The following is a 113,882-nucleotide window of genomic DNA, read 5'->3' on the forward strand; positions in this document are numbered from 1 at the left end:
AGTCGCGGCACCGCCGCATGCGCGATCGCGGCTCCCACGTGCGCGGCCAGCTCCGCGGCGTCCGCGGTGGACTCCGGGGTGATGTCCGCGACGCGCGTCCAGCGGCTCGGCTCGACATCGACGAGGCCGAGCGACGCCAGCTGGCCGATCGCCTCGCGCAGCGGGGTGCGGGAGACCGAGAGCGCAGCGGCGAGCTCATTGAGGTTCAGCGCCTGACCCGGCCGGAGGCGTCCCTCGAGGATGTCGTCGGTCAGCTGTGCCGCGATCTCGTCGGGCAGGCGCGTCGGCGCCATCCGGATCGGGCCCCCAAGCAACGAGATGCTCATGTCTTCGTCCGTTCTCACCATTGGTTCCCCCGGAAGGAGACGGGGATACCTGCCCTTTATGACGCGGAAGCGGTCGTTCGTTATCTCATCGTGACCAAATGGGTCTTGCGCGGGACGGAATCCGGAATACCGGTACGCGTTACCCCGCCGGGCGCCTTTCGTCATGCCGCACGCGGCTATGCTCCCTGGAGGCCTCGCGCGTCGCGGCGATCTCACCGTGACCTGCGCGAGGCATCGCCTTGTTCTGGGGAGGGGAGGCGTTCCTTTGGCATGCCATTTTCACGGTCTCATCCGTGCGCGGATCGCAGCGGGAGTCGCTGCGCTCATGCTCCTGCTGACGTTCTTGGTCGCCGTGCCGACCGCTCCGGCGGCGGCGGCGGCGAATCTCGTGTGCACAGCGGGAACGAGCTATTCGCTGCGCCAGGACGGCTCGCTGCAGTCGGTGACCTCGACGGGCGCGATCGCGCAGATCGCGACGCCCGGGAGCCTCACCTGGACGGTCGGAGCGAGCACATCACGCGGCGTCGACGAGGCGAACGGGCTGGGGATCACGGCCGACGGTTCCCGCGCCTACGCGCTGGAGCGCTGGACGGTCGGGACGAACCACTACGTGCGGGTGATGGTGTACACCGCTTCGACCAACACCTGGGCCTGGGCCGATGGGACGGGAGCACAGGGTGGCTTCGACACCCGCGAGACCGGCGGATTCGTCGTCGCGGGTGCCGTTGACACGAGAACCGGGCTGTACCTGTTCGGGCTGTTCAGCGGCTCTCGCTTCCGGCTGTACAGCTTCGATCCGGCCACCGCACAGTACCGATCGCTGGGATCCTTCGCGACCGGCATGAGCGGGTCGATCAACGGAGACATGGCGTTCGACGCGCAGGGCAACCTCTACGTGGTGGGATCGACCAGCACGGCGACCACGATCTTCTCCGTGTCGGCTGAACAGATCGGTGCCGCGATCGCGTCCCCGGCGGGCGACCAGCAGATCACCGCGGCTCGACCCAACTCGGGCAACGTCTCGTCCTACGTCACGTCGGTGAACGGCATCGCCTTCGATCAGGACGGCAGCATCCTGCTCGCGAACGGATCCCGCATGGATCGCTTCAATCCCTCGACCTGGGCGTGGGGTGGCACCGTGACAACCGAGCTCGCTCGCAACAACGTCACGAGCACCGATCTGTCCAGCTGTGCGACGCCTCCCACGCTCACGGTGGAGAAGGAAATCCTCGCGCGGGCAGACGGCTCCGACCAGTTCGTGCTCTCCATCGCCACCGGCTCGACGACCGTCACATCAGCCACCACGACCGGCAGCGCCACGGGCATTCAGGACGTCGCCGCCGGCCCGGTCCCCGTCTCGGTCGGCACGACGTACCGCTTCACGGAGGTCATGGCCGCCGGGTCTGCCACCGAGCTGGGGCGATACACGTCCTCGTGGGCGTGCACCGTCGTCACGGCGGCGGGAGCGACCGAGACGGTTGCCACGGGAACCGGCACCTCCGGCAGCCTGACAGTGACGACCGCCCAGGCGGGGCGGCCGATCACGTGCCTCTTCACGAACGCGCCGAAGCCCACGCTCACCGTCCACAAGCACGTGACCGAGCGCGCCGCCGCCGCCGACCAGTTCACCCTGACGGCGGAGCGCGACGGCCAGACCGTCGCGTCGGCGACGACGACGGGATCGGCGGTCGGGCTCCAGACCCGCGCCGCCGGCCCCGTGGTGGTCGAGCCGGGAGCTTCCTACACGGTCCGCGAGGCGATGGCGCCGGGATCGCCCACGGCAATCGACGGGTACGACAGTTCCTGGACATGCCTCGTGACGGACCGGGCCACGGGTGCGCAGGCCCCGCTCGTCTCGGGTGACGGCACCGATGGGCGCGTCGACGTGCCCTCCGACATCGGCGCGTCCGCGATCGACTGCACGTTCACCAATGCCCCCCGCCCGACGCAGTTGACCGTGGTCAAGGACGTCGTGGCGAGGGTGGACGACACGGATCAGTTCGCGCTCAGCCTCCTCGACCCCGCGGGAGCATCGATCGGCGAAGCCGTCACCCAGGGCCAGGACACGGGCGAACAGGCGCAGCGCATCGATGCCGTCACCGTGGTCCCTGGGCAGACCTACGCCTTCGCCGAGAGCATGGCCTCCGGCTCCGCGTCGGCGCTGGACCAGTACGAGTCCTCGTATCGCTGCACGATCGCCGCCACGGGCGCCGTGATCAGCGAGGGCGACGGCGCGCGCGGCACCGTGTCCATCCCGACGGACGCCATCGGCGAGTCCGTGACCTGCGTCATCGTCAACGCGCCGGCGGAGGCAAGCCTCGTCGTGACCAAGACGTGGGAGGTCAACGGCGAGACCTATCCCGACGGCGAGCAGCCGGAGGGGATCGAGGCGGCACTGCTGCTCGACCTGGGAGAGGGGGCGACGCAGGCGCCGTGGGGCGGCGAGTCGACGGGTCTGACCGCCGGCGACGTCGTCCGGATCGACGAGCGGACGACCATCTCCTCGTCCATGAGCGGGTGCACGCTCACGCGAGCGGTCGCCACGGGCGACGGGATCGACGGCGAGAGCCCCGTTCCTCTCACGGTCGACATCGTCGCCGGTCGTCAGACGGTGGCGATCACGAACACCGTCGAATGCGTGAGCACGTTGAGCCTGCTCAAGGTCGTGGAGTCGCCCTCGGGTGGCACCGCGGAGCCGGCGGACTGGGTGCTCACGGCCGAGTCCGACGACGGCACGCTGATTGAGGTCGACGGTGACGACGAGCTCACCGAGGCCAACACGATCAGCGTGACCCCCGAAGCCGACCACCTCCTCGGCGAGAGGGATGCGGCGGTTCGGTCCTACACGGGCACCTACGTCCAGGTCGCGGTGGAGCGCTTCACGGCTGACCCCGACGAGCCCGGCGCGCTGGCCGACCCGGCGAACTGGACGGCGATCGACGGTCCGGTAGCGGTCGGCTTCGGCGAGCACACGATCGTCCGTTTCGTCAATCGAGAGGTGCCGCTTCCCGCCCTGCCGCTCACCGGCGGCGCTGGCCCCGTCTGGTACCTCGCGATCGGCGGCGCTCTCATCGCGCTCGCGCTGGTTCTCGGCCTGGTGCTGAGTCGGCGGCGGCGCGCTCCCGGCGAAGACTGACGCCACGCGGCGCCCGTCGATCCCACGATCACTCCACGCACACATCACCACCTGATGAAAGGAACGGACACCATGTCCGCACGTCTGACACGCCGCATGAAGGCGCTCGCGACCGGTGCCGGCGCCCTCGCGCTCGGCGTCCTCATCGCGCTTGGCGCCACGGCTCCCGCCAACGCCGCACCCGAGGTCGACCCGGCGGCGACCGGCTCGATCAATGTGCACAAGCTTGCTCAGCCGGACTCCGCCACGGGCCTGCCACACAACGGCACCCAGGTCGACACCACCGGCCTCACACCCCTCGAGGGCGTGACGTTCTCGGTGCAGCGGGTCACCGACATCGATCTGACCGATCCGGCCGACTGGCAGATCCTCGAGGGTCTCGACGCGGCCACTGTCGCGGCGCAGCACACCCTCGGCGCTCCGCAGTCGCAGGTCACCGACGAGCGCGGTGACGCCGTCTTCGCCGGACTGCCGATCGGCGTGTACCTGGTCTCCGAGACGGACCCCGGCCAGAACGGCATCACGATCGCCGGCGAGCCGTTCCTCGTGAGCGTTCCGACGCCGCTCGAGGGCGACTGGATCTACGACGTGCACGTGTACCCGAAGAACACCGTCACGACCGCGCCCGTGAAGACGGTCGACGACGCCGACGCGTTCGTCATCGGCGACGCCGTGGCGTGGACGATCACCGCCAAGGTGCCCGCGGTCGTGGACGGTCAGAGGCTCACCCACTTCGCGCTGACCGACTCGCTCGACTCGAGGCTCGACTACGTCGGGGCGTCGGTCTCGGTCGAGGGCGTCACGCTCGACGCGGCGGACTACACGATCACCCCCGGTCCGGCCTTCGCCGTGAGCTTCACCGCATCCGGCCTTGCGAAGCTCGAGAACGCAGCGGGCGCCACCATCACGGTCGTCATCGACACGACCGTCAACGCGATCGGAGACGGCGCGATCGAGAACAGCGCGACCGTGTTCGTGAACGACCCGGATCACTCCAACGGCCTCGAGTCCGTTCCCGTCACGACCTCGTGGGGGAGCCTGCGGGTCCTCAAGCACGGCGGCGATGACACGGACCTGACGCTGGCGGGTGCCGAGTTCGACGTGCACAACGCCGCCGGCGAGGTCGTGGCGCACATCGTGACGGGAGAGGACGGCATCGCTGTCATCGACCTGAAGGCCGGCGACTACACCCTCGTCGAGACGGCGGCTCCCCTCGGATATGTCCTCGACCCGACGCCCATCCCCGTGACGGTCGTCGAGGGCGCCACGGCGAGCACGCAGGTCACCGTCTCCAACGAGCAGGTGCCCGCGTTCCAGCTGCCGCTGACGGGTGGCGATGGCACGGCCCTCTTCATCGCGGCGGGCGTCGCGATCGCGTTGCTCGGCGCCGGCATCGGTCTCACCCGCCGCCGGACGGCGGCCTGACCTCGGATCGCATTCAAGGGGCCGCCCACGCGGGCGGCCCCTTCGCCACCAGGGAGATGACCGTGACGCGCACGTCGGAGGCACCGCCGCCGCGGTGGGTGCGCACTCGATCGCCCAGCCGCTGGTCGGCCGTGCTCGTCGCCGCGCTGGTGGTCCTCGGCGCCGCCGTCGCCTTGTATCCCGCCACCGCCTCGTGGTTCGCGGAGCGTGCTGCCGTGACGACGGGCGCGCGATACTCCGAGACGGTGGCGGCGCTCGAGCCCGCTGATCGAGCGGACCGATTGCGGGATGCCGACGAGTACAACGCCCTGCTCGGTCGGGGTGTCCTGCCGGACCCGTTCGACGCGAGCACACCCCATACCGTCGTCGACCCCTCCGACCCGTACTGGTCGTTGCTGGACGACGGCGACGGAGTGATGGCGCGCATCCGTATCCCGGCGATCGATCTGGATCTGCCCGTCTATCACGGCACGGCGGACGACGTCCTCCGCCGTGGGGTCGGGCACCTTCAGGGAACGGCGATGCCCATCGGCGGACAGGGCAGGCACACCGTGCTGACCGGCCACCGCGGGCTCGCCGAGGCGGAGCTGTTCACGCGCCTCGACGAACTGGACCGCGGGGATCGCATCGAGATCGAGGTCTACGGGGAGACGCTCGTCTACGAGGTGACGGAATCGGTCGTCGTGCTGCCGACCGACGTCGACGCCCTGCGCCCGGTCGTCGGCCGCGACCTGCTCACGCTCGTGACATGCACGCCGATCGGCGTGAACAGTCATCGCATCCTCGTGACGGCCGAGCGCGTCTTCCCCGACGCGCCGGCGGCGACGGCCGCCGCGGCCGAATGGTCGCTGCCGTGGTGGTCGATCGTGTTCGCCATCGTGCTCGTGGCCGCAGCGGGGTTCGTCGTGCGCGCGTGGCGGCGCGGCTGACCCTGCCGCCGACCCGTCCCCGGAGGCGGGACGGGGCCCGCGACGCCGCGGCGCGACGGATCAGTCCACGAGGTCCGGCAGGGCGCGCCTGAGATCGGCGAGCCAGGCGCGGGCGTTGCCGTCGCTCGGCGCGCGCCAGTCGCCGCGCGGCGAGAGGGATCCGGAGGGCGAGACCTTGGGGCCATTGGGGATCGCCGAGCGCTTGAACTGCGCGAACCCGAAGAAGCGCTTCAGGAACACCTGCAGCCACTTCGCGACGGTCGGCAGGTCGTAGGCGTAGCGATCCTCCGCGGGGAAGCCGGGCGGCCACGCGCCCGCCTCGGGGTCGCTCCAGGCACGCTCGGCGAGGAATGCGATCTTCGAGGGGCGGTAGCCGTACCGCAGCACGTAGTGCAACGCGAAGTCGTGCAGGGCGTAGGGGCCGATCGTCGACTCGGTCGACTGCACCTTCCCGTCCTGGCCGGCGGGAACGAGCTCCGGGCTGATCTCGGTGTCGAGCACCGACTGCAGCACCTCGGCCTCCTCGGGCGAGACGCCCTGCTCCTCACCGTGCGCGATCACCCAGCGGATGAGGTGCTGGATGAGCGTCTTCGGCACGCCCGAGTTGACGCCGTAGTGGCTCATGTGGTCGCCGACGCCGTACGTGGCCCACCCCAGCGCGATCTCGGAGAGGTCGCCCGTGCCCACCACCATGCCGCCGTGGTGATTCGCGAGCCGGAAGAGGTAGTCGGTGCGCAGGCCCGCCTGGACGTTCTCGAAGGTGACGTCGTAGACGGGCTCGCCCTGCGCGAAGGGGTGCTTCATCTGCGTCAACAGCTCGGTGGCCGCAGGTCGGATGTCGATCGTCTCGATCGTGGCGCCGACCGACTCCGCCAGGCGCACGGCGTTCGACCTGGTGTGGTCGCTCGTCGCGAAGCCCGGCATCGTGTACGCGAGGATGTCGCTGCGCGGACGGCCCATCCGGTCCATCGCCCGGGCGATGACGAGGAGCGCGTGGGTGGAGTCCAAGCCGCCGCTCACGCCGATCACCGGCTTCGGATCGCCGATCGCGCGCATGCGCTGCATGAGCCCCGACACCTGGATGTTGAACGCCTCGTAACAGTCCTGGGCAAGCCGCTCGGGATCGTCGGGCACGAACGGGAAGCGGTCCAGGGTACGCACCAGGCCGATGTCGCCCGTCGGCGGCTCGAGCGCGAACGCCACGCGCCGGAACTGCACCTGGTCGTCGAACGTGCGGCGATTGTCGTCGAACGTGCCCTGGCGCAGGCGATCCTGACGCAGCCGGTCCAGGTCGACATCGGCGATCGCGTGGCGCGGTCCGTCGGGGAAGCGTTCCGTCTCGGCGAGCAGGGTGCCCGCCTCGTAGATCATCGTCTGACCGTCCCACGACACGTCGTTCGTGGACTCGCCGAGACCCGCCGCCGCGTACAGGTAGGCCGACAGGTTGCGCGCCGACGACGACTGCGCGAGCAGCTTGCGGTCGTCGGCGCGCGCGATCGTGATGGGGCTGCCCGACAGGTTGAGCTGAACCGTCGCGCCCGCGAGGGCCGCGAGCGACGAGGGCGGGACGGGCACCCAGAAGTCCTCGCAGACCTCCGCGTGCACCACGAGCCCCGGCACATCGGTGGCCTCGAACAGCAGGTCGGGTCCGAACGGGACCGCCTCTCCCGCGAGCTCGATCTCCCCGAACGCGTCGTCGCCGGGGGCGAACCACCGGCGCTCGTAGAACTCGCGGTACGTGGGCAGGTACGACTTCGGCGCCACGCCCAGCACCTGGCCGCGGTGGATGACCACCGCCGTGTTGTAGACGCGGTTCCCGACGGCGAGCGGGGCGCCCACGACGAGCACCGGGAACAGCTCGCGGGATGCCGCGACGATCGTCTCGATCGCGGCGCGCACCGCGTCGAGCAGCGGGTCCTGCATCAGCAGGTCGTCGATCGCGTAGCCCGACAGGCACAGCTCCGGGAAGACCGCGACGGCCACCGACTGCGCGTGCAGCTCCCGCGCGCTGGCCAGCACGGTCTCGGCGTTGGCGGCCGGGTCGGCGATCGCGAGCGGGATCGTGCAGGCGGCGACGCGTGCGAAGCCGTGTCCGTACGCGCTCTCGAAGTCGAAGTCGGTCACGCGTTCAGTCTGGCACGCGCGATCGGGCGCGCACCGGCCCGACCCAGAATGTCGGAGGGGGGGGGGTTGCGGCCGTCAGAGGAGGCGTCGGGCCGACGCCCACGCCGTGAGCTCGTGTCGCGAGGACAGCTGGAGCTTGCGGAGAACGGCGGACACGTGGGACTCGACGGTCTTGATCGAGATGAACAGCTCAGCCGCGACCTCTTTGTAGGCGTAGCCGCGCGCGATGAGGCGCATGACCTCCTGCTCGCGCGCCGACAGCCGGTCGAGCTCGTCGTCGGCCTGCGCGGTCTCGCCGGCAGCGGCGCCGAAGGCGTCGATGACGAAGCCGGCAAGCCGAGGGGAGAACACCGCGTCGCCGTCCGCGACCGTGCGCACGGCGGCCGACACCTCCGGTCCCGACGCGCCCTTGGTGATGTACCCGCGCGCACCGGCGCGGATGACGCGCACGACGTCCTCGGCGGCGTCCGACACCGACAGCGCGAGAAATCGCGTCGCGGGGGAGAGCGGCGCTGCCCGCAGCAGGACCTCCTCGCCGCCCGTCCGCTCTCCCTCGCCGCGCGCGTCGGCGGTGAGCGGCAGGTGGACGTCCAGCAGCACGACATCGGGCAGCGTCTCCGCGATCACCGCGACCGCGGTGGTGACGTCGGCGGCCTCGCCCACCACGCGCAGGTCCGCCGCGAGGTCGGCGCGCAACCCGGAGCGGAAGATCGAATGATCGTCGACGATCACGACCCGCAGCTCAGCCACGCGCGCTCCCGGAGGGGAATCGGATGTGCACCTGCGTGCCCGCCCCGCCCGAGCCGGGCCCGACGGTCGCGGATCCGCCGATGCGGCGCATGCGACCGATGATCGACTCGCGGATGCCGATGCGATCGGCCGGGACATCCGTCAGCGAGAACCCGGGACCGCGATCGCGGACGTACACGTCCACCGCTCCGGGCGATCCCTCGATGTAGACGGAGACCTCGCCGCCGGCGTGGCGGGCGGCGTTGAGCATGGCCTCGCGGGCGGCCGCGGCGACCTCGCCGCTCGCACGCTCGGTGGACGTGCCGGCCGAGACCACGGTCATCGCGACCTCGTAGTCCAGCTCGAGCGCCGAGCCGTAATCGCGCAGGTCGGTCGCCAGGTCGCTGTCGGCCGGCAGGTCGCCGTCGTAGAGCCACGCGCGCAGCTCCCGCTCCTGGGCGCGGGCGAGGCGACCGGCCTCGCTGGACGCGCCCGCGCGGTTCTGGATCAGCGCGAGGGTCTGCAGCACCGAGTCGTGCAGGTGCGCGGCCATCTCGGCGCGGTGCTCGGCGCGGATGCTCGCCACGCGGGCCGCCTGCAGCTCCCGCATGCGCGTGACGAAGGTCGAGGCCCACAGGGCCGCGATGGCCACGAGGATCACGAGCACGCCGAGCATCGCGAGCGGGGTCCGACGCGCGGCGACCGTCAGCGCCGCGAGGAGGTGCACCGACAGCAGCGCGGTGGCGAGGATGCGCACGAGGAGGTCGTGGGTGGCGCCGCGGGCGGGATCGTCGCGATCGATCCACGCCGACCACAGGCCGGCCGTGGTGGCGAGCATCACCGCCGGGACGAAGGCGACCAGCGATGACAGACCGGAGTAGTAGCCCCAGTTGATCATCTCCGCCATGATCTGGACCACCGGCAGCGTGAACACCATCGCCAGCGCCAGCGCGATCCATGCCACGGGCGCCTGCCGGGTGATCCGGCCCGGTCGCGTCGGCGGCGTGAACGCCCACAGCCACGCATACAGCAGCACGCCCGCGCCGAGCGCGGGGGCAAGCACGACGAACAGCGCGCGGGTCGGACCGACGCGCCAGCCGAGGTGATCGGCGAGGCCGCCCGCGACACCGGCGACGACCGCGTCGTTGTGACGCGTGAGCGGCGGCACGGCGACCGCACGGTGCGGTGTGGCGAGTGCGGACACGTCGGGCTCCTCTGATCGCGCGGGATGATGCGAGTCCAGCGAACCACACGCCGGCGACATCCGAACGGGTTCTCAGGGGCGGATCAGGGGAGTCCCTCATGGCCGGCGGCCCGGGGCGCGGGCGAGGATCGAGGCATGACCTCACCGACCGCACCCGTCGCCCCGCCCCGGGCCGAGGCGGCGCCGTGGCGCTGGATCCGCGAGCTCGGTCTCGTCCGCGAGGGCGGCTGGGCCGGCGGCGTCTGCGCGGCGATCGCGCACCGGATCGGCGTCGACCCGATCATCGTCCGCGGGGTGTTCGCCGTCGCCACCGTGCTCGGCTTCCCCGGGCTGTGGCTGTACGCCGCCGGATGGGCGCTGCTGCCGGACGCCCAGGGGCGGATCGCGCTGCAGCTGCGCCACGGATCGGCACCCGCGATCCTCGGCGCGCTCGCCACCGCCGGCCTCGCGATCGTGAGCACGGTCGGCGCGGGCCTCGTGTTCGGGACCTGGGCGATCACGACCGCGAGCTTCCTCGGCCTCGGCGGGGCCATGGCCTTCGCGGTCGTGAGCCTCGCGCTCGCCGCGGTGGTCATCGTGTGGCTGGCCCGGCGCCAGCCGCTCGTCTCGAGTCTCCCCGCGACCGGGGATGTCGGCGGCGCCGTCACGGCGACCGCCGCGGGCGACGGGGTGGCCGTGGGGGCGGCCCCGTCGCCCCTTCTGACCGAGCCCATCGCGCCCGAGCCCTCGGGCGACATGGACGCCTGGCGTGCCCAGTACGCCGAGTGGCGCGTGCAGCACGACGCGTGGCGCCGGCAGCAGGTGGACGGCGAGCGCGCCGCGCGCGAGGAGGAGCGCGCGCGCCGCCGCGAGCAGGTACGGGCCTTCCGCGCCGAGGCCGCCCGCCTGCGCGCCGAGCGCCGGGCCGCCAAGCCGCGCACGTCGATCCCCTTCGTCGCGGTCACCGCCGGGCTGGCGCTCATCGTCGCGGTCGGCACGTGGATGGCGTTCCAGGTGGAGGCGCCCGAGCGCGCGGCGATCGGGGCCGTGCTCGCGGCGGCCGGGGTGGTGGCGCTGGCGATGATCGTCGCCGGGCTGATGCGGCGCCGCAGCGGGTTCCTCGCGTTCGTCTCGGTGGTGCTGCTGGCGATCGGCGGATCGGGGGTCGTGCTGCAGACGTTCGATGAGTTCGTGCCGCCGGGGTCGGCCTACCGCGTGCCCCCCGCCGGCGACTACGAGATCGCGCAGGCGTTCGGCGACCTGACGCTCGACGTGGGGCCCTGGGAGGAGGGCCAGGGCATCACGCGCGTGATCAAGGGATCGGGCACCACGTGGATCACCGTGCAGCCCGACGTCGACGTGAGGATCGAGATCGCCGCGTTCGGCGGATCCGTGCAGGTGAACGACTGGTCTGACGCCGGTCCCACGAGCGAAGACGTGGCGCCGGACCCGGACGGAACCTGGTCCCTCACCTACGACGGGGGAACCAACGTCCCCGCGCGCACGATCCTCCTGGATCAGCGCAGCGGCCAGATCATCATCGACCAGTTCGCCGGAGGAGCGTCATGAGCAACGACACCACCGCACCTTCCCTCCGCTGGCCGGGCATCGTGTGCGGCGCGCTCCTGGCGCTGGCGGCGATCCTCGGCCTCGTCATCATCGCGGTGCCGGACATCTCCGACCGCATCCACGAGGCGCTGTCGCCCGTGCTGCTGCGGGCGGAGCCGGGCTGGATCGGCGCCGCCGTGCTCATGGCGCTGGGCGTGGCGATCGTGATCGGCGGGCTCGTGTTCGCGCTGCGGCACGGGAAGACGCGGGACACCGCGCCGGTCGAGGCCGCGGGCGACACGCCGGCGGAGTGACTGTCCGAGGCCCTCGTTAGCCTCGATCCGTGAGATACATCCCGTCGGAGCAGCGCGTCGTCTGGAGCGCGAGCGACCTCAAGGTCGCCGCCGAGTGCGAGTTCGCGTGGCTGCGGGCGCTCGACGCCAAGCTGGGCCGCGTGCCGGCGGTCGAGGAGCCCGAGGACGAGATGCTCGAGCGGGCCGCGCGGCTCGGCGACGCGCACGAGGCCCGCGTGCTCGAGGCGTACCGCCGCGAGCTCGGCCCGGGCGTGATCGAGATCGCGCCGGCCCGCGCCGGCGATCCGGAGGCGATGGCGGTCGCGCTCGACCAGACCGCGCGGGCGCTGAACGACCCCGCCGCGCGCGTCGTGTTCCAGGCGGCCTTCAGCACGCCCGAGTTCGTGGGCTTCGCCGACTTCCTGTGGCGCGAGGACGACGGCTCCTGGCGCGTGCAGGACTCCAAGCTCGCCCGGCGGGCCAAGGTGACTGCGCTCATGCAGCTGGCGGCGTACGTAGACCAGCTGGATCGGCTGGGCGTGCCCCGCTCCGGCGAGGTCGACCTGCTCCTGGGCGACGGCACCACGAGCACGCACCGCGCCGACGACCTGCTGCCGCTGTTCCGGGTGCGGCGTCGGCGCCTACGGGCGCTGATCGCCGATCGCCGCATCGACCTCGGTGCCGCGGGCGAGCCGATCGCGTGGGGCGACGGGCGGGGCGACCTCGAGGTCGTGGCCTGCGGGCGCTGCGCCACCTGCGAGCAGGAGGCGATCGCGCAGCGCGACGTGCTGCTCGTGGCCGGCATGCGACCGGTGCAGCGCCAGCGGCTGCGCGCGGCGGGCATCGAGACGATCGACGCGCTCGCCGCGGCGACCGAGCCGACCGCCCGCATGAACCCCGAGGTCTTTGCGGGGCTGCGCACGCAGGCGCGCCTGCAGCTCGCCAGCCCCGCCGGTGTGCCCTCCTCGGCCGAGGCCGAGGTCGAGGAGCACCCGGTCCCCGCGTACGAGGTCGTGATGCCCGAGGCCCTCGCCACCATGCCGCGGCCCGACCGAGGCGACATCTTCTTCGACTTCGAGGGCGACCCGCTCTACAGCGAGCCCGGCGCGGCGGGCGACGAGTGGGGGATCGACTACCTCTTCGGCTGGGTCGACATGCAGGAGCGCTACACCCCGCTGTGGGCGCACGATCTGGCGGCTGAGCGGGAGGCGCTCGAGCGGTTCTGCGACTTCGTCGCGGCGCGGCGCGCGGCCCACCCCGACATGCACATCTACCACTACGCGCCGTACGAGCCCACGCACCTGGCGGCGATGGCCGCGCGGCACGGCGTGCGCGAGGGCGATGTTGATCGGATGCTCCGCGACGAGCTGTTCGTCGATCTGTACCCGATCGTGCGGCGCGCGATCCGGGTGGGGTCGCGCTCGTACTCGATCAAGAAGCTCGAGCCGCTCTACATGGGCGACGAGGTGCGCACGCAGGACGTGCAGCAGGGCGGCGACTCGATCCTGCGCTACGTCGAGGCGCGGGCGCTGCTCGAGGAGGGGCGGTCCGACGAGGCGCGCGCGATCCTCGACGACCTCGCCGCGTACAACGCGTACGACTGCGTCTCGACGCGGCGGCTGCGCGACTGGCTCGTCGATCGCGCGCGCGAGGCCGGCGTGCTGCCCGCACCGCCCGACCGCAACGAGGCCATCACCTACGAGCCGTCGCCGCTCGCCGAGCAGCTGCGCATCCTCGCGCTCGACGGCGATCCGGACGACCCCGACGCGGAGGCGCTGCGCCTGGGCGCGGCGGCCATCGACTACTACCCGCGCGAGGCCAAGAGCTACTGGCAGGGGCACTTCCAGCGGCTGCGCGAGCCGCTGTCGCTATGGGCCGAGACGCGCGACGTCGTGGCGGTCGATGCGGCGCGCTCCGCGATCGTCGAGGACTGGCACACGCCCGAGTCGGGCCGCGTCGAGCGTCGCGTCGTGGCGCTGCGCGGCGATGTCGCGCCCGGAACGCGCCTGCGGGAGGGCGCGGAGCCCTACGCGCTCTACGCGCGCCCCGCCCCGTTCGCGGCCGAGGTCTCGCCCCGCTGGATCCATGTGCCGCGCGGCGTGCGGGTGATCGAGGAGCTCGACGACGGCGTCGTCGTGGAGGAGACGGCGATCGGCGGCATGACGTGGGCCGAGCTGCCCGTCGCCCTCGCCCCGGCCCCGCCGCCCCGCGCCGGCAACCAGCAGAAGGCGATCGAGGCGTGGGCCGAGTCGGTCCTCTCCGCCGCCGGCTCGTCGCCGGCGGTACCCCCGGGCTCGTCGACCGCAGCGGCGCAGCCGCGGAGCGGAAACGGGTTGAGCGAGGAGCGCAGCGACGAGCCGAAACCGCCGCACGGGGCCCCGGCACCGCGCCGCGCCTTCCCGTCCGACGCCGCCACCGACCTCCTGCGTCGCGTCCCGCCGCGCGCCGCGGGCGGACTCACCCCGAGCGCCGGCGACGACGTCGCCGCGATCACCGCGTCGATCCTCGCCCTCGACCGCGGCTACCTCGCGGTGCAGGGCCCTCCCGGCACGGGCAAGACCTACGTGGGTTCGCACGTGATCGCCCGGCTCGTCGCCGAGCACGGCTTCAAGGTCGGCGTGGTGGCGCAGTCGCACGCCGTCGTCGAGCACATTCTCGATCGCATCGTCGCGGCGGGGCTCCCCGCCCTGCGCGTGGCCAAGGCGCCCAAGGACGCCGGTGCCGAGGTGTCGTTCACGCCCATCCGCAAGGACGGCGTGGTCGGCTTCGCGGCCGAGCATCCGGACGGGTTCGTGATCGGCGGCACGGCGTGGGACTTCTCGCACACGCAGCGCGTGCCGCGCGGCAGCCTCGACCTGCTCGTGATCGACGAGGCGGGCCAGTTCTCCCTCGCCTCGACGATCGCCGTCTCGCTCGCGGCCCGGCGCCTGCTGCTGCTCGGCGATCCGCAGCAGCTGCCACAGGTCAGCCAGGGCACCCACCCCGAGCCCGTCGACACGTCGGCGCTCGGCTGGGTCATGGCGGGGGAGCAGGTCATCCCCGCCACCCACGGGTACTTCCTCGCGCGGTCGTGGCGCATGCACCCGGAGGTGTCGGCGGTCGTCTCGCGCCTGTCGTACGCCGGCCGGCTGGCCTCGCGGGAGGGCGCGGAGCGGCGCGCGGTCGAGGGCATCGACCCCGGCCTGCACGTCGTGCCCGTGCGGCATCGCGGCAACGCCACCGAGTCGCCGGAGGAGGCCGCGGAGGTCGTGCGCATCGCCCGGGACCTGATGGGCCGGGCATTCACCGACATCCGGATCACCGGCGACGGATCCGCCGAGCCGTGTGATCCGCGACCGCTCGCCCCCGCCGACGTGATCGTCGTGGCGCCCTACAACGCGCAGGTGCTGTGCGTCGAGCGGGCGCTGGCCGAGGCCGGTCTGGACGGCGTCCGCGTGGGCACGGTGGATCGGTTCCAGGGGCAGGAGGCGGCGGTCTCGATCGTCACGCTCGCGGCCTCATCCGGTCGCGATGCGCCGCGCGGCAGCGACTTCCTGCTCCTGCAGAACCGCCTCAACGTCGCGATCTCGCGCGCCATGGTGGCGTCGTACCTCGTGCACTCGCCGGCGCTGCTCGACGACCTGCCGCACACCCCCGAGGGCGTCACCCGCCTCAGCGCCTTCGCCCGCCTCGTCGGCGCCTGACCCGCGCCGTGCGCGCTGCGGCGGGCGCGCAGCTCGCCGCGCCGATCCGGCCCACGGCTCGTCGACCGAGCGAAGCGAGCGGAGACGGGTCGAGCGAAGCGCCCGAAGGGCGCGCAGCCGAGACCTCGCGCCGGCCGCCCGGAGCTGCGGCTGGCGTGCACTTCGGCGGCCGGATCCCGCGCAAGGCCGGAGATCCGCACAAGGTCGGCCGGATCCGGGCCTTTCCGTCCGCCCGAGCGCGATTCTCCTCCGCGGTGCGCAGTTGATCCGCCCGGGCGCGCAGCCGAGACCTCGCCCGGGCCACTCGAAGCCTCCGCCCTGGCGTGCACTGCGGCGGCCGGATCCCGCGCGAGGCCGGAGATCCGCACATGGTCGGCCGGATCCGGGCCTTTCCCTCCGCCCAAACGCGGTTCTCCTCCGCGGTGCGCAGTTGATCCGCCCGGGCGCGCAGCTCGCCGCGCCGATCCCGCCCACGGCTCGTCGACCGAGCGAAGCGAGCGGAGACGGGTCGAGCGAAGCGCCCGAAGGGCGCGCAGCCGAGACCTCCCCCCGCGCCCCCGGAACCTCCGCCCGGGCGTGCACTGCGGCGGCCGGATCCCGCGCGAGGCCGGAGATCCGCACGCGGTCGGCCGGATCCGGGCCTTTCCCTCCGCCCGAGCGCGGTTCTCCTCCGCGGCGTGCGGATTATCCGCCCGGGCGCGCAGCTCGCCGCGCCGATCCCGCCACGGCTCGTCGACCGAGCGAAGCGAGCGGAGACGGGTCGAGCGAAGCGCCCGAAGGGCGCGCAGCCGAGACCTCCCCCCGGCCGCGCGCCCCGGCGCCGGGATCAGTACCCGGCGGAGCCGTAGAGGCGGTCGCCGGCGTCGCCGAGGCCGGGCACGATGTAGCCCTTCTCGTTGAGCTTCTCGTCGAGCGCGCCCAGCACGAGGGTGACGTTCTTGCCGGCCGTGTGCTTCTCGATGAAGTCCACGCCCTCGGGCGCGCCCAGCAGGCAGACGGCGGTCACGTCGACGGCGCCGCGGTCGAAGAGGAAGTCGATCGCCGCGCCCAGCGAGCCGCCGGTGGCGAGCATCGGGTCGAGCACGAAGCACTGGCGGTGGCTGAGGTCGTCGGGCAGGCGCTCGGCGTACGTGGTGGGCTCGAGCGTCTCGTGGTCGCGGACCATGCCGAGGAAGCCCACCTCGGCGGTGGGGACGAGCTTGACCATACCGTCGAGCATGCCCAGGCCGGCGCGCAGAATCGGCACGACGAGCGGTTTGGGGTCGCTGATCTCCACGCCGATGGTCGTGGTGACCGGCGTCTGGATCTCGCGCGGCGAGACCCGCACGTTGCGGGTGGCCTCGTACGCCAGGAGCGTGACGAGCTCCTCGGTCAGCTGGCGGAACACCGGCGACGGCGTCTTCACGTTGCGGAGGACGGTCAGCTTGTGCGTGATGAGCGGGTGGTCCGCAACGTGCAGGCGCATGGAACCAGGCTACCGGGGGCGACCTGAAGGGAGACAATGGATCATGCCGGTCGCCGCGCGGGCACCGTGCAGAAAGGTGTCGCCATGAAGGCTCTCCAGTACGTCGAGGTCGGCAAGCCCCCGGTCGTCGTCGAGGTTCCGACCCCCGAGCCCGGCCCCGGACAGGTGCGTCTGAAGGTGACCGCCGCGGGCGCCTGCCACTCCGACTCGTTCGTGATGGGCCTGAGCGAGCAGGAGTACGCGCAGTTCGGCTACCCGCTGCCGATGACCCTCGGCCACGAGGGCGCCGGCATCGTCGACAAGCTCGGCGAGGGCGTCACGAGCGTCGCGGTGGGCGACGCGGTGGCGGTGTACGGCCCCTGGGGCTGCGGCACCTGCTACCAGTGCGCGCAGGGCAAGGAGAACTACTGCGAGCGCGCCGCCGAGCTCGGCATCACCCCTCCGGGCCTCGGGCACGACGGCTCGATGGCGGAGTACATGATCATCGACGACCCGCGCCACCTCGTGCCGCTGGGCGACCTCGATCCGGTCGCGAACGTCGCCCTCACCGACGCGGGCCTGACCCCGTACCACGCCATCAAGATGTCGCTGCCCAAGCTCGTCGCCGGCAGCACCGCCGTGGTGATCGGCACCGGCGGCCTCGGCCACGTCGCGATCCAGATCCTCCGCGCGCTCACGCCCGCGACGGTCATCGCCCTCGACGTCAACGACGAGAAGCTGGCCCTCGCCAAGGAGGTCGGCGCGCACCACGCGTTCCTGTCCAACGCCGAGGCGCCGGCCGCGATCGAGAAGGCCCTCGGCCGCAAGACCGTCACGGCCGTGTTCGACTTCGTGTCGATCCAGCCCACCATCGACCTCGGCGGCGCGCTCTCGGGCGTCGAGACCGACCAGGTGATCGTGGGCGTCGGCGCCGCCAAGGCCGACGTGGGCATGCTCGCCAAGCCGTACGACTCGACGATCCGCTCGCCCTACTGGGGCGCCCGCGCCGAGCTCATGGAGGTGCTGAACCTCGCCCGCACGGGCCTCGTGCACGTCGAGACCGAGGTGTTCTCGCTCGACGAGGCGCCGCAGGCCTACGACAGGCTCCACGAGGGCACGCTGCGCGGTCGCGCGGTCATCGTCCCGTAACGGATGCGCGAAGGGCCCGGGATCTCGTCGATCCCGGGCCCTCGTTCTACCCTCGAGTCATGACGCCCGCACCCGCCGATGCCGCCGCGATGGACCGAGCGCTCGAGCTCGCCTCCGCCGCGTGCGTCGCGGGCGAGATCCCCGTCGGCGCCGTGGTGCTCGACCTCGACGGCACGGTGATCGGCGAGGGGCGCAACCTGCGCGAGGAGCTGGGCGATCCGTCGGCGCACGCCGAGATCGTCGCCCTGCGGCAGGCGGCGGAGGAAGTCGGCTCGTGGAACCTCGAGGGCCGCACCCTCGTGGTGACCCTGGAGCCCTGCCTGATGTGCGCGGGCGCGCTGCTGCAGGCGCGGATCGGCCGGGTCGTGTTCGGCGCATGGGACGAGAAGGCCGGTGCGGTCGGATCGATGTACGACGTCGTCCGCGATCGGCGGCTGCCGTACCGCGCCGAGGTGATCGGCGGCGTTCTCGAGGAGGAGTCGCAGCGGCTCCTGCGCGCGTTCTTCGAGGCCCGCCGCTAGCGGGTCAGGCCCGCTTGGCCCGGACGCTGGACCACTCGTCGTCCAGCGAGATGTTGCCGTTGAGGGTCCAGCCGAACTCCTGCACGCGGGCCCAGATGGTGTCGCGGTTGATGTCGGCACGATTGCCCTTGGGGTAGCCGATCCACACCGCCCGCGGCGCCGTCAGGCGCGGCATCACGTCGGCGAGCAGGCCGTCGAGCTCCTCGCGGCTGCGGGCGAACATCACGGCGACGTCGGTGGTGTCGCGGTCGATGCCGTTCACCACCGTCACGCCCTCCGGGAGCGGGTCGATCAGTGCCCGCTGTTGCGGGGTCGAGGGCCCGAACAGCACCTCGGTGCCCGGCTTGATCTGGAGCTTCTCGGCGACGGTGCGCGTCATGGTGTCGTCCCCTCAGCGCGGCAGGATCGGCAGGACCTCCTCGCCCAGGTAGGCGAGGTGGTCGAGATCGGTCATGTCGATCATCTGGAAGTAGATGCGCTCGGCACCGCGCTCGCGCAGCCGGCCCACGCGCTCGGCGATCGCGTCGGCCGAGCCGCAGAACGTGTGGCTCTCGCGGAAGGCGGCGAGGTCGACGCCCGTGTTCGCGGCGCGGCGGGCGACATCGGCCTCGGAGGCCCCGGCGAGCACCGTGAGGCCGACCGTGCGCTTGAGGGTGGCCGGGTCGCGGTCGATCGCCTCGCAGGCGCGCACGACGCGCTCCAGCCGATCGGCGATGACGTCCTCGGGCTGGAACACGATGTTGAACTCGGTGGCATACGACGCCGCCAGAGCGGGCGTGCGGGAGGGGCCGGCGCCGCCGACGATGAGCGGCATCGGGCTCTGCACCGGCTTGGGCAGCGCGGGGGCGTCCTCGAGGCGGTAGTGGGCGCCCGCGAACGAGAAGGTCTCGCCGATCGGGGTCGACCACAGGCCGGTGAGGATCTGCAGCTGCTCCTCCAGCAGGTCGAACCGCTTGGCGGGGAAGGGCAGGCCGTAGGCGCGGTGCTCCGCCTCGTACCAGCCCGTGCCGAGGCCCAGCTCGAACCGGCCGCCCGACATCGCATCGATCTGCGCCGCCTGGATCGCCAGCAGCCCCGGGTGCCGGTAGGTGACCGACGAGACGAGCGTGCCCAGGCGGATGCGCGAGGTCTCGCGGGCGAGGCCGGCGATCGTCGTGAGCGCGTCGGTCGGCCCGGGCAGGCCGTCGAAGAAGTCGCCCATCTTGAGGAAGTGATCGGACCGGAAGAAGCCGTCGAACCCGAGCCGCTCCGCCGTCTGGGCGAAGGCGAGCTGGGTGTCGTAGTCGGCGCCCTGCTGGGGCTCGATGAAGACGCAGTACTCCATGCGCCCAGTCTGGCGGATCGGCGTCGCAAGTCCCCAAGTCTGTGTCGAATCCGGGCGTCCGAACGCGCGGACTTCGCAGAGACTTGAGGACCTGCGGATCAGACCCGGTCGGCGAGCACCGCGATCCGCTTGCCGCCCACGCGCGTGAGCAGCAGCGTCGCCGAGGCGTCGCCGCGCAGTCCCAGGCGCGTGCGGAGCGCGGCGGGGTCGACGTCGACGCCGCGCTTCTTGATCTCGAGCGTGCCGATGCCGCGGGTGCGCAGGGCCTTGGCGAGCCCCTTCGGATCGGCGGGCAGGATCTCGCGCACGCGGAAGCTCTGCACGAACGGGCTCGTGATCGCCGCGTCGCCCGTGAGGTACGCGATGCCGGGCGCGACGGGGCCGGCCCGCAGCGCCCGCGCGACGTCGCCCACGAGGCGGGCACGGATCACCGCCCCGTCTGGCTCGTGCAGGAAGGCACCGAGCGGGCGGTCGGGCTCGTCCTCGGTGTCGGCGGGGGCGGTCAGCTCGTGCGCGGCGCCGTCGCGCAGCACGAGCGCCGCCCGGCGCACGCCGTCGCGGGCGAGCGCCCCGGACCACAGCACGAGCTCCACGGTCGAGCCGCCGTCGCTGACCCACTGCGCCTCGGCGTGCGCGGGCAGCGCGTCGCGGTCGTGCGCGGGCCCGAGCTTGATGCCCGTGGGCAGGCGCTCGCCGAGCCCGAAGGCCCAGTCCAGCGGCGGGGAGTAGTCGGCCGCGGTGACGCGCCGGGTCTCCGCGTGGCCCGCCGTGCGCCGGGCCGGGTCGAGCCAGACGGCATCGACGCCCGAGAGGTCGGCGTCCTGCGCGAGCCCCTGCGCCACGGTCGTTCCCGGGCGGAAGGGCGCGAGGTTGTAGGCCGCGAGCGCCGCGGTGACGTCGTCGGCGTCGACGGCCGTCACGTCGATCCCGAGCGCCGCGAACGCCAGGGCATCGCCCCCGATGCCGCAGCCCAGATCGGCCACGCGCCCGACGCCGGCCGCCCGCATCCGCTCGGCGTGGTGGGTGGCCACCGGCAGGCGCGTGGCCTGCTCGAGCCCGGCGCGCGTGAAGAGCATGCGCCCCGCCAGCTCGCCGAACTTCGCCACCGCGCGGCGGCGCAGCCGGGCCTGCCCCACGACGGCCGAGACGAGCTCGGGGGAGTGGCCGGCGGCCCGCAGTCGCGAGACCACGCGGGCGACGTCGGCGGCCGTCTGGACGGGGTCGAGCGTGTCCAGCAGGGCCAGCCCCTCTCGCGTCAGCAGGGCGTCGAGCTCGGGGCGATCCATCCGTCCAGGGTACGGCGGCGCGGCCGAATCGACCGGGGATCGCGATCGTTGGCACTCGCATTGCGAGAGTGCCAACGGATGCCTACACTGGCGTTAGCACTCTCCGCGCGAGAGTGCGAACACTCAGTCTTCCGGACAGCACAGGAAAGAAGAGGTACACCGTGTCGGTTTCCATCAAGCCGCTCGAGGACCGCATCGTCATCAAGCAGGTCGAGGCCGAGCAGACCACCGCCAGCGGTCTGGTCATCCCCGACACCGCCAAGGAGAAGCCCCAGGAGGGCGAGGTCGTGGCCGTGGGCCCCGGCCGCATCGATGACAACGGCAACCGCGTTCCGCTCGACGTCGCCGTGGGCGACCGCGTGCTGTACAGCAAGTACGGCGGAACCGAGGTCAAGTTCGGCGCTGACGAGTTCCTCGTCCTCTCGGCCCGCGACGTGCTCGCGGTCGTCGTCCGCTGACGCACTGACGTCCGCACGAAGGCCCGGATCCCTCAGGGGGTCCGGGCCTTCGTCGTGCCCGGGCGGCGCGGATGTCCCGCGCCGACGGGCATTGGCAGAAATCGCACGCGAGTCGTCCGACGGACGGCCGGCTGCGCGGCTCCCGCGGCGCCGGCGCGGACTAGCCTTTTACAGTGAGCCAGCCTTCCCCCTCCCGTGCGAACCCCATCGATCCGGAGCGGGAGAAGCTCCTCGGCGTCGGGTACGGCGCCGGCGCGTATCTGCTGTGGGGCGTGCTGCCGCTGTACTTCGTGCTCCTCAAGCCCACCGGCGCGTGGGAGGTCGTCGCCTGGCGGATCCTCTTCTCCCTCGTCTTCTGCGCGCTGCTGCTGACCGTCGTGCGCGGCGGCTGGGTCCGCATGATCGCGGTGATCCGCAATCGGGCCGTCGTGGGATGGACGGTGCTGGCCGGCCTGCTCATCTACGTGAACTGGCAGGCGTTCCTCATCGCCACGCAGAGCGATCACGTGATCGAGTCGAGCCTGGGCTACTTCATCAACCCGATCGCCACCGTGCTGCTGGCGGTCCTCGTGCTCAAGGAGCGGGTGCGTCCGCTGCAGTGGGCGGCCATCGGCATCGCCGTGGTCGCCGTCGTCGTGATCGTGGTCGCGTACGGGTCGGTGCCCTGGATCGCGCTGACCCTCACCGCGTCGTTCGGCCTGTACGGCCTGGTCAAGAAGCAGATCGGCGGCGCCGTCGACGCGGTCAGCGGCCTGGCGCTCGAGACGCTCTGGCTCGCGCCCATCGCGGTGGTGCAGCTCGTGATCGTCGCGGCGACCACCGGCCTCACGCTCGGCCAGCACGGCGTCGGGCACACCCTGCTGCTGATCGGCAGCGGCGTGGCCACCGCGGTGCCGCTGCTGCTGTTCGCCTCGGGCGCGCGCCGGGTCACGCTCACGACGATCGGGCTGCTGCAGTTCATCGCGCCGATCCTGCAGTTCCTCACGGGCGTGTTCATCCTCGGCGAGCCGATGCCGGCCGAGCGCTGGGCCGGCTTCGTGATCGTGTGGGTGGCGTGCGCCGTGCTCGTGGCCGACATGCTGCGGGAGGGCCGGCGATCGCGCCGCTCGGCGCCGGGTGTGGTGAGTCTCGCCAGATAACGATTGGGTCGCGCTGAGCAGTTTGCTCAGTCATTCAATGTAGCGAAAACATTCCCGAAACAATCCCTGGGGTACTGTCCTGGAAACCGAGGGCGATTTGTGCAACCCGACCTCGGACCTGACCCCGAAAGGACATACCCGATGGTTCGATCCAGGAAGGCGCTGCTCGGCTTCGCCGCACTGACGGGAACCGCAGCGCTGGTGCTCGCGGGCTGTGCCGCGAGCGACACCCCCGCCGAGGACCCCGAAGAGAGCTCGTCCGGCGCGCCCGTCGAGGGCGAGGACCTCTCGCTCAACATCGGCACCGCGCTGCCCGTGAGCGGTTCGCTCTCGTTCCTCGGCCCGCCCGAGATCGCGGGCGTCGACTACGCCGCCTCGCTCATCAACGCCTATGCCGAGACCACCGGTCTCACCGTCGACATCAACCACGGCGACTCGGGTGACCTCGACAACAAGGCGTACGAGACCGAGATCCCGCGCCTGCTCGCCGAGAACCCGGCCGCCATCATCGGCGCCGCCTCGTCGGGCGTCTCGCTGCAGTTCATCGACCAGGTCACGGGCGCCGGCGTCATCCAGTTCTCGCCGGCGAACACGTCGGACGCGTTCACGACGTACGACGACAACGGCCTGTACTTCCGCACGGCTCCGTCCGACACCCTGCAGGGCGACGTGCACGGCAACTTCGTCGCCGAGCTCGGCCACCAGACGCTCGGACTCATCGTGCTGAACGACGCGTACGGCACCGGCCTGGCCAAGTACATCACCGACGCGTTCGAGGCCGCCGGCGGCGAGGTCGTCGCGGCCCCGACGTTCAACCCGGGCGACACGTCGTTCGACTCGCAGATCGCCGAGGTCCTCGCGCAGGACCCCGACGCGATCACGGTGATCTCGTTCGACGAGGCCAAGACGATCCTGCCGACCCTCATCGGCCAGGGCTTCCCCGCGGAGAACGTCTTCCTCGTCGACGGCAACATGGCCGCGTACCCCGACTTCGAGCCCGGTCTGCTCGAGGGCGCGAAGGGCACCTACCCGGGCCCGACGCCCGACCAGGTGCAGGACTTCATCGACGGGCTCGACGCCTTCGTCGAGGAGTCCGGTGACGCCGCGCTGAGCGACTACACCTACGCTCCCGAGTCGTACGACGCGACGATCCTGCTGGCGCTCGCGTCGCTGGCGGCGCAGTCGACCGACTCGGCCGCGATCGCCGAGAAGCTCATCGAGGTCTCTGGCGGCTCGGGCGACGGCGAGAAGTGCGAGTCGTACGAGGCCTGCGCCGACATCATCCTCGGTGGCGGCACGGCGGACTACGACGGCGCGTCGAGCCCGATCACGTTCGATGAGGTCGGCGACCCGACCGAGGGCTTCATCAACATCTACGAGTACGGCGCCGACAACACCTACACGCCGTACGAGGGCTGATCCGCTCCTGACGACGAACCCCGCCCCTGCGTGCTGCAGGGGCGGGGTTCTTCGCGTGGGGCGAGGGTCAGGCCAGCGAGGGCTGCAGGAGCGCCTTCGCCGAGACCGAGCGGCGCCGCGCCACGGCGATCGTCGAGACGAGGAACGCCAGCACCGCCCAGATGAGCACGCCCGCGATCGCCGCGCCGGCGCCGTCCGTGCCGGTCGCGACGGCCAGGAGGGCGTCGAAGGCCGTGGTCGTGGGCAGGAACGACGTCACGCCGCGCAGCGCATCCGGCAGCGTCGAGACGATGCCGACCGCGAGGGCCAGCGCGCCGACGATCGCCGCGATCCAGCGCCCGGCCCCGCCGAACACCGCCACCAGGGCCTGGTGCACCGCCGCGAAGCCGATGCCGACGAGCATCGACGCGCCCAGGAACGCCCAGGCGGTCGCCGCGTCGTAGCCCGCCGCGAGCTGGGCGACGCCCGCCACGAGCGCGCCCTGCACGGCGCCGATGAGCGCGGCGGGCAGCAGGGCGCCGCCCGCGAGCAGCACCGACGATCGGCGCGAGGTGAGGGCGCGCGCCGTGACCGCCCGCAGGGCCAGGAACGTGGCCAGGGCGCCGAACCACAGCACGACGGCCGCCAGCAGCGGGATCGCCGAGGCGCCGAACAGCGAGTCGTCGGTGCCGTCGGCGCCCACCGGGTCGGCGACGACCGAGGCGAGATCCTGCGCCTCGCTCTCTCCGTACGACGGCACGGCCGCCACGGCCTGGTCCAGGCCGCCGGCGAGGGAGCTCGCCCCGCCCGCGAGCTCGCCGAGGCCGTCGCCGAGCTCGCTCGCCCCCGTCGACAGCTGCGATGCGCCGTCGGCGAGCTGCGGCGTGCCGGCGGCGGCCTGCTCGGCGCCCGTCGTGAGCTGGCCCAGGCCGGACGCGAGGCTGGAGGCGCCCGCGGCGAGCTGGTCGACGCCGTCCGCGCTCTGCGTGGCGCCATCGGCGAGGCCCGACGCGCCCGACGCGAGGTCGTGCGCGCCCGAGGCCAGCGCCGGGGTGTTCGCGGCGAGCGTGCCGAGCCCGCCCGCGAGCTGCTGCGCGCCGCCCACGGCGGGAGCGAGCCCGTCGGCCGTGGCGCCCGGGACGGTGTCGTTGATCGACGTCAGGCCCCGCTGCGTGCCGGCCGCGGCCTGGGCGACGCCCGGGGCGCTGGCGGCGAGGGCGTCGAGCTGGTCGCAGAACGCCGGGGCGGCCGAGACGCGGCACGCGGCCGACAGGCCCTCGAGGCCGTCGGCGAGACCCTGCGCACCCTGAGCCGCGCCGGCGGCGGCCTGCTCGAGCTCGGCCGGGACGATGTCGGTGGCGCGGATCTGCTCGACGCCCTGGGCGAGGCCCGCGGCGAGCTGGTCGGCGCTGGGCGCCAGGCCCGGGTTGGCGGCGGTGCCGTCGCCGTTGAGCCCGGCGTTGACCTGGTCGAGCCCGGTGGCGAGCTGGCCGGCGCCGTCGGAGAGCGCCGCGGCGCCGCCGGCGAGGCCGGGGTTCGCCGGCGTGCCGTCGCCGCGCAGCCCGCCCGCGAGGGTCGCGATGCCGTCGGCGAGCTGGGTCGCGCCGTCGGTAGCCGCCGACGCGCCCGTGGCGAGCTGGCCGATGCCGTCGCCGAGCGTGCCGATGCCGTCCGCCAGCTGCGTGGCGCCGGAGGACAGCTGGTCGGCACCGCCGCGCGCCTCGCCCGCGCCGGTGGCCAGCTGCGCGGCGCCGTCGGCCGCGTCACCCAGCTGATCGCCCATGGTCGTGAAGCCGATGAGCAGGTTCGACAGCGTCGCCTCCGACAGCATGTCGCCGAGGGTCGCCGTGGCGACGTCGGCCACCTGCGCGGTGATCGCGCCGTCCACGAGGCGCGCATCGGGCGCCGTGGTGACCTCGATGGTGGCCTTCTGCGCGGGGTCGTCCGACCCGGCGAGCGACTGGCCCGACGAGGTCGCGGCCGCCGAGAACTCCTCCGGGATCGTGACGATCGCCTGGTAGGTGCCGTCGCGCAGCCCCTCGCTGGCGTCGTCCTCGTTCGACAGCACCCAGTCGAGGTTGCTGTCGAGATCGTCCGAGCCCTCCACGAGGCCGGCCGCCAGCTGCCGCCCCAGCGGCGTGTACTGGCCGTCGATCGTGACCGGCTCGTCGAGGTTCACGATCGCCGCCGACATGTTCTCGAGCCGCTCGGTCGGGTTGTACAGCGCCGCGACGAGCACGCCGCCGATGACGGCCGGCAGCAGCAGCACACCGATCACGGTGAGCCAGGTGATGGGCTTGCGCGAGCGGGCGCGTTCCAGGGTGGTCATGCGTTCACCTCGAGGTCGATGGAGTTCACGTCGACGCGGTGGATGGTGCCCCAGCCGGCGTCGGAGAGCAGGGAGCGGGCCGCGCCCGCGTCGGTCGACGTCGCCACGACCGTGAGCGGCCGGGCCGGATCGGCCACGTAGGCTGCGTCGCGCAGCGCGGCGGCCACCTGGTCGCGCTCGGCCGGGCCGAGGCGATCCACGCCGTCGAGCACGACGATGGCGGGCTTGCCGCGCAGCGCGTGCCGGGCCGCGGCGATCGGGTCGCCCGCACCCAGCAGGCCGAGCCCCACGTGCGTGCGGACCCAGGCCGCGCGCGCCGGGAGCAGGTGCCCCGCCACGCGCAGCAGGCCGTCGGTGGCCTCCGTGCGGCCGGCGATCGCGAGGGCCACCGCGCGCGAGCGGCGCGGATCCTCCGCCGACAGCACGATCGCCTCGCCGGGCTCGGCGCGCAGGTCCACGCCCGACGCCAGCACGACGTCGTCCGCGGCGACCGTGAGGCCCTCGGCGGCGATCGCGGCCGTCGAGCCGGGTTCGGGCCAGTTCTCGAGCGAGCGCTCGCGCTCCACGGCCTCACCCTCGATGTCGAAGTGCGGCAGGCGCCGCTCGAGCCACGCGGGCATGCTCCACGCGTGGCGGCCCAGCAGCGCCATCACCGCCGGCACGAGCGTCATGCGCACGAGGAACGCGTCGACCGCGATGCCCACGGCGAGCGCGAGCGCGATCGGCTTGATGTTGCTGTCGCCCTCGGGCACGAAGGCCGCGAACACCGCGAACATGATGACGGCCGCGGCGGTGACCACGCGGGCGGAGGCGGAGTAGCCGCTGCGCACCGCCTCGACGGCCGTCTCGTTCGCCGCCTCGCGCGCGTCGGGCCGCAGCGAGTCGCCGAGGAGGCCGCGCCGCTTGGCCGCGTGCACGTAGTCCTCCCGCATGCGCGAGACGAGGAAGACCTCGTAGTCCATGGCGAGGCCGAACAGCACGCCCATCACCACGATCGGCATGAACGCGATGATCGGGCCCGTCTTGGACACGTGCAGCAGCTCGGCGCCCCAGCCCCACGAGAACACGGCCGCGACCACGCCGAACGCGGCGAGGATCGACAGCAGGTAGCCGAGGGCGGCCTTGATCGGCACCCAGATGGAGCGGAACACGATCATCAGCAGCACGAACGACAGACCCACGACGAAGATGCCGAACGGCACGAGCGCCTTGCCGAGCTGATCGGAGATGTCGATGGCGACGGCCGTGAAGCCGGTGACCTTGAGGTCGATGTCGTACTCGTCCTGCCACTCGTCGTGGTGGGAGCGCAGCTCGCGCACGAGCTCGCTCGTCGCGGGGTCGGACGGGCCGGTCTCGGGGATGATCTGGACGATCCCGGTGTCGATCGTCTCGTTGGGCGTCGCTATGGCGACCTCCCGCACGCCGGGGATCTGCTCCACCTCATCGGCGAGGTCCTCCATGAGGGCGACGGGGTCGTCGGAGGTGACGATCGTGCCGGTGAGGATCAGGGGGCCGTTGAAGCCGGCGCCGAAGTGCTCGCTCGTGAGGTCGTAGGCGACGCGCGCCTCGTTGTCCTTGGGCAGCACGCCGGCGTTGGGCAGCGCGAGGCCGAGCGAGCCGACCGGCAGGGCCAGCACCCCGAGCCCGAGCACCACGGCGACGGTCGTGACGATCGGGTGCTTGGTGACGCCCGTGACCCAGCGCCGCGCGAAGCCGGGCCCCGCCGCCTTGCGGGCCCGGCGGGGGCGGCCGGCGGCCTTGTCCTTGACGAAGCCGAGCAGGGCCGGGGTCAGGGTGACGGCGATCGTGACGGCGATCGCGACCGAGACGGCGGCCGCGAGCCCCATGGTGGTGAGGAACGGGATGCCCGCGAAGCCGAGGCCGATCAGCGCGATGAGCACCGTCACGCCCGCGAACACCACGGCCGAGCCGGCGGTCCCCGTGGCGCGGCCGGCCGACTCCTGCGGGTCCATTCCGGCACGCACCTGATCCTGGTGGCGGGCCGCGATGAACAGCGAGTAGTCGATGCCCACGGCGAGGCCGAGCATGAGCGAGAGCAGCGGGGTGGTGGCCGAGATCGTGGCGAACTGCGTGGCGGCGACGATGCCGAGCATCGACACGCCCACGCCGAGCAGCGCGACGGCGAGCGGCAGACCCGCGAGGCGGATCGATCGGAACGTGATGATGAGCACGAACAGGGCGATGATCACGCCCAGCGCCTCGGTGGCCGTGACGGTGGGCAGGGCGGTGGCGAACAGGTCGCCGCCGAGGGCGACCTCGCTGCCCGCGGGGAGGTTCTCGCCCAGCTCGTGCACGACGTCGGTGACGGACTGCTTCGTCTCGTCGCTGATCGTCGTCGCCGAGCCCTCGAACTGCACCTGCGCGATCGCCGCCGTGTCGTCGTCCGAGATCAGGCCGTCGACCATCTCGCTGTACGGCGAGGTGGCGCCGCTGACACCGTCGAAGTCGTTGAGCTCGTCGACGGTGTCCTCGATCGCCTCGCGGTAGGCCTCGTCCTCGACGTTGTCGCCGTCGGCGGCGACGACGATGAACTGCGCGGAGGTGCCCGAGACCTGCGGGAACGTGCGGCTGAGCTGCTCGAGGCCCTCCTGGGCCTCGGTGCCGGGAATCGAGAAGGAGTTGTCGAAGCCCTTGTTCAGGCCGAGCGCCCCGCCGCCCATGACGAGCAGGAGCAGGACCCATCCGATCAGCACGCGCCACGGGTGGCGGTACGACCAGCGGCCGAGGGAGTAGAGCAGAGTGGACACAGGCGCCTCCGAGGAGTGAGGGGCAGGACTTCGATACAACGCTGTATCCGATACGTCTGTGTATCGTATTGCACGCATCTGATCCCTCGTCTGAGGATCAGGTGGGAAAGGACCGCCGTGAGCACCGAGACCCCGCAGCCGCGCAGCCGCGAGAACACCCGGGCGCGCCTGCTCGACGCCGCCGCGCAGGTGTTCGCCGAGGTGGGCCTGGGCGGCGCCTCGGTCGAGGCGATCGTCGAGCGCGCCGGCTTCACGCGCGGCGCCTTCTACTCCAACTTCGACAGCAAGGACGAGCTCTTCCTCGAGCTGGCCGCGACGGTGGCGAGCGAGCGGATCGCCCAGGTGCGCCAGCGGATGGGGGAGCTCGTCGAGACCCCCACGCTCGAGGACCTCGGCGCGTTCGTGCTCGGCGCGGTGGGGGATCGGCCGCTCGACCTCATGCTCACGTCGGAGATCCGCATCCGCGCCCTGCGCGACGCGGAGTTCGGCGCGGCCTTCGCCGAGCAGCAGGAGCGGCTGATCGCCGAGATCGCCGGCATCGTGTCCGACGTGGCCGCCGAGCGCGGCCTCTCGCTGCGGGTCTCCGCCGAGGAGGCCGCCCGCATGCTGCTGGCCATGTGGGAGGCCACCTCCGCTCGCGGCGCGATCCTGCGCCTCGACGAGGAGCGGCGCACGGCGGCCTGCGCCCAGGCCGTCGCGAGCGTCGCCGCCCTCATCATCGGCTGAGAGCGAACGCCGCCGATCCCGGCACCTCCGTCGGCCCACGCGGCGGAACCGCCCCGTACGCTGGAGCCCATGGGCCTGTTCTCGCGCAAGAAGAAGGACGACCGCGACCCGAAGAAGGGTGACGCGGGCACGCCGGAAGCCGAGTCGACCCCACCCGCCGCGCCCGAGGCCGAGCCCGAGGCCACCCCGCCGGCCCCCACGGTGGGCATCTCGATGTCGTCGTTCGCGGGGCTCGGGGCCGCCGGCGCGCCCGTCGAGCCGGCCGCCCCCACCGACGGCACCCCACGGCCCGAGCCGCTGCTGGCCCGCGCCGCGGCCGATCCCCGCATCGAGGTGCGCGCCCACAACCGCCCGGCGCTGCCGTTCGCCCCGCCCTCGCCCCCCACGGTGCTCGAGACCGTCCCCGGACTGCGCGACAACGCGCTCGTGCGCGACGCCCTCGCGGCGCTGCCCGACAAGCCCAGCGGCGCTGAGGTGCTCGGCGTCGTGCGGCAGGTCATGCAGGGCAACCTGTACCTGCGCGTGCAGGGTGACGCGCGCGAGCAGCTGAGGGACGGTGGCCAGATCACCTTCGGCGTCGCCCGCGCGGGCGACAAGGACTACATCCTCGCCTACAGCTCCGGCCAGGCGCTGCGCGATGCCGTCGCCGCCGACGGCGACACCCAGACCTCCGCCATCGGCCAGCCCGTCTCCGCCCTCGTGCGGCACATGCTGCAGGGCACGTTCGCCGGCATCATCCTCGACAACCACTCCGCGCACCGGGCAGTGATCCCGCGCGAGGTGCTGCAGAAGGCGTTCGAGCAGGCCGACCCGCAGGCGCGCGTGAAGACGCTGCTTGCCCAGCCCCGCGAGGCCGACACCCCGCGCCGGCTCGCGAGCGTGCTCGCCGAGCGCCCGCCGCTGTGGGTGGCCGTGGGGCCCTCGCAGAACGACAAGGACAAGATGGGCATCGCCGAGGCGCGCCTGGCCGACGGCACGCGGCTGCTGCAGGTGTTCTCGCATCCGCTCGAGATCGCGGCCATCGGGCGCAACGAGAAGGCACTCCCGCTCGACGTCGCCAAGATCGCCAAGGCGCTCGCCGACCACCCGCAGGTCGGCGGGGTGATCATCGACCCCGCCGGGCCGCTGATGACCCTCACGCGCGAGGAGCTCGCGCCGGTGCTCGCGCTCGCCGAGTAGGAGCTCCCCCTTCCCAAGCGACCGCGCGCGCCCCTAACGTCGGACGCATGGCCAGCGAACGCATCACCCTGCAGGCGGGAGATCGGGAGATCTCGCTCTCGAGCCCGAGCCGCGTGCTCTGGCCCCAGGTCGGCGTCACCAAGCGCGAGCTGGCGGAGTACCTCATCGCCGTGGCCGAGCCGTTCCTCGCCCACAACGGCCACCGGCCGGTCTCGCTCGAGCGCTTCCCGGAGTCCGTCGAGGGCGAGAGCTTCTTCTCGAAGAACCCGCCCAAGGGCGCTCCCGACTACGTCGAGTCGGTCACCGTCACCTACAACTCCGGGCGCAGCCACCCCCAGCTCGTGCTCACCGAGCCGGCCGCGATCGTCTGGGCGGCGCAGATGAACACCGTCGTGTTCCACCCGTGGGCCTCGCGCGCCGACGACACCGATCGCCCCGTCGAGCTGCGCATCGATCTCGACCCGCAGCCGGGCACCGACTTCGCCGACGCCGTCGTCGCGGCCCACGGGCTGCGCGAGGTGCTGAACGAGGCCGGGCTGGAGCCGTGGCTGAAGACCAGCGGCAACCGCGGCATCCACGTGTTCTGCCCGATCGTCCCCGAATGGGAGTTCCTCGAGGTGCGGCACGCGGTGATCGCCGCCGGGCGCGAGCTCGAGCGCCGCATGCCCGATCGCGTGACGATGAGCTGGTGGAAGGAGGAGCGGGGGGAGCGGATCTTCGTCGACTTCAACCAGGCCAATCGCGATCGCACGATGGCCGGCGCCTACAGCCCCCGCCCGCTGGCCACGGCGACGGTGTCGACGCCGATCTCGTGGGACGAGCTCAACGGCCTGGAGCCGCACGACTTCACGGTGCGCTCCATCCCGCGGCGCCTGGCCGAGGTGGGCGACCCCTGGGCGGCGATCACGGAGAGCCCCGGGCGGATCGACACCCTGCTCGAGTGGTGGCAGCGCGACCTCGACGACGGCCTGGGCGAGCTGCCGTTCCCGCCGGACTTCCCCAAGATGCCGGGGGAGCCGCCGCGCGTGCAGCCGAGCCGGGCGAAGAAGGACTGAGCGCGTGGACGACACGCGCGAGCCCCGGCCCCCGCGAGCTGGAGTATCCTCGTCAGCGGGTTGGGGGACTCACCGCACGATCAGAAAGATCACGTTGCACGAGGTCTCGTCGCACCCTGCCCGCATCGGAGCCTGCCCGCACCGCGTGGCGTTCCAGCCGATCGTCGACGTCCAGACGCGCGTCGTGGTCGGCTACGAGGCGCTCGCCCGGTTCGCCGACGGCCGCTCGCCGCTCACCCACCTCGACGAGGCGCGCGAGGGCGGACGCCTGGCCGCCGTCGAGATCGACCTCATCCGCAGCGCGGTCCGCGCGGCGCGAGCGCTGCCGGCCGACCTGCTCGTGACGGTGAACGCCTCGGCCGACACCCTCGAGAGCGAGGAGTTCGTGGGGCTGCTGCCGCCGGAGCGTCCGTGGGGCGTGGAGCTGACGGAGCTCAGCGACGTCCACGAGCGCGAGGGCCGGCTGCGCGATCGCACCGACACGCTCGAGGTGAGCCTGCTCCTGGACGACATGGGATCGGCCCGCACCGAGTCGGAGTGGATCGTCGCGATGCGCCCCGACATCGTCAAGATCGCCAAGGAGATCGTCTGGGCGGCCTGCGACGACCGCGCCGCCCGCACGCAGCTCGAGGACTTCGTGGCGTGGGCCCGGCTCATCGACGCGCGCGTGCTCGCGGAGGGCATCGAGACCGCCGTCCACGATGATCTGCTCGTCGAGGCCGGCATCGAGCTCGCGCAGGGCTTCCGGCACGGTCGCCCCGCGTTCGTCTGAGCCCTCAGGCCGACGCGGGCTCCGGCTCGCGGTTGGCGCGGCGCACCGGCTTGGGCGGCTTGCCGCCGAGGTACGACGCGTGCGCGTCGACGAGGAAGCCCTTGCGCAGCAGCTCCCGGCCGATCAGCATGCGGAAGCCCATCGCGTCGCGCCGCGTGAGCGTGACCTCGGCGGTGATCACCTCGTCGAGCAGGCGCACGTCCATGAGCACGACGTAGCGCTTCTGCGAGTGACCGGAGGAGCTGCGCACGCGGCGCCGGTCGTGCACCGGCAGCTCCAGCGTGACGGCATCGGCCGAGCTGCGCTGCCACGGGTGCACCTCGAAGCGCACCCACGGCTGCCCGTCGCGGGTGAACTCCCTGAGGTCGAACGCGTGCAGCGACGACGTCTGCGCGCCGGTGTCGACCTTGGCCTTGAGCCACTCCACGCCCGTCCCGGGCAGACCTACCCATTCACGCCAGCCGACGTGCCGCAAGGGTGGATGATGGGTACGGGGCACAGCACCATCAAACCGCACTGTCACTCCGAATGCCGGGAACCACCACGTGAGAATCGCCATCCTGTCGCGGGCGCCGCGCAGCTACAGCACCCAGCGACTGCGCGCGGCCGCGATCGATCGAGGTCACGAGGTGAAGGTGCTCAACACGCTCCGCTTCGCGATCGACCTCTCCGGCGACGATCCCGATCTGCAGTATCGCGGCCGCCAGCTGCGCGATTACGACGCGATCATCCCGCGCATCGGCAACTCGATCACGTACTACGGCACCGCCGTCGTGCGGCAGTTCGAGCAGATGGACGTGTATACGCCCAACACCGCCAACGGCATCTCGAACTCGCGCGACAAGCTGCGGGCGAACCAGATCCTCTCCCGCCACGGGATCGCCATGCCGCCCACCGCGTTCGTGCGCGACCGCGCCGACGTGCTGCCGGCGATCGAGAACGTCGGCGGAGCGCCCGTCGTGATCAAGCTGCTCGAGGGCACGCAGGGCATCGGCGTGATCCTGGCGCCCGACAACAAGGTGGCCGAGGCGATCATCGAGACGCTGCAGTCGGCGCGTCAGAACGTGCTGATCCAGCAGTTCGTCACCGAGTCCAAGGGGCGCGACATCCGCGCCCTCGTCGTGGGCGATCGGGTCGTGGCGGCGATGCGGCGCTCGGCCAGCGGCGACGAGTTCCGCTCGAACGTGCACCGCGGCGGATCGGTGGAGCGCGTCGACCTGGACGAGGAGTACGAGCGCACGGCGGTGCGCGCGGCGCAGATCATGGGGCTCAAGGTGGCGGGCGTCGACATGCTCGAGGGCGCCGACGGCCCGCTCGTGATGGAGGTCAACTCCTCGCCGGGCCTGCAGGGCATCGAGACGGCGACGCGGCTCGATGTGGCCGGCGCGATCGTGGACTACATCGCGAACCAGGTGGCGTTCCCGCACATCGACGTGCGCGAGCGGCTGGCCGTGTCGACCGGCTACGGCGTGGCCGAGATCGAGGTGCACGGCGACGCGGAGTTCGTGGGCAAGACGCTGAAGGAATCGGGCCTGTGGCAGCGCGACATCTCGGTGCTCACCCTGCACCGCGGCGCCGCCGTGATCCCGAACCCGCCGGGCCGCCAGGTGCTCGAGGCCGAGGACCGGCTGCTGTGCTGGGGGCGCATGGAGGAGATGCGCTCGCTCATCCCCGAGCGCCCCAAGCGCCGCCCGCGCGTGAAGCGCCTGCCGAAGAACCCGCTGCCGCCCGAGGACTGATCCGGGTCCCGGATTCGCGCATCTGCGCCGAGACCGCACCTGCGCGCCGAGACCGCATGTTTGCGCCGAGACCGCGTGTTTGCGCCGAGACCGCGGCGCGTGGACCCGGTTTCGGCGCGCAGATGCAGTCTCGCGGGGCGCGCGGGGGCGGGGTCAGGCGAATACGGCGTCGAGAGTGGCGGGGCGGCCGGCGTCGCGCAGCGCGGTGCGTGCCGCGTGCCAGCCGGGCATGCCGTGCACGCCCGGGCCGGGAGGGGTCGACGCGGAGGCGAGGTACACGCCGCGCACCGGCGTGCGCCACGGCACGGCCGACACGACCGGGCGGCGCACGGCCTGGCGCAGCGTGAACGCCCCGCCGAACACGTCGCCGCCGATCTCGGCCGGGTTCTCGACCTCGCGGCGGGAGGCGGGCACGGCGTGCGAGGCGAGGATGCGATCGCGGAAGCCCGGCGCGAAGCGCTCGATCTGTCGGATCACGAGCTCCGTGGGGTCCAGCGGCGACCCGTGCGGCACGTGGATGTACGCCCACAGCACGGCCCTGCCGCGCGGCGCGCGCGTGTCGTCGAGCACCGAGGGCTGCACGGCCAGCACGTACGGGCGCTCCGACACGCGCCCGCGCGCGACGGCGTTCTCGGACGCCTCGATCTCGGCGCGCGTGCCGCCGACGTGCACGGTCGGCGCGAGCGCCACCTCGGGGTGGGCCCAGGGCACGGGCCCGTCCAGGGCGAAGTCGACCTTCGCCGCGGCGGCGCCGTAGCGGAACCGGCGCAGCGCGCGGGCGTATCCGGGCGGCACGCCCGGCAGCGTGAGGGCCAGCCGCGGCGACGCATCGAGCAGCAGCAGATCCCCCGCCGCGGGATCGCCCCAGTCGAGCGCCGCCAGATCGGTGACGCGGTGTGACGTCTCGACGCGTCCGCCGTGCGCGTGCAGGTCCGCGACGAGCGCATCGGCGATCGCCTGGGCGCCACCGCGCGGGTACGCCCAGCCGCCGGCGTGCCCGTGCGCGGCCAGCAGCAGCCCGGCCGCCGCGGCCGCCGGCGAGGGCAGCGGCGCGTTCGCGTGGGCGACCACGCCGGTCAGCAGCGCGTGTGCCGCCTCCGTGCGGAACGATCGCCGCCCGAGGAACGAGCCCGCCTCGAGCACGCGGAGCCCGAAGCGCGCCGCGGCCACCGGATCCCGCGGCACCCGCAGCAGCTGGTTCCCCGTCGCGTCGACGACGCCGTCGATCCGGCGCGCCAGCGGCCGCAGCATCGCCCGCCACGCCCGGCCGTCCGCGCCGAGGTCGTCGGCGGTGCGATCGATGTCGCGCCAGGCGATCGCCGCCGCCCCGCCGTCGAGCGGGTGCGCGTACGAGGCGTCCGGCACGATCCAGTCGACCTGCTGGTCCAGGCCGATCGCGCGGAACACCGGCGAGGCGATCGCGGCGGGGTGCACGGCCGAGCACACGTCGTGCCGGAAGCCCGGGAGGGTGAGCGCCGCCGTGCGCACCCCGCCGCCGACGTGATGCGACGCCTCGAGCACGGTCACGTCGTAGCCGGCGCGGGCCAGCGCCGCCGCGGCCGTCAGCCCGTTGGGACCGCTGCCCACCACCGTCGCGCGCGCCATGTGACCATCATGCGCGTTCCAGCACGTCGGCCAGGTCGTATCGCGCGGGGACCTCGAGCTGCTCGTAGGTGCACGAGCGGGCGTCGCGATCGGGGCGCCACCGCGCGAACTGCACGGTGTGGCGGAACCGCTGACCCTCGAGCTGGTCGTAGCGCACCTCCAGCACGCGCTCGGGGCGCAGCCGCACGAACGACACGTCCTTGCCCGAGGAGAAGCGCGATCGGTCGGTCTCGCCGGTCACGGCCTCTCCGGACGCATCGCGCTCGACGAGCGGCTCCAGCTCGTCCACCAGCTCGAGGCGCCGGCGATCGCTGAACGCCGAGACCCCGCCCACGTTGCGCAGCTCGCCGTCGGCGTCGTAGAGGCCCACGAGGATCGATCCCACCCCGCGCCCGCTCTTGTGCACGCGATAGCCCAGCGCCACGACATCGGCCGTGCGGGCGTGCTTGATCTTGAGCATCGTGCGCTTGCCGGGCGCGTACGGGGCGTCGAGCGGCTTGGCGATCACCCCGTCCAGGCCGGCGCCCTCGAACTCGGCGAGCCAGCGCTCGGCCACGGCGGGGTCCCGGGTCGTGCGCGTGAGGTGCAGCGGATGCGGCACGTCGGCGAGCAGCGCCTCCAGGCGGACGCGGCGCTCGCGCAGCGGCAGGTGCGCGATGTCCTCCTCGCCGTCGACGAGCAGATCGAACGCCACGAGCAGGGCCGGGAACTCGGCCGACAGCTTGGCGATGCGCGAGGCGGCGGGGTGGATCCGCTGCGAGAGCACCTCCCAGGCCAGCCGCTGCGATCCCGTCTCGCCGATCGGGACGACGATCTCGCCGTCGATCAGGCAGGGCCGGGGCAGCAGCCGCGGCAGCGCCTCGACGAGCTCGGGGAAGTACGGCGTGAGCGGCTTCGCCCCGCGGGACCCCAGCTCGACGCGCTCGCCGTCCCACGAGGCGATCACGCGGTACGTTGACTGAACTCTTTGACGGTCGTGGCGACCAAGTCGTGCTGGAGTTGGCGCGGTTCCTGTGGGACTGTGCCCTTGTGACGAGCAGGCTGAACCGCCCTGGGTTCTGTTCCGATCGCTATGTGAGCGCCGGGGCGGCGTCTCGTGATTGATAGTATGAATCGGCCTGACTTTCGTTCCGTTCTTCAAGTAAGGATGGAACACGATGAACAGGAAGTACTCGCCGGAGATGCGTGAGCGGGCGTTGCGGATGCTCGCGGAGACGCGGCCGTCGCATCCGACGATGATGAGCGCGGTCCGGCATGTCGCCGGGCTGCTGGGGATGAGCCCGGAGACGCTGCGGTTGTGGCAGCGCCGCTACGAGGTCGACGCCGGGGTGAAGCCCGGGTTGACGACGGATGCGGCGGCGGAGATCAAGCGACTGCAGAAGGAGAACGCGGAGCTGCGCAGGGCCAATGAGATCCTCAAGGCTGCGAGCGTGTTTTTCGCGAAGGAGCTCGACCGCCCCTGACCGAGATGATCCGGTTCATCGATGAACATCGGGATCGTTTCGGGGTCGAGCTCATCTGCCGAGTGTTGCGCCCGGCAGTGCAGGGGTTCCTCACCTCCCGCGGCTATCGCGCCGCCGTCGGCCGCGCCCCGTCTGCCCGGCAGCTGAAGGACGAGCTTCTCGTCCCAGAGGTGGCCCGGCTGCATGCGGAGAACTACGGCGTCTACGGGCGGCGGAAGATGCACGCGCTGATGCGTCGGCAGGGGTGGCAGGTCGGCCGCGACCAGACCGAACGCCTCATGCGGCTCGCTGGGGTGCGTGGCGTCCGTAAGTCGAAGCGGGTGTTCACGACCCGCCCCGACAAGACGACCGTGCTGCCGAGTGATCTCGTGAACCGCCGCTTCACCGCGCCGGCGCCCCGGCGGCTCTGGGTCTGCGACGTCACCTACGTCGCGACCTGGAGTGGTTTCGCCTACGTCGCGTTCGTCACCGACGTCTATTCGAGGCGCATCGTCGGGTGGAACGTCGCGGCGACGCTGCGCTCGGAGATTCTGCCGTTGCAGGCCCTCGACATGGCCGCCTGGAACGTTGGCGGGCGTCTCGACGGACTCATTCATCACGCGGATCATGGGTCGAATTACACCGCGATGGTCTACACCGAGAGGATCGTCGAACTCGGCGCCGTCCCCTCGACCGGGACCGTTGGCGACTCGTTCGATAACGCGATGGCGGAGGCCGTGAACAACCTCTACAAGACCGAGCTGATCCGTCAGCGCGGCCCCTGGCGAACGGTTGAGCAGGTCGAGCTGGCGACTCTCGAGTGGGTGTGGTGGTGGAACAACTCCCGCCTCCACGGCGAGCTCGACATGCGCACCCCGGCAGAGGTTGAGGAGGCGTACTACGCTGACCAAGAATCAGGCCAGCCGGCACCTGCTGGACAAGCCTCCCGATAGGAACGAAAGTCAGGCCGATTCAAAGGTCTTCAGCGACCCCCTGCCCCATCTGTTCGCCCGCCTCGTCGGTGCCAGGCAGGAGGTGCTGTCGATGGCATACATCCGCAAGATCCTGCACCAAATCGCGACTCGCGCGGGCACCTCAGACGCTGGCGCGCCTGTGCACTTCACTCCGCACGACTTCCGCCGCCTGTTCAGCACCGACCTCGTCGGCAGCGGGCTCCCGATGCACATCGTCGCCTCACTCCTCGGGCACCTCAACCTCGAAACGACCCGCGGATACACCGCAGTCTTCCCGGAAGAAGTCGTTCAAGCGCACCAGGCCTTCATCGAACGGCGTCGGGGCGCGCGACCCGAGGGCGAGTTCCGACAGGCGACGGAGGCGGAGTGGGGCGACTTCGAGCAGCACTTCCTGCTGCGCAAGGTCGCGCTCGGCGACTGTCACCGGCCGTACGCGACGCCGTGCGTGCACGAAAGCGCGTGCGCGAAATGCCGCTTCCTGGACGTGGACCCGCGACAGAGCCCGCGCCTTGAAGAGATGGCGGTCAACGCCGAGGGACGTCTCGAGGAAGCCAGACGGCACGTCTGGCTCGGCGAGGTAGCCGCCCTCGAGGAGAGCTTGGTGCACATCCGTCGACGCCGAGACGAGGCTCTTGCCAAGCAGCGCGCCAGCGAAGCGGTTCCGGGCAGCTGAGTATCGCGACGAAAGCTGCAGATGCGGCCAGGATGTTTCCATGGACCTGCCAGTGATGCCGCCCGTAGCGCCGATGCTCGCTAAAGCGGTCTCGTCGATCCCCGATCTGGGGCACGTCGAGCCCAAATGGGATGGATTCAGGACCATAGTCTTCCGCGACGGCGACGAGATCATCCTTGGCAGCCGCAACGAGAAGCCCATGACCCGCTATTTCCCCGAGCTGGTCGAGGCACTGAAGAACACGACGCCCGAACGGTGCGTGCTGGACGGAGAGATCGTCATCATCCGCGGTGAGCGGTTGGACTTCGATCTGCTGCAGCAACGCATTCACCCTGCAGCCAGCCGCGTCAAGCTTCTGGCTGCGCAATCGCCGGCATCCTTCATCGCGTTCGACCTCCTCGCCGAGGAGGACGACGACCTCATGGCGCTTCCTTTTGGAGAGCGCCGTCAGCGGCTCGAGGATGCGCTCGTCGATGCCGACGCTCCCATCCACCTGACCCCGAAGATGTCCGAGCTCTCCCGCGCGCAGGACTGGTTCACCCGGTTCGAGGGCGCTGGATTGGATGGTGTCGTCGCCAAGCCGCTCGATGCCGTGTACCAGCCGGATAAGCGAGTGATGTTCAAGGTGAAGCACGAGCGCACAGCCGACTGCGTGGTCGCCGGTTACAGGCTTCACAAGAGCTCGACACCGAGCAAGCCGCTCCTCGGGTCACTCCTGCTCGGACTGTACGACGGCGGGCGACTCCAGCATGTTGGCGTCTCCGCTTCGTTCACGACAGCGCGGCGGGCGGCGCTGATCGAGGAACTGAAGCACCTGGAGGCCGGCACGGACGACCATCCGTGGGTGCAGCCCGGCGCTGCTGGAACTGCGACGGAAGACCGGATGCCGGGCACTCAAAGCCGGTGGAGCCAGGGCAAAGACCTCTCCTTCGTCCCGCTTCGCCCCGAACTGGTCGTCGAAGTGGCGTACGACCACATGCAGGGAGACCGGTTCCGACACACGGCCAGGTTCCGGCGGTGGCGTCCGGACCGAGACCCGACGACATGCACGTACGAGCAGCTCGAGAAGCCGGTCGATTTTCGCCTCACGGAGGTGCTTAACACCACCTGGCTATGTCAACCGGATACGAGACCGTTGTGTCGGTCTGATTCGAGACCACCTCGGGCGCGGCGTTGACCATCATCCGAGTTCATCGAGGTCCCACCGCGGGAGTCAGGCGGCCGGTCGGGTTGCGTCGGGTAGCGCCGACCATGCGGCGTAGCTGCCCTCTAGTTCGGCGATGTCGTAGCCGGCCCGCCGCAGGGCACTCGCGGTGACGCTGTTGCGGACACCGCTCTGGCAGTAAGTCACGATGGTGCCGGTCTCAGGCAGTCCGTCGGTGTGCCACATGACGCGACCGCCGGACATCTGGTCGGCGCCGGGGATGTGGCCGGCGGCGAACTCCGTCCGGTTGCGCACATCCAGCAGAAGCGCGCGATCGATCTGACCGAGCCGATCCGGCGCGACAGTCTTGGGACGCACCAATGAAAGACCCTCGATGGTCGTGATGAAGCCTTGTACGTTGTCGATGCCGACCCGGATGAGGTGGTCGCGGATCCGCTCTGCGGCGGCCCGGGAGTCGGCCAGCAACACGAGGGGCCGGAACTCGGTTTCGGGGTCGTAGACCCACGATCCGTAGGTGGCCGCTTTGGCTTCGCCCGGCACGTTCAGCGAACGCGCGACCGTTCCTTCGTGCACCTGACTGTGATGACGGGTGTCGACGAAGATCACCCGATCCTCTGCCAGGGCGACGAGCAGCTCGGCTGTCGTGTACTCGCTCAGCGTCGGCAACTCTCCGATCACGGCCGGTCCCACACGATTCTGTGTCTTCATCCGCGCGAAGTAGGCGTGGGCATCAGGCTGGTCGCTCAGCAGCGCCTCGACGAAGCCCTGCTCGTCGTCGTTGGCGAGGTACGAACCCCACCAGGAGAAGCGACGCTCGTACCCGACCGTGGAGGCGGCGATCGCTCCCAGCGCCTTTCCGCAGGCGGATCCGGATCCGTGCGCGGGAAGCACCTGCACGTAGTCGGGAAGTGTGAGGAAGTGATCGCGCAGGCTCGCGAACAGTGCGTGGGCGCCTGCGAAGCGGGTGTCTACGCCTCCGGCTGCCTCGTCGAGCAGGTCGGGCCGGCCGACGTCTCCGACGAAGACGAAGTCGCCCGTGAGCATGTAGCCGGGTTCGTTGGTCTGAGCGCCGTCGGTGATGAGGAAGGACAGGTGCTCGGGAGTGTGTCCGGGGGTGTGAACGGCTTCCAGCGTGACGTTCCCCAGCGTGATCTGGTGACCGTGCTTCATGCGCACGGCGGTGTCGAAGCCTGCCCCATACGTCCAGTCCGGGCCGCCCTCGTCGGATACGTACGCGGTCGCGCCGGTGTGCGCAGCGAGCTCGCGCGTGCCGGACAGGTAGTCGGCATGGATGTGCGTCTCGGTCACTGCGACGATGCGCATGCCGTGCTTGCCGGCGAGATCCAGATAAGCGCCGATATCGCGTCGTGGGTCCACCACGACGGCCTCGCCGCTGCGCTGGCAGCCGATCAGGTAGCTGGCCTGTGCGAGGTCTTCGTCGTAGATGCGCTCAAGCAGCATCGCGATCGCTCCTTTCCTCGTGATCCGTGATCAGTTGCATGAGCAGCGCTCGTTCTCGGGGACTCCTGCGAGGGCCTGCTCGATGTGCTGGCCGCAGCCGTCCCACGTGGGCTTGCCGCACGCAGGGCAGATGATTCGTGCGCACATGGTGTTCCTTTCGGGGCTCTTAGTCTGTGTGAGTTGGTTAGGCGGTGCGCTGCGCGAGCTGCCGGTGAACCTCGTCCATGTCGAGTTCACGCGCCTTCTGGATCAGCAGCTCGAGTTGCGGTGTCGGGAGCGCGCCGGGCTGGGAGTACACGAGCACTCCGTCGCGGAACACCATGAGCGTCGGGATCGAGGTGATGCGGTTAGCCGCCGAGAGTTCAGGCTCAGCCTCGGTGTCGACCTTTGCGAACACCACGTCGCGGTGGCGGTTCGAGGCGGACTCGAACACGGGCGCGAAGGCGCGGCACGGGCCGCACCAGGCAGCCCAGAAGTCCACGAGCACGATGCCGGTGGCGGTGACGGTGCTCTCGAACGTCTCAGCAGTCAGGTTCTTTGTAGGCATGCGCGTCCTCCGACCTCAGCGTCCGAACAGGCGTGACCAGAACCCGCCGCGGTTCGCCTGTGCCGCCTCCAGCTCCGCGGCGGTGTGCTGACCACCGCACCAGTCGGAGCTCGCGACGCTGCTCTTCACCGCCGCGACATGCTGGCCGCAGCCGGCCCATGTCGTCTTGCCGCACGTGCGGCACATCACTGCTCGGCACATCTGCGCACCCCTTCGCTATACCCGGGGGAGTATTCGCCGCCGGTAGCCCAACTATACCCCCGGGGGTATGCTGGTTGTCAACTCGGGCTCACGAAAGGACCTCTCATGGCAAGCACACCCACACTCGCGGACGCGGCACCGGAGCACGACCAGGAGGCAAAGCGCAAGGTCGTCAACCGGCTCCGCCGAGCACACGGGCAGCTGGCAGCGGTCATCACCGCCGTCGAACAGGACGCCCACTGCCGCGACGTCGTGCAGCAGCTCGCCGCCGTCTCGAAGGCGCTCGACAGGGCCGGCTTCCTCGTCATCTCAAGCGCCCTCCGCGAGTGCCTCGCCGACCCAGACGCAGAAGATGCCACACGCCCCGAAGAACTCGAGAAACTCTTCCTCTCCCTCGCATAGCCCTAGCGGAAGGAAGGCGTGCTAACGCGCCTCGCGCGTCGCCCTGGTCAGTGGCTGGTTCGCCCCCTGGTGGAGACCAAGTGCGGTCGGATCATCCGGTCTGCGACGATTCCCGTGATGACGGCGAAGACAACCTTGTGAAGCACGTCGACCACCAGCTCGCGTCGGGGCCAGGTGTGCGGTGGGGCGCCGACGCCGGTCGCGTTCTCAACGGTCTGATCGAAGCCGAGGCGCACGAGGCTGTGCCAGGCGTTGGCGTAGACGCCGCGGATGCCGACTGCGGCCCACACGCCGCGAAGCGCGCCGAGGAGCGCGGCGGTGGCGTAGTGCATCAGGTGGTTGGAGATGAAGGGCTTGTCTGCATCGGTCGGCCGCCGGCCGAGCAGAGTCAGCAGCACACGCCCGGGCACGTATGAGTTCGGACGGCGGGTGATCGCTTGCTCTACTTTTTCGCCGACGACCATCGCTGACCCACCGGCCAGTCCGGCGACAGCTCCGATGCCAGCCGCGCGGATCACACCGCTCACTCGTGAAGTCGTACCCATCAGGACTTTCCTCTCTGAGATCGATTAGCGTGTGCGTCCTGGGGACGCGTACGTCGCGCGAGGATGACCGTCATGACGATCCCCGCGACCAGCAGCACCAGACCGCCGACGTTCCAGGCGATGTCGTACGGCAGAAGATCGACGCCGTAACGGATTTGGTGCAGCTGGAGCACTTTGTGGTCGATGAGGCCGTCCCACAGCTGGAACACGCCCAGGCCGACCAGGAAGCCGGCCCAGGCGGCGGCGGCCCAGAACTGCTCGCGCCGTCGTGCGTCCAGCATCAGGAAGAACCCGGCCGCGAACACGAACAGTTCGGCGGCGTGGAGCAGGCCATCGGAGAGCAACGCGATGTCTGCGGTGGCGTTGTCGTAGAAGTGGTGCCACGCGAGGATCTGGTGAAAGACGATCTCGTCGATGGCGGCCATGGTGGCTATGCCGAGCAGCAACGCTGCCCAGTAGGACTTGTTGCGCAGCGCCGAAGTCCGCTGCGTCGTCACCTGCGTATCCGTCTGCGTGCTCGTCATGTTGAACCCCTCGGCTTGATGTCAGGGAACCGGAGCAGGCGCGAGCTTGAGGCCGGGACCGTTTCCAGCGCGGCTGCTGCGCCCGGCGTGCCTGTGCCGCGGAGGCCTCGTCCGGTGGTGCGGTACCACTGCGCCCACAGCAGCATGATGATGGCGAACTCGACAGCGTCGCCGCCGTAGTACATCAGCTGAGAGCCCGCGTGAGCATCCGCGGCCCTCACGCCCGCCAGCGGGTACGCGTACAGGACTTTCGCGAGGACGCTATGCGCGGCCAATGACAGCACGAGCGCGACAGACCGCACGGTGAACGAGGCCCGGTGCGGCGACGGGTCCATCGGCACCAGAGAGACGGTGTAGAGATACCCGGCGAGCAGGAAGTGCACCATCACCAGCCAGTGCACCAGCATGGCCTGCTGCATCAGCTCGTACACCGGTGTCAGATACAGCGCCCAGAGGCTGCCGACGTTGATGATCGCGGCGACGAGCGGGTGCGTGATAATCCGCACGGGGAAGCTGCTCAATCAAGCTGACACAGACACCACCCCTAATCGTTGAGCCGCTCGAGGATGTCCTTCATCTGGTCGATCTCCTCCTGCTGGGACTGAACGATCTGCTCACACAGCGTGACGATCTCGGAGTCGGTGATGTTGGACTGCTCGCAGACGAGGATCGCGCGGGAGTGGTGCGGGATCATCGACCGCAGGAACTGGTCATCCCCGACGAATGCTTCTGCTCGGCCCATGAGGAACGCCACCACGAACAGCGCGGCGAAGCCGACGAGCAGTCCGATGTTGAGTGGCTTGTTGGGGAACATCTTCCACATCACGGCGATCATGATGATCCCCATCGGGAACACCATCATCAGCGCCATGTAGAGGTTGCTGATGTTGGGCAGGAAGTCGGCGAAGACGTTGATCATCGCGAAGGTGAGCAGGTACATCACGATGAAGCTGAGTGCGAGGGAGATGGCGAGCTTGCCGTAGCTCGCCATCCCCCCGTGCTGCATCCCGCCCTGCTTCGAGTGCGGCATGCCCTCGTGCTCGGAGTGGTGCCCGGCCTGGCTCACAGTGCCCCCAACAGCTCCGCGCACGCCTGCTCGCAGCGGCGGCAGGCCTCGGCACACACCCGGCAGTGCTCGTGCATCTGGGCGTGCGTCTCGCACTCGGCCGCGCACGACGCACAGGCCGCGCGGCATGCCTCGAGCTGGGCGCGCAGGACGTCGGTGTTCGAGCCGGTCTGGCGCGACAGGACCGCGGCGGTCGTCGCGCAGACGTCGGCGCAGTCGAGGTTCTTGCGGATGCACGCGGTCAGGTCAGCCACCATCTCTTCGCTCAGGCAGGCATCTGCGCACGCGGTGCACGCCTGGGCGCACTCCACGCACGCCTCGATACAGCGCACCAAGGCCGCGGTGTCGGCGCCGGCGCCCGCCCGGGGGTGAGTGGTCAGCATCTGCTCTGCAACAGTCATATCGTCCTCCTTCTCCTCGATCGGGGCGCTTCCTCGACCCTCGGCACGGTAGGGCCTCGGCACAGATTCCCCCACCGGGTTGCATACCCCGTGGGGGTATGTATCATTGGCGCGTGCACGGGTACGCGGACAACAAGGAAGCGCTGCTGAAGAGGCTGCGCCGCGCGGAGGGACAGGTCGCGGGGATCGCGCGGATGGTCGAGAACGACGACTACTGCATCGACATCCTCACGCAGGTCTCCGCAGCGACGAAGGCCCTCGAAGCGGTGGCACTGTCGCTGCTCGGCGACCACCTCAGCCACTGCGTGGCCGAGGCTACCGCGCAGGGCGGGCCGGTCGCGGAGGAGAAGATCCGCGAAGCCAACGCCGCCATCGCGCGCCTGGTGCGCTCGTGAACCACGTCACCGGAAGGACATCATCATGACGATCGAACGAGTCGAGCTGGGTCTCAAGGACGCCGGCGTCGGATGCGCCTGCTGCGCCGCCCCGAGCGCCTCGACGACGCAACAGCTGCCCGTGGAAGCGGGACTGTCGGCCACGCTGCTGGTGGAGGGGATGACGTGCGCGCACTGCATTGCCAGCGTCACCGAAGAGCTGTCCGCGGTTCCCGGCGTGGACGACGTGTCGGTCGCGCTCACCGCGGGCGGCACCTCGACCGTCACGGTCCGAAGCTCCGCTCCCGTCGACGCCGATGCGCTGCGCGTCGCCGTCGCTGAGGCCGGCTACACCGTCAGCGACGCCTGACACGGCCGAGCATCCACCCACTCCTGCCCTCCCGGCCGTCCAGCGGCGGCAACTCGCAGAGGAGGCTCCGATGAGCCAGCACGATCACACCATGCACCGGCACACCGGCCACAACCGCGCCGGACACGACAGCACCACGGAGCACACGGATCCCGAGGCAACCGCCGAGGGTATGCGCGAAGCCGTCGCGACCGAACCGGCAGCGCACGGCAGCCAGGACCACAGCGGTCACGATCAAGCGGAGCACAATCACGGCGCGCATCCCGGTCAAGCCGCGCACGCTGGTCATGGCGGGCACGTCGGCCATGGCGGGCATGCCGGTCACGGTGATCACGTGGGGCAGTTCCGCCGCCTGTTCTGGATCATGCTCGCCCTCGCCGTGCCGGTGGTGGCGTTCTCGAGCATGTTCGCCATGCTGCTCGGGTACGCGCTGCCCGACGCCGCATGGGTGAGCTGGATCTCACCCGTGCTCGGCACGGTGATGTACGTGTGGGGCGGTGCGCCCTTCCTCACCGGCGCGGTCAGCGAGCTGCGCACCCGCAAGCCCGGGATGATGCTGCTGATCGGTCTGGCCATCACGGTCGCGTTCCTGGCTTCGTGGGGCGCGAGCCTGGGCGTCCTGCACCATGAGCTCGACTTCTGGTGGGAGCTCGCGCTGCTGATCGTCATCATGCTGCTGGGGCACTGGATCGAGATGCGCTCCCTTGCCCAGACGACGTCCGCGCTGGACTCCCTCGCCGCGCTGCTGCCGGACGAGGCCGAGCGCATCGAGGGCGACACCACCGTCACCGTCGCCCCCGCCGACCTGCGTGTCGGGGACGTCGTGGTGGTCCGCCCGGGCGGCCGCGTGCCCGCAGACGGGCGGGTCGTGCAGGGCTCCGCGAGCATGGACGAGGCCATGATCACCGGCGAATCCCGCCCGGTCCGCCGCTCCGAGGGCGACCAGGTCGTCGCCGGCACCGTCGCGACCGATTCGGGCCTGCGCGTGGAGATCACCGCGATCGGAGAGAACACCACCCTCGCCGGCATCCAGCGGCTGGTTGCCGAAGCGCAGAACTCCTCGTCCCGCGCGCAGCGAATCGCTGACCGCGCCGCGGCGCTGCTGTTCTGGTTCGCCCTGATCGCAGGCGTCATCACCGCGCTGGTATGGACGCTGCTGGGCCTCCCAGATCAGGCCGTGGTCCGCACCATCACCGTCCTCGTGATCGCCTGCCCCCACGCTCTGGGCCTGGCGATCCCGCTGGTGGTGTCCATCGCCACCGAGCGGGCCGCGCGCGGCGGAGTGCTCATCAAGGACCGGTTGGCGCTGGAGAGTATGCGCACCATCGACACGGTCCTGTTCGACAAGACCGGCACCCTGACGAAGGGCGCTCCGGCGGTCACCGCGGTGCACCCCGCCGGCGGGATCGACGCCGATCGGCTGCTCGCCCTCGCTGCGGCGGCCGAGGCGGACTCTGAGCACCCCCTGGCACGCGCGATCGTGAACGGCGCGAGCGAGAAGCGACTGGCGGTGCCGGGATCCTCCGGGTTCGAGTCCTCACCGGCGGTCGGCGTGCGCGCCACCGTCGACGGGCACCTGGTACAGGTCGGCGGCCCCTACCTGCTCGAGCAGGAGGGATCCGCCGAGTTGCCCGTCGCGGACGAGTGGCGCCGCGAGGGGGCGATCATCCTGCACATCCTGATCGACGGTCAGGTCGCCGGGGCGCTTCGCTTGGCCGATGAGATCCGCAGCGAGTCCCGGGAGGCGATCGAGGCGCTCCACGTCCGCGGCGTCCAGGTCGTGATGATCACCGGCGATGCGGAAGCGGTCGCCGCCTCCGTGGCCGAGGAGCTTGGCATCGACCGGTTCTTCGCCGGCGTGCGTCCCGAGGACAAGGCCTCCAAGGTCAAGCAGCTGCAGGAGGAGGGCCGCAAGGTCGTGATGGTCGGCGACGGCGTCAACGACGCTCCCGCCCTCGCCCAGGCCGACGTGGGTATAGCGATCGGTGCGGGCACCGACGTCGCGATCGCCTCCGCCGGTGTCATCCTCGCCAGCGACGACCCGCGATCGGTGCTGTCGGTGATGGAGCTGTCGCGGGCAAGCTACCGGAAGATGAAGCAGAACCTGTGGTGGGCTGCCGGTTACAACCTGATCGCCGTCCCGCTCGCCGCCGGGGTGCTCGCCCCGTTCGGGTTCGTGCTCCCGATGTCGGTCGGGGCGATCCTGATGTCGCTGTCGACGATCGTCGTCGCGCTGAACGCGCAGCTGTTGCGCCGGCTGGACATGCGCCCCGAGATCACCGCTGCAGCGGTCTTGCGTGGTGCCTGACAGGCGGGTTTCGTAGATTGTGAGCGGGAAGGGAGGTGCGCTGATGAGCGTGATGACGCTGCGCCAGGCGATGCGTCCGAGCGCCACACTGGCGCGCACCTTCCTACTCACCGCCGCGGCCGTCATCGGGGTGCTGATTGGCCTAGTCGGCATGCACGTGCTCAGCAGCGGCAGCACCCACCACGCTCCCGTGGTGATCAGCGAGAGCACGCACCATGGCGGTGAGCCCGCGATGGTTGACGTCGCGAGCCCGGACGCGGCTACAGCCGGTGATCATTCCGCGGCGGATCCCTGCGCTGAGGGCGACTGCGGGGGCGGCATGGACGCGATGGCGTTCATGGCGTGCGTGCTCGCCCTGCTCGCCGTCAGCATCGTTCTCGCCATTCGCCCCGGCCGGGTCGTCACCATTGCGCGCGCTCAGGCGCCGCCACATGCCACGGCGACGCTCACGGAGGCGCCGCCGGTTCCTCCCGATCTGAACGTCCTCTCCATCAGTCGCACCTGAGGGTCATCTGCTGTCGCAGATCCCGTGCTTCGGCACGCCCCTCAACAACGACTTAGGAGACAGACCCTCATGAAGATCCGCACGATTGCATTCCACGCCGGCATCCTCGCGACCGCGCTCGTCCTGACCGGTTGCAGCGACACCGGTGGCTCCGATATGGAAGGCATGGACCACGGCAACGGCACCAGCAGCTCGCCCAGCGCCTCCGCTGAGGCCAGTGGCGCGGTGTTCAACGACGCGGACGTGACGTTCGCGATGGAGATGGTCATGCACCACCAGCAGGCCATAGAGATGTCCGACACTCTGCTGGCCAAGGACGGGGTTCACCCGGACGTCGTCGCGCTTGCCGAGCGCATCAAGGCCGCTCAGGGCCCGGAGATCGAGACCATGAACCAGTGGCTCGAAGACTGGGGCCAGGACACCGACATGGGTGGGATGGACCACGGCGGCGGCATGATGTCCGAAGAGGAGATGGCCGCCCTCGAGGAAGCCGACGGCGAAACCGCATCGAGCCTGTTCCTGGAGCAGATGATCATGCACCACCAGGGCGCGATCGACATGGCTCAGGCCCAGATCGACAACGGCCAGAACCCCGACGCCGTCGCCCTCGCGCAGAAGATCGTCGAGGACCAGACCGCCGAGATCACCGAGATGCAGGAGCTGCTCGCCCAGCTGTGAGCACCCGCCACGCCGGTGGCCACCCCGTCCGGGTGGGTCACCGGCTCCGCCCTGCCCAAACCATCCCGGAGATCTCCCATGCCTTTCACCCCCGCCATTCCCCGACGGCGCCTGGCCGCCTTCGCCGCCCTTGCCCTGACTGCGCCCCTCTTCACCGGCTGCGCTCTGATCCGAGCCGAGGACCCCGACCACGACACCAAGGTGGCCCTCGAGCACATCCACGGGCTCGCCTCCGACCCCGAGACGGGCGGTCTGCTCATCGCCAGCCACGGCGGCATCTACCAACTCGACGCCCTCACCCGCTCGGCGGAGCTCAGCGGACCGGTCGCCGGCAACGACTTCGACGCCATGGGGTTCACCGCCGTCGACGGTCAGCTCTATGCCTCCGGACACCCCGGGCCGAACAGCCCCGACCACTTCGCCGGCCAGAATCTCGGCCTCATCCGCTCCGACGACAACGCCCGCACCTGGACGAACGTCGCATTCACCGGTGAGGCCGACTTCCACGACCTCGCCATCAGCGAATCCGATCCGAATCGCATCTACGCGAACAACTTCGGCATCGTCTACCGCTCCGACGACGGCGGGCGCACCTGGAACGACGGAGTCGGCGTCGACGCACGCGACATGCTCGCCGACCCCGACGATTCCGACACCGTCTACGCGACCACTCCCGAAGGGCTCTATGTCAGCCGTGACGCGGGTGCGACGTTCGAGCTCGACGAGACTGCGCCGCGGATGGTTCTGATCGCGACGAACAGCCTGGGGCTACTGGTCGGCACCAGCTTCGACAACACACTCGTCTACCAGCTCCCCAGCGGCGAGTGGGCCACCGGAGGCGAGTACGAAGGTGCCGCCCAGGCCCTCACCGTCACGCCGGGCGACGAGATCGCCCTCGTCGACCAACGTGGCGTGGTCACGACACGTGACTTCGGTACCACCTGGGAAGAGATCTTCCGCCCGGAGCCGCACACTTGACGTCCAACCGGGCCTTCCCGGGTTCAGTGAAGGAAGCCGTCCCACTTCGGCTCGAACAGCAGGCCGCCCGGATGCTTCGCGGGATCGGGGATCGCCGGCACGGCCTTGGCGAGCATCGGCGCGGGGATGTCGTGGGGCATGCGCTCATCCTGCCGCCGCCGCGCGCGCCTCACCAGCCCCGCCGGGACGACCCGCGATCGGACGGCTGGGAGATATCGTCGGATCACGCGTCGAGAGGGGTCCCGTGGAGCTGAACCGCGTCCTCCCCGAGTTGCGCGGGCCGATGAAGCGCGCACAGGTGTCGATGCCCCGCTGGCTCGTCCGGATCGCGGTGCGGCTGCTGATCGTGCCGAGGTCCGACGCCGTGCGCGTGACGCGGGCCCGCGCGGGTGCCGCGACGGTGCGCGTGTACGTGCCGACGGGCGCCCGCGGCGGCGGGGGTCTGCTGTGGATCCACGGGGGAGGCCTCCTGTTCGGCGATGCCAAGCAGGACGAGGCGCTGTGCCTGTCGACGGCGGAGCGGCTCGGGCTCGTCGTCGTCTCGGCGAACTACCGGTTCGCGCCCGAGCATCCGTTCCCCGCCGCGCACGACGACGTCCGCGGCGCGTGGCACTGGTTCCTCGACCACGCCGATGAGCTGGGCGTGGATCCGCGGCGCATCGTCGTCGGCGGCGAGAGTGCGGGCGGGGGACTGGCAGCGGCCCTCGTGCAGCGCCTCCACGACGACGGCGGCGTGCAGCCGTGCGGGCAGTGGCTGTTCGCTCCGATGCTCGACGATCGCACCGCCGCGCGCCGCGAGCTGGACGCCGAGCGGCACTTCGTGTGGGACAACGAGGCCAACCGCGAGGGCTGGTCCGGCTATCTCGGCACGTCGCCCGGCGCCGACGCCGTCCCCGCCTACGCTGCGCCGGCCCGGCGCACCGACCTGAGCGGGCTGCCGCCGGCGTTCCTCACCTGGGGCGACATCGAGCTGTTCGCCGCGGAGGATCGCGCCTACGCCGAGGCGCTGCGGGGCGCGGGGGTGCCGGTGACGACCGATGTCGTGGAGGGCGCCCCGCACGGGTTCGAGAACTGGGCGAGGACGACGCCGGCGGCGCGGGCGCTCCTCGACCGTGCGCAGGAGTGGCTGCGCGCCGCGACCGCGTGACGGCCGGGCCGGCGCGCCGGGCTCAGACGAAGGCGCTTATGCCCGTGACGTCGCGGCCGATGAGCAGCGCCTGCACGCTCTCGGTGCCCTCGTAGGTGTGGATCGCCTCGATGTCGGCGAGGTGCTGGATCACGCGGTTCTCGAGCAGGATGCCGTTGCCGCCGAGCACGTCGCGCGCCGTCTGGGCGATCCGGCGGGCCGTGCGCGTGTTGTGGTACTTCGCGAGCGAGGCCTGCGTGGGGCGCAGCGCGCCGGCGGCCTCGATGTCGGCCAGGCGGCGGCAGAACAGCTGCATGCCCGTGAGGTCGGCGAGCATCTGGGTGAGCCGCTCCTGCACCATCTGGAACTTCGCCAGCGGCTTGCCGAACTGCACGCGCTGCGTCGCGTACGACAGCGCGGCCTCGTAGCAGGCGGTGGCGTGGCCGAGCGCCGACCAGGCCACGCCGGAGCGCGTGGCGAACAGCACGCGCGAGGTGTCGGCGAAGGAGTGGGCGCCGGGCAGGCGGGCGTCGTCGGGCACGCGGACGTCGTCGAGCTGGATGTGGGCCTGGTGGATCGCGCGCAGCGACACCTTGCCCTCGATCACGCTCGCCCGGTACCCGGGGGTGTCCTGCTCCACGAGGAAGCAGCCGACCTTGCCGTGGTCCGGATCGGTGGCGTCGTCGATCCGCGCCCATACGAACGTGATGCCGCCGGAGGCGCCGTTGCCGATCCACTTCTTGCCGCCGGAGATCACCCAGTCCGCGCCGTCGCGGCGGGCCGTGGTCTCGAGCGAGGTCGAGTCGGACCCGTGCATCGGCTCGGTCAGCGCGAACGCGCCGAGCACCTGGCCCGTCGCGAGGGGCGTGAGCCATCGCTGCTGCTGCTCCGGGCTGCCGTAGAGGGCGAGCGTGCGCAGCGCGAGGCCGCCCTGGACGGCGAGGATCGTGCCGAGCGAGCCGTCGCCGCGCGAGAGCTCCATGTTCACCAGGCCGGCGGCCAGCGGCGTCATCGGCGTGATCTCGGGGTGCTCGATGCCGTCGGCGTAGAGGTCGAGCTCGCCCATGCGCGGCACCACCTCCAGCGGATACTCCGCGCGGTCCCACGCCTCGGCCATGCGGCCGGAGACCTCGCCCACGAGCGTGCGCGCGCGATTCCAGGCCTCGCGGTCGGCGCCGGAGACATCGGCGAACACCGCGTAGTAGTCGGTGTCGAGGGGCGAGGTCACGTCGTACGGCTCGGTACGGTCGCCGGGGAGGTCACGGGTCACGTCGGTTCACTTCCTTCGCTCGGGGAACGCCACGCCACACGGTAGACGCCGCGCCGCGGGGCGGGCATTCCGTTGTGAGGATCCGACAGCCGTGGGCCGGGGCGGGGGCACGGTAGGATCGTCGGAGACTTCCAGAAAGGCTCGCGATGTTCCTGATCAGCCTCATCCTGTTCCTCGCCGGTTTCGCGGCGTTCGCCGTGGCATTCATGATCACGTCGTTCCAGGGCGTCGTCTTCGCCGCCGGCATCCTGCTGATCTGCGCGGCGATGGCGCTGCCGATCCACGCGCGCTCGGGAGCCAAGCACCAGCGCTGACCCAGACGTTCCGAACGCACCCGCGCCCCTCGGGCCGGGTGCGTTCGTCGTCTCCGGCGCCGCCGCCCCGGGCGCTGCCCGGTGCGCGATTCGGGGCGGTCACCGGCCGGTAGTACGCTTGCCTCTTGGTCGAGTTCGCTCGACGTCGAGACGTTTTCCGCGCCTCCGGCCCCACGCTCCCCACTGAAGGATTCAACGTGGATCTCTACGAGTACCAGGCTCGAGACCTTTTCGAGAAGTACGAGGTGCCAGTTCTCGCCGGCATCGTCGCCGACACCCCCGAGGAGGTGAAGGCAGCAGCGGAGAAGATCGGCGGCGTGGTCGTCGTCAAGGCCCAGGTGAAGACCGGTGGCCGCGGCAAGGCGGGCGGCGTCAAGGTCGCGAAGACCCCCGACGAGGCGTACGAGGCGGCCCAGGCGATCCTCGGCCTCGACATCAAGGGCCACGTCGTCAAGCGCGTCATGGTCGCCCAGGGCGCCGACATCGCCCAGGAGTTCTACTTCTCGGTGCTGCTGGACCGCGCCAACCGCTCGTACCTGTCGCTGTGCAGCGTCGAGGGCGGCATGGAGATCGAGCAGCTCGCGGTCGAGAAGCCCGAGGCGCTCGCGCGCGTCGAGGTCGACCCGCTGCAGGGCATCGACAAGGCCAAGGCGCTCGAGATCGCCCGCGAGGCGAAGTTCCCCGAGGAGCTCGTCGAGAAGGTCGCGGACGTCTTCGTCAAGCTCTACGACGTCTACAAGGGCGAGGACGCCACGCTCGTCGAGGTGAACCCGCTCGTGCTCACCGGCGCCGGCGACATCATCGCCCTCGACGGCAAGGTCACCCTCGACGACAACGGCACCGAGGTGCGCCACCCCGAGCACGAGGAGCTCGAGGACAAGGACGCCGCCGACCCGCTCGAGGCCAAGGCCAAGGCGAACGGCCTCAACTACGTCAAGCTCGACGGCCAGGTCGGCATCATCGGCAACGGCGCGGGCCTGGTCATGTCGACGCTCGATGTCGTCGCCTACGCGGGCGAGAACCACGGCGGCGTGAAGCCGGCGAACTTCCTCGACATCGGCGGTGGCGCGAACGCCCAGGTCATGGCCAACGGCCTCGACGTGATCCTCGGCGACGAGCAGGTCAAGAGCGTCTTCGTGAACGTCTTCGGCGGCATCACCTCGTGCGTGGCCGTCGCGGAGGGCATCGTCAAGGCTCTCGAGATCCTCGGCGACGCGGCGACCAAGCCGCTCGTCGTGCGCCTCGACGGCAACCAGGTCGAGGAGGGTCGCGCGATCCTCGCCGCCGCCAACCACCCGCTCGTCACCCTCGCCGCAGGCATGGACGAGGGCGCCGACAAGGCCGCCGAGCTGGCGAACGCCTGAGCCGCGGATCGGATAAAGGACTAGAGAGATGTCGATCTACCTCAACAAGGACTCCAAGGTCATCGTCCAGGGCATCACCGGCGGCGAGGGCACCAAGCACACCGCCCTCATGCTCAAGGCGGGCACCAACATCGTCGGCGGCGTGAACGCGCGCAAGGCCGGCACCACCGTGACGCACGAGAAGCCCGGCGCGGGCGAGGTCGAGCTGCCGGTCTTCGGATCGGTCAAGGAGGCCATGGAGAAGGCCGGCGCCGACGTGTCGGTCGCCTTCGTGCCGCCGGCCTTCACCAAGGACGCGATGATCGAGGCCATCGACGCCGAGATCCCGCTGCTCGTCGTGATCACCGAGGGCGTGCCCGTCGGCGACACCGCCGAGGCGTGGGCCTACGCCAAGGCCAAGGGCAACAAGACCCGCATCATCGGCCCGAACTGCCCCGGCATCATCACGCCGGGCGAGGCGCTCGCGGGCATCACGCCGGCGAACATCACGGGCAAGGGCCCGATCGGCCTCGTCTCGAAGTCGGGCACGCTCACCTACCAGATGATGTTCGAGCTGAAGGACTTCGGCTTCTCGACCGCCATCGGCATCGGCGGCGACCCGGTCATCGGCACCACGCACATCGACGCGCTCGAGGCGTTCGAGAGCGACCCCGAGACCAAGGCGATCGTCATGATCGGCGAGATCGGCGGCGACGCCGAGGAGCGTGCGGCCGAGTACATCAAGGCGCACGTCACCAAGCCGGTCGTCGGCTACGTGGCGGGCTTCACCGCCCCCGAGGGCAAGACGATGGGCCACGCCGGCGCGATCGTCTCGGGCTCGGCCGGCACCGCCGCCGCGAAGAAGGAGGCCCTCGAGGCCGCCGGCGTCAAGGTCGGCAAGACCCCCAGCGAGACCGCCGCGCTCATGCGCGAGATCATGCAGTCGCTCTGATCCGACTCGCTGCCCGAAGGGCGTCGCTCCTCCCGGGGCGGCGCCCTTCGGCGTTCGCGCCGGTCGCGCTTCGTCTCGGCGCGCTCAGGCGACGGGCGTGAGCGCGAAGACCGGATGCCGCGGCGCGATCGCCTCGAAGGCCGCGAGGTCGTCGTCGGGGCCCGCCGCGACGTGCGGGCGCACGATCGGCACCTTGCGCACGTACGCACGGAGCACCGGGGCGGCGGCGCGCGGGTCGAGCTCCTCGGCCCGCACGCGCTCGGCGCGCGATCCGCGCTGCAGCAGGCCCTCGCCCGCGGCCCGGAGGTTGTGCACCCAGCCCACCGGGCCGTACGGCGCCACGAGGTACCGGCGCCCGTCCCACACGATGGGCGTCACCGGCACCGTGCGCGGCGCGCCGGTGGCGCGGCCGACGACGGTGAGCGACGCGATCCCGCCGGGCGCCAGACCGCGCCGGCCGAGCGCGGCCATGAGGCGATCGATCGCGCGGCGCAGGGGAGTGGATCGGTAGGTGCCCGCCATGGCGCCCAGGCTAGGGCACAGGACGGATTCGCGGCATGGGCGACGGGGATCCGCGCCTCGCGCGCCTAGGCTCGAGAGCGCCCATGCATCGCCTTCTCGTCGCCCTGCTCGCCGCCGTCGATGCCGTCGTCGCGGCGGCCGTCGGCATCGGCGCCGTGCTCGCCCCGCTCACCCTGCTGTGGATCTTCACGTTCGGCGGCACGGCCGACTGGCACGCGCTGTGGCCGGCCTCCGCGCGGATCTGGCAGCTCGGCAACCTCGTGCCCTCGCAGCTCGCGCTCGACGAGACCTACCTGCGCGACGCGGGCCTGCCCGACGAGGCCGGCGCCTTCGCCGTCTCGCTCGCACCGCTCGCCTTCGCCGCCTTCGTGCTGCTGTTCGCGGCGCGCTCCGGCCGCCGCGCCGTCGCGGTCGGCGCCTGGGGCACGGGCGTGGCGGCGGGCGTCGCCACCACCGCCCTGCTCTCGCTCATCGTGATGCTCACCTCGGGCAACCCCGTGGCCTCGGTGCCCGGCTGGGCCGCCGTGCTCGCGCCGACCGGACTCTACGCGGCCGGGGCGCTCGGCGGCGTGATCGCGGCGGCGTGGGACGAGGGCGACACCGGCCCGATCGACCGCCTCCACGATCTCGTCGACCGGCTCCCTCCGTCCTGGCGGGAGCTGCCGGCGCTTGCCGTGCGGGGCGCCGCGATCGTGATCCTCGGGCTCGTCGCGGCCGGCGGCGCCCTCGTGGCGCTGCGCGCCTTCACGCGCGGCGGCGACGTGATCGCCCTGTTCCAGGCCGCGCAGGTCGACGGGCTCGGCGCGGCCGCGCTGACGCTCGCGCACCTCGCGTACCTGCCGACCTTCATCGTGTGGGCGATCTCGTGGATCGCCGGGCCCGGCTTCGCCCTGGGCGCCGGGGCCACGGTCTCGCCCGTGAGCAGCACGGTCGGCCTCGTGCCGGGGATCCCCGTGTTCGGGCTGGTCCCCGAGTCCGGTCATCCGCTGCTGCTGCTGGCCGCGCTCGTGCCGGTGGCGCTCGGCGCGCTCGCCGGGTGGGCGCTGCGGGCGCGCATGGCCGGCGCGCGCGAGGCGGGCGAGGAGCCCGTCGGGCCGCGCGCGCTCGCGGCGGTGGGTGTCGCGGCGCTCTCGGGCGCGGCGGCGGCCCTGCTGGCCGCGGCGGCCTCCGGATCCATCGGACCCGGCCGGCTCGCGCACCTCGGGCCCGAGCCGGGCGCCGTCGCGCTCGCCGTGGGCATCGAGGTGCTCATCGGCGCCGGGATCCTGCTGCTCGGGCCGGTCGTCGGCCGGCCGCGGCCGGACCGCGCGACCGACGACGGCGACGCGTGGCTCACGGCCGACGAGCGGGCGGTCGCCGAGCGCGAGGCCGACTGAGTCCGGGACGGGGGTTCGGTGAGCCGCCGCGCGGCGAACTAGACTGATCCGGTGCTCACCGTCGCCGTCCTCATCTCGGGCACGGGCAGCAATCTCCGCGCCCTCCTGGAGGCCGCGAGCGACCCCTCGTACCCCGCCCGCGTCGTCGTGGTGGGTGCGGACCGGATGGCCGAGGGCCTGCAGCACGCCGCCGACTTCGGGGTGCCCTCGTTCACGGTGCCGTTCCGCGAGTTCGCCTCGCGCGAGGAATGGGGCGCCGAGCTCGCCGATCAGCTGCGGGCGTGGCAGCCCGACCTCATCGTGCTGAGCGGCCTCATGCGCCTGCTGCCGCGCGACGTCGTGGCCGAGTTCGCGCCAAACATCATCAACACCCACCCCGCCTACCTGCCCGAGTTCCCCGGCGCGCACGGCGTCCGCGACGCCCTCGCCGCCGGTGCCGAGCAGACCGGGGCGAGCGTGATCCTCGTCGACGACGGCGTGGACACGGGGCCGATCCTCGCGCAGGAGCGCGTGCCCGTGTTCCCCGGCGACACCGAGGACTCGCTGCACGACCGCATCAAGCCCGTCGAACGACGCCTGCTGATCGACGTGGTCCGCCGCGTCGCCACGGGCGAGCTCGACCTCTCCCACCCCGCCTGACCCAAGGAGCACTCATGGCCGGTCCCCGTCACGACCCCTCGCTGTACCGCGAACGCGATGTGGTGCCGATCCGTCGGGCCCTCATCTCGGTGAGCGACAAGACCGGCCTTCTCGAGCTGGCCGGCGCGCTCGCCGAGGCGGGCGTGGAGATCGTCTCAACCGGCTCGACCGCCGCGATGATCCGCGACGCGGGCCACGCGGTCACCGACGCCGCGGCCGTGACCGGTTTCCCGGAGATGCTCGACGGGCGCGTCAAGACGCTGCACCCGCACGTGCACGGCGGTCTGCTCGCCGACCTGCGCCTCGAGCACCACGAGAGCCAGCTGGCCGAGTTCGGCATCGAGCCCTTCGAGCTCGTCGTCGTCAACCTGTACCCGTTCGTCCAGACCGTCGCCTCGGGCGCGACCGGCGACGACGTGGTCGAGCAGATCGACATCGGCGGCCCCGCGATGGTGCGCGCCTCGGCCAAGAACTTCGCCAACGTCGCGATTGTCGTGGGCCCCGAGTCGTACCCGTCGGTGATCGAGGCGATCGGCCGCGGCGGCACCACCCTCGCCGAGCGCCGCGAGCTCGCCGCGCGCGCGTTCGCGCACACCGCCACGTACGACACCGCCGTGGCCCAGTGGTTCGCGGAGGAGACCCTCACGGGCGAGGCGGTGCTGCCCGATCACCTCACCATCCAGGCCGAGAAGATCAGCGACCTGCGCTACGGCGAGAACTCGCACCAGCGTGCCGCGATCTACTCGCGGGTGGGCGGTCACGGCATCGCCCAGGCCACGCAGCTGCAGGGCAAGGAGATGTCGTACAACAACTACGTCGACGCCGACGCCGCCCTGCGCGCCGCGTACGACATGGTCAAGCCAGCCGTGGCGATCATGAAGCACGCCAACCCGTGCGGCATCGCGGTCGCCGACCCGAAGGCCCTCGACCCGATCGCCTCCGCCCACCTGCGCGCGCACGAGTGCGACCCGCTGTCGGCGTTCGGCGGCGTCATCGCGGCCAACCGCACCGTCACCCTGAAGATGGCCGAGAACCTGCGCGACATCTTCACCGAGGTGATCGTGGCCCCCGGCTTCGAGCCGGCCGCGCTCGAGGTCTTCAAGGAGAAGAAGAACCTCCGCCTGCTGCAGCTGCCCGACGACTGGCAGCAGGAGCGCATGGACGTTCGCCTCGTGTCGGGCGGCCTGCTGCTGCAGGACGCCGACCTGTTCGATCGCAACATCGAGGCCATCCCCGAGAAGTGGCAGCTCGTCGCCGGCGAGAAGCCCGAGGACGTGCGCCTCGAGGACCTCGTGTTCGCCTGGAAGGCGTGCCGCGCGGTCAAGTCGAACGCCATCGTGCTCGCCAAGAACGCCGCCACGGTGGGGATCGGCATGGGTCAGGTCAACCGCGTGGACTCGTGCAAGCTGGCCGTCGAGCGGGCCGGCGACCGGGCCGAGGGATCGATCGCCGCCTCGGACGCGTTCTTCCCGTTCTCGGACGGCCCCGAGGTGCTCATGAACGCCGGCGTCCGCGTCATCATCCAGCCCGGTGGCTCGGTGCGCGACGAGGAGACGATCGCCCTCGCGAACGAGCGCGGCGTCACGATGTACTTCACGGGCGAGCGCCACTTCTTCCACTGAGGCCGGTTGCGGCGGTCGCATCATCTGCGGCGGAGCGGCCGCGGGCCGCGATGTCCGATTCCCGCGAGGGCGGGGTGGGGTGGCGTGACAGGCTGGGGACATGACCCTGGCGATGACGTTCGAGGAGCGGTACCGCGCGATCGATGCGCGTGACGCCCGCTTCGACGGGCAGTTCGTCACGGCGGTGCGCTCGACCGGCATCTACTGCCGGCCGAGCTGCCCCGCCCGCACGCCGAAGCCGTCGAACGTGACGTTCTACCCGACGAGCGCCGCGGCGCACGAGGCGGGGTATCGGGCGTGCAAGCGCTGCCTGCCCGAGGCGGCGCCGGGGTCGCCGCAGTGGAACCTGCGCGGCGACGTGGCGGCGCGCGCGATGCGCCTCATCGCCGACGGCGTGGTGGAGCGCGAGGGCGTGGCGGGGCTCGCGGCGCGGCTCGGATACTCCAGCCGGCACCTGACCCGGCTGCTCACGGCGGAGCTCGGCGCCGGCCCGCTGGCGCTCGCGCGGGCCCACCGCGCGCACACGGCGCGCCTGCTGCTCGTGGGCACCGACCTGCCAGCGACGGACGTCGCGTTCTCGGCGGGGTTCGCCAGCGTGCGGCAGTTCAACGACACCCTGCGCGAGGTGTTCGCGATGACGCCCCTCGAGCTGCGCGCCCGCCGCCGCGGCGGGCCGGTGGCCACCGGGATCGACCTGGCGCTGCCGGTGCGCGCGCCCTTCGACGCCGCGGGCCTGTTCGCGTGGATGGGGGCGCGCGCCCTTCCCGGCATGGAGGAGGCGAGCGCGACATCGTTCGCCCGGACCCTGCGGATGCCGCGCGGCGCCGCCTGGTTCCGCGTCCGCACCGAGGGCGCGCGCGTGCGCCTGGAGGCCCGGCTGCAGCACCCGGGGGATCTCGCCGCGCTCGTCTCGCGCGTGCGCCGCCTGTTCGACCTCGATGCCGATCCCCACGCGGTCGACGCGGCCCTCGCCGCCCACTCCGAGCTCGCGCCCCACGTGCGCGCGGTGCCGGGCATGCGGCTCCCGGGCGCCGCCGATCCGCACGAGATGCTGATCCGCGCCATGATCGGCCAGCAGATCAGCGTGCCCGCCGCCCGCACCCACCTCACCCGCCTCGTCGAGGCGCTCGGCGAGCGCGTCGAGCTCGCGGGGGAGCAGCGGCTGCTGTTTCCCACCATGACGGCGATCGCCGAGCGCGGCCACGAGGTCCTCCGCGGACCGGCGGCGCGCATCCGCGCGATCGTCGCGGTGGCCGGCGCGCTGGCGTCGGGCGAGGTGGTGCTCACGGGAGCGGACGATCCGGCGCAGCAGCGCGCGTCGCTGCTCGCGCTGCCCGGCATCGGGCCCTGGACCGCCGACTACGTGCGCATGCGGGTCAGCGGCGACCCCGACGTGCTGCTGCCCGGCGACGTGGCGCTGCGCGCGGGTGCCGCGGCCGCGGGCGTGCCGGCCGATCCGGCGGGCCTGGTCGCCTGGGGCGAGCGCGTGGCCCCGTGGCGCTCCTACCTGTCGATGCACCTGTGGCGCCTGGCCGCCCCACCGAAGGAGAACACCCATGTCTGATGCCGTCATCGAGACCATCGACACGGCCGACGGCCCGTTCACGCTCGTCGCCGCAGACGGCGCCGTCCTCGCCTCCGGATGGACGGACGATCGGGCGGCGGTGCTGGGGCGCATCCATGCGTCGCTGCGGCCGGCCGCGGTGCGCGACGGCGAGACCGGCGCGGGCGAGGCCGTCCGCGCGTACTACGACGGCGATCTCGCCGCGATCGACACCGTCGCGGTGCGGCAGCGCGCCACCGCGCTGCAGGCGCGCGGCTGGGAGGCGCTGCGCCGCATCCGGCCCGGGGCCCCGCTCAGCTACACCGACTTCGCCGCGGCCCTCGGCGCGCCGAGCGCGGTGCGAGCCGCGGCGTCGATCTGCGCCCGCAACGCCCCGGCGCTGTTCGTGCCCTGCCACCGCGTGCTGCGCGGCGACGGCTCCCTCGGCGGCTTCGCCTGGGGCCTCGACGTCAAGCGCTCGCTGCTGCGGCGCGAGGCGGCTCAGCGCCCCACGGCGTAGCCGTAGCCGCCGCGGGGGTTCGCCGCCGCGCCCAGCCATCCGGTGGCCGGGTCGCGCGTGACGGCCGAGAGCCGGCCCTGCGTCCACGATCCCGTGACCGTCACGCGGTGGCCTCGCGCCTTGAGCGCGGCGATCGTGTCGGCCCCGAGGCGGTCCTCCGCCACGGCGCCGGCCGGCTCCCACGTGCGGGGCCAGAACGAGCCGTGGAACGACGTCGAATGGATCGCGGGCGCGTCGATCGCCTGCTGGGGCGTGTACCCGCCGACGATCGTGCGCAGCAGGTAGAGCAGCTGCCACTGGTCCTGCTGGTCGCCGCCCGGCGAGCCCAGCGCGGTCACGGCCGCGCCGTCGCGCAGCACGAGCGTGGGCGTGAGCGTCGTGCGCGGCCGCTTGCCCGGTCGCAGCGTGGAGGGCAGGCCCTCCTCGAGCCACGTCATCTGCAGCCGCGTGCCGAGGCAGAAGCCGAGCTCCGGGATCGTCGGCGACGACTGCAGCCAGCCGCCGGACGGCGTGGCTGAGACGATGTTGCCCCAGCGGTCGACCACGTCGATGTGGCAGGTGTCGCCACGCGTCTCGCCGGTGGGCATCACCACCGGCTCGCCGTCGCGTCGCGCGTCCCGCTCCTCGCGGGTCTGCGCCATGGTGGGCTCGCCGAACACCCCGGCGGCGGCACCGGCCGGCGGCGTGTAGGTCTCGCGCAGCGGCGGCAGCGCCTCGTCGAGCCCGGGGCGCACCGCGGTCGAGGCGGTGTCGCCGATGAGCGCGCGGCGCTGCGCGAGGTATTCGTCGGACAGCAGCCGCGCGAGGCGGGCGGGGTCGAGATCGTCGCCGAACGAGGCGTCGCGGTCGGCGAAGGCGAGCTTGATCGCCTCGAGAATCGTGTGGGCGCCGTCAGGATGCGACGGGTCGAGCAGCTCGTCGTCGAGCGGCTCGAGCATGCCGAGGACCTGCAGCAGCGCCGGCCCCTGGGTCCACGCGCCCGCCTTGGCGATCGTGTGGCCGCGGAACTCGCGCGTCACGGCGGGCTCGTACGATGCGTCGAACGCCGCGATGTCGTCCGCCGTGATCACGCCCGCGTGGTCGGTGCCGGGGGAGTGGCGGTGGGGCGTGCGGACGAACGCATCGATCGCCTCGGCCACGAAGCCCTCCTTCCACGCGCGGCGGGCGGCGTCGACGCGCTCCTCGCGCGTGCCGGCGCCCTCGCCGGCATGGACGAGCCGATCGAGCACCGCGGCGTAGGCCTCGTTGCGCACGATGTCGCCGCCGGCCGGGGCGGCACCGCCGTGCATCCACAGCTCGGCCGAGGTCGCCCAGTGCTCGCGGAAGAGGTCGGAGACGCGATCGATCGCCGCCGCGGCGCCCGCCGCGATCGGGTGGCCGTGGCGCGCGTAGCCGATCGCGAAGGCCAGCACCTCGGCGAGCTCCCACGTGCCGTGATCGCGCAGCAGCAGCAGCCAGGCATCGACCGCGCCCGGGACGGCGGCCGCGAGGGCGCCGGCCCCCGGCACGAGCTCGAGCCCCTCGGCGAGGAAGTGCTCGCGGGTGGCGCCGGCGGGCGCCGGGCCCTGGCCCATGAGCACGACGGGCGTCCCCGGCTCCTCGGCCGTGGCGAACATCGCGACGAGGTCGCCGCCCGGGCCGTTCAGGTGCGGCTCCACCACGTGCAGCACGAACGCGCCGGCCACCGACGCATCGAACGCGTTGCCGCCGCGCTCGAGCACCGCCATCGCCGCCGAGCTGGCGAGGAAGTGCGTCGAGCCGACCATGCCGAAGCTCCCCGCGAGGTCGGGGCGGGTGGTGAACGGCTGCGGCGGCGTGTACGTCATGGCTCCACCCTATGCAGGCCCGCGCGGCGGGGTTGCGGCCCGAGCTCTCGACTCGTCGCTTCGCTCCTCGCTCGAGCCGTCTCGGCTCGCTTCGCTCGCTCGACGAGCCCGGGTGGTTGCTGCTCGGCTCGCGCGCTCCACGAGCCCGGGTGATCACGGCTCGTCGACCGGGGGCGCGCAGCGCCGGAGCGGAGACCGGGCCCCTGGAGTTGGAGGCTCCGCGCGTCGCGAATGCGACGTGTGGAGGGACGACAGGGCCGAGCGCAGCGCCGAAGGCGCGGAGTCGAGACCGCGGCTTCATCTCTGCTGCCGCGCGGCGCCGAAGGCGCGGAGTCGAGGCCGCGGCAGAGACCCCACGCGCCTGTTGCAGGCGTTCATAGCGGGGGCATAGTCTGGAGGGCTGTCGCGTTCGCGACCATCCCCCGCACCGCTGCGTCGTGCGCCTTCCGCGCGCATTCCCGCGCTCCGCTCGAACGAGGATCATGTCCGCAACGCCCTCCCCGCAACGACTGTCGACTCCGCGCGCGCTCGCCCGGCTGCTCACGTTCGCCCGCCCCGTCCTCGTCCGGCTCGGCCTCGGCGGCCTCAGCGCGCTCGGCGCCGCCGTCGTGGCCCTGCTCATCCCCATCACGCTGGAGTGGGTGGTCGCCGGGCCGATCGCCTCGGGCGCGACCACCGCGGTGATCGGCGGCGCCCTCATCGTGCTCGGGCTGGGGCTCGCGGAGGCCGGGTTCTCGTACCTGCGCCGCTGGCTCGTGCTCGGCCCGGCCACGTCGGTGGAGTTCACGATCCGCCGCACGTTCTACGACCGTCTGCAGCACCTCCCGGTCGAGTTCCACGACCGCTGGCAGGGCGGGCAGCTGCTCAGCCGCATGATGCAGGACATCGGCCTCATCCGCCGCTGGACCGCGTTCGGTCTGATCATGCTCGTGGTCAACATGCTCACGATCGTGATCGGCTACGTGCTGCTGTTCCAGTGGCACTGGCTGCTCGGCGTGATCTTCATCGTCTCCGCCGTGCCGCTGTGGATCCAGGGCTTCCTCTTCGAGCGCACCTACGGGTCGCTCTCGCGCCAGAGCCAGGATCAGCAGGGCGACCTGGCCACGAGCGTCGAGGAGTCGGTGCACGGCATCCGCGTGCTGAAGGCCTTCGGCCGCGGCGGCCACGCCCTGCGCAGCTTCGTGCGCCAGGCCGAGAGCCTGCGCCAGATCGAGATGCGCAAGGCGCGCTCCATCGGCGTCATCGACTTCTGGCTCGTGCTGATGCCGGAGCTGTCGTTCGCTGTCTCGCTGCTCGTGGGCATCTGGCTCGCGGTGCAGGGCGAGGTCACCGTGCCGCAGCTCGTGGCCTTCTTCGCGATGGCCGCCACGCTGCGGTGGCCGATCGAGTCGATCGGCTTCCTCTTCTCCTTCCTGCTCGACGCGCGCACCGCCACCGACCGCATCTTCGAGGTGTTCGACGCGCACAACGCGATCACCGATCCGGAGCACCCCGTCACGATCGACGAGCCGAGGGGCGCGCTCGCGTTCGAGGGCGTGCACTTCCGCTACCAGGACGCCGGGGAGGCGGAGCCCGACCTGTTGAATGGGATCGACCTGTCCCTGCGCCCGGGCGAGACGATGGCGCTCGTCGGCCTCACCGGATCGGGCAAGACGACCCTGACCACCCTCCCCACGCGCCTGTACGACGTGACGGGCGGGCGGGTCACGCTCGACGGCGTCGACGTGCGCGACCTGCGGCTGGTCGAGCTGCGCCGGCACATCGCCACGGCGTTCGAGGACGCCACGCTGTTCTCGGCGTCGGTGCGCGAGAACGTGTTGCTGGGCCGGGATGACCTCGACCCCGCCTCGCCTGAGGCCGAGCGCGTGCTGCGCGAGGCGCTCGATGTCGCGCAGGCGTCGTTCGTCGACGATCTGCCCGACGGCGTGGAGACGCAGATCGGCGAGGAGGGGCTGAGCCTCTCGGGTGGCCAGCGCCAGCGGCTGGCGCTCGCCCGCGCGGTCGCGGCGCGACCGGTCGTGCTGGTGATGGACGATCCGCTGTCGGCGCTCGACGTCGACACCGAGGAGCGCGTGCAGACCGAGCTGCGCCGGGTGCTCGACACCACCACCGCGCTCATCGTGGCCCATCGCCCCTCGACCGTGGCGCTCGCCGACCGCGTGGCGCTGCTCGAGGGTGGGCGCATCACCGCCGTGGGCACGCACAGCGAGCTGATGGCCACGAGCGACCACTACCGCTCGGTGATCTCCAGCTTCGAGCGCGAGGTGCAGGAGGAGCGCGAGCTGATGTCGCCGAACCCGACCTCGGAGCTCGATCTGCTGGCGGTGCAGGAGGCGATGTCCGCGCGAGGAGCGGACCGCGACGACGAGGAGAACGCGCGATGAGCGGCACCGTGCACGGCGTGGGCGGCGAGGACCGCACCGACTACACGCGCGAGGAGTCCAAGGCGATCCGCCGGCGGTCGCTGCGGCTGCTGGGCTCCCTCATCGCGCCCCTGAAGGCCCGCGTGGCGGTCGTGGCGATCGTCGTCGTGGCGCAGACCGCGCTGCGCGTGCTGGGCCCCGCGCTGCTGGGGCTCGGCCTGAACGAGGCCCTGCCGGCGGTGCGCGATGGCGGCGACTGGACGCTCGCGTGGGTGGTCGGGGTCACCTACGTCGTCACGGCCGTCCTCGGCGCCGCGCTGCTGATGTGGTACGACGTGCTCGTCGCGCGCGTGACGCAGGACATCCTGCTCGAGCTGCGCACGCGCATGTTCCGCCACACGCAGCGGCTGAGCATGGAGTTCCACGAGACCTACACCTCGGGGCGCATCATCTCGCGCCAGACGAGCGATCTCGAGACGATCCGCGAGTTGCTGGGCGGCGGCCTCACCGACCTCATCAACGGCGTGCTCTACGGCGTCTTCACGCTCGTCGCGCTGACGATCTGGGACTGGCAGTCCAGCGTGATCATCCTGCTCGCCGGCATCCCGCTGGCCCTGCTGATGCGCTGGTTCTACAAGCGCTCGCAGGAGGCATACCGCTTCTCGCGCGTCGCCAGCGCGCGCCTGATCGTGAAGTTCGTCGAGACGATGACGGGCATCCGCGCGGGCAAGGCGTTCCGCGCCGAGCCGCGCAACGAGGTGGAGTTCGGGCAGCTCGCGAGCGACTACCGCGACGCCAACATGCGCTCCATCCGCATCTTCGGCACGTTCGAGCCGGGGCTCATGGCGATCTCGGCCTTCGCGATCGGCACGGTCGTGCTGTGGGGCGGCGTGCGGATCACCTGGGGCGAGTTCACCGTGGGCGCGCTGCTGACGGTGGTGCTCTACACCCGCAACTTCTTCCTGCCGCTGCAGGGCGTGGCGATGTTCCTCAACTCGTTCCAGGCGGCCGCCGCCGCGCTCGAGAAGGTGTCGGGCGTGCTCGAGGTGGAGCCCACGGTGCCCGACCCGACGCACCCGACGCCGCTGCCCGACGCGCGCGGTCACGTGGTGCTCGACGAGGTGACCTTCGGCTACGGCGCCGGCCGCACGATCCTGCCGGAGTTCACGCTCGACATCCCGGCCGGGCAGACGGTCGCCCTCGTGGGCACGACGGGCGCGGGCAAGTCGACGCTCGCCAAGCTCGTCTCGCGCTTCTACGACCCGACCGAGGGGCGCGTCATGCTCGACGGCGTCGACCTGCGCGAGCTCGACGCCCGCGACCTGCGCCGCGCGATCGTCATGGTCACGCAGGAGGCGTACCTGTTCAGCGGCACGGTCGCCGACAACATCGCGCTCGGCCGCCCGGACGCCTCGCTCGACGAGATCGTCGCCGCGGCCGAGGCTGTGGGTGCCGACGGCTTCATCCGCAGCCTCCCCGACGGGTACCACACCGACGTCAACAAGCGCGGCGGCCGCGTCTCGGCGGGCCAGCGCCAGCTGATCTCGTTCGCGCGGGCGTTCCTCGCGAACCCGGCGGTGCTCATCCTCGACGAGGCGACGGCGTCGCTCGACATCCCGTCGGAGCGGGCGATCCAGGAGGCGCTCCAGACGCTGCTGGCCGATCGCACGGCGATCATCATCGCGCACCGGCTCTCGACCGTCGCGATCGCCGATCGCGTGCTCGTCATGGAGCACGGCCGGATCATCGAGGACGGCGCACCCGAGACGCTGATCGCCGGCACGGGCAAGTTCGCGCAGCTGCACGCCGCCTGGCGCGAGTCGCTCGTCTGATCCGGCGGGGAAAAGCGGCGACGGAGTCTCGTTGGGGGAGGGGGATACGAGACCCCGCCGCCGGTCGGAGCCAGGACGCGCGCGAACACACGGCCTGAAGTCGGGTGCGGAGGGCGCGGCGGTCAGAAGCGGATCGCCGCGACTACCTCACCGTACTCGGTCTCGCCGACCGGCGCGAAGCCCACACGCAGGAAGAACGCCTCCGGGCCGCCCTCGCCGGGCTCGTAGATGACGTTGACGTGGTCGAGGCCCCGCGAGCGGGCCTCGTCGACCAGCGCGCCGACGGCGAAGCGGCCGATGCCGCGACCCTGGTCGTCGGCGTCGACGTTGATGCGCCACAGCACCGAGTCGAACAGGTCGACGGGGGATTCCGGGTCGAAGTTCGCGCTGATGAAGGCGACCACCTCGTCGCCGTCGAGCACGACGCGCTGCCACGTGGTGCGCGGATCGAGCACGGTGGCGGCGATGCCGTACGACACCGGCGCGAGGAACTCCTCCTGCCCCGGTCGGAGGGACAGGTTGTTCACCGCGACGATCGTGCCGGCGGAGAGCTCCTCGAGGCGCAGTTCCGTCATATCCACAGGGTAGGGGATGCGCGGGCCCCGCGGGCCGGTCAGTTCTGGACGGTGACCTCGGTGCCGGTCTGCGCGAAGTAGTACATGAATTTCGCGGCCTCGATGGTCATGTTGACGCAGCCGTGGCTCATGCGGGCGCCCGGGCCGAAGTTGCTGTGCCAGTACGTGCCGTGGAAGCCCTGGTCGCCGTTGAAATACGTCACCCAGGGCACGTTGCCCGTGCAGTAGTCGAACTTGCCGCCGGGCACGAAGTTGCCGTTCGCGTCGCACGAGCCCATGTGCTGGATGGTGAGCTGGCCGTAGACCGTGAAGTTGCCGTTCTGCGTCTCGTAGATGCCGCCCGTGCCGAGCGCGATCGGGTCGGAGCGCACCAGCTGGCCGTTCTCGTACGAGTACGTCATGCCGTCGCTCTTGTCGACCACGACGCGGCGGAACAGCTCCTGCGTCTGGTAAGGCACGACCTCGCCCTCGAGCTCGAAGCGCAGGTCGCCCTCCTGCAGCGAGGCGGCGATCTGGTCGGCGAGGCCGTCGGTGCTCGTGATCCCGAAGCCGTCCTGGCCCTCCTGGATCACGCGCAGGTGCGTGCCGGCCGAGTTCGTGACGACCTTCTCGTCGACGACGTCCTGGTTCACCCGCTCGGGCAGATCGGTGATCGACTGCTCGATCTTGGCCGTGTCGGCGGTCACGACGAAGCCGCCCGTCGCGGGGTCGGCCTCGATCGTCGTCCACCCGGCGATGGTCTGCAGCGGCAGCTCCTCGGCGCGCTTGTCGCCCAGGTAGAAGCCGGCGTCCGCGGCCTGCGCGTTGAGCGCGGCGGCGAACTCGTCGGCGGCCGCCGTGGTGACCGCGGCGGGGACCTCGACGGTGCCGACCTCGACGGAGATCGCGTCGTCCCCGGCGGCGAGGGCCGCGCTGAGGTCGGCCGCGAGGGCGTCGAAGTCGGGGCCGGAGCCCGGCTCGGCCGGGACCGTGACGTAGGCGGTGGACTCGAACACGACCTGTGCGTCGACGGGCTCCACGAACAGCTCGGGGGCGGCCGTCTCGAGCGCCTCGGTCGCCACCTCGGCGTCGATCGTGACGGGCGCCTCGATGCCCTCGGGGTTCCAGGCGCCGACGTTCCACAGCGGGTGCTCGGAGAAGGCCTGCTCGGCGGCGGCCTTCGCGTCGACGGAGGCGCCGATCTCGGCGCCCGTGAGCGTGACGCCGCCCACCGTGACCTCGGCGTCGGCCACGCGCTTCGCGATCGCGTCGGCGGCGGTGCCCACGGTGTGGAAGCCGACGGGGGCGCCCGCTACGACGACGCCGGGCGCGATGAGGATCGCGGCGGCGACGGCGGCGCCCGCGGCGATGAGTCCGGCGGGGATGCCCAGGCCGAGCCACAGGCCTTTGCGGCTGCGCTTCTCCGGCTCGTGCGCGCCCGCGTCGAACGCCGCTGCGTCGAGAGCCGTCGTGGCCCCGTCGTCCGCCGAGTCGATCGGCTTCGTCGCGAGGTCGGTCATGTGTGTCCCCCCGTGTGGTCCCGCCGCGCCTGTGGGCGCAGGAGTGTACCGGTCTGTCAATGGTAGGTCCGCCGGGCGCGCCTGAGGAGGGCGGGGAATCACGATCTTGCGACGATCGCGCCCTGTCCGGAGGGTGCCCATGCAGCCCCGGACAGAGGGGTTCGACCGGGATGAGAGGATCGGAGCGCGGGGAGCCCCGCGTGCGACGTCGAGGAAGGAACGCAATGGCCGAGGTCGTCATCGTCTCCGGTAAGCAGCAGGCCGGTCAGCTCGTGGCGGAGGCGATCGCGCGGCTGGTGCGCTCCCGGCCCGATGCGGTCCTGGGGCTCGCGACCGGGTCGACGCCGCTGCCGGTCTACGAGGCCCTCGGCACCGCGCTTGCGGGGGCCGACGTCTCCCGCGTGCGCGGTTTCGCCCTCGACGAGTACGTCGGCCTCGATCCCGCCCACCCCGAGAGCTACCGCTCCGTGATCACGCGCGAGGTGGTCGAGCCCCTCGGCCTCGACCCCGACCGCATCCACGTGCCGGACGGATCGCCCGAGGGCATCGAGACCACCGGCGAGCGCTACGAGGCGGCGATCGCGGAGGCCGGCGGCGTCGACTTGCAGATCCTCGGGATCGGCACCGACGGCCACATCGGCTTCAACGAGCCCGGGTCGTCTTTCGCCTCGCGCACCCGCGTGAAGACCCTCACGCAGCAGACCCGCGAGGACAACGCGCGCTTCTTCGACTCGATCGACGACGTGCCGATGCACTGCGTGACCCAGGGGCTCGGCACCATCCTCGAGGCCCGTCACCTCGTGCTGCTGGCCTTCGGCGAGGGCAAGGCCGACGCCGTGGCCGGCGCCGTGGAGGGCCCGCTGACGGCGTCGCTGCCCGGTTCGGCGATCCAGCTGCACCCGCGCGTGACCGTGGTGATCGACGAGGCCGCCGCCTCGCGCCTGCGCTACGCCGACTACTACCGCTGGACCTACGACAACAAGCCCGCCTGGCAGGTCATCTGACGCCTCCAGGCACGGTCTCGACTCACTTCGTTCGCTCGACCCGTCTCCGCTTCGCGGCTGCGCCGCTGCGGTCGACGAGCCGCGACCACCCGCGCTCGTCGACCGAGCGAAGCGAGCGGAGACGGCTCGAGCGGAGGCCCCGAAGGGGCCGGAGTCGAGAGCGGCGCGCTCAGGCCCAGTCGATCTCCGGCGAGCGGTGGTAGCCGATGCCGGCCTCGTCCCACAGCGGGCCGAGCCGCCCCACGCGTGATCGGAACGACTCCCACGTGCGCTCGGGGGTGCCCACCGGACGCGACCACGCGGCCTCGGCGGCCGAGCAGATGCGCGGGAACAGGAGCAGATCGATCGCGGCCAGGTCGCGCACGGTCTCGGTCCACAGCGGCGCCTCGACGCCGAGGATCGCCTCCTCGGGCACGCCGGCGATGACGTCGGCGGGTTCCCAGCGGTAGGAGCGCTCGACGCTCGTGGGGCCGTTCGCCCAGCGCAGGCCGATCGGCGTCGACTCGTCGTACTTCATGTCGAGGTAGATTGCATCCGCGGGCGAGAGGATGAGCGATCCGCCGTTCGCGACGAAGGCGCGCGCCTTCTCGTCGGCGCCGTCGGCGGGAGCGACGAAGCCCCAGTACTGGCCGACGCTGCCGCGCGGCAGCGGGGCATCGCCCGCCTCGTGCCAGGCCACGGGCGTCTTGCCCGTCTCGGCGACGATGCGCGTGGCCAGCCCGACGACGGCGCGGAAGTCCTCGCGGCTCGTGCCGAGGGCCTCATCGCCGCCGATGTGCAGGTAGGGGCCGGGGGTGAGCTCCGCGATCTCGCCCAGCACCTCGCGCAGGAACGGCTCGAGACCGGGGGCGTCGGCCCGCAAGGACGAGAATCCCACGGCCGCGCCGATGTAGGGCACGCCGCGCGCCGGAAGCTCCCGCTGGCCGGGGAACATCGCGTGCACCTCGCTCATGTGGTCGCTGAGCACGGGTTCGGCCGACAGCTCGGGGTGGCTCAGGCTGAGGGCGTGGGTGTGGCCGGGCAGGTCGAACTCCGGCACGACGATCAGGTGACGCTCCGCCGCATATTCCACGATGCGCATGTAGTCGTCGCGCGTGTAGAAGCCGCCGGGGTCGCCCAGGATCGACGTCGCCGAGCCCTCGGCGGCGAGCTCGGGGTGCCGGTCGAGCGCCAGGCGCCAGCCCTGGTCATCGGTGAGGTGCAGGTGCAGGGCGTTGAACTTCAGCGCCGCGGTCCGATCGATCACCGCCTCGATCGTCGAGACCGGGTGGAAGTGGCGGGCCACGTCGAGCATGACACCCCGGTAGGCGAAGCGCGGCTCGTCGCGGATCTCGACGGCGGGCACGAAGGGCCCCTCGGCGTCCGCGTCGACGAGCTGGCGCAGCGTCTGCTTCGCGTAGAAGAAGCCGGCCTCGGTGGCCGCCGTCCGCGTCGCCCCGGCCGCGGTGACGCGCAGCGCGTACGCCTCCGCGGCCAGGGTGGGGTCGACGCGGCGCTCCGCCTCGGCCACGACCTGCGCGGCGGCCGCGGAGCGGGTCGCGGCGGCGGGGGAGAGGCGCAGGGGCGGCGCGTCGAGCGGGCTGACGGAGGCGGGCCAGGGGAGGACGGCGAGCGGCATGGCTGGGACCGTAGCACGCGCCGCACGGCACCGTCACGCCGCGTTCATGGCCTGATTACGGATTTGTAAACTTTCCTTTCAAATTGCGACACGGGATTGTGCCCCGACGGGTTCGTAAGGTCTGCTAACAAACATGTCCGAGCTCGGAGCGATGTCCCGACCGGCGTCCACGGGGCGTCGCGGCAAGGTGCTGCCCGAGCACGCCCGCGCCCACAACCGCGCTCTGGTCGCGTCGACGATCTTCCACGGCGGGGCGATGAGCCGCGCCGACGTGGCCCGCGCGACGGGCCTCACGCGCGTGACCGTCTCGGACCTCGTGGCCGAGCTGATCGACGCCGGCATCGTCACCGAGCACGGCACCCGCCCCGACGGGCGCCCGGGAAAGCCCGCGATCCTCGTCGATCTCGACCGCACCGGCCTGCAGTGCGTGGCCCTGGACCTGTCGGAATCGGGGGAGTACCGCGGCGCCGTGATGGACCTGGCCGGCACGGTGATCGCCCGCCGCAGCGTGCCGCGCCCGCCCGATCGCGACGGCGAGGCCGCCCGCACGGCGGTGCGTGCGCTCGCCGCGGAGCTGATCGGCGCCGCAACGGCCCGCGTGCTCGGCGTGGGCGTGGCCTCGCCCGGCGTGATCTCGCCCGAGGGCGTGGTCGTCACGGCACCGAACATCGGGTGGACCGACCTGCCGCTGCAGCGCCTGCTCGGCGCGGAGCTTCCCGCGCCCGTGCACGTGGTCAACGACGCCGACGCGGCCACCCTCGCCGAGCACACCCTCGGCGGGGCCGGCGACGACTTCATGCTCGTCAAGGTCGGCCGAGGCGTCGGCGCCGGGGTGTTCATCCGCGGCGGCCTCGCGCAGGGCAGCCGCTTCTCGCCCGGCGAGATCGGCCACGTCACCGTCGGCACCGACGAGGGCCCGGAGTGCGGCTGCGGCCGCCGAGGCTGCCTGGAGTCGTGGCTGTCGATCCGGTACCTCGACAGCCGGATCGCCGAGGGCGCCGAGCGCGACGAGGTGCTGCGCGACGCGGGCGAGCGGCTCGGGATCGCGCTGGCCCCGGTCGTCGGCGCCCTCGATCTCGACGAGATCGTCGTGGCCGGCCCGGCCGCCTACCTCGACGGCGTCCTGCGCGAGACGGCCGTCACCACGCTTCGGCACCGCACGCTGCTCCACGACGACGTGCGGGTCCGGATGTCCGCGCAGGGCGACGACATCGTGCTCAAGGGCGCGCTCGTCATGGTCCTGCGCGGCGAGCTCGGGGTCTCGTAGCGGGGCCCCACACGGGGCGACGGAGCCCCTGTGCACAGCAGCACCACCCCATCCCCACCACGGAAGTTAGGAATGGTCACATGAAGAAGAAGGCACTGGCAGGCGTCGCCCTGCTGGGCGCGGGCTCGCTGGCCCTCGCCGGCTGCGGCGGCGGCACCTCGGGCGGCGACGGCGGCTCGGCCGACTCCGGCGAGATCACCGTCTGGATCGTCGGCACCGACACGCCCCAGACGGCGCGGGACTACCTCATCGACACGTTCGAGTCGGAGAACGAGGGCTGGACCCTCAACCTCGAGGAGAAGCAGTGGGCCGATGTGGGCGAGACCTACGTCGCCGCGCTCCAGTCGAACGACACCCCCGACGTCGTCGAGGTGGGCAACACGCAGGCGATCGGCTTCATCGATCAGGGCCTGTTCGCCGACCTCAGCGACGTCGAGGGCGACCTCGGCGAGCTGAACGCGGGCCTCGTCGAGGCGGGCACCTACGACGGCACGTTCTACGCCGCCCCGTACTACGCCGGCGGTCGCGTGGTGTTCTACTCGCCGTCGATCGTCGACGCCGCGAACCTGCCCACCACGCTCGAGGAGTACGTCGAGCAGGGCATCGCCTACCGCACCGACACCGTCTCGGGCATCTACGCCCCCGGCCGCGACTGGTACAACATGCTCCCGTACGTCTGGGCGCACGGCGGCGAGATCGCGGTGCAGGACGGTGACGAGTGGGACGCGCAGTTCTCGAGCCCCGAGTCGCAGGAGGGCCTGAAGCTGCTGCAGAAGGTCTACTCGGAGGCCAACAACGCCCCGGCCGACGCCCTCGAGACCGACGCGAACGTGCCGTTCTGTGCCGGCGAGACCGCGTTCCTCTCGGCGCCCGCGTGGATGCAGTGGTCGATCCTCGCCGAGGCCGACGCGGAGGTGCCCGGCTGCCCCGACACCTTCGGCAAGGACCTGGGCGCCTTCGCGCTGCCGGGCCTGGAGGAGGGCACGACCGCCCCGATCTTCGCCGGCGGATCGAACCTCGGCGTCGCCGCGCTGTCGCAGAACCAGGACAAGGCCAAGGAGGTCGTGAAGATCATGCTCTCCGAGGGCTACCAGGACCTCCTGGCCGAGGGCGGGCTCACCCCGGCGCTGCTGTCGTCGAGCGACAAGCTGCCCGACACCCCGGTCGCCCAGGCGCAGGCCGAGGCGCTGGCCAACTCGCGCGGTGTGCCGACGTCGCCGAACTGGGCCGAGGTCGAGTCCAGCCTGATCATCCAGGACGCCCTCACGCGCATCGCGCAGGGCGAGGACACCGCCGCGGTCGCCGAGGAGCTCGACGCCCAGATCGAGGACATCCTCAACGGCTGATCACCCCGGTCGGGCGGGCGCAGCGTGCGCCCGCCCGGCCTCCCCGCCCCACCCGCGAGGAAGCGAGACCACGTGACGACGATCACCGCCGAGACCCGGCGACCGACCCCGGAGGAGCGCGAGCGGCGCCGACGGCGCCGCGACGCGATCTCGTCGTGGACGCTGCTGGCGCCCTCGATCGCCCTCATCGGACTGCTCACCGGCTACCCGCTCGTGATGATGATCTGGCAGTCGTTCACCGACTACCAGGTGCGTCACAAGATCCAGGGCACGGCGCCCGAGTTCGTGTGGTTCGACAACTACATCGACGTCATCACCGACGACCAGTTCCTCGCGACGCTCGGCCGCACCCTCGCGCTCATGGTCGTCACCACGACCGGCATCATGATCGGCGGCGTGCTCATCGCGCTGCTGCTGACGAAGCTGCGCACCGGCATGCGGCTGCTCGTGTCGGTGGGGCTGCTGCTGGCCTGGGCGATCCCGCCGCTGACGGCCAGCGTCATCTGGGGCTTCATCTTCGACACGCAGTACGGCGTCGTCAACTGGGCGCTCAACGAGGTGACCCAGAGCAACACCTTCCACAACCATCCGTGGCTGCTCAACCCGCTGTCGTTCATGATGATCGTCACGATCATCGTGGTGTGGGGAGCGATCCCGTTCGTCGCCTTCACGACGTACGCGGCGCTCGGGCAGATCCCGCGCGAGACGCTGGAGGCCGCCGAGATCGACGGCGCGGGCGGCTGGCGCCGGTTCTGGGGCGTGATCCTGCCCGCCGTGCGCCCGGTGCTGGCCGGGCTGCTGATCCTGCAGATCATCTGGAACATGAAGCTGTTCACCCAGGTGTTCGCGCTGCAGAGCCGCGGCGGCATCGCCAGCGAGACGAACGTGCTGCCCGTCTACCTCTTCCGCCAGGGCATCGGCGAGTTCGGCGCGACGAGCGCCATCGGCATGCTCTTCGTGCTGATCATGCTCGCGATCAGCTGGTACAACATCCGGATGCTCCTCAAGGAGGACGAGTCGTGAGCTCGGTCATCGTGCCCAAGGCGCCCGCCGCCGTCGTTCCCGAGACCGTCGCGATCGTCGCCCCGCCCGCGAAGCGGCCCAAGGCGCAGCCGCTCGGCCGCGTGCGCAGCCCCTTCGCGCGCGTCGGGTACAACCTCATCGCGGTGGTCGTGTTCGTGTGCTCCGCGTTCCCGGTGTACTGGATGATCAACCTCTCGTTCACGCCCGGCGACCAGATCGTCGCGCGCGACCAGTCGCTCATCCCGCGCGAGCCGACCTTCGTGAACTACATCACCGCGTGGACGCGCCCCGCCAACCAGGGCCAGACGGACTTCCCGAACGCCATGCGGATGAGCCTGACGATCGTCATCATCGTGGTGCTCGCGGCGCTGCTGATCGCGTTCGTCGCCTCGATCGCGCTGGCCCGGTTCCAGTTCCGCGGTCGCAAGGCCTTCATCGTCGCGATCCTCGTGGTCCAGATGATCCCGGGCGAGGGCATGATGTTCACGGTCTACAACCTGATCGACGACATGCACCTCATGAACACCCTGATCGGGCTGAGCCTCGTGCACACGGCCGCCGTGATCCCGTTCACGATCTGGACCCTGCGCGGGTTCGTCGCGGGCGTGCCGGCGGAGCTCGAGGAGGCCGCGCAGATCGACGGCTGCTCGAAGCCCGGCGCGTTCTGGCGCATCACGTTCCCGCTGCTCGCGCCGGGGCTGGTCTCGACGGGCATCTTCGCGTTCATGCAGTCGTGGAACGAGTTCCTCATGGCGCTGCTGCTCATGAAGGGCCACAACCTCACCCTCCCGGCCTGGCTCAACTCGTTCCAGTCCGCCACCGAGGCCACCAACTACGGCGCGGTGATGGCCGCGTCCACGCTCATCTGCATCCCCGTCGTCATCTTCTTCCTCATCGTGCAGGGGCGCATGACCGGGGGACTGGTCTCGGGCGCGGTGAAGGGATGACCGCTGCGCGCATCGGCGTCGACGTGGGCGGCACCAAGGTCGAGGCCGTCGCGATCGGTCCGGACGGCGCGGAGCTCGCGCGCGTGCGCCGCGACACCGTGCGCGGCGAGGCGGGCGTGCTGGCCGGCGTGCTCGAGGCGATCGGCGCCGTGCGCGCGGGGGTCGCGCCCGCGGGCGTCGGCATCGGCACCCCGGGGCAGGTGCAGGGCGGCGTGGTGCGCAACGCCGTCAACCTCGGCGTCACGGCGCTCGATCTGGCGGGCGCGGTGTCGGCGCGCACCGGCCTGCCCACGCGCCTGGAGAACGACGTGAACGCCGCGGCCGTCGGCGTGCACGCGCTCCGCGGCGGCGACGGGCCGCTGGCCTACCTGAACCTCGGCACCGGCATCGCCGCCGGCATCGTGATCGACGGCCGTCCGCTGCGCGGCTCCGGGGGGACGGCCGGCGAGATCGGGCACCTCTCGGTCGATCCGAACGGGCGGTCCTGCCCCTGCGGGCAGCGCGGCTGCATCGAGACGCTCGCCGCCGGCTGGGCGATCGCGCAGCGGTGGCGGCGCGGCCGCGAGCACCCCGTGCGCGAGGTGTTCGCGGCGGCCCCGGGCGATCCCGACGCGGCGGAGATCCGCGACGACGTGGTGCGGGGGGTGGCCGCCGCGGTGCGCGCGCTCGCGCTGGCGGTCGATCCGGTCGCGGTCGTGCTCGGCGGCGGCGTCTCGCGCATCGGCGCGCCGCTGCGTGATGCCGTGCGCGAGGAGCTGCGCACGAGCGCCGCGGCTTCGCCGTTCCTCTCGTCGCTGCGGCTCGAGGACCGGGTGGAGCTGCTCCCCGCCGACGCGCACCCGGGCGCGCTCGGCGCGGCCCTCCTCGCCGGCTGAGCGGCGCAGCGCTTCGCGGTGGGGTGACGGGTCGTCGACCGGAGCGCGAAGCGCGGAGCGGAGACGGGTTGAGCGAAGGCCGCGAAGCGGCCGGAGTCGAAACCGTGATCCCGGGGTTGCGGCGGGTAGCTCTCGACTCCGCGCTTCGCGCTGCGCTCGAGCCGTCTCGGCTCGCTGCGCTCGCTCGACGAGCCGCGGAGGTCGCTGCCCGCGCGGGATTCGGGCCGTACGGGTGACGGCTCGTCGACCGGAGCGCGAAGCGCGCAGCGGAGACGGGTTGAGCGGAGGCCGCGAAGCGGCCGGAGTCGAAACCGCGGCCCCCGCGGCTTTGCGGCGGGTACGCTCTCGACTCCGCGCTGCGCGCTGCGCTCGGCCCTGTCGCCCCTCCACACGTCGCATTCGCGACGCGCGGAGCCTCGGGCTCCAGGGGCCCTCGTCTCGGCTCGCTGCGCTCGCTCGACGAGCCGTGGGGGTCGTTGCCCGCGCGGGATTCGGGCCGTACGGGTGACGGCTCGTCGACCGGAGCGCGAAGCGCGCAGCGGAGACGGGTTGAGCGGAGGCCGCGAAGCGGCCGGAGTCGAAACCGCGGTCCCGGGGTTGCGGCCCCAGCCCCGGGTTCAGCGGGTGAAGACCTTGCCGGGGTTGAGGATGCCCTGGGGGTCGAAGACGCGCGTGATGCGGCGCTGCAGCTCCCACTGATCGTCGCCGAGCTCGTCGGCCAGCCAGCGCGCCTTCAGCACGCCGATGCCGTGCTCGCCCGTGAGCGTGCCGCCGAGGCGGATCGCCGCGCGGAACAGATCGTCGGCGGCCGCCCAGACCACCTCGGGCACGGCGTCACCGGTGTAGATGAAGTTCGGGTGCAGGTTGCCGTCGCCGGCGTGCGCCACCGTGGGGATCGCGACGCCGTACTCGCGCTCGATGCGCACGATCTCGTCGAACATCTCCGGCATCCGGCTGCGCGGCACCGACACGTCCTCGACGAGCACCGTGCCCGTGGCCTGCAGCGAGGGCAGCAGGGCGCGGCGCACCGCAAACAGCCGCTCGCCCTCGGCGCGGTCGTGCGTGACGGCGACCGTGCCGCCCGCGCCGGTGAGCACGGCGGCGACGGCGTCGGCCTCCTCGCGCGCGGCCGGGCCGTCGGTCTGCACCGTCAGCTGCGAGGCGCCCGCCAGGGGAGCGAGCAGGCCGAGGTGGCGGTGGATCGCGTCGAGCGAGGCCGCATCGAGCAGTTCCATGATCGCCGGCTGCAGCCCCGCCGCGGTCACCGCCGCCGAGCCCGCCGCCGCGGCGCGCACGGAGGGGAAGGTCGCGGCCACCGTGCACACATCGCCGGGGACGAGGCGTCGCAGCTTGAGGGTCGCGCCGACGACCACGCCGAGCGTGCCCTCGGAGCCGATCATCAGCGCGGTGAGGTCGAGGCCCGTCACGCCCTTCACGCTGCGATGCCCCAGACGAACCAGGCGCCCGTCGGCGAGCACCACGTCGAGCCCCAGCACGGCATCGCGCACGACGCCGTACTTGGCGCACAGCAGCCCGCCCGCGCCCGTGGCGATGTTGCCGCCGACCGTCGCGATGTCGCGGCTGGCGGGATCGGGCGCCCACCACAGCCCGTACGCCGCGAGCTGCGCGTTGAGCTCCGCGTTGAGGAGGCCGGGCTCGACCACCGCGAGCAGATCGTCCGGCCGCACCTCGAGGATTCGCGTCATGCGGCGCACCGAGAGGGCGATCTCGCCCGCGCCGGCGTTCGCCGCTCCCGCCAGCCCCGTGCGGGCTCCCTGCGTGACCACGGGCGTCGCCGTGGCCGAGGCGATCCGCAGCGTCGCCTGCACGTCCTCGACCGACTCGGCGTACACGACGGCGATCGGGCGGCCCTCGGCGACGTGCCCGGAGCGGTCGGCGCGCGCGGCGTCGAGGGACTCGGGGGACGTGTCGACCCGCGGGCCGAGCGCCTCTCGGAGCAGCGAGAGGACGTCGCTCACGCCAGCGCCCGCCGGCCGTGCAGCACGCCGATCACCACCGCCGCGACACCGAAGACGAGACCGCCCCAGCCGAGGCCGAGATCCCACAGCGCCATGGTGGCCGAGAGGAACACGAGCAGCTCCACGAGCGCCCGCACGAACGGGTGCACTGCGAACACGGCCTTCGGCGAGACGAACAGCGCCCACACGAGGATCGCCAGCGCCGGCGCCAGCAGGCCGAACAGGATGTTCCAGGCGAACGGCCACGCCACGAAGCCCCAGATCAGAAGGATCGCGACGGCGACGATCTCCGACAGGAGGCGCAGCACGTCGAGCGCGGTGATGCGGGGGCGTTCGGGAGACGACATGGGTTCCAGTCTAGATCCGGGCGCCCCGGGGCCCCGGGGGCGAGGCCGCGCCGCACGGCCGGGCGATATACCCAGTGTTCACCGGCCGGTCACACGCGTCACCCCGGGGTGACCCACACGGGATACCGGCGGTTCCTAGGTTCGCCCTGTTCCCGAAACACCCACAGCTGGGCCGGTGCGCACCGCGCTGCCCACAGAAAGGCCGCTCACATGCGTCTTCGTCACCCCCGCCTTGCGACCGCCTTCGCGGGCGTCGCGCTGATCGCCGCCCTCGCCGGCTGCTCGAGCAGCACCGCCGCCGAGGAGCCCGCGGGCGGCGCCTCGGACGCCCCCGCCGCGGACGAGGGCACCTTCGCCAAGGACGAGAACACGATCGTCTTCGCCACCCTCCCCGACCACGAGGGCGCCGACCAGGACGCCGAGCCGATCGCCGAGTGGATCGGCGCCATCACCGGCAAGGAGGTCGAGTTCTTCCCGGCCACCGACTACACCGCCGTCGTGCAGGGCCTGGCCTCGGGCCAGATCGACGTCGCCCAGATCTCGGCGTTCACCTACTACCAGGCGCAGGCCGCCGAGGCACAGATCGAGCCCATCGGCGCGCAGATCACCGAGGAGGGCGCCGCCGCCGGTTACTACTCGGTCGCCATCGCCAACCCCGAGTGGGACGGCTCGACGATCGAGGACTTCGCCGACGAGCCCGTCTGCTTCGTGAACCCCACCTCGACCTCGGGTCGCGCCATCCCCGCCTCGCAGCTCAAGGCCGCGGGCGTCGAGGTCGCGCCGGAGAACGTGCTCGCCCCCGAGGGCGGCTCGCACGACCTCAACGCGCTCAAGGTCGCCGAGGGCACCGAGTGCATGGTCGGCTTCGCGCAGGACATCGACGCCGACCCGCTGATCGAGGCCGGTGACCTCGTCGAGGTCGACCGCTACCTCGTCCCCGCCGCGCCGATCGTCATGCAGGCCGCCCTGCCGCAGGAGGTCAAGGACGCGCTGGTCGACGAGATCGCCGGCTCGACGCAGGAGACCCTGACCGCGCACGGCATCGAGCTCAACGACTTCCTCAAGGAGGGCTGGTTCGGCTTCGAGGGCGTGGACGACGCGTACTACGACTCGATCCGCACCGTCTGCGAAGAGGTCGCCGACGAGGTCGAGGCCTGCCAGGCCTGATCGATCCTGATGGGGGTCGCGGAGTCCCGCGGCCCCCATCATCCGTATCCCGCGTTACCCGCACACCACACGGAATGAAGTGAGATGACCCCCACCGACGCCCCCGCCGTCCAGATCGCGGATCTGGGAAAGACCTATCCCGGAGCCGCCGGCCCGGCGCTGACCGGGGTGTCGCTGTCGGTCGCCCGCGGCGAGATCGTCGTGCTGCTGGGCCTGTCGGGCTCGGGCAAGTCGACGCTGCTGCGCCACATCGACGGCCTCGAGACGCCCACCGCGGGCACCGTCACCTCGCTCGGCCAGCCCGTCGCGCAGCTGCGCGGCCGCGAGCTGCGCGAGCTGCGGGGCAAGATCGGCTTCATCTTCCAGCAGTTCGAGCTCGTGGGGCCGCTCACGGTGCTCGAGAACGTGCTCACGGGGTCGCTGTCGACCCTGGCCGGCCCGCGCGTCGGCATCTGGATGTACCCCAAGGCGCTGCGCCGCAAGGCGCTCGAGCACCTCGACCGCGTGGGCCTGCTCGAGCGCGCCTACCAGCGCGCCGACACCCTCTCGGGCGGCCAGCAGCAGCGCGTCGCGATCGCCCGCGCGCTCATGCAGGACCCCGAGATCCTCCTCGCCGACGAGCCCGTCGCCTCGCTCGACCCCGAGTCGAGCAGCCAGGTGATGGGACTCATCCGCGAGATCGCGGCCGAGCGCGGGCTGACCGTCGTGTGCTCGCTGCACCAGGTCGATCTGGCTCTCGGCTGGGGCGACCGCATCGTCGGCCTGCGCGCCGGCGAGGTCGTGCTCGACACCACCACCGACGGCCTCACCAAGGACCAGGTCATGGAGATCTACGGCCGCGTGGCCGTGTCGACCAGCGAGCTCACCGCGATCGAGGAGGAGCTCGCCGAGGCGCGCGAGCAGGTGCTCGCCACCGAGCTGCGCCGCAACGCGGCCGCCGAGCGCCTCGCGCAGGACGCCACCAACGAGGAGCCCGCGTGACCACCCTCGCCCCGGCCCCCGCGGCGGCGACGACGATCGCCGAGCGCATCGCGTCGCTGCCTCGCCCGAGGCCCCGCGTGTCGTCGATCGTCAGCGCGGCCACGCTCATCGGCATCGCGGTGCTCGGCGTCGTGTCGTTCATCGGGCTCGACTACAGCGTCAAGAACCTCGAGACGACGTGGTTCAACCTCACGCGTTTCATCGGCATGGCCACCCCCATGCAGTGGCCCGGCTGGGAGGTGTCGGGCGTCCGCGGCGCGGACGGCACGACGTACACCACCACGTGGGTCGGCTTCGAGCCGATCTGGGCGATGGGCGGCGTGATCCTCACCACCCTCGCGCTCACGATCGCCGGCACGGCGGTCGCCGTGCTGCTGTCGGTCCCCGTCGCCTACGGCGCCGCCGCGAACACGTCGCCGAACGTCGCCGTGCGCATGATCTGCCGCGGCATCGGCGTGGTGGCCCGCGCGATCCCGGACGCCGCGATCGCGGTGTTCCTCATCTTCCTCTGGTACGGATCGGGCATCCTCCCGGCGATCGTCGCGGTCGGCCTGCACTCCGTCGGCATGATCTCGAAGATGTTCGCCGACGCGATCGAGCAGACCGACGAGGGTCCGCGCATGGCGATCCGCTCGGCCGGCGGATCCAAGCCGCAGCAGTTCTGGTCGGGCATCTTCCCGCAGGTCCTGCCGGCCTGGATCGCCGTGGGCCTGCACCGCGCCGACATCAACCTCCGCGGCACGGTCATCCTCGGCTACGTCGGCGTGGCCGGCATCGGCGCCGAGCTCAGCGGCGCGATGCACGCGGGCCCGGCCGGCATGCGCCGCGTGATCCCGCTCGTCGTCATCATCATCGCCCTGTGCATCGTGTTCGAGATCGTCTCGTCGTCGATCCGCGCGAAGCTGCTGGGCGTGCGCCCCACCGGCAGGGGCGTCGGCGACACCGTCGTGCGCGGCGCGATGAAGCTCGCCGCGCGGGCGCAGGCGGCGCGGTCGGAGGACCGGGCGGTGCGGGTCGAGAACGCCATGACCCGGCCGTGGGACCGCGATCGGCGCAACACCACGCTGTGGATCTGGACGGGCATCGTCATCGTCATCGCGTCGTTCGTGTACGTGCAGCCCGACTTCACGCGGCTGTTCTCGGACTGGCGGTTCGATCAGGTCCAGAACGAGCAGCTGGATCGCGCCGTGTGGCCGATCACGTTCGGCGACCGCGAGTTCGCCAGCGTGCTCGAGGCCGCGTTCGTCACGCTCGAGGTGGCCTTCGCCGCGACGCTGATGGGCGCCGTCATCTCGGCGGTCGTGGGCCCGCTGTCGGCGCGCAACGTGGCGCCGAACGGGATCGTGCGCAACACGTTCCGCGGCATCGCGCTCGTCATCCGCGCGATCCCCGACCTCGTCGTGGCCATCCTCTTCATCATCGCGACCGGCTTCGGCCCGCAGGCCGCCGCGCTCGCGCTCGGCATCGGCGGCGTGGGCCTGCTCGCCAAGCTCATCGGCGACTCGATGGAGGAGGTCGACCGCGGGCCGGAGCGCGCCCTCACCGCGGGAGGCGCGACCCGGCCGCAGGTGTTCTTCTCGTCGACCGTGCCGATGTCGGTGCCGGCCATGGTGAGCCACGTGCTGTACCTGCTCGAGCAGAACATCCGCTCGGCCACCGTCCTCGGCATCGTCGGGGGCGGCGGCATCGGCTTCCTGCTGCTGAACGCCATGAACGGCCGCCACTTCGACCAGATGCTCGCCTACCTGCTGGTGATCATCGCCATGGTGGTCGTCGTCGAGGCCGCGGCGCTGCTCATCCGCCGCGCACTGAAGTGAGCGACGGGTACGACCTCGCCGTCGTCGGCGCGGGGATCGTCGGCCTCGGCCACGCCGCCGCCGCGCTCGAGCGGGGGCTGAAGGTGGTCGTGATCGACCGCGCCACGGCCGTGGCCGGCTCGACGATCCGCAACTTCGGCCACGCGGGCTTCTCGGCGCACGCGGGCGAGGCGGGGGAGTACGCCCGCGTCGCCCGCGAGGTGTGGCAGCGGCTCGCCGCCCGGGCGGGCTTCTGGGCGCGCGAGACCGGGACGCTCGTGGTGGCGCGGCACGAGGACGAGCTCGCCGTGCTGCGCGAGAGCGGCGTCGGCGACCTGCTCTCGGCGGCCGGCGTCGAGGAGCTCGCGCCCGTGCGCGGCGCCGTCGGCGGGGCCCTGCGACGCGGCGACATGCAGATCGATCCCCGCGAGGCCGGCCCCACGATCGCCGCCTGGCTGCGGGAGCAGGGCGTGGAGTTCCGCTGGCGCACGGCGGCGCTCGGCGTGGAGCCGGGCGTGCTGCACACCTCGCGCGGCGAGATCCGCGCCGAGGCGATCGTCGTCGCCGTGAACTTCGACGTGGATCACCTCTTCCCCGACATCGCCGAGGAGCACGGCGTCGTCCGCTGCGGCCTCGACATGATGCTCACCGACGGCGTGGGCCTGCGGATCCCGGTGCTCACCGGCTCGTCGATGCTGCGCTACTCCGCCTTCGCCGCGGCGCCGTCGATCGCCGACGTCCGCGCCCGGATCGCGGCCCAGGAGCCGGGCATCCTCGAGCGCGACGTCAACCAGATGTACACCGAGCGCCCGGACGGCACGCTGCTCGTCGGCGACACCCACTACGGCGGCGAGACGATCCTGCCGTTCCAGGACGAGGACGCGTTCACGCTGCTGGGGCGCCTGGGCGAGGAGCTGTTCGGCCGGCCGCTGCGCGTCCGCCAGCGCTGGCAGGGCATCTACGCGAAGGCGCCGGGGGACTTCCTCCGCGTCGCGCCGAGGGACGGGGTGCGCGTGGTGAGCGTCACCACCGGCATCGGCATGACGACCGGCCTGGGACTGGCCGAATCCGTGATCGCAGAACTGTTTGGAGAAGCCCGATGACCACACGCATCGAGACCGTCGTGCTCGACATGGCGGGCACCACCGTGCTCGACAAGGGCCTCGTGACCGGGGCGTTCACGCGGGCGTGGCAGCGCGAGCAGGGCGCCGAGCGGTTCGACGAGGCGATGCGGCACGTCATCGACACGATGGGCATGTCGAAGATCGAGGTCTTCCGCGGGCTCGTCTCGGAGGACGAGGCGCAGGCGCTCAACGTCGCGTTCGAGGCGGCGGTCGCCGAGCTCGTGGCCGAGGGCGTCGTCGAGCCGATCCCGGGTGCGGAGGACGTCATCCGCGGGTTCCAGGCCGAGGGGCGCCGCGTCGCGCTGACGACGGGCTTCTCGCGCGAGACGGCCGACCTCGTGCTGCGCGCGCTGGGCTGGGAGCACCTGCCCGACCTCACGATCACTCCGGCCGAGGCCGGCCGCGGACGCCCCGCGCCCGACATGCCGCTGATGGCGCTCATCCGCACCGGGGCGTCGTCGGTCGCGGCGCTCGCGGTCATCGGCGACACCGAGTCCGACGTGCTCTCGGGCCGCAACGCGGGCGCCGGCGTGGTCGCCGCCGTGATGACGGGCGGGCACGCCTCGCGCGAGGCGCTCGAGGCCGCGGGGCCGACGCGCGTGCTCGCGTCCGTCGTGGAGCTTCCCGCGCTGCTGGCCGAGCTCGGGGTGTGACGGCGGTGGGCGCCGAGCCCGCCGAGATCGCGGGGGTGCTGGAGACCGAGATCGGCGGCCTGCCGTCGGGCGCCCGGCTGCCCAGCGAGCACGCGCTGATGCAGCGTTTCGGCACCACGCGCGCCATCGTGCGCCGGGCGCTGGCGGATCTCGAGGCGCGGCACCTCGTGCGCCGCGTGCGGGGCGCGGGGAGCTTCGTCAACCGCCGGATCGACTTCGTGCTCGCGCCCGGATCGGCGCCGTCGCTGCACGAGGTCGTGCGGGCGGCGGGCGCGACGGCGCGCACCTACGTGATCGCGGCCGCGACCCTGCCGGTGCCGGCCGACGTCGCGGCGCACCTGGGGGTCGAGGCGGGCGTGCCCTGCCAGCGTCTGCGGCGGGTTGGGTGCATCGATGACGTCGAGTCCAGCGTGGCGGAGGAGTGGATCGCGCCCGGCGTGCTGGATCACGTCGACGTCGGGCTGCGCGCGATCGAGTCGCTCGCCGATGCGCTGCGTGCCGGGCGGCACGACCCCGTGCGCGCGTGGTCGCGCGCGGTGACCGACCTGGCGCCGGCCGAGGTCGCCGACCGGCTCGGCGTCGCGCGCGGGGCGGCGATGTGGTCGCTCGAGACCCTCACCCGCGAGGGCGGCGACGGGCGCGCCCTCATGTACAGCCGATCCTGGCTGCGGCAGGACCGGGTCCGCCTCGTCGTCGAGCTCTGACCCGCACCCCCGGCGCACCTGCGTTTCGGCGCAGATCTGCGTTCGAGCGCAGCCGACGCGCGATCGGCTGCGCGGAATCGCAGATCTGCGCGGAATCGCCGGGCGTGCCGCACGAACCGCGCGACAAGTCACCGGTGGTTTACCTGGCGATTCACCGGCCGTCCACGTTCGCTCCGGGTCCGCGTCACCGCCGGCTCGCACAGTGGTCGCATGCAGACGACCCAGCGGGACCCGAGCGAGCGGCGCCGCACGGCGCGCGTGCTCTCGGGCGCCACCGAGGCGGAGCTCGCCGAGCTGTGGCGCACCTGGCCCGAACGCCCCGAGGTCGAGTACCTGCGCGGCCCGGAGGCCGGGCTCGTGATGGTGCAGGCCCGCACGGGCGGCGCGGGGGACCGGTTCCACCTCGGCGAGGCCACCGTCACGCGCGCGACTGTCGCCGTGCGCGGTGCGGGCGACGAGGCCGTCGGCACCGCCTACGTGCTCGGCAGCCACCCCGAGCACGCCGCGCTGGCCGCGATCTTCGACGCGATGCTCGGATCGGGCGCGCGGGAGCGGGTGCTGGCCGGGGTGATCGAGCCGCTCGAGCGCGCCCAGCACGAGCGCGACCTGCGCGCGCGCCGCGACGCCCGCGCCACCGTGGTGGACTTCTTCACCGTCGCGCGCGAGAACGACGGCTCCGACGACGAGGACGACGAATGACGATCGCGGCCCTGCAGACCCCCGGCTTCGCCGACCCGGTCGGCGACGCGCAGCGCGTGTTCCGCGCGGCGCTCGAGGCCCTCGCCCGGCCCACGCTGCCGCAGCCGGTCGACGCCCGCGTCGCCCCGCCCGCACCGCTGGCCCTCGTGGTCGGCGCGCTCGTGCTCACCCTCTGCGACGAGCAGACCCCGGTGTGGCTCGGATCCGCGCTGCGCGCGCCGGACGTTGCCGCGTGGATCCGCTTCCACACCGGCGCGCGGATCGTGGACGACGCCGGCGACGCGGCCTTCTGCCTGGCGTCCCCGGGCGAGGTCCCGCCGCTGGCGTCGCTGCGGCAGGGCACGGACGAGGAGCCGCACCTCTCGGCGACGGTGATCGTCGACGCCACCGGCGCGGCGCCCGCGGGCGAGCTCATCGCGACCGGGCCGGGCGTGAACGGATCGGCGGCGTGGGACGGGGCCGGGCTGCCGTGCGCCCTCGAGGACTGGTCGGCGAACGCCGCCCGCTTCCCGCGCGGCGTCGATCTGCTCCTCGCGGGCGAGCGCGAGGTCCGCGGCCTGCCGCGCACCACCCGGCTGAGGGGAGCCGCCTGATGTACGTGGCCGTGAAGGGCGGCGAGAAGGCGATCGCCAGCGCCCACGCCCTGCTGGCCAAGCGCGGCGCGGGATCGACGGAGCGGATCGACCACGGGCAGGTCGCGGATCAGCTCGGCGTGCTCGTCTCGCGCGTGATGTCGGAGGGGTCGCTCTACGACCCGGAGCTCGCCGCGAAGGCGATCCTGCAGGCCCAGGGCGACGTGCTCGAGGCGGTGACCCTGCTGCGCTCGTACCGCACGACGCTGCCGCGGTTCGGCACCACCGAGCCGCTCGACACCGCCGGCCTGCCGTCGGAACGGCGCGTGTCGGCGACGTTCAAGGACGTCCCCGGCGGGCAGCAGCTCGGCGCCACGTTCGACTACACCCACCGCCTGCTGGCCGACGAGCTCACCACACCCGAGATCCCGGATCCGGATGTCGCGGTCGACGAGCCGATGCCGCGCGTCACCGACCTGCTCGGTCACGGCGCGCTCATCGAGCCCGACCGCCCCGAGGGATGGGCCGATCCCGACCCCGGCGACCTCACGCGCGAGCCCACGACCTTCCCGATGACGCGCGCCGAGCGGCTCCAGGCCCTCGCGCGCGGCGACGAGGGGTTCCTGCTCTCGCTCGGCTACTCCACGCAGCGCGGCTTCGGCAACACCCACCCGTTCGTGGGCGAGGTGCGCGTGGGCGAGGTCGAGGTGCTCTTCGATGCCCCCGAGATCGGCCACGACGTGCCGATCGGGCGGATCGAGGTCACCGAGTGCCAGATGGTGAACCAGTTCGTCGGATCGTCGGATCGGCCCCCGCAGTTCACCCGCGGCTACGGGCTCGTGTTCGGGCGGGCCGAGCGCAAGGCGATGAGCATGTCGCTCGTCGACCGGGCGCTGCGCTCCGACGAGTTCGGCGAGCGGCGGGTGTCGCCGGCGCAGGACGAGGAGTTCGTCATCGCGCACAGCGACAACGTGCAGGCGACGGGCTTCGTCGAGCACCTGAAGCTGCCCCACTACGTCGACTTCCAGGCCGAGCTCGGCCTGATCCGCCGCCTGAACGCCGAGTTCGCCGAGCGAGAGGAGGCGCGCGATGAGTGAGCCCCGCATCGTCTACAACGAGGGCTACCTCGACGAGCAGACCAAGCGCGTCGTGCGCCGCGCGCTGCTGAAGGGCGTCGCGATCCCCGGCTTCCAGGTGCCGTTCGCCTCGCGCGAGGTGCCCATGCCGCGCGGCTGGGGCACCGGCGGCGTGCAGGTGACCGCGGCCGTCCTCGGTCCCGATGACACCCTCAAGGTGATCGATCAGGGCGCCGACGACACCACCAACGCGGTGTCGATCCGCCAGTTCTTCGAGAAGGTCGCCGGCTCCCGATCGACGACGAGCACGGTCGAGGCCACCGTGATCCAGACCCGGCACCGGATCCCCGAGACGCCCCTCGTCGAGGGTCAGATCATCGTGTTCCAGGTGCCGATCCCGGAGCCGCTGCGGTTCCTGGAGCCGCGCGAGACCGAGACCCGGCGCCTGCACGCGCTCGAGGAGTACGGCCTCATGTACGTCAAGCTCTACGAGGACATCGCCCGCTACGGCCACATCGCCAAGACCTACGACTACCCCGTGCGCGTGAACGGCCGCTATGTGATGGCGCCGAGCCCGACGCCGAGCTTCGACAACCCCAAGATGCATCAGTCGCCCGCGCTGCAGCTGTTCGGCGCCGGCCGCGAGAAGCGCATCTACGCCGTGCCGCCGTACACCGACGTGGCCTCGCTGGGCTTCGAGGACTTCCCCTTCGAGCCGCAGCGGTTCACACAGCCGTGCGAGATCTGCGGCTCGGAGGGCGTCTACCTCGACGAGGTGATCATCGACGATGCCGGCGGGGCGATGTACGTGTGCAGCGACACGGACCACTGCGAGCGCACCGCCGCGGCGCGTGCGGGCGGTGTTCAGGTGGTCGCTTCAGCTTCGGCGCTGCGCGCCTCCGTTCAGCAACCGGGCGGTTCCGCCCCTCCGGTTGCTGAACGGAGCGGCGCAGCCGCGGAGCTCCCTCCGGTTGCTGAACGGAGCGGCGCAGCCGCGGAGCTCCCTCCGGTTGCTGAACGGAGCGGCGCAGCCGCGGAGCTGAAGCGACCACAGCAACCGGCCGAGACGGGTCGAGCGGAGCGCGACGCGCGGGGCCGAGAGCTCGCGGAGCCGCTCCTGTCCGTCACGGGCGCGGGCCACCGCTACGGTGACCGCTTCGGCTGCCGCGACGTGTCGTTCGACCTGTGGCCCGGTGAGGTGCTCGCGGTGGTGGGCGAATCGGGGTCGGGCAAGTCGACCCTGCTCGGGATGCTCAGCCAGCGCCTCACGGTCGACGAGGGATCGATCCGCTACCGCCACGGCGACGACCTCGTGGAGCTGTCGAGCCTCAGCGAGCGCGAGATCCGCCGGCTGTGGCGCACCGAGTGGGGCTTCGTGCATCAGAACGCCGCCGACGGGCTGCGCATGCACGTGTCGGCGGGCGGCAACGTGGGCGAGCCGCTCATGGCCAACGGCGCCCGGCACTACGGCCGCATCCGCGAGCAGGCCGCGCAGTGGCTGGAGCGGGTGGAGATCCCGCGCGAGCGGATGGACGAGACGCCCGCGACGTTCTCGGGCGGCATGCGGCAGCGGGTGCAGATCGCCCGCAACCTCGTGTTCGGGCCGCGGCTCGTGTTCATGGACGAGCCCACGAGCGGCCTCGACGTCTCGGTGCAGGCGCGGCTGCTCGACCTCATCCGCTCGCTCGTCGCCGACCTCGGGCTGGCCGTCGTGATCGTGACGCACGACCTCGCCGTCGCCCGCCTCATCAGCCACCGCACGCTCGTCATGAAGGACGGCGGCGTGATCGAGTCGGGCCTGACCGATCGCGTGCTCGACGATCCGCAGGCCGCCTACACGCAGCTGCTCGTCAGCTCGATCCTGCAGGGGTGATCATGAACGTGCTCTCGGTCGAGAACGTCGACAAGACCTTCACGCTGCACCTGCAGGGCGGGCTCGTGCTGCCCGTGCTGCGCGGCGTCACCTTCGCGGTGCCGCCCGGTGAGTGCGTCGTGCTGGGCGGGGAGTCCGGGGCCGGGAAGTCCACGATCATGAAGATGGTCTACGGCAGCTACGCGGCCGACCGCGGGCGGATCGCGCTGGCGCATCGCGGCGGCGAGCTCGACCTCGTGACCGCCGCCCCGCGCGAGGTGATCGCGGCGCGGCGTGATTCGATGGGCTACGTGAGCCAGTTCCTGCGCGCGGTGCCGCGCGTCTCGGCCCAGGACGTGGTGGCCGAGCCGCTCGTCGAGCGCGGCGTGGAGCGCGAGGTCGCCCGCGATCGGGCCGCCGAGCTGCTCGCGCGGCTGAGCATCCCCGAGCGGCTGTGGGCGCTGCCGCCGGCGACCTTCTCGGGCGGCGAGCAGCAGCGCGTCAACATCGCGCGCGGCTTCGCGGCCGAGCGCCCGCTCCTGCTGCTCGACGAGCCCACCGCCTCGCTCGATGCCCGCAACCGCGCCGTCGTGATCGAGATGATCCGCGAGCGGCTGGCGGCGGGCACCGGCATGCTCGCGATCTTCCACGATCACGACGTGCGCGATGCCGTCGCGGATCGCGTCGTCGACGTGGCGGCCTTCACGCCCGCCCGCGAGGCGGTCGCCGCGTGACGCGCTACGCCGTCTACGGGGTGCCCGGCATCGAGCCGGACGCCCCGGCGATCGCCATCGCGCTGCGCCGGGCCGTGGCGGACTGGTACGCGTCGCACCCGGCGATCACGGTCGATCCGCGTCGCTACGGCTTCCACGCCACCCTCAAGGCGCCGTTCCGCCTCGCCGACGGCGCAACCGCCGAGGGCCTCGTCGATCGCGTCGCCGCCTTCGCCGCCGCGCGGGCCGCCGTGACGATCCCGGCCGTCCGGCCCCGAGCGATCGGGACGTTCCGCGCGCTCGTGCCGACCGGTGACACCGCCGAGATCGACGCGCTCGCCGCCGACGTCGTGCGCGCGTTCGAGCCGTACCGGGCGCCGCTGACCCCCGCCGAGATCGCCCGGCGCCGTCCCGAGCGGCTGAGCGAGCGCGGGCGCGAGCTGCTCGAGCGCTACGGCTACCCGCACGTGCTCGACCAGTTCCGGTTCCACATGACCCTGACCGACTCGCTGGACGATCCGGGCGACGTGGACGAGCGGATCGCCGCCCACTTCGCCGCCTTCAACGGCGCCGACATCCCGCTGACCGCGCTCGCCGTGTTCGTCGAGCCGGAGCCGGGCGCGCCGTTCGCCGTCCACTCCGTCCACCCCTTCCGTCAGGAGCCGACGTGACCGAGACCATCCTCCGCAACGCGCAGATCGTGCTGCCCGACGAGGTCGTGCGCGGCTCGGTGCGGGTGCGCGAGGGGCGCATCGCCGACGTGGCGCCGGGCGACGCCGGGGTGGGAGAGGACCTCGGCGGCGACTACCTGATGCCCGGGCTGGTCGAGCTGCACACCGATCAGGTCGAGAGCCACTTCCAGCCGCGGCCGAAGCGGTACTGGGACCCGATCCCCGCCGTCGTCGCCCACGACGCCCAGATGGCGGCCTCGGGCATGACGACGGTCCTCGACGCGCTGCGCATCGGCACGGGCCCCACCGACGGCAACGCGATGGCCGCCAACGCCCGCACGCTCATCGCGGCCGTCGTCCACGCCGCCGAGGCCGGGCTGCTGCGCGCCGACCACTTCATCCACCTGCGCTGCGAGGTGTCCACGCCCGACGTCGTGGCGGTGTTCGACGAGGTGGGGGCGCACGAGCGCGTGCGCATGGTCTCGCTCATGGACCACACCCCGGGCCAGCGCCAGTACGCCGACGTTGAGGCGTTCCGCACCTACATGCTCGGGAAGGGACGGCTGACGTCGGATCAGTTCGACACGCACGTGGCCACGCTCCACGAGCTCTCCGCCCAGTACGCCGCACCGCACCGGCAGCTGATGGCCGAGCGTGCACTCGCCCGCGGGATCACGATGGCCGCCCACGACGACGCCACGCAGGAGCACGTCGACGAGTCCGCGGCCCTCGGCGTGCGGATCTCGGAGTTCCCCACCACCGTCCACGCCGCCCGCGCGGCGCGCGAGGCCGGCCAGCTCGTGGTGATGGGCGCGCCCAACATCGTCCGCGGCGGCTCGCACTCCGGCAACGTCGCGGCGGTCGAGCTGCTGCGCCACGGCCTGCTCGACATCCTCTCGAGCGACTACGTGCCGGCCAGCCCGCTGCAGGCCGTGTTCGGCCTCGTGGCGGCGGGGGAGATCACGCTGCCGCAGGGCGCGGCGCTCGTGGCCGCCAACCCGGCCCGCGCGATCGGGCTCGACGACCGCGGCGTGATCGCGCCGGGCCGCCGTGCGGACCTCGTGCGGGTGCATGCCCACGAGGTGGGCCCCGACGCGCACCACCCCACCGGCGCCCCCGTGCCGATCGTCCGCGCGGTCTGGCGCGAGGGTCGGCGGGTCGCATGACGCTCGTCGCGGTCGTCGGCCCGAGCGGGGCCGGCAAGGACGCCGTGATCGACGGGGCCCGGCGCCATTTCGCCGCCGACCCTCGGGTGATCTTCCCGCAGCGCGTGATCACCCGCCCGGCCGGCCCGGGCGAGGAGCACCGGCCCGCCACCGAGGACGAGTTCGCCGCGCGCGAGCGGGCGGGCGGCTTCGCGGTGCATTGGGACGCGCACGGCCTGCGCTACGGCATCCCCGCCGCCGTCGCCGGCGCCGTGCGGGAGGGCGCCGTCGCCGTCGTGAACGTCTCGCGCGGCGTGATCGCGGCACTGCCCGAGGTGTTCGGCGACGTGCGCGTGGTGCGCATCAGCGTGCCCGAGGACGTGCGCCGCTCCCGCATCCTCGCCCGGGGGCGCGAGGGCACCGCCGACGCCCGCGCGCGGCTCGAGCGCCCCGATCCGGCGCCCGAGGCCGGGGTCGACCTCGAGATCGTCAACGACGGCCCGCTCCCCGACGCGGTCGCCTCGCTCGTGCGGTTCCTCGAGGGCATCGGCCGCTGATCGGCGCCGGCGCCGATCCCGGGAACGACCGGGTTTCGGGTCGCCCGAAGCGCCTACCCTGGAGACGTGACGCGATCTCCCGAACCCGCCGACTCGGCGCGCAAGAACCCGGGCCGCGCCACGCGCTACGCCTCGCTCGATGAGGCCTTCGAACGGCACGGCACCCCCGCCGCCAACCAGGAGCTGATCCGCCGCATCGTCGACGGCATCGACGCCGCCGGGTTCGTCGGCTTCAGCACGCACTTCCGCATCGAGCGGCGGGGCGGGTCGCCCGCGCTCGAGGTGCATCCCGGTTACACGAACGGCTTCCGCACCGAGCAGGAGATCGTGCGCCGGCTCGGCGAGACCGTCGAGCGCTGGCCGAGCCGCCGCTTCCACGGCGCGTGGGGAGTCACCCACCCCGTGGCGCGCCCCGCGGCGCCGGCTCCGGCCCCGCGTGCGCCGCGGGCGCGCCGGTCGTCCGAGCCCGAGGCGCCGCCGAAGGTCTGCCCGACCTGCTTCATGGTGCTGCCGATGAGCGGCGTCTGCCAGAACTGCGACGGCTGAGCCGGGTCAGATCTGCTCCACGCCGGGATCGGTGACGTCGGTCTCGCCGTTCTCCACCTGCCGCGTCAGCTCGTCCAGCCGGGCGTCGTCGATCGGGATGCCGGCGTCGGTGAGGCGCCGCTCGAGCGTGCTGCGCACATCGCCGTGCACGGTCTCGACCATGAGGTCCGCGCGCGTCTGGGCCACGATGCCCGCGATGCGCTCCGAATCGTCCGTCTCGTGCATGTCCTCGAGCGGGGCGTCCTGCGTGCCGTCGTGATCAGTAGCCATCCGCGTGCTCGTCCTCCTCGAAGGCGGCCAGTTCGGCCTGCCAGCTCGGGTCGATCGGTGTGGGAATGATCGTTCCGTTGGGCATCGGTGCTCCTCTCGTCCCCTCGCCGGCTCGCGGCGAGGTACCCGCCAGCTTCGGCAGGTCCCTCCATCGTGCGCGAGGCATCGCGCCGTCGCACAGGGGTTGACAACCCCGCGGCGGTCCGTCCTCGCGCCGCACGCACGAGTAGATGGCGCCGTCGGGGGTGTCAACCCCCTGGAACGAGGCGCCGGCGCGGCGCACCCTGGATGTGGAGGTCGACATGAAGACGGTTCATCAGCTGGAGCTGGTGCCGCTGGGCAATGACGCCTGGCGCCTGTGCGACGGCAATGTGGAGGCAACCGACGCGACGAGCGTCGTGGCGTATGTGGAACGGCGCGGTGTCGGCTACGAGGTGGTGTGGGTGTCCGCGCGCCGCGGGGTCGAGCGCCTGGCCACGCTCGGCGACGTGCTGGAGCGCGCGGCCGAGGTGCTCGCGGACATCCCGCCGAGTGGCGCGACGCGGCCGATCGAGATCCCGCACTTCGCCCCCGTACCGCCCGCGATCGCGGTGTGACGCGGGCGGCGGCCCGGGGCGCTCGACGAGGCGCGCCGCGGGCCGCCGCCGCTTGACAAGCATTCGAACGGATGTTCGAATGAATCCGTGAGGTGGAGCGGTCAGGCGGTGAACGGGTCTGCGGACCCCGCGCTCATCGGGCTGCGCGGCCTGGTCCGTTCGGTGCGCACGCCGGAGTTCGCCGGCATCACCTTCCACGAGGTGGCCGCCAAGTCGGCGCTCAATCGCGTGCCGTCGGGCAGCCCCATGCCGTTCCACTGGACGGTCAACCCCTACCGGGGCTGCAGCCACCAGTGCGTGTACTGCCTGCACCCGGACACGCTCGTGCTGATGGCGGACGGGCGGCAGCGGCCGATCGGCCGACTGAGCGTGGGGGATGAGATCGTCGGCACGCGCGTCGACGGCCGTTACCGCCGCTACGTCACGACCCGGGTGCAGGCGAAGTGGGGCACGCGCAAACGCGCGTACCGGGTGACGCTCGCCGACGGAACCGAGCTGATCGCGAGCGGCGATCATCGCTTCCTCAGCTCGCGCGGGTGGAAGCACGTCACCGGCACCACGAGCGGAGGGGCGAGGCGGCCACACCTCACCACCGCGAACAGTCTGCAGGGGTTCGGTCTGGGCGGCTCGCCGACCGCGGAGCAGCGATGGACGACGACGTCGTTCCGGCGAGGGTACCTGTCGGGGATGATCCGGGGCGATGGCTCGCTCTTCCACGGCCGATACGTTTACGGCACGAGGACCACCGAAGCGCACGTGTTCCGGTTGGCCCTCGCCGATACGGAGGCGCTCGATCGCACCCGGGACTTCCTGCGCAGCGAGGGTGTCGAGACGTACACAAGGCCGTTCGGCGTGGCGAGCCAGGCGCGACGGGCGATGCTCGCGCTCCACACGCGCAAGCGGGCGCACGTCGCCGCCATCGAGCGGTTGATCGAGCGCCCCGAGACTGTCGACGAGGACTGGCATGCCGGCTTTCTGTCCGGGATCTTCGATGCGGAGGGAAGCCACTCTCAGGGCTGTATCCGGATCTCGAACAAGGACGCCTCGATCCTCGCCGACATCGAGGGGGCCTGCGATGCCCTGGACGTTCCCATCGTCCGCGAGGCGGCGCGAGACAACGGCGTGAGCGTCGTGCGTGTGCGGGGAGGACTGCCCGCACGGAGGCGTTTCCTCGACATCACGCGGCCGGCGATCACACGCAAGCTGGGCATCGTCGGCGAGGCCGTGAAAACGGTCGCTGATCTGCGCGTCGTCCGCATCGAGGACCTCGGCTACGACACCGAGATGGTGGACATCACGACGGGGACGGGTGATTTCGTGGCCAACGGCGTCATCAGCCACAACTGCTTCGCCCGGAACACGCACACGTACCTCGATCTCGACGCCGGCAAGGACTTCGACGACCAGATCGTCGTCAAGGTGAACGTGGCCGAGGTGCTCGCCGCCGAGGTGGCGCGCCGCTCGTGGCAGCGCGATCTCGTGGCGCTCGGCACGAACACCGATCCGTACCAGCGCGCGGAGGGCCGCTACGCCCTCATGCCCGGGATCATCACGGCGCTCGCCGAGAGCGGCACGCCGCTGTCGGTGCTCACCAAGGGCACGCTGCTGCGGCGCGACCTGCCGCTGCTGGCCACGGCCGCCGAGCACGTGCCCGTCGACCTGTCGATGTCGATCGCGATCTTCGACGACGAGCTGCAGAAGGCGGTGGAGCCGGGCACCCCGACCGCCGCCGCGCGCCTGGCGACCGTGCGGGCGGCGACGGACCTCGGCTTCCGGGTGACGGTGTTCCTCATGCCGATCCTGCCGTGGCTGACCGACTCGGTGGAGCACCTCGACGCGGCGCTGTCGGGCATCGCCGCCGCGGGCGCGCATCGCGTCATCTACGGCGCGCTGCACCTGCGGCCGGGCGCGCGCGAGTGGTTCTTCGCGTGGCTCGATCGCGAGCATCCGGAGCTCGTTCCGGTCTATCGCCGGCTCTACGGCCGCTCCTCCTACGCGCCGAAGGAGTATCGCGCGTGGCTGGCCCGGCGGGTGCGCCCGCTCCTGCGCCGATACGGGCTCGACGCGAGCGAGGACGACGACTCGCCGGAGGGGCGGCGCGGTGCGCGTCAGCTGGCCTCCACCGCGGCGGAGCTCGCACCGCCGTCGGGCGTGACGCTGTTCTGACGCGCGGGGAATCGCAGGTCAGCGGGGGATTCGGCGGAGGATAGGGGATTCGAACCCCTGAGGGCTTGCACCCAACACGCTTTCCAAGCGTGCGCCATAGGCCACTAGGCGAATCCTCCGTGGCCCGCGAAGGGCCGTGGACCATCCTACCCGTCGCCGTCGGGCCCGCCGAACCGGGGCAGCGCGAGCAGCGCGCGCGGGGCCGCCCGCTGCCAGGCGCGGCGGCCGCGGCCGGGCGTGAGGGCGAGCCGCACCTCGCGCAGCGCCGTGGCCAGATCGCCGCGCGGCGCGCCGCCGCCCGGCCCGTAGCTCTCGTCCTCGATCGCCGACACCAGCGGCGCGAGCAGCGGGGGCGCGACCCCGTGGGCGGTCGACACCCGCGCCGCCAGGGCGCGCGGCGACTCGTGCGGTGGCGTGTCGATGCCCGCGTCGACGAGCATCGCCCGCAGCTCGCGCCACGCCGCCCGCGCATCGCCGCCGGCGGCCCGGCGCAGGCGGGCGGAGCGGATCGACTGCCGCACGAGCCACGGCACCGCCAGCAGCACCGCGACCCCCGCGGCGATCGCGGCCGCGAGCAGCCATCCGCCGGCGTCGGAGCCGGAGCCGCCGCCCGTGCCGCCGCCCACGTCCTCCGGCGGCCGCGAGGCGCCGGAGGTGGGGCCCGCCGACGGGGTCGTCGTGATCTCGGGGCGGGGCGCGTCGGGGTCGGCGCCGCCCGGGGTGAGCGCATCGGGCAGGAACTCGGTGGCGACGCCGAGGCCGGGCGTCGGCTCGAACGGCACCCAGCCGATCCCGCGGAAGTACACCTCCGGCCACGCGTGCAGCTGCGACGCCATCACGCTGTAGACACTCTGATCGTCGAGGTCGTCGCCCGTGTTCGTGCCGGGAAGGTAGCCGATCACCACGCGCGAAGGCATGCCGAGCGTGCGGGCCATCACGGCGAAGGTCGACGCGTAATGCACGCAGTAGCCGCTGCGCACCTCCAGGAAGCGCGAGATGGCCTCGAAGCTCGTGCCGTCGAAGCCGTCCTCGACGGGCGCCTCCAGCGAGTACGCGAAGTCGCCGCCGCGGAACCAGCTCTGCAGCGCGATCAGCCGGTCGTAGTCGTTGCCCTCGTCGCCGGTGACCTCCTCGGCCAGGTCGCGGATGGGCGAGACCTCGGGGGAGTCGGGCAGCACCATCGTCGTGCTCTGCAGGCCCTCCGCCGTCGGCGAGGGGATCGTCGCGGTCGCGGCGCGCGCCTGCTCGCGCGTGGGGCGCGGGATCGTGGCGGTGGCGGTGTACGACTCCCCCGCGACGTCGCCGCCGATGACGGTGAGGTTCTCGCCCAGCACGTTCCAGCCGTCGCCCACCCCCGACAGCCCGGTGAGCGGGCTCGGCACGGGGAGGTACTCGCCCTCGAGGTTCGCGATCTGCACGCGCACCGAGACCTCGGCCGTCGTCATGCCGGCGGGCGGCGCGATCGGCTCCGGCGGGAACTCGTCGGCGGGCACGAACGGGCCGTCGTCGGGCTGCCAGCGATCGCCGTCGAACGACGACAGCGTCGCGACGCGGAGGTACGGGGCCTCGCCCTCGCCGACCGTGTAGCGCATCACCTCGGTGTCGCCGTTGCGCCGCAGGTCGTCGCCGAGGCTGAGGGTCGCGTCGATGCGCGTGGGCGGTCCGGGGCCGCGCAGCGTCGCGGTGGGCGCCGGCAGGGCGGGGGCCACGACGAGCGCCCCCACGACCGCGAGGGCCGCGACGGCCGCCGCGGGCACGGGACGGAACTCCTCGGGCGCGCGGCGACGGCGGTCCAGCGCCAGCAGGAGGAGCGCGGCGCCGGTGAACAGGAGGATCGAGGCGAGGTGGCCGTCGTCGCCGATCACCGCCGGGGGCACCACCCACACCGCCAGCGCCACCACGACCGCCACGAGCGGCAGGCGGAGGGCCACGGCGAGCACGTCGACGAGCAGCGCGAGCAGCCCCGCCGCCGCCACGAGCACGAGGGTGAGGGACGCATCGGGCAGGAGCGGGGCGGCGTTCTCGACGATCGCGGTGGTCGCGGCGGCGGCAATCGGCGGCAGGGCCTCGAGCAGGCGCGGCGTCGGCAGCACGCCGGCGAATGCGTACGGGCCCGGCAGCTGCCCGAGCGCCGCGAGCGCGCTGTGGCAGCCGGTCACCGCCATGACCCACACGACGAGCTGCGCGACCGGAACGGCGGCGGCGTGCGCGCGGAGCCCGCGGAGGGCGGCGCCTGCGAGCCAGACGATCGCCATGGCGAGGATCGACAGGCTCAGCCAGGTGGGCGTGATCGCGCGCGTCAGCGGCAGCACCGCCGCGAACGTCAGCAGCAGTGCGGCGAGCGAGACGCCCAGCGTGCGGTCGCGGCGCGGCGGCGCGGACGAGACCGGGCGGGACGGCGCCGCCGCGATCACGCGGGTGAGCTCATCGATCGCCATGCTCGGCCCCCGCCGTCGCGTGGTGCAGGGCGGTCTCCCACGACTCGGCCACGTCGTCGCCCAGCGGCGAGGCCGCCCATCCGGCCTCCCGCGCGCGGTCGAGGGCCTCGCGCAGCGGCGCGGGCGTGAGCAGCACGGGCAGCGACGAGCGCCGCGCCAGCGGATCGAGGGCCTCGGCAAGGCGATCGTCGAGCGTGCCGCACACGACCACGAGCGGTCCGGGCGAGGCGGGCGCGGCGAACGGCGCGGCGTCGCGGGCGAGGTCGCCGCGGTCGGGCGCGACCGTCGCGAATGCCCGCTCGAGCGCCTCCAGCGCCGTGCCCTCGGCGCTCGTGAGCTCGGCGAGCTCGCGGCCGGAGTGATCCACCACCGTGACGGCGTACCCGTCGCACGCCAGGCGCCACGCGGCCGAGACGCACGCGGTCACGGCCCGCTCGAAGCCCGGGTCGTCGCCGTCGCGCGCCTCGGGCGGCCAGTGCAGCGGCGTGAGGTCGAGCAGCACCGTCGCGGCGGGCGTGGACTCCTGCTCCTCGTCGCGCACCATGAAGGTGCCGCGGTGGGCCGAGGCGCGCCAGTGGATGCGGCGCATGGAGTCGCCCGGCGCGTAGGGGCGGGGGATGAGGTTGTCGGCGCCCTGGCCGCTGCGCTCGTCGGGCGAGAGGCCGTCGCCGGTCTCGCCGAACGACGCCGGCAGCGGCGCGAGCCACTGCGCCCGCGGCACGACGAGCACCGTCGTGGTGTCGCCCACCGCCACGGTGCGCCGCCACAGCCCGAACGGATCGGACGCCGTCAGCTCGAGCGGGCCGAGCGGATGCCGCCCCCGGCGGATGCCGGTCACGGCATACGACAGCCGCACCTGCGAGCCCCGCACCCGGCGCAGCACCCCGGCGGCGTCGCCCGAGAGGCCGCGCGGCAGCCGATCGCGCCAGCGGCCCGCGGGCGGGCGGCGGGGCGGCGCCGCATCGATCCAGACGTCGACCGTGGCCTCGGCGCCGACCTCGACGGAGTCCTCCGACAGCCGCCGCGACACGGAGCGGACGGGCCGGGCGATCTGCGCGATCAGCCAGCCCGCCACGAGCAGCCCGAGCAGTGCGAGCCCCACGTAATACGGCTCGACCACGCCGATGTTCGCGGCCACCGGCACGCACGCGATGCCCACCGCGAGCACGCCCCAGCCGCGCAGGGTCAGCGGGCCCCGCCCGTGCGCGGCAGCGGCGTCGCGGCGCGCCACGATCAGCTCGCGACGGGAACGGGCACGCTCGCCGCGATCCGCTCGAGGATCGCGGGCATGGCGTCGGGACCGCGGTGCGAGCGCGACGCGGTGCGGGCGGGGATGAGCCGGTGGCCCAGCACCGGCGCGAGCAGCGAGGCGATGTCGTCGGGCAGCACAAAGCGCCGCCCCTCCAGCGCCGCGTGGACCTTCGCCGCGCGCACCAGCTGCAGCGTGGCGCGCGGGCTCGCCCCGAGGCGCAGCTCGGGGTGGGAGCGGGTGGCGTGCGCGAGGGCCACGGCGTAGTCCTCGACCGCGGGCGAGACGTGGACGCCGCGCGCCCACGCGATGAGCGAGCGCACCTCGCTCGCGCTCACCACGGGCGTCAGCTCGTCGAGCGGGTTTGCGGCGTCGCGCTGGCGGAGCATGAGCGCCTCGGCCCGCGCATCGGGGTAGCCCATCGAGATGCGCATCATGAAGCGGTCGCGCTGCGCCTCGGGCAGCGCGTAGGTGCCCTCCATCTCGAGCGGGTTCTGCGTCGCGACGACGAGGAACGGATCGGGGAGGGGATGCGTCGCGCCGTCCACCGTGACCTGCAGCTCCTCCATCGCCTCGAGCAGCGCCGACTGGGTCTTGGGGGAGGAGCGGTTGATCTCGTCGGCGATCACGACGTTGGCGAACACCGCGCCGGGCTTGAACTCGAACTCGCGCGCCACGGGGTCGAACACCGAGACGCCGGTGACGTCGCCCGGCAGCAGATCGGGCGTGAACTGCACGCGCCGCACGTCGGCGTCGATCGACGCGGCCAGCGCCCGCGCGAGCATCGTCTTGCCCACGCCCGGCACGTCCTCGATGAGGAGGTGTCCCTGCGCGAGGAGCACGATCAGCGCCGCCCGCACCGCCTCCGGCTTGCCGTCGATGACCCGGCCGATCGACGCGACGATGCGCTGCGTGGCCTCCCGGAACGCGGCGGCACCCGCCTCCGGTCCGGCGTCGGACGCGGCGGACAGAACGGACGTGGCCTCGGTCATCGGGCGCTCCCTCGCGGGTCAGGTACGCACAGCCTAGTCACGCCCGCGGCGGCATGGGCGGACGTCGGTTAGACTGGTGGCAGCTCTCCGCGTGGCGACATCCAGGCCAACTCCCCCAGGACGGAAACGTAGCAAGGGTAACCAGGCTCTGTCGGGTGCGCGGAGAGTCTTTTCGTCTCCGGGCACCGCCGCCGTCAGGACCGCGTGTACTCCGTCTCCGGGCGGCCGCGCCCGCCGTGCCGGGCGCTGCGCGCCGCGATGCCGCGGTCGGCCAGGAACTCGAGGTAGCGCCGCGCCGTCACGCGCGACAGGCCCAGCGCCTCGGCCACCTCGCTCGCCGATCGGCCGTCCGCGTCGGCGAGCAGCTGCTGGACGGCGTCGAGCGTCTGGTGCGACAGCCCCTTCGGCAGACCGGGCGCGTTGGAGGTGCGCAGCGTCGCGAACGCGCCGTCGACCTCGGTCTGGCTCAGCCGCGACACGGACGAGCGCATCCGCGCCGCGTAGTCGGCGTACGCGCGCATCTTCTGCGTGAACACCGCGAACGTGAACGGCTTGATGAGGTACTGCACGACGCCCACCGCCACCGCGGCCCGCACCGCCTCCAGCTCGCGCACCGCGGTGACGGCGATGACGTCGATCATGAGGCCCGCCGCCCGCAGCTCGCGGCAGATGTCGAGCCCGTGCCCGTCGGGCAGGTTGAAGTCGAGCAGCAGCAGGTGGATGCGCTCGCCGGACGCGTGCGCGTCGCGCAGCCGCCGCCGCAGCTCGGCCGCCGTGTGCACGATGCCCGCCAGCGCGAACCCGGGGGAGCGCTCCACGTACTCGCCGTGCGCCTGGGCGGTGCGGGGATCGTCCTCGACGACCAGCACGCGGATGGTCTCGTCGCTCATCGCCTCTCCTCCCCGCCCGGACGCGGCAGCGTCACCGTGAACTCGGCACCGCCGCTCGGGGCCGATGCCACTTCCACCGTGCCGCCCAGCTGCGCGACCGTCTCGTGCACGAGCGCGAGGCCGAAGCCGCGCTTGGCGCCCTCTGCGGGCTTGGTCGAGACGCCGCGGCGGAAGATGCGCTCGCGCTGCGCCGCCGGCACGCCGTCGCCGCTGTCGGTCACCTGGAACACCAGCGCATCGTCCTCGGATGCGAGGTACACCTCCACCCAGGCGTCCGGATCGCCCGTGCGGGTGCGCCGCTCGGCGGCCGCGTCGACGGCGTTGTCGATCAGGTTCCCGAGGATGGTGACGACGTCGACGGCGTCGAGCCCCTGCGTCCCCGGCTCGAGGTGCGTCTCGAAGTGCATCTCGACGCCCAGCTCATGCGCCTGCGCCGTCTTGCCGAGCATGAGCGCCGCGATCACCGGCTGATCGGTGGCGTGCAGCACCCGGTCGGTCAGCCGCTGCCCCAGATCGCGCCGCGCCGTGGCCAGTCGCAGGGCCTCGTCGGTGCGTCCCAGCTCGATGAGCGAGGCGATTGTGTGCAGCCGGTTGTCGAACTCGTGCACCTGCGAGCGCAGCGCATCGGCGATCGTCTGCACGCTCGACAGCTCCCGCTGGGCGGCGAAGGCCACCTGCAGCTCGCCCGCACCGCGGCTGTCGGTGGCCCGATCGAGCCGGCGGAACATCATCACGACGCCCGTGCCGCCGAGCGCGAGGAACAGCGCCATGATCGCCCCGGTGACGACGAGGCGCTGCGTCGCCGCGGCCGAGATGTCGTGCATGAGCACGCCGGCCGAGACGAGCCCGACCACCTCGTCGCCGGAGCGGATCGGGGTGGTCGCGCGCATCGACGGCCCGAGCGTGCCCTCGTACACCTCGGTGAGCGTCTCGCCCGCCAGCGCCCGATCGATCGACCCGACGAACGCCCCGCCGATGCGCTCGGGGTTCGGGTGGGTGTACCGGGTGCGGTCGGTGTCCATGATCGTGATGTAGTCCACGCCGGTCGCGGCGAGGATCGCGTCGGTGTAGGGCTGCAGCTGCGCCGTCGCGTCCGCGCGGGCGTCCGGATCGCCGTGTGCCGCGGCGACGGTGCCGGTGACGTACGGATCCTGCGCGAGGGTCTCGACGAGCACCCGGCTCGTCTCGCTCGCCGCGGCCTGGGCCGACAGGCGCGCGTCGACCGCGAGCAGCGCGAACACCGCCACGGCGGCCGCCACGAGCGTCGCGGCCGCGGCCGTCAGGAACGTGCGGGCGATGCCGCGCCGACGGTCCGCCTGCCGTCGGGGCGCGCTCGGGGCCATGGCCCCATTGTCCCGCGTCCGGTCTGCGAACAATATGCACGCAATTCCTCGCGCGATGCGCGGCCTGCCGATCCTGGGGTGTCGGGCCCACGGTGGCCCCGGAACCCCGCATCCCGCGGACATCGAAGACGAGAGGGAAACTCATGGCAGCGTTGCCACAGTCGCAGGCCGCGAAGAAGCGCGGCATCGGCAAGGACCACTGGCTCTACATCGCGGTGATCATCGCCGTGATCGCCGGTGTCGCGGTGGGCCTCATCTGGCCCGACCTCGGCGCCTCGCTCGCCTGGATCGGCAAGGGCTTCGTCGCGCTCATCAAGATGATGATCGCGCCGGTCATCTTCTGCACGATCGTGCTGGGCATCGGATCGATCGCGAAGGCCGCGACCGTCGGCAAGGTCGGCGGCATCGCGCTCGTCTACTTCCTCGTGATGTCGACCTTCGCCCTCGCGATCGGCCTGGTGGTCGGCAACATCATCCACCCGGGCGAGGGCCTGAACATCGCGGGCTCCTCGTACGAGGCCTCCGGCGAGGCCGAGAGCACGACCGACTTCATCCTCGGCATCATCCCGACCACCCTGCTCTCGCCGCTCGTGGGTGAGTCGGTGCTGCAGGTGCTGTTCGTCTCGCTGCTGGTGGGCTTCGCGATCCAGCAGATGGGCGCCAAGGGCGAGCCGATCCTGAACGGCATCCGTCACATGCAGGCGGTCGTCTTCCGCGTGCTCACCATGGTGCTGTGGGTCGCCCCGATCGGCGCCTTCGGCGCGATCGCCGGCGTCGTGGGCGAGACCGGCTGGGACGCGGTGGGCGCCCTCATGGTGCTCATGGTCGGCTTCTACCTGACCTGCATCCTGTTCATCGGCGTGGTGCTGGGCCTGGTGCTGTGGTTCGTCGCGAAGATCAACATCTTCTCGCTCATGAAGTACCTCGGCCGGGAGTACCTGCTGATCGTCTCCACCTCGTCGAGCGAGTCGGCCCTGCCCCGCCTCATCGCCAAGATGGAGCACGTCGGCGTCTCCAAGCCCGTCGCGGGCATCACGGTGCCGACCGGGTACTCGTTCAACCTCGACGGCACGGCGATCTACCTCACGATGGCGTCGCTGTTCATCGCCACGGCCATGGGCATGCCGCTGTCGATCCCCGAGCAGATCGGTCTGCTCGTCTTCATGATCATCGCCTCGAAGGGCGCCGCGGGCGTCTCGGGAGCCGGCCTGGCCACGCTCGCGGGCGGCCTGCAGACCTACCGCCCCGACCTCGTCGACGGCGTCGGCATGATCACCGGTATCGACCGCTTCATGTCGGAGGCCCGCGCGCTGACCAACTTCACGGGCAACGCCGTGGCGGCCGTGATCATCGGCACGTGGACGAAGGAATTCGACCGCGACCGCGCCCTGCGGGTGCTGCGTGGCGACCTGCCGTTCGACGAGCGCACCATGGTCGGCGACGGCCACGGCGGCCCGGCCGACGACGAGCTCGCCGCGCACGAGAGCGAGTTCGCCGACGCCGACCTCGAGCCGGCGCGCAAGTAACCCGGCCGGCCCACGACGCCCCCGCCCCTGCGGCGGGGGCGTCGTGGCGTCTACGATCGGCCCATGGCCTACGACCCCGAGCTCGCCGACCGCGTGCGCGCCATCATCGAGGCGTCCGGCGACGTCGAGGAGAAGCGCATGATGGGGTCGCTGGCCTTCATGATCAACGGGCGCATGGCCGTGGGCGTCTCGGGCCAGGAGGTGTTCTTCCCCATGGGCGGCGGCGAGGCCCTCGAGGTCGCCCTGCAGCACGGCGCCCACCGGCTGCAGCTGACCGGCGGCCGCTCCGTGCCGTTCGCGGCGCTCACCGATCCCGACGACGACACCCTCGCCGACTGGATCGCCGAGGCGGTGGAGCGCGCCCTCGCCCGCTGAGACTCGCGCGAGTGCCGGGGCGCGCAATGCGGTAGTCCAGCGTTACGGGCCGCTGAGGTCAGCGGCCGCCGGCGCGCGGGGCCAGGCGGGCGAGGGCGGCGTCGATGACCCAGCCCAGGACGAGCGCCGCGGCGATCGAGACGAGCACCGCGGTGATCGTGCCGCCGGGCAGCAGGGCCGAGATCGTCGCCCCCACGAGCGCCTGGTACGCCGCCCACAGCAGCGCGGATCCGGCGGCGATCGGCAGATAGCGGGTCGCGCGGATGCCGGTGGCGCCGGCGGTGAGGTTGACCACGAGGCGCGCGAACGGGATGAAGCGCACGGTGAACACCGCCATCGCGATGTGGGTGCGCAGCCGGGTCTTCGCCCACTCGTGCACGCGCTGGAACCGCGGGTGCGTGGCGAAGAACCGCCACCGCTCCGGGTGCAGCAGCCGGCCCACGAGGTAGCAGCACGCGTCGCCGCAGAACGCCGCCGCGCCGCCCACCACGATCACCGCCCACAGCGGCGGCACCCCGCCCGACGCCGCGATCGAGCCGAGCACCGTCACGGCCACCTCGCCCGGGATCACCACGAGGAACGAGTCGGCGAGCACGAGCCCGAACAGGATCGCGAGCACCCACGGGTCCGCGGCCAGTGCGGCCAGCCAGGCGTCGATCACTGTCTCTGGATAGTGGGCGCGGGTGAACGGCAGGGATACGGCGTCTCCCGAACGCCTGTGAGTGGTGCGCGCGGCATCAGCCGGCCGTCGGCGTGAGCAGGACCACGTCGGTCGGGGTGCGGCGCGATGCGGCGAGGGCGTCGAGGTCGGCGTTCGTCGCGCACCACGCCGCCCACAGCCGGTCCCGCTCGGTGCCCGCGGCCCGGCTCGCGACCACCTCGTGCCTCGAGCCGTCGGCGAGCGCCACGGTGGCGCGGGGGTCGGCCTTCAGGTTCAGCCACCAGGCGGGGTGTCCCTCGCTCCAGCCGTTCATCGCGAGCGTGTGCCATCGTCCGCCGTCCTCGAGGTACGCCACGACCGCCAGGCGCGGCTCGCCGGATCGCCGGCCGCGGGTGTGCAGCGTGAGCGATCCCCAGCCGCGCCGATCGGCGGTCGTCCACAGCCCGCGGCCCGGGCCTCGGCGGGCGATCGCCCGATGGATGCGCCACGCCGTCGTCACGAACCAGCGCGGCGGCACGAACGGCCTCTTCTCGCTCATGGGTCCTCCCGGGTCGGCTCCAGGCTCCCACCGCGCCCCGGTCTGGCACACGGGGGAGAACCCGACGCGTCGGCTCCGGGTTGTCTGTGGGCGGCGCGCGCACCCTGCCGCGGCGGCGCGCGCGTGAATAGGCTGAGATGGTGGCGAGGAGCATCTACATCACGTCCGCGGAGGGGCACTCCGGCAAGTCGACGATCGCGCTCGGGACGCTCGATGCGCTGAGCCGCGTGACGCCCCGCGTCGGGGTGTTCCGCACGATCGCCCGCTCCACCGAGGAGCGCGACTACGTGCTGCAGATGATGCTCGACCACGACGGCGTCGACCTCGAGTACGACGAGTGCGTCGGCGTCACCTACGACGAGGTGCGGGCCGACCCCGAGCGGGCGCTCGGGCGGATCGTGCAGCGGTTCCGCGCGGTCGAGGCCAAGTGCGACGCCGTCGTCGTGCTCGGCAGCGACTACACCGACGTGGCCAGCCCCGCCGAGCCGGCGTTCAACGCCCGGATCGCGGCGAACCTCGGCACCCCCGTGCTGCTCGTCCTCAGCGGCCGCCAGTCGCAGGCCACGACCCCCGCCTCGCTCGGCTCGACCGAGGCGCGCTCGCCGGAGCGCATCGGCCAGGTCGCCGCCGCCGCGATCGGCGAGCTCGAATACGGCAACGCCGAGCTGGCGGCCACGATCGTCAACCGCGCCGACGGCGAGCGCGCCGACGAGATCGTCGCCGCCGTGCGGGCGCACACCCCCGACACCCCCGTGTGGTCGCTGCCGGAGGACCCGCTGCTCGTCGCCCCCACGATGGGCGACATCCTGCGCGCGGTCGACGGCGAGCTCGTCAAGGGCGACGAGGCGCTGCTCAGTCGCGAGGCGCTGGGCGTGGTGGTGGCCGCCATGTCGATGACGAACATGCTGCCGCGGCTGACCGAGGGCGCCGTGGTGATCATCCCCGCCGACCGCACCGACGCGCTCCTGGCCGCGCTCACCGCCAACAGCTCGGCGAGCTTCCCGTCGCTGGCGGGCATCGTGTTGAACGGCCCGTTCGAGATCCCCGACGCCATGCAGCACCTCGTCGAGGGCCTGGCGGCGTCGATCCCGATCATCCGCTGCGAGGGCGACACCTACTCCACCGCCGTGCGCATCATGCACACGCGGGGGCGCCTCGCGGCGGCCTCGGCCCAGCGCTACAACCGCGCGCTGTCGCTGTTCGAGAAGAACGTCGACACCGCCGAGCTCACCCGCGTGCTCGGCGTGGCCCGCACCAACGTGGTCACCCCGCTGATGTTCGAGTACGACCTGCTCGAGCGCGCCCGCGCCGACCGCAAGCACATCGTGCTGCCGGAGGGCGACGACGATCGGATCCTCCGCGCCGCCGCCATCCTGCTGGAGCGCGGCGTGGCGCGGCTCACGATCCTCGGCGAGCCGTTCGAGGTGCGCTCGCGCGCCATCGAGCTCGGCCTCGACATCTCGGCCGCCGAGGTGCTCAGCCCGTTCGATCCCGTCCACGTCGACAAGTTCGCCACCGAATACGCCCGCCTGCGCGCGCACAAGGGCATGACGTACGAGCGCGCGGCCGACACCGTCACCGACGTGTCGTACTTCGGCACGATGATGGTGCACATGGGCATGGCCGACGGCATGGTCTCGGGCGCGGCGCACACCACCGCCCACACGATCCGGCCGTCGTTCGAGATCATCAAGACCAAGCCCGGCGTCTCGGTCGTATCGAGCGTGTTCCTCATGGCCCTCGCCGATCGCGTGCTCGTCTACGGCGACTGCGCCGTGATCCCCGATCCGACCAGCGAGCAGCTCGCCGACATCGCGATCTCGTCGGCGGCGACCGCGCGGCAGTTCGGGATCGAGCCGCGCGTGGCGATGCTGTCGTACTCCACGGGCGAGTCCGGGACGGGCGCCGACGTCGACAAGGTGCGGGAGGCCACGCGGCTGGCGCGCGAGCGCGCACCCGAGCTGCCGATCGAGGGGCCGATCCAGTACGATGCGGCGGCCGACGCGGCCGTGGCGAAGGCGAAGCTGCCCGAGTCCACCGTGGCGGGGCGCGCGACGGTGTTCGTCTTCCCCGACCTCAACACGGGCAACAACACCTACAAGGCCGTGCAGCGCTCGGCGGGCGCCGTCGCCATCGGCCCCGTGCTGCAGGGGCTCAACAAGCCCGTCAACGACCTCTCGCGCGGCGCGCTCGTGCAGGACATCGTCAACACCGTGGCGCTCACCGCCATCCAGGCACAGGGGGAGTGAGCCGTGGCCGTCGTGCTCGTTGTCAACAGCGGTTCGTCGTCGTTCAAGTACCAGCTGCTCGACGTCGCCCCGGACGGCACCGGCCGCCGGCTCGCCTCCGGCCTCGTGGAGCGGATCGGTCAGCCGGCCGGCGCCGCGCGGCACACGGTCGCGTTCCACGCCGCGGAGGGCGAGCCGTCGATCGCCGCCACGGAGATGACGCACACCATCGAGCGCGAGATCCCCGGCCACTCGGCCGGGTTCCAGGTGATGCTCGACGCGTTCGCCGAGCACGGCCCCTCGCTGGACGAGAACCCGCCCGTGGTGATCGGCCACCGGGTGGTGCACGGCGGCGCGCGCTTCTTCGAGGCCACGGTGATCAGCGACCTCGTCGAGATCAACATCGACGACCTGTCGGTGCTCGCCCCGCTGCACAACCCGGGCGCCGTGCAGGGCATCCGCGCCGCGCGCCGCGCGTTCGGCGACATCCCGCACGTCGCGGTGTTCGACACGGCGTTCCACCAGACGCTGCCCGCGGCGGCGGCGACCTACGCGATCGACCGCGAGCTGGCCGAGAAGCACCGCATCCGCCGCTACGGCTTCCACGGCACGAGCCACGAGTACGTCAGCCGCACCGTGGCCGAGCACCTGGGGCGCGACCTCCGCGAGCTGCGGCAGATCGTGTTCCACCTCGGCAACGGCGCGTCGGTCACGGCGATCGACGGCGGCCGCTCGGTCGAGACCTCCATGGGCCTCACGCCGCTGGAGGGGCTCGTCATGGGCACCCGCTCGGGCGACCTGGACCCGGCGGTGCTGCTGCACCTGCAGCGACGGGCCGGGATGAGCACCGACGCGCTCGACGATCTCCTCAACAAGCACAGCGGCGTGCTCGGGCTGGCCGGCGTGGCCGACATGCGCGACCTGCACGCGCGGCGCGAGGCGGGCGATGCCGCGGCGCAGCTCGCGTTCGACGTGTACGTGCACCGGCTGCGGTCCTACGCGGGCGCCTACCTCGCGCAGTTGGGCGGCGTCGACGTGATCTCCTTCACGGCCGGGATCGGCGAGAACGACCCCGCCGTCCGCGCCGGGGCGCTCGAGACGCTCGGCTTCGCGGGGGTGCGGATCGACGCCGAGCGCAACGCCGCCGCGCGCCGCAGCGAGATCGCCCGCATCTCGGCCGACGACTCGGAGGTGGTCGTGCTCGTCGTGCCGACCGACGAGGAATTGGAGATCGCCCGTCAGTCTCTGCGCGCGTCAAGCCACGACGGGTAACCTGACCGCGTGAGTGCGATGCCCGATCTCACGGCCTGCGACGCCGTGCTCTTCGACCTCGACGGGGTGATCACCCCCACCGCCGAGGTGCACATGCACGCCTGGCGCGCGATGTTCGAGCGGCTGTTCGCCGACTGGGGCGTGGAGCCGCCGTACACCGACTCCGACTACTTCGACCACCTGGACGGCAAGAAGCGCTACGACGGCGTCGCCTCGGTGCTGCGCAGCCGCGACGTCGAGATCCCCTGGGGGCACCCGTCCGACCCGCCGGAGGCCGACACCGTGTGCGGCGTCGGCAACCGCAAGAACGTGGTCTTCTCCCGGATCCTCGAGGAGGAGGGCATCCAGCCCTACCCCGGATCGATCGCCCTGCTCGACGCGCTCGCCGCGGCCGGCACCCCGGTGGCGATCGTCTCGAGCTCCAAGAACGCCCGCGACGTGCTCACGGCGGCGGGCGTGATCGACCGGTTCCCCGTGATCATGGACGGCGTCGTGGCCGAGACCGAGCACCTGCCCTCGAAGCCCGCTCCCGACGTGTTCCTCGAGGCGGCGCGCATGTGCGGCGTCGAGCCCGCCCGCGCGGCCGCCGTCGAGGACGCGATCTCGGGCGTGCAGTCGGCCGCCGCCGGCGGGTTCGGGCTCATCATCGGGGTGGATCGCGGCGCCGGAGCCGAACCCCTCTCGCAGGCCGGGGCGACGATCGTCGTGTCCGACCTCGCCGAACTCGTGCCGTCCTCCACTCACTGATTCGGAGCAGATCACACATGATCGATCGCGATCGCTTCCCCGTCGACCCGTGGCGCCTCGTCGAGACGCGCTGGTCGCCGGAGGACACCGGCCTGACCGAGACCGTGTTCTCGGTCGGCAACGGCTACGTCGGCCTGCGGGGGAACCACCCGGAGGGGCGCCACGCGGCCGAGCACGGCACCTTCATCAACGGCTTCCACGAGACCTGGCCGATCCGTCACGCCGAGCAGGCGTACGGGTTCGCGGAGGTCGGGCAGACGATCGTCAACGTGCCGGATCCCAAGGTGATCCGCGTGTACGTGGACGACGAGCCGCTGTCGCTCGACATCGCGGATGTGCGCGAGTACGAGCGCGCGGTGGACTTCCGCCGCGGCGTCTACACGCGGCGGATCCTGTGGGTCACCCCGTCGGGCAAGGAGGTGCTCCTCGAGACGGAGCGCCTGACCTCGTTCGAGGAGCGCCACCTCGTGGCGCAGCGGATGACGGTGACGGTGCTCAACGCCGACGCGCCCGTGACGATCAGCTCGCAGGTGGTCAACCGCCAGGATGGCGAGGACGTGTACGGCGCGATCAAGCCGTCGCCGACCGCCGTGGGCTCCGGGTTCGACCCCCGCAAGGCCGAGAAGATCCCCGACCGGGTGCTCCTGCCGCAGGAGTACTGGCGCGACGGCGAGCGCTCGGCGCTGTCGTACCGCGTGGCGAACTCGGGCATGTCGCTCGCGGTGGTGACCGACCACCGCGTCGAGACCGGCAACGGCTTCGAGGCCCGCGGCGCGATCGAGCCCGACGTGGCCAAGCACGTCTACCGGGTGCACGCGAAGGCCGGCGTGCCGACCACGATCACCAAGTTCGTCGCGTACCACACCTCGCGCGGCGTGCCCCCGCGCGAGCTCATCGACCGCGGGCGGCGCACGCTGGATCGCGCGCTCGACGTGGGCTACGACACGATCGTCGAGCGCCAGCGCGCGTTCATGGACGGGTTCTGGGAGCGCTCGGACGTGCGCATCCCCGGCCACGACGACATCCAGCAGGCCACCCGCTGGTGCCTGTTCCAGCTCGCGCAGGCCGCCGCCCGCGCCGACGGCTGGGGCGTGCCCGCCAAGGGCCTGACGGGCTCGGGCTACGGCGGCCACTACTTCTGGGACACCGAGGTCTACGTGCTCCCGTTCCTCATGTACACCACGCCCCTGTGGGCGCGGAACGCGCTGCGCATGCGCACCATGATGCTGCCCGCGGCCCGCCGCCGCGCCGCACAGCTGAACGAGGCCGGCGCCCTGTTCCCGTGGCGGACGATCAACGGCGAGGAGGCCTCGGCGTACTACGCGGCCGGCACCGCGCAGTACCACATCAACGCCGACGTCAGCTATGCGCTGGCGAAGTACGTGCGCGCCACGGGCGACCAGGACTTCCTACAGCGCGAGGGCGCCGACGTGCTCGTCGAGACCGCCCGACTGTGGGCGACGCTGGGCTTCTGGCGCACGGCGGACGGCGAGGAGACGTTCCACATCCACGGCGTCACCGGGCCGGACGAGTACACGACGGTCGTGAACGACAACCTCTACACGAACGTCATGGCCCGCTACAACCTGCGGGCGGCGGCCCGCGTCGTGCGCGAGATGGCCGCGAACGCCCCCGACGCGTACCGCGCCCTCGTCGACCGCGTGAAGATGGACCCGGGTGAGCCGGAGGCGTGGGAGCGGGCGGCGGATGCGATCGTCATCCCGT

At 72.2% G+C, this 113,882-nt stretch carries 103 protein-coding genes, 1 tRNA gene, 1 other RNA gene and 2 pseudogenes (2 of these 107 running past the window's edge); 67 read left to right on the forward strand and 40 right to left on the reverse strand.

Annotated elements, in window-relative coordinates:
* A protein-coding gene (locus E3O41_RS02495; RefSeq protein WP_218939257.1) for a GntR family transcriptional regulator crosses the window boundary here: on the reverse strand, positions 1-491 show its 5' portion. It extends 340 nt beyond the left edge of the window; 491 of the gene's 831 nt are visible here — the first part of the coding sequence; it begins with the start codon at positions 489-491; its stop codon lies off the left edge, out of view.
* A gap of 160 nt (positions 492-651) precedes the next feature.
* On the opposite strand from E3O41_RS02495, the gene E3O41_RS02500 reads away from it, so the two are divergent.
* The 3 genes from E3O41_RS02500 (at position 652) to E3O41_RS02510 (ending at position 5,816) form a co-directional block, all read left to right on the forward strand.
* Positions 652-3,462 carry an LPXTG cell wall anchor domain-containing protein gene (locus E3O41_RS02500; protein ID WP_067028482.1) on the forward strand — a complete coding sequence of 937 codons (2,811 nt, stop codon included), beginning with the start codon at positions 652-654 and terminating at the stop codon, positions 3,460-3,462.
* 72 nt (positions 3,463-3,534) lie between these two features.
* Positions 3,535-4,887, forward strand: coding sequence for a SpaH/EbpB family LPXTG-anchored major pilin (locus E3O41_RS02505; RefSeq protein WP_158231541.1), 1,353 nt, complete (start codon positions 3,535-3,537; stop codon positions 4,885-4,887).
* A gap of 62 nt (positions 4,888-4,949) precedes the next feature.
* Positions 4,950-5,816, forward strand: coding sequence for a class C sortase (locus E3O41_RS02510; RefSeq protein WP_158231540.1), 867 nt, complete (start codon positions 4,950-4,952; stop codon positions 5,814-5,816).
* Positions 5,817-5,876: 60 nt separating this feature from the next.
* On the opposite strand, the gene E3O41_RS02515 is transcribed toward E3O41_RS02510, so the two are convergent.
* The 3 genes from E3O41_RS02515 to E3O41_RS14315 all read right to left on the reverse strand — a co-directional run bounded on the left by E3O41_RS02515 (position 5,877) and on the right by E3O41_RS14315 (position 9,873).
* On the reverse strand, positions 5,877-7,940 hold the full coding sequence (locus E3O41_RS02515) for an NAD(+) synthase (RefSeq protein WP_067028476.1): 2,064 nt from the start codon (positions 7,938-7,940) through the stop codon (positions 5,877-5,879).
* A 75-nt stretch (positions 7,941-8,015) separates the two neighbouring features.
* The gene (locus E3O41_RS02520) at positions 8,016-8,690 is read right to left on the reverse strand and encodes a LuxR C-terminal-related transcriptional regulator (protein ID WP_067028467.1); all 675 of its coding nucleotides are present in this window, start codon (positions 8,688-8,690) and stop codon (positions 8,016-8,018) included.
* The gene (locus E3O41_RS14315; protein WP_158231539.1) at positions 8,683-9,873 is read right to left on the reverse strand and encodes an ATP-binding protein; all 1,191 of its coding nucleotides are present in this window, start codon (positions 9,871-9,873) and stop codon (positions 8,683-8,685) included. Before E3O41_RS14315 ends, E3O41_RS02520 begins: the two co-directional genes overlap by 8 nt.
* A 135-nt stretch (positions 9,874-10,008) precedes the next feature.
* Here E3O41_RS14315 and E3O41_RS02530 point away from each other — a divergent pair, with 135 nt between their 5' ends.
* From E3O41_RS02530 to E3O41_RS02540, 3 genes are read left to right on the forward strand one after another with little or no spacing between them, the layout of a single operon-like run.
* The gene (locus E3O41_RS02530; RefSeq protein ID WP_067028465.1) at positions 10,009-11,421 is read left to right on the forward strand and encodes a PspC domain-containing protein; all 1,413 of its coding nucleotides are present in this window, start codon (positions 10,009-10,011) and stop codon (positions 11,419-11,421) included.
* Positions 11,418-11,714, forward strand: coding sequence for a hypothetical protein (locus E3O41_RS02535; protein WP_067028463.1), 297 nt, complete (start codon positions 11,418-11,420; stop codon positions 11,712-11,714). The genes E3O41_RS02530 and E3O41_RS02535 overlap by 4 nt, the downstream gene beginning before the upstream one ends.
* Before the next feature lie 29 nt (positions 11,715-11,743).
* Positions 11,744-15,376: a TM0106 family RecB-like putative nuclease gene (locus E3O41_RS02540; protein WP_135011970.1), complete on the forward strand. Its 3,633-nt coding sequence runs from the start codon at positions 11,744-11,746 to the stop codon at positions 15,374-15,376.
* An 826-nt stretch (positions 15,377-16,202) separates the two neighbouring features.
* Here the strand turns inward: E3O41_RS02540 and upp are convergent.
* A complete protein-coding gene (gene upp, locus E3O41_RS02545; protein ID WP_067028462.1) occupies positions 16,203-16,841 on the reverse strand; it encodes a uracil phosphoribosyltransferase in 639 nt (212 codons plus the stop codon).
* 84 nt (positions 16,842-16,925) lie between these two features.
* On the opposite strand from upp, the gene E3O41_RS02550 reads away from it, so the two are divergent.
* Complete coding sequence (locus E3O41_RS02550; RefSeq protein ID WP_067028504.1) at positions 16,926-17,969, forward strand: NAD(P)-dependent alcohol dehydrogenase; 1,044 nt, start codon at positions 16,926-16,928, stop codon at positions 17,967-17,969.
* A gap of 59 nt (positions 17,970-18,028) precedes the next feature.
* On the forward strand, positions 18,029-18,490 hold the full coding sequence (locus E3O41_RS02555; RefSeq protein ID WP_240482497.1) for a nucleoside deaminase: 462 nt from the start codon (positions 18,029-18,031) through the stop codon (positions 18,488-18,490).
* A gap of 4 nt (positions 18,491-18,494) precedes the next feature.
* On the opposite strand, the gene E3O41_RS02560 is transcribed toward E3O41_RS02555, so the two are convergent.
* From E3O41_RS02560 to E3O41_RS02570, 3 genes are all read right to left on the reverse strand, one after another.
* Positions 18,495-18,869 carry a DUF3052 domain-containing protein gene (locus E3O41_RS02560; RefSeq protein ID WP_067028458.1) on the reverse strand — a complete coding sequence of 125 codons (375 nt, stop codon included), beginning with the start codon at positions 18,867-18,869 and terminating at the stop codon, positions 18,495-18,497.
* A 12-nt stretch (positions 18,870-18,881) separates the two neighbouring features.
* Complete coding sequence (locus tag E3O41_RS02565) at positions 18,882-19,814, reverse strand: LLM class F420-dependent oxidoreductase (RefSeq protein ID WP_067028456.1); 933 nt, start codon at positions 19,812-19,814, stop codon at positions 18,882-18,884.
* A gap of 98 nt (positions 19,815-19,912) precedes the next feature.
* The gene (locus E3O41_RS02570; RefSeq protein ID WP_067028454.1) at positions 19,913-21,100 is read right to left on the reverse strand and encodes a class I SAM-dependent methyltransferase; all 1,188 of its coding nucleotides are present in this window, start codon (positions 21,098-21,100) and stop codon (positions 19,913-19,915) included.
* Positions 21,101-21,261: 161 nt separating this feature from the next.
* On the opposite strand from E3O41_RS02570, the gene groES reads away from it, so the two are divergent.
* The 3 genes from groES to E3O41_RS02585 all read left to right on the forward strand — a co-directional run bounded on the left by groES (position 21,262) and on the right by E3O41_RS02585 (position 24,116).
* On the forward strand, positions 21,262-21,558 hold the full coding sequence (groES, locus tag E3O41_RS02575) for a co-chaperone GroES (protein WP_017203655.1): 297 nt from the start codon (positions 21,262-21,264) through the stop codon (positions 21,556-21,558).
* Between the two features lie 173 nt (positions 21,559-21,731).
* Positions 21,732-22,697, forward strand: coding sequence for an EamA family transporter RarD (rarD, locus tag E3O41_RS02580; RefSeq protein ID WP_067028452.1), 966 nt, complete (start codon positions 21,732-21,734; stop codon positions 22,695-22,697).
* Between the two features lie 141 nt (positions 22,698-22,838).
* The gene (locus E3O41_RS02585; RefSeq protein WP_067028450.1) at positions 22,839-24,116 is read left to right on the forward strand and encodes an ABC transporter substrate-binding protein; all 1,278 of its coding nucleotides are present in this window, start codon (positions 22,839-22,841) and stop codon (positions 24,114-24,116) included.
* Between the two features lie 67 nt (positions 24,117-24,183).
* Here E3O41_RS02585 and E3O41_RS02590 read toward each other — a convergent pair whose 3' ends face one another.
* Both E3O41_RS02590 and E3O41_RS02595 read right to left on the reverse strand, forming a co-directional pair.
* Positions 24,184-26,424 carry a YhgE/Pip domain-containing protein gene (locus tag E3O41_RS02590; protein ID WP_067028448.1) on the reverse strand — a complete coding sequence of 747 codons (2,241 nt, stop codon included), beginning with the start codon at positions 26,422-26,424 and terminating at the stop codon, positions 24,184-24,186.
* Complete coding sequence (locus E3O41_RS02595; RefSeq protein ID WP_135011972.1) at positions 26,421-29,192, reverse strand: MMPL family transporter; 2,772 nt, start codon at positions 29,190-29,192, stop codon at positions 26,421-26,423. Before E3O41_RS02595 ends, E3O41_RS02590 begins: the two co-directional genes overlap by 4 nt.
* 117 nt (positions 29,193-29,309) lie before the next feature.
* On the opposite strand from E3O41_RS02595, the gene E3O41_RS02600 reads away from it, so the two are divergent.
* The 4 genes from E3O41_RS02600 (at position 29,310) to E3O41_RS02615 (ending at position 32,924) form a co-directional block, all read left to right on the forward strand.
* Complete coding sequence (locus E3O41_RS02600) at positions 29,310-29,918, forward strand: TetR/AcrR family transcriptional regulator (RefSeq protein ID WP_244927261.1); 609 nt, start codon at positions 29,310-29,312, stop codon at positions 29,916-29,918.
* A gap of 69 nt (positions 29,919-29,987) precedes the next feature.
* Positions 29,988-31,097, forward strand: a complete 1,110-nt coding sequence (locus E3O41_RS02605) for an SseB family protein (protein WP_135011974.1) — start codon at positions 29,988-29,990, stop codon at positions 31,095-31,097.
* 47 nt (positions 31,098-31,144) lie between these two features.
* Positions 31,145-32,152, forward strand: coding sequence for a non-homologous end-joining DNA ligase (ligD, locus tag E3O41_RS02610; RefSeq protein WP_135011976.1), 1,008 nt, complete (start codon positions 31,145-31,147; stop codon positions 32,150-32,152).
* Between the two features lie 94 nt (positions 32,153-32,246).
* The gene (locus E3O41_RS02615) at positions 32,247-32,924 is read left to right on the forward strand and encodes an EAL domain-containing protein (protein WP_158231538.1); all 678 of its coding nucleotides are present in this window, start codon (positions 32,247-32,249) and stop codon (positions 32,922-32,924) included.
* Between the two features lie 4 nt (positions 32,925-32,928).
* On the opposite strand, the gene E3O41_RS02620 is transcribed toward E3O41_RS02615, so the two are convergent.
* Complete coding sequence (locus tag E3O41_RS02620; RefSeq protein WP_067028436.1) at positions 32,929-33,399, reverse strand: ATP-dependent zinc protease family protein; 471 nt, start codon at positions 33,397-33,399, stop codon at positions 32,929-32,931.
* A gap of 70 nt (positions 33,400-33,469) precedes the next feature.
* On the opposite strand from E3O41_RS02620, the gene E3O41_RS02625 reads away from it, so the two are divergent.
* Positions 33,470-34,663, forward strand: a complete 1,194-nt coding sequence (locus tag E3O41_RS02625; RefSeq protein ID WP_067028434.1) for a RimK family alpha-L-glutamate ligase — start codon at positions 33,470-33,472, stop codon at positions 34,661-34,663.
* Between the two features lie 153 nt (positions 34,664-34,816).
* Here the strand turns inward: E3O41_RS02625 and E3O41_RS02630 are convergent, their stop codons facing one another.
* Both E3O41_RS02630 and E3O41_RS02635 read right to left on the reverse strand, forming a co-directional pair.
* Complete coding sequence (locus E3O41_RS02630; protein ID WP_067028432.1) at positions 34,817-36,268, reverse strand: phytoene desaturase family protein; 1,452 nt, start codon at positions 36,266-36,268, stop codon at positions 34,817-34,819.
* Positions 36,269-36,275: 7 nt separating this feature from the next.
* Positions 36,276-37,220, reverse strand: a pseudogene (locus E3O41_RS02635) (ATP-dependent DNA ligase); the annotation flags it as partial.
* A 205-nt stretch (positions 37,221-37,425) separates the two neighbouring features.
* On the opposite strand from E3O41_RS02635, the gene E3O41_RS02640 reads away from it, so the two are divergent.
* The 3 genes from E3O41_RS02640 (at position 37,426) to E3O41_RS02650 (ending at position 40,534) form a co-directional block, all read left to right on the forward strand.
* Positions 37,426-38,663, forward strand: a protein-coding gene (locus E3O41_RS02640) for an IS3 family transposase (protein ID WP_244927258.1) whose coding sequence is annotated in 2 segments (ribosomal slippage) — positions 37,426-37,705 and positions 37,705-38,663 — 1,239 coding nt in all. Because the reading frame shifts where the segments join, the coding sequence is not laid out codon by codon here.
* Between the two features lie 91 nt (positions 38,664-38,754).
* Entirely contained in the window at positions 38,755-39,357 is a 603-nt protein-coding gene (locus E3O41_RS02645) for a tyrosine-type recombinase/integrase (protein ID WP_342353794.1), read from the forward strand.
* A 40-nt stretch (positions 39,358-39,397) separates the two neighbouring features.
* On the forward strand, positions 39,398-40,534 hold the full coding sequence (locus E3O41_RS02650; protein ID WP_083991028.1) for an ATP-dependent DNA ligase: 1,137 nt from the start codon (positions 39,398-39,400) through the stop codon (positions 40,532-40,534).
* Between the two features lie 36 nt (positions 40,535-40,570).
* Here E3O41_RS02650 and E3O41_RS02655 read toward each other — a convergent pair whose 3' ends face one another.
* The 3 genes from E3O41_RS02655 to E3O41_RS02665 form a co-directional block, all read right to left on the reverse strand.
* Entirely contained in the window at positions 40,571-41,983 is a 1,413-nt protein-coding gene (locus E3O41_RS02655) for an MBL fold metallo-hydrolase (RefSeq protein WP_055988452.1), read from the reverse strand.
* Positions 41,984-42,167: 184 nt separating this feature from the next.
* Positions 42,168-42,530, reverse strand: a complete 363-nt coding sequence (gene trxA, locus E3O41_RS02660; RefSeq protein WP_055988450.1) for a thioredoxin — start codon at positions 42,528-42,530, stop codon at positions 42,168-42,170.
* Between the two features lie 15 nt (positions 42,531-42,545).
* The gene (locus E3O41_RS02665) at positions 42,546-42,731 is read right to left on the reverse strand and encodes a hypothetical protein (RefSeq protein ID WP_055988449.1); all 186 of its coding nucleotides are present in this window, start codon (positions 42,729-42,731) and stop codon (positions 42,546-42,548) included.
* 105 nt (positions 42,732-42,836) lie between these two features.
* Here E3O41_RS02665 and E3O41_RS02670 point away from each other — a divergent pair, with 105 nt between their 5' ends.
* A complete protein-coding gene (locus E3O41_RS02670) occupies positions 42,837-43,133 on the forward strand; it encodes a metal-sensitive transcriptional regulator (protein WP_055988447.1) in 297 nt (98 codons plus the stop codon).
* A 47-nt stretch (positions 43,134-43,180) separates the two neighbouring features.
* Here the strand turns inward: E3O41_RS02670 and E3O41_RS02675 are convergent, their stop codons facing one another.
* The 5 genes from E3O41_RS02675 to E3O41_RS02695 are packed head-to-tail and all read right to left on the reverse strand — an operon-like array spanning position 43,181 to position 45,669.
* Positions 43,181-43,660: a hypothetical protein gene (locus E3O41_RS02675; RefSeq protein ID WP_240482475.1), complete on the reverse strand. Its 480-nt coding sequence runs from the start codon at positions 43,658-43,660 to the stop codon at positions 43,181-43,183.
* A gap of 17 nt (positions 43,661-43,677) precedes the next feature.
* On the reverse strand, positions 43,678-44,202 hold the full coding sequence (locus tag E3O41_RS02680; protein WP_067027620.1) for a DUF2243 domain-containing protein: 525 nt from the start codon (positions 44,200-44,202) through the stop codon (positions 43,678-43,680).
* Complete coding sequence (locus E3O41_RS02685) at positions 44,199-44,708, reverse strand: cytochrome c oxidase assembly protein (protein WP_240482474.1); 510 nt, start codon at positions 44,706-44,708, stop codon at positions 44,199-44,201. The genes E3O41_RS02680 and E3O41_RS02685 overlap by 4 nt, the downstream gene beginning before the upstream one ends.
* Before the next feature lie 38 nt (positions 44,709-44,746).
* On the reverse strand, positions 44,747-45,268 hold the full coding sequence (locus E3O41_RS02690; protein WP_233441183.1) for a DUF305 domain-containing protein: 522 nt from the start codon (positions 45,266-45,268) through the stop codon (positions 44,747-44,749).
* Positions 45,265-45,669, reverse strand: coding sequence for a four-helix bundle copper-binding protein (locus E3O41_RS02695; RefSeq protein ID WP_067027657.1), 405 nt, complete (start codon positions 45,667-45,669; stop codon positions 45,265-45,267). Before E3O41_RS02695 ends, E3O41_RS02690 begins: the two co-directional genes overlap by 4 nt.
* A gap of 113 nt (positions 45,670-45,782) precedes the next feature.
* Between E3O41_RS02695 and E3O41_RS02700 the strand changes: the two genes are divergently transcribed.
* On the forward strand, positions 45,783-46,064 hold the full coding sequence (locus tag E3O41_RS02700; protein ID WP_067027616.1) for a metal-sensitive transcriptional regulator: 282 nt from the start codon (positions 45,783-45,785) through the stop codon (positions 46,062-46,064).
* A 25-nt stretch (positions 46,065-46,089) separates the two neighbouring features.
* The gene (locus E3O41_RS02705) at positions 46,090-46,413 is read left to right on the forward strand and encodes a heavy-metal-associated domain-containing protein (protein WP_067027614.1); all 324 of its coding nucleotides are present in this window, start codon (positions 46,090-46,092) and stop codon (positions 46,411-46,413) included.
* Here the strand turns inward: E3O41_RS02705 and E3O41_RS14380 are convergent.
* Positions 46,400-46,747: a hypothetical protein gene (locus E3O41_RS14380; RefSeq protein ID WP_067027611.1), complete on the reverse strand. Its 348-nt coding sequence runs from the start codon at positions 46,745-46,747 to the stop codon at positions 46,400-46,402. The genes E3O41_RS02705 and E3O41_RS14380 overlap by 14 nt on opposite strands.
* A 30-nt stretch (positions 46,748-46,777) precedes the next feature.
* Between E3O41_RS14380 and E3O41_RS02710 the strand changes: the two genes are divergently transcribed.
* From E3O41_RS02710 to E3O41_RS02725, 4 genes are all read left to right on the forward strand, one after another.
* Positions 46,778-48,721, forward strand: a complete 1,944-nt coding sequence (locus E3O41_RS02710) for a heavy metal translocating P-type ATPase (RefSeq protein ID WP_067027655.1) — start codon at positions 46,778-46,780, stop codon at positions 48,719-48,721.
* Between the two features lie 43 nt (positions 48,722-48,764).
* Positions 48,765-49,226: a DUF6153 family protein gene (locus E3O41_RS02715; protein WP_067027609.1), complete on the forward strand. Its 462-nt coding sequence runs from the start codon at positions 48,765-48,767 to the stop codon at positions 49,224-49,226.
* Positions 49,227-49,295: 69 nt separating this feature from the next.
* On the forward strand, positions 49,296-49,904 hold the full coding sequence (locus E3O41_RS02720; RefSeq protein ID WP_067027607.1) for a DUF305 domain-containing protein: 609 nt from the start codon (positions 49,296-49,298) through the stop codon (positions 49,902-49,904).
* Between the two features lie 15 nt (positions 49,905-49,919).
* A complete protein-coding gene (locus tag E3O41_RS02725; RefSeq protein WP_135011980.1) occupies positions 49,920-50,882 on the forward strand; it encodes a F510_1955 family glycosylhydrolase in 963 nt (320 codons plus the stop codon).
* Between the two features lie 32 nt (positions 50,883-50,914).
* On the opposite strand, the pseudogene E3O41_RS14525 reads toward E3O41_RS02725, so the two are convergent.
* Positions 50,915-51,022 (reverse strand): annotated as a pseudogene (locus E3O41_RS14525) (ATP-dependent DNA ligase); the annotation flags it as partial.
* Positions 51,023-51,165: 143 nt separating this feature from the next.
* On the opposite strand from E3O41_RS14525, the gene E3O41_RS02735 reads away from it, so the two are divergent.
* Positions 51,166-52,029 carry an alpha/beta hydrolase gene (locus E3O41_RS02735; RefSeq protein ID WP_135011982.1) on the forward strand — a complete coding sequence of 288 codons (864 nt, stop codon included), beginning with the start codon at positions 51,166-51,168 and terminating at the stop codon, positions 52,027-52,029.
* A 22-nt stretch (positions 52,030-52,051) separates the two neighbouring features.
* On the opposite strand, the gene E3O41_RS02740 is transcribed toward E3O41_RS02735, so the two are convergent.
* The gene (locus E3O41_RS02740) at positions 52,052-53,278 is read right to left on the reverse strand and encodes an acyl-CoA dehydrogenase family protein (RefSeq protein ID WP_067027604.1); all 1,227 of its coding nucleotides are present in this window, start codon (positions 53,276-53,278) and stop codon (positions 52,052-52,054) included.
* 146 nt (positions 53,279-53,424) lie between these two features.
* Here E3O41_RS02740 and E3O41_RS14090 point away from each other — a divergent pair, with 146 nt between their 5' ends.
* From E3O41_RS14090 to sucD, 3 genes are all read left to right on the forward strand, one after another.
* Positions 53,425-53,592, forward strand: coding sequence for a hypothetical protein (locus E3O41_RS14090; protein WP_158231532.1), 168 nt, complete (start codon positions 53,425-53,427; stop codon positions 53,590-53,592).
* A 197-nt stretch (positions 53,593-53,789) separates the two neighbouring features.
* Positions 53,790-54,956, forward strand: a complete 1,167-nt coding sequence (gene sucC, locus E3O41_RS02745; protein ID WP_067027602.1) for an ADP-forming succinate--CoA ligase subunit beta — start codon at positions 53,790-53,792, stop codon at positions 54,954-54,956.
* Between the two features lie 28 nt (positions 54,957-54,984).
* Positions 54,985-55,887, forward strand: a complete 903-nt coding sequence (gene sucD, locus E3O41_RS02750) for a succinate--CoA ligase subunit alpha (protein WP_067027600.1) — start codon at positions 54,985-54,987, stop codon at positions 55,885-55,887.
* Positions 55,888-55,971: 84 nt separating this feature from the next.
* Here sucD and E3O41_RS02755 read toward each other — a convergent pair whose 3' ends face one another.
* Positions 55,972-56,409 (reverse strand): nitroreductase family deazaflavin-dependent oxidoreductase, encoded by a 438-nt coding sequence (locus tag E3O41_RS02755; protein ID WP_067027597.1) that lies wholly within the window; start codon positions 56,407-56,409, stop codon positions 55,972-55,974.
* A gap of 83 nt (positions 56,410-56,492) precedes the next feature.
* Between E3O41_RS02755 and E3O41_RS02760 the strand changes: the two genes are divergently transcribed.
* The 5 genes from E3O41_RS02760 to E3O41_RS02780 all read left to right on the forward strand — a co-directional run bounded on the left by E3O41_RS02760 (position 56,493) and on the right by E3O41_RS02780 (position 62,109).
* A complete protein-coding gene (locus E3O41_RS02760; RefSeq protein WP_179954883.1) occupies positions 56,493-57,785 on the forward strand; it encodes a cell division protein PerM in 1,293 nt (430 codons plus the stop codon).
* Between the two features lie 51 nt (positions 57,786-57,836).
* Positions 57,837-58,424, forward strand: a complete 588-nt coding sequence (gene purN / locus E3O41_RS02765) for a phosphoribosylglycinamide formyltransferase (RefSeq protein WP_067027592.1) — start codon at positions 57,837-57,839, stop codon at positions 58,422-58,424.
* 14 nt (positions 58,425-58,438) lie between these two features.
* Positions 58,439-60,046, forward strand: coding sequence for a bifunctional phosphoribosylaminoimidazolecarboxamide formyltransferase/IMP cyclohydrolase (purH, locus tag E3O41_RS02770; protein ID WP_135011984.1), 1,608 nt, complete (start codon positions 58,439-58,441; stop codon positions 60,044-60,046).
* A 100-nt stretch (positions 60,047-60,146) separates the two neighbouring features.
* Positions 60,147-61,610, forward strand: coding sequence for an AlkA N-terminal domain-containing protein (locus tag E3O41_RS02775; RefSeq protein ID WP_067027588.1), 1,464 nt, complete (start codon positions 60,147-60,149; stop codon positions 61,608-61,610).
* Entirely contained in the window at positions 61,603-62,109 is a 507-nt protein-coding gene (locus E3O41_RS02780) for a methylated-DNA--[protein]-cysteine S-methyltransferase (protein ID WP_067027586.1), read from the forward strand. The genes E3O41_RS02775 and E3O41_RS02780 overlap by 8 nt, the downstream gene beginning before the upstream one ends.
* On the opposite strand, the gene E3O41_RS02785 is transcribed toward E3O41_RS02780, so the two are convergent.
* Positions 62,091-63,935 (reverse strand): gamma-glutamyltransferase family protein, encoded by a 1,845-nt coding sequence (locus tag E3O41_RS02785; protein ID WP_067027584.1) that lies wholly within the window; start codon positions 63,933-63,935, stop codon positions 62,091-62,093. The genes E3O41_RS02780 and E3O41_RS02785 overlap by 19 nt on opposite strands.
* Positions 63,936-64,417: 482 nt before the next feature.
* Between E3O41_RS02785 and E3O41_RS02790 the strand changes: the two genes are divergently transcribed.
* The gene (locus E3O41_RS02790) at positions 64,418-66,319 is read left to right on the forward strand and encodes an ABC transporter ATP-binding protein (protein ID WP_067027582.1); all 1,902 of its coding nucleotides are present in this window, start codon (positions 64,418-64,420) and stop codon (positions 66,317-66,319) included.
* Positions 66,316-68,130 (forward strand): ABC transporter ATP-binding protein, encoded by a 1,815-nt coding sequence (locus E3O41_RS02795; RefSeq protein ID WP_067027580.1) that lies wholly within the window; start codon positions 66,316-66,318, stop codon positions 68,128-68,130. Before E3O41_RS02790 ends, E3O41_RS02795 begins: the two co-directional genes overlap by 4 nt.
* A 122-nt stretch (positions 68,131-68,252) precedes the next feature.
* Here the strand turns inward: E3O41_RS02795 and E3O41_RS02800 are convergent, their stop codons facing one another.
* On the reverse strand, positions 68,253-68,705 hold the full coding sequence (locus E3O41_RS02800) for a GNAT family N-acetyltransferase (RefSeq protein ID WP_067027578.1): 453 nt from the start codon (positions 68,703-68,705) through the stop codon (positions 68,253-68,255).
* 38 nt (positions 68,706-68,743) lie between these two features.
* Positions 68,744-70,204, reverse strand: coding sequence for a L,D-transpeptidase family protein (locus E3O41_RS02805; RefSeq protein ID WP_162303963.1), 1,461 nt, complete (start codon positions 70,202-70,204; stop codon positions 68,744-68,746).
* Positions 70,205-70,428: 224 nt separating this feature from the next.
* On the opposite strand from E3O41_RS02805, the gene nagB reads away from it, so the two are divergent.
* A complete protein-coding gene (gene nagB, locus E3O41_RS02810; RefSeq protein ID WP_067027575.1) occupies positions 70,429-71,208 on the forward strand; it encodes a glucosamine-6-phosphate deaminase in 780 nt (259 codons plus the stop codon).
* Positions 71,209-71,377: 169 nt separating this feature from the next.
* Here nagB and E3O41_RS02815 read toward each other — a convergent pair whose 3' ends face one another.
* Positions 71,378-72,826, reverse strand: coding sequence for a family 20 glycosylhydrolase (locus tag E3O41_RS02815; protein ID WP_135011988.1), 1,449 nt, complete (start codon positions 72,824-72,826; stop codon positions 71,378-71,380).
* A gap of 133 nt (positions 72,827-72,959) precedes the next feature.
* Here E3O41_RS02815 and E3O41_RS02820 point away from each other — a divergent pair, with 133 nt between their 5' ends.
* The 5 genes from E3O41_RS02820 to E3O41_RS02840 all read left to right on the forward strand — a co-directional run bounded on the left by E3O41_RS02820 (position 72,960) and on the right by E3O41_RS02840 (position 78,284).
* Positions 72,960-74,093 (forward strand): ROK family transcriptional regulator, encoded by a 1,134-nt coding sequence (locus tag E3O41_RS02820; protein WP_244927262.1) that lies wholly within the window; start codon positions 72,960-72,962, stop codon positions 74,091-74,093.
* Positions 74,094-74,173: 80 nt separating this feature from the next.
* Positions 74,174-75,439 (forward strand): extracellular solute-binding protein, encoded by a 1,266-nt coding sequence (locus E3O41_RS02825; protein WP_067027572.1) that lies wholly within the window; start codon positions 74,174-74,176, stop codon positions 75,437-75,439.
* A gap of 72 nt (positions 75,440-75,511) precedes the next feature.
* A complete protein-coding gene (locus tag E3O41_RS02830) occupies positions 75,512-76,462 on the forward strand; it encodes a carbohydrate ABC transporter permease (protein WP_240482471.1) in 951 nt (316 codons plus the stop codon).
* Positions 76,459-77,409, forward strand: a complete 951-nt coding sequence (locus E3O41_RS02835) for a carbohydrate ABC transporter permease (RefSeq protein WP_067027570.1) — start codon at positions 76,459-76,461, stop codon at positions 77,407-77,409. The genes E3O41_RS02830 and E3O41_RS02835 overlap by 4 nt, the downstream gene beginning before the upstream one ends.
* A complete protein-coding gene (locus E3O41_RS02840; protein ID WP_067027568.1) occupies positions 77,406-78,284 on the forward strand; it encodes an ROK family protein in 879 nt (292 codons plus the stop codon). Before E3O41_RS02835 ends, E3O41_RS02840 begins: the two co-directional genes overlap by 4 nt.
* A gap of 617 nt (positions 78,285-78,901) precedes the next feature.
* On the opposite strand, the gene E3O41_RS02845 is transcribed toward E3O41_RS02840, so the two are convergent.
* Positions 78,902-80,263, reverse strand: a complete 1,362-nt coding sequence (locus E3O41_RS02845; protein ID WP_067027566.1) for an FAD-binding oxidoreductase — start codon at positions 80,261-80,263, stop codon at positions 78,902-78,904.
* A complete protein-coding gene (locus E3O41_RS02850; RefSeq protein WP_067027564.1) occupies positions 80,260-80,610 on the reverse strand; it encodes a YrdB family protein in 351 nt (116 codons plus the stop codon). The genes E3O41_RS02845 and E3O41_RS02850 overlap by 4 nt, the downstream gene beginning before the upstream one ends.
* A gap of 210 nt (positions 80,611-80,820) precedes the next feature.
* On the opposite strand from E3O41_RS02850, the gene E3O41_RS02855 reads away from it, so the two are divergent.
* The 15 genes from E3O41_RS02855 (at position 80,821) to E3O41_RS02925 (ending at position 94,866) form a co-directional block, all read left to right on the forward strand.
* The gene (locus E3O41_RS02855; protein WP_067027562.1) at positions 80,821-81,777 is read left to right on the forward strand and encodes a PhnD/SsuA/transferrin family substrate-binding protein; all 957 of its coding nucleotides are present in this window, start codon (positions 80,821-80,823) and stop codon (positions 81,775-81,777) included.
* 84 nt (positions 81,778-81,861) lie between these two features.
* Positions 81,862-82,758: a phosphonate ABC transporter ATP-binding protein gene (gene phnC, locus E3O41_RS02860; protein WP_067027560.1), complete on the forward strand. Its 897-nt coding sequence runs from the start codon at positions 81,862-81,864 to the stop codon at positions 82,756-82,758.
* On the forward strand, positions 82,755-84,575 hold the full coding sequence (locus E3O41_RS02865; RefSeq protein WP_067027558.1) for a PhnE/PtxC family ABC transporter permease: 1,821 nt from the start codon (positions 82,755-82,757) through the stop codon (positions 84,573-84,575). The genes phnC and E3O41_RS02865 overlap by 4 nt, the downstream gene beginning before the upstream one ends.
* Complete coding sequence (locus tag E3O41_RS02870) at positions 84,572-85,657, forward strand: TIGR03364 family FAD-dependent oxidoreductase (protein ID WP_067027556.1); 1,086 nt, start codon at positions 84,572-84,574, stop codon at positions 85,655-85,657. Before E3O41_RS02865 ends, E3O41_RS02870 begins: the two co-directional genes overlap by 4 nt.
* A complete protein-coding gene (locus E3O41_RS02875) occupies positions 85,654-86,331 on the forward strand; it encodes an HAD family hydrolase (RefSeq protein WP_067027553.1) in 678 nt (225 codons plus the stop codon). Before E3O41_RS02870 ends, E3O41_RS02875 begins: the two co-directional genes overlap by 4 nt.
* A complete protein-coding gene (locus E3O41_RS02880) occupies positions 86,328-87,035 on the forward strand; it encodes a GntR family transcriptional regulator (protein ID WP_083991025.1) in 708 nt (235 codons plus the stop codon). The genes E3O41_RS02875 and E3O41_RS02880 overlap by 4 nt, the downstream gene beginning before the upstream one ends.
* A 210-nt stretch (positions 87,036-87,245) precedes the next feature.
* Positions 87,246-87,734, forward strand: coding sequence for a phosphonate C-P lyase system protein PhnG (gene phnG, locus E3O41_RS02885; protein WP_067027551.1), 489 nt, complete (start codon positions 87,246-87,248; stop codon positions 87,732-87,734).
* Positions 87,731-88,327 carry a phosphonate C-P lyase system protein PhnH gene (gene phnH / locus E3O41_RS02890; RefSeq protein ID WP_067027550.1) on the forward strand — a complete coding sequence of 199 codons (597 nt, stop codon included), beginning with the start codon at positions 87,731-87,733 and terminating at the stop codon, positions 88,325-88,327. The genes phnG and phnH overlap by 4 nt, the downstream gene beginning before the upstream one ends.
* Positions 88,327-89,403, forward strand: coding sequence for a carbon-phosphorus lyase complex subunit (locus E3O41_RS02895; protein ID WP_135011990.1), 1,077 nt, complete (start codon positions 88,327-88,329; stop codon positions 89,401-89,403). The genes phnH and E3O41_RS02895 overlap by 1 nt, the downstream gene beginning before the upstream one ends.
* Entirely contained in the window at positions 89,396-91,255 is a 1,860-nt protein-coding gene (phnK, locus tag E3O41_RS14485) for a phosphonate C-P lyase system protein PhnK (RefSeq protein WP_162303964.1), read from the forward strand. The genes E3O41_RS02895 and phnK overlap by 8 nt, the downstream gene beginning before the upstream one ends.
* A 2-nt stretch (positions 91,256-91,257) precedes the next feature.
* A complete protein-coding gene (gene phnL, locus E3O41_RS02905; RefSeq protein ID WP_067027645.1) occupies positions 91,258-91,968 on the forward strand; it encodes a phosphonate C-P lyase system protein PhnL in 711 nt (236 codons plus the stop codon).
* The gene (locus tag E3O41_RS02910; protein ID WP_067027545.1) at positions 91,965-92,618 is read left to right on the forward strand and encodes a DUF1045 domain-containing protein; all 654 of its coding nucleotides are present in this window, start codon (positions 91,965-91,967) and stop codon (positions 92,616-92,618) included. Before phnL ends, E3O41_RS02910 begins: the two co-directional genes overlap by 4 nt.
* A complete protein-coding gene (locus tag E3O41_RS02915) occupies positions 92,615-93,784 on the forward strand; it encodes an alpha-D-ribose 1-methylphosphonate 5-triphosphate diphosphatase (RefSeq protein ID WP_067027543.1) in 1,170 nt (389 codons plus the stop codon). Before E3O41_RS02910 ends, E3O41_RS02915 begins: the two co-directional genes overlap by 4 nt.
* Complete coding sequence (gene phnN, locus E3O41_RS02920) at positions 93,781-94,320, forward strand: phosphonate metabolism protein/1,5-bisphosphokinase (PRPP-forming) PhnN (RefSeq protein ID WP_067027541.1); 540 nt, start codon at positions 93,781-93,783, stop codon at positions 94,318-94,320. Before E3O41_RS02915 ends, phnN begins: the two co-directional genes overlap by 4 nt.
* Positions 94,321-94,386: 66 nt before the next feature.
* The gene (locus E3O41_RS02925; RefSeq protein WP_067027539.1) at positions 94,387-94,866 is read left to right on the forward strand and encodes a hypothetical protein; all 480 of its coding nucleotides are present in this window, start codon (positions 94,387-94,389) and stop codon (positions 94,864-94,866) included.
* A gap of 6 nt (positions 94,867-94,872) precedes the next feature.
* On the opposite strand, the gene E3O41_RS02930 is transcribed toward E3O41_RS02925, so the two are convergent.
* Positions 94,873-95,136, reverse strand: coding sequence for a hypothetical protein (locus E3O41_RS02930; RefSeq protein ID WP_067027537.1), 264 nt, complete (start codon positions 95,134-95,136; stop codon positions 94,873-94,875).
* 302 nt (positions 95,137-95,438) lie between these two features.
* On the opposite strand from E3O41_RS02930, the gene E3O41_RS02935 reads away from it, so the two are divergent.
* Positions 95,439-95,732 carry a hypothetical protein gene (locus E3O41_RS02935; protein ID WP_067027643.1) on the forward strand — a complete coding sequence of 98 codons (294 nt, stop codon included), beginning with the start codon at positions 95,439-95,441 and terminating at the stop codon, positions 95,730-95,732.
* Between the two features lie 87 nt (positions 95,733-95,819).
* Positions 95,820-97,898, forward strand: a complete 2,079-nt coding sequence (locus E3O41_RS02940) for an intein-containing Rv2578c family radical SAM protein (protein WP_135011992.1) — start codon at positions 95,820-95,822, stop codon at positions 97,896-97,898.
* Positions 97,899-97,932: 34 nt separating this feature from the next.
* Here the strand turns inward: E3O41_RS02940 and E3O41_RS02945 are convergent.
* The 4 genes from E3O41_RS02945 to E3O41_RS02960 form a co-directional block, all read right to left on the reverse strand.
* A tRNA-Ser gene (locus tag E3O41_RS02945) sits at positions 97,933-98,017 on the reverse strand.
* Between the two features lie 27 nt (positions 98,018-98,044).
* Positions 98,045-100,336, reverse strand: coding sequence for a transglutaminase TgpA family protein (locus tag E3O41_RS02950; protein ID WP_135011994.1), 2,292 nt, complete (start codon positions 100,334-100,336; stop codon positions 98,045-98,047).
* Positions 100,323-101,567 carry a DUF58 domain-containing protein gene (locus tag E3O41_RS02955; protein ID WP_083991023.1) on the reverse strand — a complete coding sequence of 415 codons (1,245 nt, stop codon included), beginning with the start codon at positions 101,565-101,567 and terminating at the stop codon, positions 100,323-100,325. Before E3O41_RS02955 ends, E3O41_RS02950 begins: the two co-directional genes overlap by 14 nt.
* A gap of 2 nt (positions 101,568-101,569) precedes the next feature.
* On the reverse strand, positions 101,570-102,577 hold the full coding sequence (locus E3O41_RS02960) for an AAA family ATPase (protein ID WP_067027531.1): 1,008 nt from the start codon (positions 102,575-102,577) through the stop codon (positions 101,570-101,572).
* A gap of 78 nt (positions 102,578-102,655) precedes the next feature.
* Here E3O41_RS02960 and ffs point away from each other — a divergent pair.
* Positions 102,656-102,752: signal recognition particle sRNA small type (gene ffs / locus E3O41_RS02965), an RNA gene on the forward strand.
* 19 nt (positions 102,753-102,771) lie between these two features.
* Here ffs and E3O41_RS02970 read toward each other — a convergent pair.
* Positions 102,772-103,467: a response regulator gene (locus tag E3O41_RS02970; protein WP_067027530.1), complete on the reverse strand. Its 696-nt coding sequence runs from the start codon at positions 103,465-103,467 to the stop codon at positions 102,772-102,774.
* Positions 103,464-104,810, reverse strand: a complete 1,347-nt coding sequence (locus E3O41_RS02975; protein ID WP_067027528.1) for a sensor histidine kinase — start codon at positions 104,808-104,810, stop codon at positions 103,464-103,466. The genes E3O41_RS02970 and E3O41_RS02975 overlap by 4 nt, the downstream gene beginning before the upstream one ends.
* A 143-nt stretch (positions 104,811-104,953) precedes the next feature.
* On the opposite strand from E3O41_RS02975, the gene E3O41_RS02980 reads away from it, so the two are divergent.
* Both E3O41_RS02980 and E3O41_RS02985 read left to right on the forward strand, forming a co-directional pair.
* The gene (locus tag E3O41_RS02980; protein ID WP_067027526.1) at positions 104,954-106,336 is read left to right on the forward strand and encodes a cation:dicarboxylate symporter family transporter; all 1,383 of its coding nucleotides are present in this window, start codon (positions 104,954-104,956) and stop codon (positions 106,334-106,336) included.
* Between the two features lie 63 nt (positions 106,337-106,399).
* Complete coding sequence (locus tag E3O41_RS02985; RefSeq protein WP_067027524.1) at positions 106,400-106,711, forward strand: TfoX/Sxy family protein; 312 nt, start codon at positions 106,400-106,402, stop codon at positions 106,709-106,711.
* A gap of 58 nt (positions 106,712-106,769) precedes the next feature.
* Here E3O41_RS02985 and E3O41_RS02990 read toward each other — a convergent pair whose 3' ends face one another.
* Both E3O41_RS02990 and E3O41_RS02995 read right to left on the reverse strand, forming a co-directional pair.
* Positions 106,770-107,372 (reverse strand): DedA family protein, encoded by a 603-nt coding sequence (locus E3O41_RS02990; RefSeq protein WP_067027521.1) that lies wholly within the window; start codon positions 107,370-107,372, stop codon positions 106,770-106,772.
* A gap of 76 nt (positions 107,373-107,448) precedes the next feature.
* Positions 107,449-107,910, reverse strand: a complete 462-nt coding sequence (locus E3O41_RS02995; RefSeq protein WP_067027519.1) for a nitroreductase/quinone reductase family protein — start codon at positions 107,908-107,910, stop codon at positions 107,449-107,451.
* Between the two features lie 140 nt (positions 107,911-108,050).
* Here E3O41_RS02995 and pta point away from each other — a divergent pair, with 140 nt between their 5' ends.
* The 4 genes in view from pta to E3O41_RS03015 are tightly spaced (at most 18 nt apart) and all read left to right on the forward strand, a layout consistent with a single transcriptional unit that may run on beyond the window.
* Positions 108,051-110,159 (forward strand): phosphate acetyltransferase, encoded by a 2,109-nt coding sequence (gene pta / locus E3O41_RS03000; RefSeq protein WP_135011996.1) that lies wholly within the window; start codon positions 108,051-108,053, stop codon positions 110,157-110,159.
* 3 nt (positions 110,160-110,162) lie between these two features.
* Positions 110,163-111,410, forward strand: coding sequence for an acetate/propionate family kinase (locus E3O41_RS03005; protein ID WP_067027515.1), 1,248 nt, complete (start codon positions 110,163-110,165; stop codon positions 111,408-111,410).
* 18 nt (positions 111,411-111,428) lie between these two features.
* On the forward strand, positions 111,429-112,157 hold the full coding sequence (locus E3O41_RS03010; protein WP_067027513.1) for an HAD family hydrolase: 729 nt from the start codon (positions 111,429-111,431) through the stop codon (positions 112,155-112,157).
* Positions 112,158-112,174: 17 nt separating this feature from the next.
* Positions 112,175-113,882, forward strand: partial view of a glycoside hydrolase family 65 protein gene (locus E3O41_RS03015; protein WP_135011998.1) — the 5' portion only. It continues 824 nt past the right edge of the window; 1,708 of the gene's 2,532 nt are visible here — the first part of the coding sequence; the start codon lies at positions 112,175-112,177; the stop codon falls past the right edge of the window.

The sequence above is a fragment of the Microbacterium sediminis genome, from assembly GCF_004564075.1.
GTDB lineage: Bacteria > Actinomycetota > Actinomycetes > Actinomycetales > Microbacteriaceae > Microbacterium > Microbacterium sediminis.

Coding starts and splice junctions, on each gene's coding strand:
- phnL (WP_067027645.1), top strand. CDS start 91,258: ATGAACGTGCTCTCGGTCGAGAACGTCGACAAGACCTTCACGCTGCAC.
- phnG (WP_067027551.1), top strand. CDS start 87,246: ATGCAGACGACCCAGCGGGACCCGAGCGAGCGGCGCCGCACGGCGCGC.
- E3O41_RS02505 (WP_158231541.1), top strand. CDS start 3,535: ATGTCCGCACGTCTGACACGCCGCATGAAGGCGCTCGCGACCGGTGCC.
- E3O41_RS02825 (WP_067027572.1), top strand. CDS start 74,174: ATGAAGAAGAAGGCACTGGCAGGCGTCGCCCTGCTGGGCGCGGGCTCG.
- E3O41_RS02840 (WP_067027568.1), top strand. CDS start 77,406: ATGACCGCTGCGCGCATCGGCGTCGACGTGGGCGGCACCAAGGTCGAG.
- E3O41_RS02720 (WP_067027607.1), top strand. CDS start 49,296: ATGAAGATCCGCACGATTGCATTCCACGCCGGCATCCTCGCGACCGCG.
- E3O41_RS02820 (WP_244927262.1), top strand. CDS start 72,960: ATGTCCGAGCTCGGAGCGATGTCCCGACCGGCGTCCACGGGGCGTCGC.
- E3O41_RS02650 (WP_083991028.1), top strand. CDS start 39,398: ATGGACCTGCCAGTGATGCCGCCCGTAGCGCCGATGCTCGCTAAAGCG.
- phnK (WP_162303964.1), top strand. CDS start 89,396: ATGAGTGAGCCCCGCATCGTCTACAACGAGGGCTACCTCGACGAGCAG.
- E3O41_RS02565 (WP_067028456.1), bottom strand. CDS start 19,814: ATGGAGTACTGCGTCTTCATCGAGCCCCAGCAGGGCGCCGACTACGAC.
- E3O41_RS02585 (WP_067028450.1), top strand. CDS start 22,839: ATGGTTCGATCCAGGAAGGCGCTGCTCGGCTTCGCCGCACTGACGGGA.
- trxA (WP_055988450.1), bottom strand. CDS start 42,530: ATGCCTACAAAGAACCTGACTGCTGAGACGTTCGAGAGCACCGTCACC.
- E3O41_RS02785 (WP_067027584.1), bottom strand. CDS start 63,935: ATGACGTACACGCCGCCGCAGCCGTTCACCACCCGCCCCGACCTCGCG.
- purH (WP_135011984.1), top strand. CDS start 58,439: ATGGCCGGTCCCCGTCACGACCCCTCGCTGTACCGCGAACGCGATGTG.
- E3O41_RS02665 (WP_055988449.1), bottom strand. CDS start 42,731: ATGTGCCGAGCAGTGATGTGCCGCACGTGCGGCAAGACGACATGGGCC.
- E3O41_RS02590 (WP_067028448.1), bottom strand. CDS start 26,424: ATGACCACCCTGGAACGCGCCCGCTCGCGCAAGCCCATCACCTGGCTC.
- E3O41_RS02550 (WP_067028504.1), top strand. CDS start 16,926: ATGAAGGCTCTCCAGTACGTCGAGGTCGGCAAGCCCCCGGTCGTCGTC.
- E3O41_RS02895 (WP_135011990.1), top strand. CDS start 88,327: ATGTACGTGGCCGTGAAGGGCGGCGAGAAGGCGATCGCCAGCGCCCAC.
- E3O41_RS02555 (WP_240482497.1), top strand. CDS start 18,029: ATGACGCCCGCACCCGCCGATGCCGCCGCGATGGACCGAGCGCTCGAG.
- phnC (WP_067027560.1), top strand. CDS start 81,862: ATGACCCCCACCGACGCCCCCGCCGTCCAGATCGCGGATCTGGGAAAG.
- E3O41_RS02605 (WP_135011974.1), top strand. CDS start 29,988: ATGGGCCTGTTCTCGCGCAAGAAGAAGGACGACCGCGACCCGAAGAAG.
- E3O41_RS14090 (WP_158231532.1), top strand. CDS start 53,425: ATGTTCCTGATCAGCCTCATCCTGTTCCTCGCCGGTTTCGCGGCGTTC.
- E3O41_RS02850 (WP_067027564.1), bottom strand. CDS start 80,610: ATGTCGTCTCCCGAACGCCCCCGCATCACCGCGCTCGACGTGCTGCGC.
- E3O41_RS02755 (WP_067027597.1), bottom strand. CDS start 56,409: ATGGCGGGCACCTACCGATCCACTCCCCTGCGCCGCGCGATCGATCGC.
- E3O41_RS02655 (WP_055988452.1), bottom strand. CDS start 41,983: ATGCTGCTTGAGCGCATCTACGACGAAGACCTCGCACAGGCCAGCTAC.
- E3O41_RS02875 (WP_067027553.1), top strand. CDS start 85,654: ATGACCACACGCATCGAGACCGTCGTGCTCGACATGGCGGGCACCACC.
- E3O41_RS02630 (WP_067028432.1), bottom strand. CDS start 36,268: ATGGCGCGCGCGACGGTGGTGGGCAGCGGTCCCAACGGGCTGACGGCC.
- E3O41_RS02500 (WP_067028482.1), top strand. CDS start 652: ATGCTCCTGCTGACGTTCTTGGTCGCCGTGCCGACCGCTCCGGCGGCG.
- E3O41_RS02710 (WP_067027655.1), top strand. CDS start 46,778: ATGCTCGCCCTCGCCGTGCCGGTGGTGGCGTTCTCGAGCATGTTCGCC.
- E3O41_RS02715 (WP_067027609.1), top strand. CDS start 48,765: ATGAGCGTGATGACGCTGCGCCAGGCGATGCGTCCGAGCGCCACACTG.
- E3O41_RS02930 (WP_067027537.1), bottom strand. CDS start 95,136: ATGGCTACTGATCACGACGGCACGCAGGACGCCCCGCTCGAGGACATG.
- E3O41_RS02560 (WP_067028458.1), bottom strand. CDS start 18,869: ATGACGCGCACCGTCGCCGAGAAGCTCCAGATCAAGCCGGGCACCGAG.
- E3O41_RS02570 (WP_067028454.1), bottom strand. CDS start 21,100: ATGGATCGCCCCGAGCTCGACGCCCTGCTGACGCGAGAGGGGCTGGCC.
- E3O41_RS02800 (WP_067027578.1), bottom strand. CDS start 68,705: ATGACGGAACTGCGCCTCGAGGAGCTCTCCGCCGGCACGATCGTCGCG.
- E3O41_RS03010 (WP_067027513.1), top strand. CDS start 111,429: ATGCCCGATCTCACGGCCTGCGACGCCGTGCTCTTCGACCTCGACGGG.
- E3O41_RS02670 (WP_055988447.1), top strand. CDS start 42,837: ATGGCAAGCACACCCACACTCGCGGACGCGGCACCGGAGCACGACCAG.
- E3O41_RS02535 (WP_067028463.1), top strand. CDS start 11,418: ATGAGCAACGACACCACCGCACCTTCCCTCCGCTGGCCGGGCATCGTG.
- E3O41_RS02530 (WP_067028465.1), top strand. CDS start 10,009: ATGACCTCACCGACCGCACCCGTCGCCCCGCCCCGGGCCGAGGCGGCG.
- E3O41_RS02935 (WP_067027643.1), top strand. CDS start 95,439: ATGAAGACGGTTCATCAGCTGGAGCTGGTGCCGCTGGGCAATGACGCC.
- E3O41_RS02815 (WP_135011988.1), bottom strand. CDS start 72,826: ATGCCGCTCGCCGTCCTCCCCTGGCCCGCCTCCGTCAGCCCGCTCGAC.
- E3O41_RS02980 (WP_067027526.1), top strand. CDS start 104,954: ATGGCAGCGTTGCCACAGTCGCAGGCCGCGAAGAAGCGCGGCATCGGC.
- E3O41_RS02950 (WP_135011994.1), bottom strand. CDS start 100,336: ATGGCGATCGATGAGCTCACCCGCGTGATCGCGGCGGCGCCGTCCCGC.
- E3O41_RS02680 (WP_067027620.1), bottom strand. CDS start 44,202: ATGACGAGCACGCAGACGGATACGCAGGTGACGACGCAGCGGACTTCG.
- E3O41_RS02705 (WP_067027614.1), top strand. CDS start 46,090: ATGACGATCGAACGAGTCGAGCTGGGTCTCAAGGACGCCGGCGTCGGA.
- E3O41_RS02760 (WP_179954883.1), top strand. CDS start 56,493: ATGCATCGCCTTCTCGTCGCCCTGCTCGCCGCCGTCGATGCCGTCGTC.
- upp (WP_067028462.1), bottom strand. CDS start 16,841: ATGCGCCTGCACGTTGCGGACCACCCGCTCATCACGCACAAGCTGACC.
- E3O41_RS02645 (WP_342353794.1), top strand. CDS start 38,755: ATGGCATACATCCGCAAGATCCTGCACCAAATCGCGACTCGCGCGGGC.
- E3O41_RS02805 (WP_162303963.1), bottom strand. CDS start 70,204: ATGACCGACCTCGCGACGAAGCCGATCGACTCGGCGGACGACGGGGCC.
- E3O41_RS02775 (WP_067027588.1), top strand. CDS start 60,147: ATGACCCTGGCGATGACGTTCGAGGAGCGGTACCGCGCGATCGATGCG.
- E3O41_RS02970 (WP_067027530.1), bottom strand. CDS start 103,467: ATGAGCGACGAGACCATCCGCGTGCTGGTCGTCGAGGACGATCCCCGC.
- E3O41_RS02855 (WP_067027562.1), top strand. CDS start 80,821: ATGCGTCTTCGTCACCCCCGCCTTGCGACCGCCTTCGCGGGCGTCGCG.
- E3O41_RS02995 (WP_067027519.1), bottom strand. CDS start 107,910: ATGAGCGAGAAGAGGCCGTTCGTGCCGCCGCGCTGGTTCGTGACGACG.
- E3O41_RS02975 (WP_067027528.1), bottom strand. CDS start 104,810: ATGGCCCCGAGCGCGCCCCGACGGCAGGCGGACCGTCGGCGCGGCATC.
- E3O41_RS02735 (WP_135011982.1), top strand. CDS start 51,166: ATGAAGCGCGCACAGGTGTCGATGCCCCGCTGGCTCGTCCGGATCGCG.
- E3O41_RS02960 (WP_067027531.1), bottom strand. CDS start 102,577: ATGACCGAGGCCACGTCCGTTCTGTCCGCCGCGTCCGACGCCGGACCG.
- E3O41_RS02695 (WP_067027657.1), bottom strand. CDS start 45,669: ATGACTGTTGCAGAGCAGATGCTGACCACTCACCCCCGGGCGGGCGCC.
- nagB (WP_067027575.1), top strand. CDS start 70,429: ATGGCCGAGGTCGTCATCGTCTCCGGTAAGCAGCAGGCCGGTCAGCTC.
- E3O41_RS02985 (WP_067027524.1), top strand. CDS start 106,400: ATGGCCTACGACCCCGAGCTCGCCGACCGCGTGCGCGCCATCATCGAG.
- E3O41_RS02790 (WP_067027582.1), top strand. CDS start 64,418: ATGTCCGCAACGCCCTCCCCGCAACGACTGTCGACTCCGCGCGCGCTC.
- phnH (WP_067027550.1), top strand. CDS start 87,731: ATGACGATCGCGGCCCTGCAGACCCCCGGCTTCGCCGACCCGGTCGGC.
- ligD (WP_135011976.1), top strand. CDS start 31,145: ATGGCCAGCGAACGCATCACCCTGCAGGCGGGAGATCGGGAGATCTCG.
- phnN (WP_067027541.1), top strand. CDS start 93,781: ATGACGCTCGTCGCGGTCGTCGGCCCGAGCGGGGCCGGCAAGGACGCC.
- E3O41_RS02795 (WP_067027580.1), top strand. CDS start 66,316: ATGAGCGGCACCGTGCACGGCGTGGGCGGCGAGGACCGCACCGACTAC.
- sucD (WP_067027600.1), top strand. CDS start 54,985: ATGTCGATCTACCTCAACAAGGACTCCAAGGTCATCGTCCAGGGCATC.
- E3O41_RS02780 (WP_067027586.1), top strand. CDS start 61,603: ATGTCTGATGCCGTCATCGAGACCATCGACACGGCCGACGGCCCGTTC.